Origin of the sequence: Oryzibacillus soli, assembly GCF_051594765.1 — a bacterium.
Taxonomy (GTDB): Bacteria; Bacillota; Bacilli; order Paenibacillales; family NBRC-103111; genus Paenibacillus_AR.
The window spans coordinates 173015-264273 of sequence record NZ_JBPPGJ010000010.1 but is presented as its reverse complement, the minus strand read 5'-3'; the positions used below and the strand labels follow the sequence as shown (position 1 = coordinate 264273).

Below are 91259 nucleotides of genomic sequence, written 5' to 3'. Positions count from 1 at the left end.
GTAAGACCCCTTGAAGACGACGAGGTTGATAGGCTGGGGGTGGAAGCGTGGCAACACGTGGAGCTGACCAGTACTAATCGGTCGAGGGCTTATCCATTGGTTTTCGGAAGTTTCGCATCCGGTTTTCAGGGCGCAAGTCCTGACGGAAGTTAACATGGAGAGATACCCAAGTGGCTCAAGGGGACCCTCTGCTAAGGGGTTAGACTGCGTAAGTGGTGCGAGGGTTCGAATCCCTCTCTCTCCGTATCTTCCTTCATCATAATGTGGCGGTGTAGCTCAGCTGGCTAGAGCGTTCGGTTCATACCCGAAAGGTCGGGGGTTCGATTCCCTTCGCCGCTACCACTTTTATCCCCGGGCGCTTAGCTCAGCCGGGAGAGCATCTGCCTTACAAGCAGAGGGTCGGCGGTTCGATCCCGTCAGCGCCCACCATATCGCGGAGCCGTGGTGTAGAGGCCTAACATGCCTGCCTGTCACGCAGGAGACCGCGGGTTCGAATCCCGTCGGCTCCGCCATCTTTTCATTTAATATGCAGCATCTTTATGGCTCGGTAGCTCAGCTGGTAGAGCAGAGGACTGAAAATCCTCGTGTCGGCGGTTCGATTCCGTCCCGAGCCACTCTTCATGGAGGGCTAGTGAAGTGGCTAAACACGGCAGACTGTAAATCTGCTCTCTCTGAGTTCGGTGGTTCGAATCCATCGCCCTCCACCATGTTATGAGCCATTAGCTCAGTCGGTAGAGCACCTGACTTTTAATCAGGGTGTCGTAGGTTCGAGTCCTACATGGCTCACGTTTGTTGAGAGTACGGCTGTCCTTGGGGACAGCCTTTTTGGTTTTTATACAGCCCAACGGACGCGGGAAATCCCCTGCGTCCGTTTTTTTTTTGACAGCTACAGCTTCTCGTGGACCGACTGGAGCTTGGACTCCATGCTGGACGCCTTGTCCCGCCGGTCATCGATGCGGATGGAGGTGGAGACCCGTTGGGCTCCCTTCTGAAAGGGAACCTCGTGCATGCGACGAACGACGGCTAAGAGATCCTCCAGCTCGCCCTCGATGATGGTGCTCATCGGGGTAAGCTGAAACTTGACGTTCTCCGGCGCCTGCTCCAGCACCTTATGGACCTCCGCCACATAGTGGCTGACACTGGGAGTTCCGGTCCCCAAGGGGACGATGGTTACTTCAACGATAGCCATGCTGCCTGCTCCTTTCGGGTGATCCTGGCTCTGATCCAGGGGGATTACCCGTATTGTACTCCTTTTGGGAGCTTCGCGGAAGGCATGCGGATGCTTAGAACGGTTAATGAGCAGGCAGCTCGGCGTGCAGGGAGGCTTGGATCAGGGACATCCGTTCCTCCGCCTCCGCCGGTTTGGGGGAGCTCTCCGGCGTCCGCGGGAAGGTAAGCGCCCCGTAAGGCATTACCACGGTTCGCAGTACCCGGTTCTCCTGGTGGAGCTCTGTCAGGATGCGGTCGACCGTCTCTTGCAGACAGCTGCCGCCCGTCTGGAAGCCCATCAGCTGCAGCAGGCTGCCGGGCATGGCGGAATGGAGCCAGACCCGATGGGAGCCTGTGATGCGGTACAGATGCTCTAGCTTGTGCGCCCCCAATACGAACTGTTCCTCTAGGGCTCGCAGCACGGAATCCCGGTCACATGCGTTCTCGGACCAGAGCTGCATAATGCCGTTGCCATAGTGCTCCCGGCATTCGGCCAAAAGCAGGATGGCGCCGCCCGGCTTCGTCACGGAGGCTGCGTTCTGCAAGGACTTGACCGCTTGATACAGCTGCAGGTCCTTAGGTGCACCGCCGGCGGAGACAATGGTGAAGTCATAAGGAGCAGACTTCGGCTTAACGAGGAAGATTCCGGCCGCTTGCTCCAGCAAGGATCGGTGGGCAGGAATGGGACTGCCAGCAGCGGCGGCGATCACGTCCCTGCTGTGGTTCACAATGACGTTCAGGAGGAAGTGGATCGGCACGAACCGCTGTGCTTCCTCCAGATCGTCGTGAACCGCATTGTCCAATGAACCGGGAACCGCCTTGTGTGTGCGTGAAAGAGAATGGTTGGCCTCGATACATCGGCGGGATGCACAGCCGGGAATGACCGCCTTAATGCCGCCTGACATGCCCACCAGCCGATGGGGCTCGATGTTCCCCGTTGCAATCCGGAGATCGGCTTCAACCACATGGCGGTTGATCGTTACCGGCGTGCCTTTAGATGTATCCCCCAGGTAGACGCAGTGGTCCTCCAGCACGGAATGATTCAGAACCGGAACCCGGGAACAGACGCTTGGGCCGGCCAGCCGCTCCAGCTCCTCCGGAGTGTGCTTCCGATGCATGCCCAGAGCGACAACGACCCGGATTCGTTCGTCCGGAATACCGCCCGCATTCAGCTCGTCCAGCAGCAGGGGGAGAAAGAGGTGGCTGGGGCTAAGCCGGGTTCCGTCACTGATCAGAATCACGGCGGTCCTCTTTCCCCGGGCCAGTTCCGAGAGCCGAGGGGAGCCGAAGGGGCTTTGGAGAGCGCGGGCGATCGGATCCGGATCCGCGAGACCCGGGTCTGCATAGGATAAGATATCGGGACGGAGGGGCTCCGGCAAAGAGAAGGATACAGTACTCTCCCCATAGCGCAGCGTAAGAATGGGAGACGCCTCCTTTTGTCCAAAATGGAAGTGGCAGGGTTGTCCTGATCCCCATTAGGATATCCTCCCCCATACCGGTTCATGCTCTGTCCGAGCATTGACAGCGAAGCTCGGGAGGGGTACAACAAAGGAAGAAAGCTGCATTCGGCAAGATTAGAACCAATCGGAAACGGGGGCTGCCGTATGAAGGCATCGGATTTTATGGTGAGGCAGGTTATTAAGGTGTTGGAGGAGGACACGGTCCGGAGCGTTATGGACAAGTTCGTCGCCAACCGGATCAGCGGACTGCCGGTGGTGAACCACCGCAATGAGATTGTGGGCTATATTAGCGACGGTGACATCATGCGAAGGATCGGCAAGCAGAATCCGGTCGTGTTCGAGAGCTTCCTCTTCTCGGCGGTCTACACGGATCAGGTGGATATCGGGATCAAGTTCCACAAGCTGATCGAGATGAATGTCATGAAGGTGGCCACGCACCATGTCATTACAGTGGAGGAGGATACAGAGATCGGCGAGATCGCGGCCATTCTGGGCAAGAAGCGGATCAAGAAGGTGCCGGTCGTCAAAAATGGGGTTCTGGCCGGCATCATCAGCCGGGGAGATATCATCCGGGCCGTGACCCGGCACTATCTCACGCAATCGGGTCAAGATCTGCTTCCTGAAGAATAAAGCAGGCTCCCGTACGAGGGAGCAGGAGTGGACAGGCTGGTAAATTGCTCCGGGTGGAATAAGATGGGGGGTTCCGAGCGATCCTTATGGAGGATGCTGCGGCGGTCCGTATGGCAACGCAGGTGGGTACTGGTACCCCTGGCAGAGGGGGTCCTGCACAGCCAACATTTACGGAATGCGGCAATACCGCTGCCATGGTAGTCTGTACATAGGCGGTCTGGTTTTACCAGATCGGGGGACCATACACCAATCTTGAGCAACTTTGGAGGGAAATCATCTTGTTCAGACGTGCGGTCAAACGAACCTTTTATGTATCGGCGGCCTTTACGATGTTGACGGCAGGCATGTGGGCGGAAGGCGTACACGCCGCTGCCGGCGATATGGATGCCGTATCCTTAGCCCGTGAGATGGTAGGCCAAGAATACACCCTGGGGGGAGAGGCGCCCGCCAAAGGCTTCGATGCTTCGGGCCTGATCCACTACATTTACGAGACCCTGGACTATGACATTCCGCGCTACATGAACGCCCAATACAAAATGGACAAGCCGTTCATCAGCACCCTGGGATCGGTTCAGCCGGGTGATATTCTGTTCTTCGGCAAGGGAAGCACGATATCGTTCAACGGCATCTACATGGGCAACAACCAATTCGTCATGGCATCCAAGTCCAAGGACGAAGTGGTTACCCGCAGTGTAACCGCTTATAAGGACCAATTCATCGGGGCGCGCCGCGTCCTCTCCCAGTCGGACCGGCTTCGCGTCAACATCATTCTGGATGCGCGCAAGTACCTGGGCACCCCCTATGTATTCGGCGCTAAGTACGGACAGACCGACACCTTCGACTGCTCCTCCTTCGTGAAGACCGTGTTCTCGCAGAACGGATTCGACCTTCCCCGCGTGTCGCGGAACCAGGCGCTGGAGGGCACCTACGTCAGCCGCAAAAACCTTCAGGTAGGCGATCTGGTTTTCTTCACCACCAAGGATTCCGCACCGAAGATCGGACATGTGGGTATCTATGTAGGGGACGGCATGATGATTCACACCTATGGAGAGGGCGGGGTCAAATACTCCACCATCGAGAGCGGCTGGTGGGATGACCACTATGTAACGGCCCGCCGTCTGATCAAGGACTGACCCTATACTGTCAAAATCCAACCCTTACGGCAATCATGCTGATAAGGGTTGTTTCATATGATACAATAGACAGGGTATAGAAAGAGATCTTGGCGGTATAGGAGCTGTGGATATGGAGTGGGATCATATTGCCGGTCAGCTGGGAACCATACTCGGCGCTCCGGTAAGACGGGAGACGGTAGCGGCCCGGGAATGGGAGGCTTGGACCGGACAGGCGCCGGGGCAGGCGCTATCGAGAACGGCCGTGCAGGGCCAGGTGCTGTACTTCCGATTGGGAGGCGCCGAGGCTGGGAAGCTGCCGGTGCTGTCTGTAGAGGAAGTGCTGGTCACCCCTTCGGAGAGACGGCTTGTCGAGATGCTTCTGGAAGCATCCGATCCATGGGCGGCGGTGGCTCCCCCGAAGGCGGTTCATACCATGGGAGAGGAGGAGCGGAAGGCGGCGCTCGTCAAGGATTGGATTCTCCAGCATCTGGAGAACGGCGAGACCCGGGCGGACATGCCGGAGCTCTTGGCTTCGCAGCTGGCTCTGTATGCGCCGAAGATTCCCTTTTTGCTGTACGGCGATTATTCCGACACCCAGACGGTCACGTATATGGAGCTGAAGAAGCTGCTGGAGTCCTTCTTCGATGCGGAGATCATCCTGATTCCGCTCATGGAGAAGGAATGGCTTATTCTGGGCTCCGAGTCCCTCTTGTCCGAAAGCTCCGGTGACGAGCGGGAGGACGAAGTGGAAGAAAGCGTGGAGGAAGCGCTTGCATCCATTTGCGGAGGACTCTATGAGATGCTGTCCAACGAATGGGTGGGTGAGTGCCATGTCACCATCCATTACCCCATGACGCCGGCCAAATCCCTCTTAACTACGGTCCATGAGATGCGCGAGGCCATCAAGCTGGGCAAGATGTACCATCTCGGCAGCAACCTGCATCTTCCGTGGAACATGCATATGGAGAAGCTGCTGTATGCGGTTCCGGACAACGAGAGAACGGCCTTCGTGGAGCAGGTGCTTCGGGGCATCGACCATGTCCTGGACGCGGAGATGCTGTCCACGCTGGAGCAGTTCTTCGCATTGGACTGCAACGTCAGCGAGACGGCGAAGAAGCTCTACATCCACCGCAACACGCTGTTGTACAGGCTCGATAAGTTCAAGCAGGAGACCGGGAAGGACGTTCGGACCTTCAGCGATGCGGTCCTTGTGAAGACGGCGCTCCTATTGTACAAAGTGACGAAAAGGAAGTAGTTTTTTTGTAGGGTTTGTGCATAGTCACAGAGCCCTTCTGTAGGGTAAGATAAGACTATCAAGAGAAGACAAGAAATGATCATGTGGGAGGAATTTAAACATGGCAGGCGTACGTTTACATCACATCGTGAAAACTTATCCGGGCAACCCCGAACCGACGGTAAAAGATTTCCATCTGGATATTAAAGATAAGGAATTCATCGTTCTGGTAGGTGGATCCGGTTGCGGTAAATCCACGACCCTCCGTATGATCGCAGGTCTCGAAGAAATCACCTCCGGCGAGCTGTACATCGGTGACCGTCTTGTAAACGACGTAGCGCCTAAAGACCGCGACATCGCAATGGTGTTCCAGTCCTACGCTCTGTACCCGCACATGAACGTTTATCAAAATATGGCATTCGGCCTGAAACTGCGTAAATTCAAGAAAGCCGATATCGACGCACGCGTTCGTCAAGCTGCTAAGATCCTCGACATCGAGCACCTGCTCGACCGTAAGCCGAAGGCTCTCTCCGGCGGTCAGCGCCAGCGTGTTGCTCTGGGCCGCGCAATCGTCCGCGAACCGCAAGTGTTCCTGATGGACGAACCGCTCTCCAACTTGGACGCTAAACTTCGCGTAGCGATGCGTACTGAGATCCTGAAGCTGCACAAGCGTCTGGAAACCACCATCATCTACGTAACGCATGACCAAACCGAAGCTCTGACCATGGGCGACCGTATCGTCGTTATGGAACAAGGCGTTATCCAGCAAGCGGCTACTCCGGACGAAATGTACAACTTCCCGGTTAACATGTTCGTTGCTGGCTTCATCGGCACTCCTGCCATGAACTTCGTTAACGGTACTCTGACCGAACAAAACGGTGGCGTATTCTTCAAAGCCAGCGGCATCAACGTCGAGCTGCCGGGCGGCAAAGCCAAGACCCTGCGCGATAAAGGCTACATCGGCAAGGAAGTGGTTATGGGCATCCGTCCTGAAGACATCCATGATGAGCCGGTATTCCTGGAAGCTTCCCCGAACACCATTGTGAACGCTCAAGTGGACGTAACCGAGAACCTCGGTCACGAAATGTACCTGCACTTGTCCGGTCTGGGCACCGGCGCTACCATCGCTCGTGTAGACGGCCGCTCCGGCATCAAGGACGGCACCAACGTGAAGCTGGCGCTGGACATGAACAAGGTTCATTTCTTCGACAAAGACTCCACTCTGAATATCTTCACTGCTTAAGATATCAGCAAGCGCAAGCTTGTAAGAGGCCGGCTGGCAACAGCCGGCTTTTGTCGTACATACGGTTGTTGATTTATGACGGCAATTCTTATAGGATGGTACTATTGGTACATAAAGGAGATTGAAGGATATATGCCGAAAAAGGTGAAAGTCAGCGACTTGGCGAGCAAGTTCCAGATGGAAGTCGTCAGCGGCAGCGAAGGGCTGAAACGGCAGATCAGCGTGGCGGACCTGTGCCGTCCCGGATTGGAGATGGCCGGATATTTCGAATATTATCCCGAGGACCGGGTGCAGATTCTGGGTAAGACGGAGCTGACCTTCTTCGAGAAGCTTCCCGAAGCGGACCGGAAGGACCGGATGACCCGGCTGTGCAGAGAAGCGACGCCCTGCGTCGTCATCACCCGCGGATTGGACGTGCCGCCGGAGCTTATGGACGCATCGGCCTCTACCGGAATCGCCGTCCTGCGCAGCCACGTGAACACGACTACGCTGGCTGGCCAAATTACCGATTTCCTGGAGCATAAGCTGGCTCCCTCCACCACCATCCACGGCGTACTCGTCGACGTGTACGGCATCGGCATGCTCATCTCCGGAAGCAGCGGCATCGGCAAGAGCGAAACCGCTCTGGAGCTGGTCAAGCGCGGCCACCGGCTTATTGCGGATGATGCGGTGGAGATCCGCCAGACGGCGGAGAATGTCCTGATCGGCAACGCGCCGGACCTGATCAAGCACCTGCTGGAGATCCGCGGCGTCGGGATTATCAACGTGATGACGCTGTTCGGTGCCGGTGCAGTGCGCAACAACACGAAGATCAATGTGGTCGTGAAGCTGGAGAACTGGCAGCAGGATAAGCAGTACGACCGTCTGGGTCTGGACGAGGAAACCACCCGGATCATCGATACCGATATCCCATTGGTCACCATTCCCGTCCGTCCGGGCCGGAACCTGGCGGTCATCATCGAGGTGGCGGCCATGAACTACCGCCTGAAGCGGATGGGGTACAACGCTGCCCTCCAATTTACGAACAAGCTGACCGAAACGATCAATGAAGATATGGATGAGATGGAGTAAGCAGGAATCCCTCGTCCATCGGGATAGACTAATTCCCGCCGGAACCGGCGGCTGAAAGGAGAAGCGGCATGCTATTGGCGCTTGATCCCATCGCATTTTCCCTGGGACCCATATCCGTACATTGGTACGGTATTATTCTCGGAACGGCCGCTCTGTTCGGCTTGTACTTGGCCGTGTACGAGGGCAAACGGTTCGGCATGAACCCGGATTTCTTCATGGATCTCCTCTTGATCGGCGTTCCTACGGCCATTGTGGGAGCAAGGATCTACTATGTGGCGTTCAAGTGGGAGGATTACAAGCATAACCCGGCGGAGATCATCGCGATCTGGAACGGCGGCATCGCCATCTACGGCGCCTTGATCGGAGCTATCGCCGGTGCGATCTGGTACTGCCGGAGGAAGGGCTACAACTTCTGGCGGATCGCCGATATCTGCGCGCCCAGCCTGATTGCGGGGCAGATGATCGGCCGATGGGGGAACTTCGTGAACCAGGAGGCCCATGGCGGCCCGGTTCCGGAGACCTTCCTGCGGGACAAGCTGCATCTGCCGGGCTTCATCGTGGACCAGATGAACATCGGCGGGGAGTTCTATCACCCGACCTTCCTGTATGAGTCCTTCTGGAATCTGGCCTGCCTGCTGCTGCTGTTCTGGCTCCGGCGGCAGAAGTTCCTGAAGTCGGGCGAGCTGTTCGCCAGCTACTTCATCGGCTATTCCATCGGACGGTTCTTCATCGAGGGGCTCCGGACGGACAGTCTAGCCTTTGACGGACCGGGATGGCTGGCATCGCTGATGAATGGGTTGTGGGCGCCCATGGATCTGTTCTTCCAGGCGGGAGAGATGGCGTACGGGAACGTGCGGACCTCTCAGCTGCTGGCGATCCTACTGATCATCGGCGCGGTGGTTTTCATGGTCCTGCGGCGCCGTCGGTTAGGAGCGGCACAGCCGTATTACCGGGATCCGATCGAGTCGACGAAGGAGCAGCCCGCAGCGGTAGAGAGCGTACAAGGGCCGGCAACGGAATAAGCATGGATAGCCAAAGAGGCCGCAGGCCAAGGTTCCCCGGATGGGGACGGCTTGCGGACCTCTTTCTTATACGGACACCCATGCTGCGAGCGTCGTACCCTAAGAGGATGAAAGTTCGAGGAAGGCCCTCAAAGGGGCTGTGCCTAATTCGAGGCTTCCCTAACAGAGTCCGGTCATCGGACTCCGTTAGTACAGGATAGGAGGACATCATGTTTAAGACTGTATTGTTTGACTTGGACGGCACCATTCTCGACACCAATGAATTGATCGTGGCCAGCTTCCTGCACACGCTGGAAGGGGTCACGGAGAAGGTGTATACCCGGGAGGATATAGTAGGGAATTTCGGCCGCTCGCTGATCGACCAGATGCGGGAGTATACGGGGCAGGAGGATGTGGAGCCGTTCATCCGCAAGTATCGGACCTACAATATCAGCCGGCATGATGAGCTGATCCGGGAATTTCCTTATGTGAGGGAGACCGTGGAGCGGCTGAGCCGGGGAGGCATCAAGCTGGGGGTCGTAACCAGCAAGGTACGGCGCACCACACTGATGGGATTGGAGCGCTTCGGGCTGAAGCCATTCATGGGCAGCATCGTCACGGTGGACGAAGTCAGCGAACCGAAGCCTTCGCCGGAAGGAATCCGGAAGGCCATGGAGGAGCTGGGGGCCGAACCCGCAACAACCTTGATGGTGGGAGACAGCCAATATGATATTCAGGCGGCGAAGCGTGCGGGAATCCGGGTAGCCGGAGTCCGCTGGACGGAGAAGGGCGAGGAGTTCCTCCGGCAGTTCGAGCCGGACTTCATGATTGCCGATATCCGGGAGCTGATTGGGATGTGCGGCCTAACGGAAGCCGGAAAGTAAACCGTCTATAACGGGACTGGGGCCGGGGGGCCGGTAATAGAACCGAGTGGAGGGAAAAGGATGCGCCAAACGGAGAAGTACCCAACGGAGGGACCCAATGCCTTATGGCAGGTATACCGGACGGTGAACCGCTTCAAGGCGGTGCGGAATTTCATCTTCATCCAGATCGCCCGGTACTGTCCCTCGCTGCCGGTGAAGAACTGGATCTACCGGAATGTGCTCGGGATGAAGGTAGGCGAACATGCCTCCTTCGCGCTTATGGTGATGGTGGACGTGTTCTTCCCGGAACGGATCCATGTGGGCGAGAATACGATTATCGGCTACAACTCGACGATTCTGACCCATGAATACCTGATCCGCGAATACCGGCTGGGGGATGTGCGTATCGGCAGCCATGTCATGATCGGCGCCAACTGCACCATTCTCCCCGGGGTCACCATTGGTGATAATGCGGTCGTCGGAGCGGGAGCCGTCGTGCACAAGGATGTGGAGCCCTACAGCTTCGTGGCCGGCAATCCGCTCCAGGTCATCCGTCCCGGACGGCCGGAGGCGGAGCGGGCAGGACAGCAGGAACAGGCTTCGTCGCGGCAGGATCGGTGCCGAATGGAAGAGCCGGAGCGGGACAAGGAGCCGGAACTGGAACCGGTATGAGTGATCGGATATAGGGTCCGTCAGGACCATGTGCACGTCCCCGGCCACGCCGAAAGGGAATTGACGGTTTCCTTGGAGCGTGGTATATTTACGTCTAATCCCTTTATTTTGGTAGTATGGTAATATGGTAGCATGGTATCGCACTAAAGCGTTTTGCCGCGTTAAAGGGCCGGTGCCTTGATGTACGGGGTGGAGGCAGAATTCCCCAACATGGACAAGAATGTTACAATAGCAGGTAGGATCGATTAACGGCAAGCTGGAATTCGGAAGATGGGGTGAGTGGGTTGTCGAAGCCTAAGGTGTTTGAGAAGCCGACCGGCGTGAAGGACTATCTGCCGGAAGCGGTGGCGAAGCTGCGGAGCATCGAGTTCCGCGTGCTGGAATGTATGGAGAAGTGGGGTTACAGCCAGATTATCACGCCCACGCTGGAGTTCTATGATACGGTGGGCGTAGCCAGCTCCACCGAGGACAAGAAGATGTTCAAGCTCCTCGACCAGAACGGGCGTACCCTGGTTCTGCGGCCGGATATTACGGCCCCGATCGCACGGGTGGTGGCCTCCCTCATGAAGGAGGAGAAGCTGCCGCTACGCCTCTCCTACCACGCTAACGTCTACCGGGCCTTCGAGGAGGAGGCGGGACGGGAGTCGGAGTTCTTCCAGACCGGCGCCGAGCTGGTCGGAGACGGGTCCTCGGAGGCGGACGCCGAGGTGATTGCGTTGGCCATTGCCTCCTTGCAGGCTGCCGGCGTGCACACCTTCAAGATCGCCCTGGGGCATACGGGCTTTTTGAACGGCTTGTTCCACGAGACCTTGAACGGCCGGGAGGAAGAGCAGCAGGCGCTGAAGGAGTGTCTTTTGAACCGCGACTATGTGGGCTACCGCCAGAAGCTGAAGGGCTTCAGCCTCGAGGAGACCATGCAGAAGGAGCTGGAGGGCATCCTCCGCCTGCGGGGCGGCGAGGAGATCTGCGAGCTGGCCCGGGGTCTGACCCGCGATGAGCTGGCCCAGGAGTCCATCCAGCATCTGTGCGACATCTACGAGGTGCTGAAGGCGTACGGTGTCAGCCAGAACGTCCTGATCGATCTGACGATGATCGGAGATTTCTCCTATTATACCGGCATGACCTTCGAAGGGTATGCCGCCAATCTGGGCTTCCCGGTGGTCAGCGGCGGGCGTTACGACAACCTGCTGCGCCAGTTCGGGCGTCCGGCTCCGGCGACGGGATTCGCGCTCAAGACGACGCGGATCATGGAAGCCACCCAGGAGACGCCGGCCCCCGTGCGCCGGCTGCTCGTCGTCTACGAGCCGTCCCGCCGGGCGGAGGCCCTGAAGCGGGCCGGAGCACTCCGGGCGGAGGCCGGGGTCAGCGTGGAGACCCGCTGCCTGGCCGTCAAGCCCGAGCTCGCGCGCAGCGGGGACGGGTGCTTCGCGTACGAGGGGCGGAGCTATGAGGACGCGGTGCTTTTTTATGGAGAGAGGGGGTAACGGGTGGAGATGGAAACCTTGAAAATCGCCATGCCCAAAGGGCGGATCAACCGCCCGGCCATCAAGCTGTTCCAGGAGGCGGGCTTCGCCGTTCCGGATGATCTGGAGGAGTCCCGCAAGCTCATCATTTCGGTGCCGGGCGCAGGCTTCGAGTTCATCATGGCGAAGCCGGTGGACGTGGCCACCTACGTGGAGTACGGAGCAGCGGACATCGGGATCGTCGGCAAGGATGTGCTGATGGAGGAGAACCGGGACGTCTACGAGCTGTTGGATCTGCAGATCGCCCGCTGCCGCATGTCCGTCATCGGACTGCCGGACTGGAAGCCGGCCATCAATCTCCGGGTGGCGACCAAGTACCCGAATGTGGCGTCCCAATACTTCCGGGAGCGGGGGCAGCAGGTGAACGTGATCAAGCTGAACGGCTCCATCGAGCTGGCTCCTCTCATCGGCCTGGCGGACCGGATCGTGGATATGGTGGAGACGGGCTCCACCATCCGGGAGAACGGTCTCGTGGAGATGGAGCAGATCTTCTCGATCACGAGCCGTCTGATCGCCAACCGGGTGAGCTACCGGATGAAGAACGAACGGATTCAAGAGATATGCGACAAGCTGCAGGACGTGATCTCCGGGCGGGAGCAGCCTGCGGCCCCGAGGATAAACGCCTGATAGACATAAGACTTCAACATTAACACATATCGAAAGGGGACGGTTGGCATGGCGGTGCGGATCATACCGGCGGAGGAATTCTCCATTCACCGGGAGGTGGAATACGGGTCTCCCGAGCAGAACCAGGCCGTGAAGGAGATCATCGAGGCCGTACGGGCGGAAGGCGACGAAGCCTTACGCCGGTTCTCCGAGAAGTTCGACAAGTCCAAGGTGGAGCAGTTCCGGATTCCGGAGGAGGAGATCCAGGCGGCCTATGACCGGGTGGAGCCGGAGTTCGTGGCGGCCATCCGGGAGGCGGCGGTGAACATCCGCTCCTTCCACGAGAAGCAGAAGCGGGAGTCCTGGATGGACCTGAAGCCCGACGGCACCCTGCTCGGGCAGGTGATCCGGCCCCTGAAGCGGGTCGGCCTGTATGTTCCGGGCGGCAAGGCGGCGTATCCGTCGTCCGTCTTGATGAATGCGATCCCGGCCCAGGTGGCGGGTGTTCCGGAGATCGCCATGGTCACGCCGCCGGCAACGGCCGGCGTGGAAGGGGTGAACCCGTACATCCTCGTGGCTGCCGCTGAGGCGGGCGTCCGCGAGGTGTACCGGGTCGGCGGCGCCCAGGCGGTGGCGGCGCTGGCCTACGGCACGGCCCAGATCCCGGCCGTGGATAAGATCGTGGGACCCGGCAACATCTATGTCGCCCTCGCCAAGCGCTACGTGTACGGCGTGGTCGACATCGACAGCATCGCGGGTCCCAGCGAGATCATCGTGCTCGCCGACGATTCGGCGGATCCGGCCTATGTGGCCGCGGATCTGCTGTCGCAAGCCGAGCACGACGAGATGGCGTCGGCGGTCCTCGTGACGCCGTCGCAGGCTCTGGCCGAGGCCGTCCAAGCGGAGCTCGGCCGCCAGGTGGCGCTGCTGCCGCGGCGGGCGATTGCGGAGCAGTCGCTGGCCGATTACGGCGCCATCCTGACGGTGCCCACGCTTGAGGCGGGCATCGAGGTCGTCAACCAGATGGCGCCCGAGCATCTGGAGGTCATCGTCCGGGAGCCGTTCCAGTACCTGGCGAAGATTGAGAATGCGGGAGCCATCTTCCTGGGGCCGTACAGCTCGGAATCGGTGGGCGATTATTTTGCCGGTCCGAATCATGTGCTGCCTACCAACGGCACCGCCCGGTTCTCGTCCGCCCTGAGCGTAGACGACTTCATCAAGAAATCCAGCGTCATCTATTACAGCAAGGAGGCGCTCCTGCGGGATGCGCCGCAGATCGCCGCTCTGGCCAAGTTCGAGGGGCTGCAGGCCCATGCGCGGGCGGTCGAAATCCGAGTGGAGAAGGAGGGGGGAGCCCAATGACGGAGCAGACGAAGGTGCAGCAAGCAGCGGCGGAGGGCCAATCCTCCGCAGCGCGGACCGCAGCGGTAGCGCGCAAAACCAACGAAACGGACATCAAGCTGGAGTTCGGCGTGGACGGAACCGGCATCTCCGAGATCGAAACGGACGTGCCGTTCCTGAACCACATGCTGGATCTGTTCACGAAGCACGGCCAGTTCGACCTGAAGGTACAGGCGGAGGGCGACGTGCATATCGACGACCATCATACCGTGGAGGACATCGGGATCTGCCTGGGGCAGACGCTCCGCGAAGCGCTGGGGGACAAGAAGGGCATCAAGCGCTATGCCAGCGTCTTCATCCCTATGGACGAAGCCTTGGCGCAGGTCGTCATCGACATCAGCAACCGGCCCCACTTCGAATACCGGGCCCAGTATCCGTCCCAGCAGGTGGGCAGCTTCTCGGTGGAGCTGGTTCACGAGTTTCTATGGAAGCTGGCTCTGGAGGCCCGCATCACCCTGCACGTCATCGTGCATTACGGCCAGAACACCCACCATATGATCGAGGCGGTCTTCAAGGCGCTGGGCCGGGCCCTGGACGAAGCGACGTCCATCGATCCCCGGGTGCAAGGAGTGCCTTCCACGAAGGGGGTGCTGTAAACGGATGATCGCCATCATTGATTACGGCATGGGCAATCTGCACAGCGTCAGCAAGGCGGTGGAGCGGCTGGGCTACGAGGCGGTGGTGACGTCCGACCCGGAGCGTATCCTGGCTTCGGACGGCGCCATTCTTCCCGGCGTAGGCGCCTTCGGCGACGCCATGCATTTCCTGCGAGAGGCGAAGCTGGATGATGTGGTCCGGGCGTATGCCGCCTCCGGCAAGCCGCTGCTCGGCATCTGCCTGGGCATGCAGCTCCTGTTCAGCGGAAGTGAGGAGCATGGCGAGCACGAGGGGCTGTCGCTCCTGCCGGGCCGGGTCATCCGGTTCCAAGGCAGCTTCAAGGTCCCCCATATGGGCTGGAACAAGCTGGAGTTCAAGAACCCGGACTCCCCCTTGCTGGACGGCTTGGAGGAGGGGCACGCGTACTTCGTGCATTCCTATCACGCGCTGCCGGAGCGGGCATCCGATCTTCTGGCGGTCACGGACTACAACCATCCTGTAACGGCCATCGTGGGCCGGGACAACGTATACGGCATGCAGTTCCACCCGGAAAAAAGCGGGTCGCTCGGCATGGCGCTCCTCGCCAACTTCCTGAAGCTGTGCGGAGCGCCCGACCGGAAGAAGGAGGCGGAAGCCGATGTTGGCTAAGCGGATTATTCCCTGTCTGGACGTGAAGGACGGCCGGGTGGTGAAGGGCGTCAACTTCGTAAACCTGCGGGATGCGGGAGACCCGGTGGAGCTGGCGGCCACCTATGACCGGGAGGGGGCGGACGAGCTGGTGTTTCTCGACATCTCCGCCTCCCATGAAGGGCGCGCCACCATGGTGGAGGTGGTCCGCAAGACGGCCGGAGAAATCACCATCCCCTTCACAGTGGGGGGCGGCATCGCAAGCGTGGACGACATGACCCGGATTCTCCGGGCCGGTGCCGACAAGATCGGCATCAACACGGCGGCGGTGAAGAATCCGGAGCTGATCACGGACGGCGCCCGGCGGTTCGGCTGCCAATGCATCGTGGTGGCCATCGACGCCAAGTTCAACCCCGCCTGGGGCGAGTGGGAGGTCTATATCCACGGCGGCCGTACGCCGACGGGCATCAAGGCGCTGGAGTGGGTCCGCCGGGTGGAATCCTTGGGTGCCGGCGAGCTGCTTCTGACCAGCATGGATGCGGACGGAACGAAGGACGGCTTCGATGTGCCCCTGACCCGGGCGGTCTCCGAGTCCGTAGGGATCCCCGTCATCGCTTCCGGCGGTGCGGGGAAGATCGAGGATTTCTACGAGGTATTCCAAGAAGCGAAGGCGGACGCCGGCTTGGCGGCCACCATCTTCCACTACAAAGAGCTGACCATTCACGACGTGAAGGAAGATCTGAAGAAGAAAGGTGTCGAGATCCGATGAGCAACGAAACGAAGCAAGCGGCCACCGTCGAAGAGCTGGCCGAGCTGATCCCGTGGTCCCCGGAGGGCCTGGTGCCCGCCATCGTGCAGGACGCCGTCAGCAAGGAAGTGCTGATGATGGCTTATATGAACCGGGACGCCCTGCAGCGGACCGTGGAGTCTGGCGAGGCCTGGTTCTACAGCCGCTCCCGCCAGGAGCTGTGGCATAAGGGAGGAACCTCCGGCCATGTACAGCAGGTGAAGAGCCTGGCCTATGACTGTGACGCGGACACCCTGCTCCTGAAGGTGCTGCCACAAGGGCCTGCCTGCCATACCAACGCCTACAGCTGCTTCTACCGGGAACTTCCGCTGGCCGGCAACGACGGAAGCGTGACTGACGGAATCGACCCGGCAGACCGCTTCGCCATTCTGAATACGCTGGAAGCCACCATCGCCAAGCGCGATGCGGAGCGTCCGGAGGGAGCCTACACCACCTATCTGTTCGAGAAGGGTGTGGACAAGATTCTGAAGAAGGTAGGCGAGGAAGCGGCGGAGGTCATCATTGCGGCCAAGAACCGCAGCGCCGAAGAGCTCCGGTACGAAGCGAGCGACCTGATCTACCACCTTCTGGTGCTGCTGCGCGAGCAGAAGCTGCCCTTGGACGAGGTGCTGAAGGAACTGGACCGCCGTCATAATAAATAAGCGTCAGCCCGCCCCACCGGTATGCGGCAGAGCCTTTCTGACGCGCCTGACCGGGGCGGGTTCTTTTTTTGTGGGGGAGACAAGTCTACAGATCTGCATACGAGTGGGAGCTTCCGGGTAAACTGGGGGGTGTTCCCTATCTGCAAGAATAACGAGGTGGTATCCGAATGAATGACATGGTGGAATCGAAGCAGGAAGCCATCCGCATGCTGGAAGAGACGAGCCGGACCTTCTTCATCCCCATCAGCCGGCTGGTGCCAGGCCTTCAGGAGGCCGTGGCTTCCGCATACTTGTGTATGAGGGCCATTGATGAGATTGAAGATCATCCGAGCCTGGACCCGATGGTCAAAACCGGACTGCTGCACGCAACCGCAGCAGCCCTTACACATCCGGACCGGGAGGATCGGCTTGCCGCCCAATATGAGCCTTACAGAGGCACCCTGCCGGAGGTGACGCTCCGACTGGCGGAATGGATCCGCCTCTGTCCCGGCGAGGTGCAGCCCCGCATTCTGGCCTCCGTCTCCGAGATGGCCGGCCGCATGGCGGGCTGGGTGGAGAAGAAGTGGCAGATCCGGACGGAAGAGGAGCTGGATGATTACACCTACTCGGTAGCAGGGCTGGTCGGCGTAATGCTGGCCGATCTCTGGCATTGGCACAGCCGCGTGGAGCCGGATTATCCCAGGGCTATCGCCTTCGGACGGGGACTGCAATCGGTGAATATTATCCGCAACCGGGCCGAGGATCAGCTACGGGGCGTGGATTTCTTCCCGGAAGGCTGGGAGCGGGCGCGGATGCTGGCTTATTCCCGTAGAAACCTGAACCAGGCGGAGATTTACACCGCCGGGCTGCCGGAAGGACCGATCCGGGAGTTCTGCCGGATTCCCCTGGCGCTGGCTACCGCGACACTGGACGTTGTGGAGGCCGGGGAAGAGAAGCTGAGCCGGACCGCCGTCCTGAACCTGGTACAGCAAATAACTGGCGGATGTTCTCCTGCCTGAGATTGTGGTACAATACCAGGGTGCCCCAATGAAGTGAGGGCATAGTTAGAGCGGGAACGGCAGGAACGATAGCAGATGATTATGGACTATCACACGCACCACAACCGCTGCGGCCACGCCGTAGGGACCATAGAGGACTACATATTGCGCGGCATGGAGATCGGCGTACACCAGCTTGGTGTATCCGATCACATGCCGCTTTTTCATGGTGAACCGTCAACGCGTCACAACGGATTGGCGATGGGCATGGAGGAGCTGCCCCGGTACGTGGAAGAGGTGCTCCGGCTGAAGGAGAAGTACCGTGAGGACATCGAGGTGCTGCTGGGGATCGAGGCGGATTATATCGAAGGACGGGAGGAGGAGACCGCACGTCTCCTGAAGCCGTATCCTTGGGATTATGTCATCGGCTCGGTTCATTATCTGGGGGATTGGGATCTGTTCGACTCCCGGCAGCAGTGCCGGTGGAGCGGGCAGCCGGCTCCCCGGATCTATGAGGCCTACTACCGGTCCATCGAAGGAGCGGCCGCTTCCGGGCTCTTCGACATCATCGGACACTTCGACGGCATCAAGCGTTATGGCCCGCCTCCCATACTGGGGGAATGGACGATGCAGCGGGCGGCCCTGGAGGCCGTTGCCCGGGCGGGCATCGCCTTGGAGCTGAACACGTCCGGGCTCCGGCAGCAGCCGGGAGCCCCTTACCCGGGGCAGCCGGTGCTTGTGGCCTGCGCGGAGCTGGGCATTCCGCTCACCGTCGGCTCTGATGCCCACCATCCGAGGCATGTGGCGGCGGGCTTCGACGAAGCGGTGCAGCTTCTGAATCAGGCGGGAATCCGGGAGGCGGCTGTCTTCCGGGGACGTCGGAGGAGCCTGGCGCCGGTTTCCGGCTTCGCTCTTACGCTGGAATAATTCTATCCAAAAAACCTTGGAAGAGGCTCTTATTTCAAAATAAATTCTTAACATGTATAATAGAGGACGGGAATAATTTTTAAGTGGATTGATTTCAGGAGGGTAACCATGATTTCCGAAAACGTGAAAATCTTCTCCGGGTCTTCGAACCCGAAGCTGGCGGAGAAGATAAGCCAAGAGCTGGGCCGTCCGCTCGGCCAGGTCAAGCTGTCCCGCTTCAAAAGTGGCGAGCACTACTGTTTGTATGAAGAGAGCATCCGGAACTGCGACGTGTTTCTGGTTCAAACGTTCTCCCATCCCATCAACGAGCATTTTGTCGAACTGCTGGTGATGATGGATGCCGCCAAACGGGCATCGGCAAGGACTATTAATCTGGTTATTCCGTATTATGGTTACTCGAGACAAGAACGCAAGGCCGCTCCGAGGGAGCCCATCTCCGCGAAGATGGTGGCAGACGTACTGACCACAGCAGGCGCGGACCGCGTGATCACCATCGACCTGCATGCACCGGCGATCCAAGGCTTCTTCAACATTCCCGTTGACCATCTGACTGCACTGGATCTCATCAGCGACTATATCCGCAAGAAGAATATTCAGAATCCCATCGTCGTCTCCCCGGATGCCGGACGGGCCACAACAGCCGAGAATCTGGCGAATATCCTGAACGCTCCGTTCGCCATCATGATCAAGAAGCGGCCCGAGCACAACAAATCGGTCATCACCCACGTCATCGGCGAGGTGGAGGGACGGACCCCGATCATCATCGAGGACCTGATCGATACGGGCACCACCATCGTGAACGTTGTCGAGGGCTTGAAGGAGCGGGGCGCCAAGGACGTGCTGATCTGCGCCACCCACCCGGTGTTCTCCGGCCCGGCGCTGCAGCGTCTGGATCATCCCAATATCATGGAAGTGGTCATCACCGACTCCATCGCCATCCCCGAGGACCATTCCTCCCGGTTCCATGTCTTGACGGTTGCCGGCCTCTTGTCCGATGCGATCCGCATCATCATGAGCGGCGGCTCCATCAGCTCGTTGTTCAAATACGGCGGAGTGTAAGCCAACGCTTAAGACGCTCCATGCTTCTTGATACGCCGAACGCCCCGTGCGAGGGACATCGCACGGGGCGTTCTTTGTAGTTGTGGCCTCTTAGCCCAGACCCATCAGCTCCAGGAAGCCTTCCACCAGGTCGGGGTGGTAGCTCCGTCCCTTGTTGCGGATCAGCTCGTCGGCAGCATCCTGCTTGGACAAGCAATCCCGGTAGCTGCGCTTCGAGGTCATGGCATCGTAGGAGTCCACCACCCGGATCACCGCCGAGGAGAGAGGGATCTTCTCTCTGGCGATACCGAAGGGATATCCGGTGCCGTCCCAGTTCTCGTGGTGGTGGAGCACCCCACGGGTCAAGACACATTCGGGATCCAGAGGCTCGATGATCTTGGAGGAGATGACGGGGTGGCGCCGGATGTGCTGGAATTCCTCCCCGGTCAGGGGCCCCTCCTTGAACAAGATCGTATCCGGTACCCCGATCTTTCCGATGTCGTGGAAGAGGCCCACCAGACGGATCTCCTCGCAGGCGCGGTCGGAGAGGCGCAGCGCTTTGCCGAGATCAAACCCCAGGCGGCTGACCCGGGAGGAATGTCCTTTGGTATAAGGGTCCTTGGCCTCCAAGGTATTGATCAGAGACTCGATAAATGCCAAAGGCACGTTCATCATCCATAATCCCTTCAAATCGAATAATGGTGGTGCTTGGGGAGGCTGATCTTGAACAGGGTTCCGTTGGCTCCGGTCCGGAGCAGATCGATGGTTCCCCCGTGGGAGTTGACGATCCGCAGGCTGATAGACAGCCCCAACCCCATTCCTCCGGGCTTGGTCGTCTCGAACGGCGTAAACATATTGGCCCGGATATGCTCGGGAATCCCGTCGCCCGAGTCCTCGATGTGAATGCAGTAGTTGTTGTTCTCCTCGAACAGCTCCAGCTGGATCAGCCTCCTCGGATTCCCCTCCGGTATGGCGTCGATGCCGTTGTGTATCAGGTTGATGATGACCTGACGGAGCTTATCCTTATCTGCCGGGATGGAGGACGCCCGGGTATGATTTTTCAGCTGCAGCAGGATATCCTTCTCGGAGGCCTTCAGACCGGCCATGGATATGGTTTCCTTCAGCACTTCATTCAGATCGGTGTCGGTAATGGACAGCTTGCCGCTCTTGATGAAATCGGTGAAGTTCAAGATTACGCTGTGCAGGTGGTTGGAGGCCATTGTAATGTTCTCCACCATTTCGGCGGACGTCGGATTAAGCTGTTGGGAGCGGGGAAGAATCTCCGAGAAGCCCTTAATGATGCTGAGCGGATTCTTCAGCTCATGGATCAGTCCCGAGGTGGTGAACTCCAGATTCTCGGTATTCGTCTTGCGCAGCTGGATCGTATTCATCTCCTTCGTCAGGTTCCGGTGCATGTGGATGTACACCATGAAATTCAGAAGAGAGAAGATCATGACGGCCACCTGTCCCGAGAAAACGAAGGTGCTGATCTTCAGATTCAACAGCCCGACCATGTACGTCACGAAGTACGAGATGATGAAGAACACGAAGAAATGCTTCAGATGCCGCTCCTTGATCTTGAAGCTGACCGCAAAGGCGACGACAATGCTGAAGATGATCAGCCGGATGTGCCAGTTGAACAGGCCTGCATAAGGGCCGTAGACCGGATACATCACCGTCACCCCGTCGGTGCTCAGCACCGCCTTCAGGTGGGAGAAGTTGCCCTGGGTCCAGTTCAAGACGTACACGACGAGGCTCCAGGCAAAATACAGGATGACCGCGTACCGGTTCATCAGAAGACGGATGAGGCAGTTCTCCTTGCCGGCGGATGATTCCCAGAAGGCGACGTAGCCGACATAGAAGAACACCGGCGGAAGCATGACCGAGCCGATCCGGAAGAGCCGGAACAGGAATTCGATCGTACTGGTGCTGAAGAGGGAGGAAGAATAGAGCACGCTAACGTCCAACTGCCAGATGGAGATACAGAGAAGGAAGAGGACGATCGAGAAGGTGAATTTGGATTTCCCGAACAAGGTGATGATGGAAACCCCAAGGGCCAGAGGAACAATGGCGATGATGGACATCAGGATGAAGTTCATGGCCGGCTCACGATCAGGCTGTTATTATTGCCTCCGTACCCATGGGAGGTGACCAAGACATGGCGGACGTGCTGGTGCTGGCATTCGGTGATAATCGGCATGTCTTCGAAGCCTTCTTTCGTCGTTTTGATGGTGGGGGGAATGAAGGAATGCTCCAGACTCAGCACGGAGGAGATGGTCTGAAGCACCGGACTGGTTCCGAATGCGTGACCGTACATCCCCTTGATGGTCGTAAAGGGCACCTGATGGCCGAACAGCTCCCGGGAGAGCCGGAGCTCGATCCCGTCGTTAACGGACAGTCCCAAGGCCTGGCTGTTCACATAATCGATCGTTCGTCCCTCGGCGACGAGGGACGTATTGCGGAGCATGCTGTCACCCGAGGCATCGCTCAAGTGAATGGATACCGTATCATTATTGACCGCTGCATCGGATAATAACGCCCGGATGGGTGCCTGGCGGCTCTCGGCGTGGGACCGGGCCTCCAGGATCACCACCGCAGCCGCCTCCGCAATGACGAAGTCGTCGTTTCCGCGGCTGAAAGGGTTTCCGGTTTTCTCCGGCGAGCAATCCAGGGTAATGGCCCGCTGCTTCAGGAAGCTGGCAATGGCCGAGTGGCAGAGCGGCGTCTCCGAGGCTCCGGTCACGCACAGGTCGAATACCCCCGCCTCGATCAGCCGCTTGGCCAGATACAGGCTGTCGTTGCCTGAGCAGCAGCCGTTGCTGATGGTGAAGACCTCCTGGCTTAGGCCGAAATGGCTGGCGACCGAGGAGCTTAAGCTGTGAATATTGGTCAGCCCTGCGTTCTTGAGCGGAACCGACCGAAGATCGTTGGCTCTGTAATGGTAGGAGGTCATCTCCGCCTCGGGCAAGCCGCCGGTGCAGGTACCGAGAATGACTCCGATCCGGTATTGAGCCGGATTCTCCAATCCGGCCGACTCGAAGGCTTCCTGAGCGGCATGGAGAGCGAGAAGACTGCTGCGGGGATAGTGCTTGAGCCTCTTGCCCTGGAAGGTCTCCAGGGGCTCGTCCACCACCCCACAGACCAGAGCCTCCCCGCCGGGACCTATGCCTGCAACGGATTCGTGCGTGCGCATGCCTTGCTGCAGAATCTGGAGATAATCCTGCACGCGGGATGTTTGTGGCGCTTTGACGCCGTATCCCGTAATGACGGCTTGCCGGTTGCCCATGTGAAACTCCTCCAATATGTTATCACGTCAATGATACGAAAGTCACACCTAATCAAAAGAGTACCGTATTTTGTCGAACATCCATAGTGGAAACTTTTTGAACCCGCAAATCCGGGCGTATAAGCGAATACTACGGTTGTTATTACAGGAGAGGAATGGGCGGGATGGACATGAAGAAGGTCTATGTAGTGGAGGATACGGAGATGATGAGGTTCCTGTACGAGTTCCATCTGGGGCAGATTGGCTGCACCGTATCCTTCTACACCAACGCCGGGGACTTCTACGCCGCGGTGAACCGGGGGGCGCCCGATCTCGTCATTCTGGACTATAAGTTGAAGGGCGGGGATAACGGCTTGGCCGTTCTTCGCCGGATCCGCTCCGACTGGGAAGCGGTCCCGGTGATCATGGTCTCCGGTCAGCTTGACGAGGAGGCCCGTCAGTCCCTGCAGAAGCTGGGGGTGGCGGGGGTCCTCGACAAGCCGGTGGATACCGATCTACTAATAAATACGGTCGAAAAATGCCTTCACCGGCAGGAGCCGGCGCGTAAGCCCCTGATCCTCGTCCTGGAGGATACCGAGCAGATGTACCGCCTATATAAGATCTGTCTTACGCCCCGGTTCGAAACCCTGCACTGCCGCAGCGCAGCGGAGCTTAGGGAAGCCGCCCAGGACGGGCCGGTGCGTCTCGTCATTATGGATTATTATCTTCATGGCCCCAACGAGTTCGACGAGCTGCTGAAGCTTGTTCAGGAGCAATTTCCCTGCGCGGTCCGGGTTCTCATCTCCGGACATGTGGCTACCTTGGACCTGAAGACGAAGTACAAGCACGATTTTGCCGCTATCTGGTCCAAGCCATTGGAGAACGTCCAGGAGCTTCCGGAGCTGCTTGGCGGGCTGCTGGTCCAGAATAGCCTCTAACCTGTGCAGCGTCCTTTGTCTCCGCCTTCCTCCGGTTTGCTGAAGGGCATTCGGCCCTGCGCCGCTTCGCCTTTACTTCCAAAACTCACTTGGCTATACTTAAATTTAATGGATGCAGCAGTCCGAATACAATAAAAGGTTTTTACAGCCGGAGGTGCCTTTCAATGGGCAGGAAAAAGCGTGTGGCGGCTCCAGAAGACCGGAAGATCATTGCTCTGCAGATGGATGCCACGTTCTTTTTCGAGAGGGCGGTTCGCTCCCTGGACCGTTACAGGTACGACAAGGCCATCAAATATTTTCGCCGCGCCTGCGATTACGAGCCGGAGAATCCCGTCAACCATTGCAACCTGGCGGGCATTCTGTCCGAGGTGGGCAAATATAACGAATCCAACCAGATTCTGCAAAAGATTGTCGATGAAGTCGACCCATCCATGACGGAATGTTACTTCTATATGGCGAACAACTTTGCCAATATGGAGGACTTCGAAGCGGCGGAGAAAGCGATCATCCACTATCTGGAGCACGATGAGGAAGGGCAGTTCCTGCAGGAATCCGAGGAGATGATGGAGTTCCTGAGCTGTGAGCTGGAGCATCCGGCCGAGCCGGCCACCATTAAGAGCCGGGAAGGGCTGTTCGAGCATGACAAGGCCCGCTCCCTACTGGAGCAGGGACAATTCGGAGAAGCGGTCAAGCAGCTGAAGAAGCTGATCAAGAAATATCCCGATTTCCTCGCAGCCCGCAACAATCTGGCCTTGGCCTATTATTACATGGGTCACTTTGCCAAGGCGATGGAGACCATCCATCAGGTGCTGGAGCAGGAGGAAGGGAATTTGCATGCCTTGTGCAACCTAGCCATCTTCTATCAGCATCTGGGCGAGAAGGAGAAGCTGGGGCGGCTGACGGGACTTCTGCGCAAGACCTATCCCTACCATCAGGAGCATGTGTTCAAGCTGGCCACCACCATGGGCATCCTGGGTGAGCATGAAGCGGCCTACCTGCTGTTCCGACGGATCCTGAAGTCCGGGGCCTGCGGAGCCGAGGGGGATCCCTGCCTCTACCACTATCTGGCCGTCGCCTGCGCCAATACGGACCGGTATGCGGAGGCCGAGCGGCATTGGCGGGAGACCGCCAAGCTGGACCCCAAGTCGGAGGTGCCGGCGTTCTATCTGAATCTGATGGAGAAGCGCCGCACGATGGCCCCTCCGGAGCGGTCATACCTGAGCTACCATTATCATCTGCCCTTCGAGGAGCAGTTCCGGGCCATCGGGCAGTCGGCTGTGGAGGACCCCCTCCCCGACAAGATCCGCAAGGATCCCCTGGTCCGGTCTTCCTTCTTCTGGGCGCTGCGCCACGGGGATCTCGAGACGAAGCTGCAGGTCATCCAGGCCTTCGGCCTGATCGGAGACCAGGAGGTCACCGAGGCGCTGCTGGAGTTCCTGCTGGACCCGGAGGAGAACGACTACCTGAAGCGGTTGGCCATGTTCGTGCTCCGGCATATCGGCTGGACCGAGCCCTTCCGGGTGGTTATGGACAAGGAAGTTCTGACCGCCGACCCGAGGCCTTACGCACCGGCCCTGCCGGAGTGGGAGGAGAGCTGGAGCGGGGTGCTCCGGTTGGCCTTCGCCAGCATGAACAAGCGCTTCGATCTGGTGCAGCAGCACGATCTGGAGACGCTCTGGATCGAGTATCTGTCCCGGGTGCATCCCAAGAAGCCCCGGCTGCAGAAGCCGGAGGGCTGGGCTGCGGCCCTCGAGTACCTAACGGCCAAGATGCACCGCCGGGCCGTGACTTACGAAGAGATGGCGGTCCGGTACCAGATCTCACCCAACACCATCCGCACCTGCGTCAAGCATATAGATGACGCCTGCAAGCTCCGGGAGAAGATGAACGCCATCTTCTCCGGACCGCCAACCGATGAAAGTGAACCATCCCAATAGAAACCACCGAACCGAAGGAGGATTTTCCCCCATGTACAAGAGCATCGTTATCGGCACAGGCCCTTCCGGGCTGACCGCCGCCATCTATCTGGCCCGTGCCAACCTGAGCCCGCTGGTCATCGAAGGCCCCGAGCCGGGCGGCCAGCTGACCACCACCACCGAGGTGGAGAACTTCCCGGGCTTCCCCCAAGGGATCATGGGACCGGAGCTCATGGATAACATGCGCAAGCAAGCGGAGCGCTTCGGCGCCCAATTCCGCACCGGCTGGGTGAACAGCGCCGAGCTGTCCCAGCGTCCGTTCAAGCTTCATCTGGAGGGCGGCGAGGTGCTGGAGGCGGAGACCATTATCATCTCCACCGGCGCTTCCGCCAAGTACCTGGGCATTCCGGGCGAGCGTGAGAACGTAGGACGCGGCGTCAGCACCTGCGCTACCTGCGACGGCTTCTTCTTCCGCGGGAAGAAGATCATCGTGGTGGGCGGCGGCGACTCCGCCATGGAGGAAGCCAACTTCCTGACCCGCTTCGCATCCGAGGTGAAGCTGGTGCACCGCCGCGAGGAGCTCCGCGCCTCCAAGATCATGCAGGACCGGGCCCGTGAGAACGCCAAGGTGGCTTGGGGCTTGAACCGTACGCCGCTGGAGGTTGTGGCCGGCGAGAAGGGCGTAACCGGTCTGAAGGTGAAGAACAACGAGACCGGCGAGGAGGAGATCCTCGAGACCGACGGCATCTTCGTCGCCATCGGCCATACCCCGAACACCAAGTTCCTGGGCGGTCAGATCGAGACCGACGAGATCGGCTACATCAAGGTGAAGCCGGGTACCTCCGAGACCAACATCCCCGGCGTCTTCGCTTGCGGCGACGTGCAGGACCAGCGGTACCGGCAGGCGATTACCGCAGCTGGCAGCGGCTGTATGGCGGCTCTCGACTGCGAGAAGTTCCTCGAGGGCAGCAGCGTGCATGACTGGAGCAAGTCTCTCTAAGAAGTCCGGACCCCCTGGCGAATGGCTTTCGCGGGGGGTTTTTGCCGTCTGCCGGGGCACGCCCGGGCGGAGCTAACGTGTCTTGACCTACAACACCCCATGCCGTATAGTTGGAAAAGAAGCAAACTAAATGAGTTCGAGGTGACATTTCGATGTCGGAAAAGATTTATGTCGGCGTGGATTTGGGCGGTACCGCTATCAAAGTAGGGATTTGCGACGCCGAGGGAAACCTGAAGCAAACCTACGAAGGACCGACGAAGGCGGAGGAAGGCGCGGAAGCCGGAATGGAGCGGATCGCACAGTATGTGCGCACCGTGGTGGAGCAGTCTCCGTACCAGTGGGAGCAGGTGGCGGGCGTTGGCGCCGGCATAGCCGGATTTCTCGACATCCCGAAGGGGTTCATCAAGTTCTCGAATAACCTGGGCTGGCGCAACATTCATGCCAAGCAGATACTGGAGCAGAAGCTGGGCGTACCGGTCCAGATCAACAACGATGCCAACGTAGCTGCCCTCGGCGAGGCTTGGGGCGGCGCAGGCAAGGGCATTCCGAACTGCGTGGCGTATACCCTCGGCACCGGCGTAGGCGGCGGCATCATCATTGGCGGCCGTATCTACGAGGGCTTCGGCGGTATGGCCGGCGAGCTGGGCCATGTGTCCATCGTGCCGGATCTCGAAGCGATCAACTGCACCTGCGGACAGAAGGGCTGTCTGGAGACCGTTTCTTCGGCCACGGGCATCGTCCGTATGGCGAAGGACGCCGTCGAGCGCGGCGACCGCACCTCTCTGGCGCTGATCGAGAATATTACCGCGAAGGATGTATTCGACGCGGGCAAGGCCGGGGATGAGGTGGCTCTGCGCATCATCAACCGGGCGGCTTATTACCTGGGCCGTTCGATGGCCTCCATCGCCGTGGTGGTGAACCCGCAGCGCTTTATCGTAGGCGGCGGCGTATCCAAGGCAGGCGACATTCTGTTCGATCCGATCCGCGAGATCTTCAAGAAGTATACCCCCGAGCATGCCCAGACCGGCGTCGACATCGTGCCGGCTACACTCGGCAACAACGCCGGCATCGTAGGCGCCGCAGGACTCCTGCTCTAATAAACATAACGAACGAAGGGAACCGAAAGGGGCCCATCCAGCATACAAATAGATGGAACGGGATGGAAGGACGGTGTAGATCGCCATGGAAGAACGGTTGGAGCGCGCACTGCTCGTGATCATAACGGGCATGTCCGGCGCCGGCAAAACCATAGCGGTACAAAGCTTGGAGGATCTGGGTTTCTTTTGCGTAGATAATCTTCCTCCCGTACTGATTCCCAAATTTGCGGAGCTGATTCAGCAGTCCAACGGCAAGATCGGCAAGGTGGCGCTGGTGATCGACCTTCGGGGCCGGGAATTCTTCCAGGCCTTGTCCCAGTCGCTACAGGACATCCGGGACAATTACACCCTGACCTACGAGATCCTCTTCCTCGATGCGACGGATACCGTGCTGGTGCAGCGGTACAAGGAAAGCCGCAGAAGGCACCCCTTGGCGCCGGCGGACGCTCCCCTGGAAGGCATCCAGCAGGAGCGCAAGCTGCTGGAGGAGCTGAAGGGGCACGCGAGCCAGGTCATCGACACGAGCAGTCTGAAGCCGGCTCAGCTGAAGGAGCGGATCATCGCCCGATTCACCCACCTGGATCAGAACAAGCTGAACCTGAACGTCATCTCCTTCGGATTCAAGTATGGCGTTCCGATCGACGCGGACTTGATCTTCGATGTCCGTTTCCTGCCGAACCCCCACTACGTGGAGGCGCTGCGTCCGAACACGGGGCAGGATCCCGACGTGTACGAATACGTCATGAAGTGGTCGGAGACCCAGGAGTTTCTGACCAAGCTGCTCGACATGCTTCACTTTCTCATGCCGCAGTACCGCAAGGAAGGCAAGAGCCAGGTCGTGGTCGGCATCGGATGCACCGGAGGCAAACACCGTTCCGTTGCCATCGCGGAGTACTTGGGCCGCGTCATGGGGACGAGCGAAACGGAATCGGTGCGGGTAAGTCATAGGGATTCCGAACGGGATCGCAGATAAGAGGGTGGAAGCATGAAGCCAAACATCAAGAAGGAGCTGCCCCGCATTGTCGTGATCGGGGGCGGAACGGGCTTGTCGGTGATGCTCCGGGGCTTGAAGGAGAAGCCGCTGGACATTACCGCCATCGTCACCGTGGCCGATGACGGAGGCAGCTCCGGCATCCTGCGTTCCGAGCTGCAGATGCCGCCGCCGGGTGACATCCGGAACGTATTGAATGCGCTTGCTGATGCCGAGCCCATGATGTCCAAGATGCTGGAGTACCGTTTTACGGCAGGAAATGGATTAGCGGGACACAGCTTGGGCAACCTAATTCTCGCCGCAATGAACGATATTACCGGAGACTTCGTATCCGGCATCCGGGAGCTGTCCCGGGTATTGGCCGTTCGGGGACAGGTGCTTCCGACCGCCAACCAGGCCATTGTCCTGAAGGCGGAGATGACCGACGGCACGGTGGTCGAAGGGGAATCCAAGATCCCGAAGGCCGGGGGGCGTATCAAGCGTGTGTTCCTGGAGCCACCGGACGTGGATCCGCTGCCGGAAGCGCTGGAGGCCATCCGGGAGACGGACGCCATCCTGATCGGTCCGGGAAGCCTCTACACGAGCATCCTGCCGAACCTGTTGGTGCCCGGAGTCTCCCAAGCTCTGGTCGAATCCGATGCGGTGAAGATCTTCATCTGCAACGTGATGACCCAGCCCGGAGAGACCGACGATTATTCCGTCAGTGATCACTTGAAGGCCATTCATGACCATGTGGGGCATCATCTTTTCGATTATGTGATTGTGAACAACGGCGAGATTCCGCCCCAGGTGGAGTCGAAGTATGCCGAGCAAGGCTCCAAAGCGGTCCATCTGGACCTGGAGGAGGTCAAACGGCGGGGCTATCAGGTCATAGCCGACCGTCTCGTGCTGTTCCGGACCTTTCTCCGGCACGACGCGGAGCGGTTAAGCCATCATATCTATCAGCTGGTTGAAGGCTGGATGTCAAAGAAGAGGTGAGGGCTATGTCCTTTGCGGCTCAAACCAAGAAGGAATTAACGCTCATGGAGGCGGAGGCCTGCTGCGAGAAAGCCGAACTCTCCGCTTTGATCCGGATGAACGGATCCGTACAGCTGTCCAGCCAACGGATCATTCTCGATATCTCCACCGAGAACGCGGCCATTGCCAGGCGGATCTATTCGCTCCTGAAGAAGACGTACCAGGTTCACATCGAGCTTCTGGTCCGCAAGAAGATGCGGCTGAAGAAGAACAACGTGTACATGGTTCGGATTCCGACCCGGGTCCAGGACATTCTCACGGATCTCAAGATCGTCTCCGAGGGGTTCCAGTTTACACCGGGGATCGACAAGAGCGTGATTCGGAATCCATGCTGCAAGCGGTCCTACCTGCGGGGGGCTTTCCTCGCCGGAGGCTCGGTGAACAACCCGGAGGGCTCCTCCTATCATCTGGAGATCTCCTCCATGTATGAAGAGCATTGCAACGCTCTGGTGGACCTGGCGAACCGGTTCCAACTGAACGCACGGTGCATCGAGAGGAAGAAGGGCTTCGTCTTCTACATCAAGGAAGGTCAGAAGATCATCGAATTCCTGAGCCTGATCGGGGCGCACCAAGCGCTCCTGCGCTTTGAGGATATCCGGATCATGAAGGACATGCGGAATTCCGTCAACCGGATCGTCAACTGCGAGACGGCGAATCTGAACAAGACCATCGGCGCCTCCATGCGGCAGATCGAGAACATCCGCCTGCTTCAGCGGGAGATGGGGCTCGAGAATCTGCCGGAGAAGCTGCGGGAGGTCGCGGAGATCCGGCTCCAGTATCCGGACGTGAATCTGAATGAAATCGGCGATATGCTGAAGGGTAATGTGAGCAAATCCGGCGTAAACCACCGCCTTCGCAAAATAGATGAGTTGGCAGAGAAGCTTCGCCAGCCGTAAGCATTTGCATGAGTTCTAGTGTACTTTGCGGGAAATAATGCTATAATGGTAGAAAAGTGTACGTTTTTTGGAATGAGCACGCAAACGCTTCATCCCATAGTATAGATGAAATAATGTTATTTAGGGGGTATTGGTTCATGTCGAGGCGTCCCGTCGTCGTCAAGTTGAAAACAGGTCTTCATGCTAGGCCTGCAGCCTTATTCGTCCAAGAAGCTAATAAATTTTCCTCTGAAATATTCGTGGAGAAAGACGATAAGAAAGTGAATGCCAAGAGCATCATGGGGATTATGAGCTTGGCCATCAGCACCGGTACCGAAGTCCACATCAGCGCCGAAGGCACCGATGCGGAGCAGGCGGTCAATGCGCTCGTAGCCCTCGTCAGCAAGGAAGAGCTGGAGAATCAATAACACGAGAAGCGATCGATGCTTCAACCAAAACCGACCGAAGGCTTCCTGATAAGGAAGCTTTTTTGTTTTGGTTGGGCAATTCCAATAATCTGGGAAAAAATACGCAACCTTTCCCGCTGCCCCGCGTCTATGTTCAGTGGAGAGTGGAGAAACCAATATACGGAAGTGAGGAAGACAACCGATGAAGAGACAGAAGAAGCTGCCGGCCTTGGTCCTGGCAGCAGCCTTGATGATGACGGCGGTGGTGCCGACTGCAGGAGCGGTGGGGACCGGTACGCTGCAGGTCAGTCTGGCGGTGGAGAAGCCGGACGTCAGCGTCAACGGGGATGCCCAGAGCTGGGATGTGGTGCCCGTGCTGGTGGGAGATCAAGTGTATGTTCCGCTGCGGCATATCGCCAATACGATCGGACTGCAGCTCCAGTGGAATGCGAAGACCGCCATGGTGGAGCTCATAATCCCGAACGTGAAGGTCCAGTTCGACATCGACCATAACGCGGTATGGATCAATCAGCTGAACCGCCCTCTGGATACGGTGGCGATGATGAAGGATGACCGGCTGATGGTCAAGCTGTCCTGGCTGTCCGAGCTGATCGGGGCCAAGTATACCTATGATGCGGCCTCCAAGAAGATCGACCTGATGTACACCAAGCTGCCCGACGAGATGATCGCCGATGAGAACGAGAATTCGCGGCCGGTAGCCAAGTTCACCTTCGGCAAGACCAGCTATAAGATCGGCGAGCCGGTGAAATATATCGATTTGAGCTACGACCCGGATGCGGAGGGGATCGCCCGGTACGAATGGAGCGGCAAGGAGACCACATTCACCAAGGCCGGAACCTACCGGGTGAGTCTGAAGGTGACGGACCGCAACGGGCATACGAGCCGCTTGTACTCCCGCTATCTGACCGTGACTGACGAAGTGCATGCCAGCCCGTTCCAGACCAAGCTTTATTACACGCCCGAAGGCCAGGCCTTCGATACGAGCTGGTCGGAGCTGTACACCTACATGATGAATCTGCCGCTATTGCCCCGGGAGGTGACGGAGGACCGGACACGGAAGCTGATCTTGAGCGACAGCCCCGAGACGATTAAGGACAAGGGCATTCTGTACCAGGACCGGATCAACGGCAAAGCCCGTCTTTACGCCGATCACGTGAATGGGATGGAGGGCAAGGTCCGCTTCGTGATTATGGCCCGGAACACCAGTCCCGACAAGACCGTCACCATCAAGACCACGAACAAAGGCGAGGTGTACCCGTCCATCTACGCCAACCTGATCGGCCACGAGGCTTCGGTAGACTTTCTGCTGAAGGATCCGGTCCAAGACAAGCCCATTACGCTGGCGCCGAACCAGGGCCTGGCATACGTCCAGATGCCGGACCTGTATCCGGCCCAAGGCATCAACGTCTTCTATGACGTGGAGACCGACGGCGAAGTGGAGTTCTCCTTCCTGGCCCTTGACAGCAGCGTGTCCACGCCGACACCGGCGCTGCTCGGCACACTAAAGCATCTGCCCTTTGCCGGCAACGTCAGAGGCACCTTCCCGGTATCCGATATGACCTGGAAGTCGGACATGTCCAAGGTGAAGTCCCCCGTCCGCATCACCATCGGCGACGGCAAGGAGGATGCCTTCATCAAGGGGTACGATACGGAGCGCAAGTCCGAGGCCTCCAATGACGGCAACTACGGCATGATCTACAACATTGAGCTGCAGAACCCGCCGAAGATGGCGGTCCTGCTTCTCGCCCGCGGAGGACCGTTCAAGGGTCCGTTCAAGCTGAACGGCGAGTTCACCATGGTACCGGATTCCGGTGTCCTGGAGGCCTTCACCCGTGTGCAGGTATTGAAGCGCACCACTGGCCAGGAGGGGAAGCTCAACATCGAATTCACACCGCCCGCCGGCTCCGCTTTCCCTATCGACCTGATCCTCTATCCGTTGGATGATCTGAAGTAAAGCAGCACAAAGAAGCCTCTGCCCCGTTCATAGGGGGCAGAGGCTTCTTATTCGTTATGGGACTATCCCAGCTGCTAAAGCCAAGGCGAACCGCCGCCGCTTAATCGGCCGGACGTGTCTCTCCGAAGAGATAGGCCATGAGCATGTCCGTTAGTTCGCCGATCAACCGCCCCTCCTCAAGGGGGGACTGCTTATGGGCGATCAGGTCCAGAATCCGGCGCAGGGTATAGTAGACAATGGCGGATGCCGCTTCCAGGTCACGGACCTTCAGCTCCTTGGACCATCGCTCCAGGATCGCCTGCGTCATACGGATGCCTTCCCCATGGCCCTCCATGGACAGGAGGCGGATATCCGGATCCGATTGGGACAGTGTCTCCAGATCGGGATTCAGGAAGTCGAACAGATGGTGTGCCTCCAGAATCAAGTGGATGATCCGCAGGGTGGCCTCCCGCTTATCGGCAGGACCGACGGGGATCTGGAGAATGCCTTCCTCGATGACCTGGAAGAACCGTTCCTTGAAGCTGGCCAGCACCGCCAGGAAGATCTCCCGCTTGTCGGGGAAGTACGCGTAGACGGACCCGACCGCCACGCCGGCTTCCTTGGCGATCTCCTTCGTATTGGTATGGTAGTAGCCCTTGGCATCGAACAGACGGGCCGCAGCCTCCACAATCCGCTGCTTCTTCTCTTGGCTGCGCTGCTGGCGGGGCTGCCGGACTTTATCCTGCTCCTTCATCGACATTATTCATCACCTAGGTTCATTGTATACCGGGATACGGGGATGTCAACCGCTCAATATGAACTGAAGTTCAGATTCATCTTGACAAACGTGAACTAAAGTTCATATAATCACAATATGAACTTTAGTTCACGTTTATGTGAAAGGTGGATGCGAATGATGGCAGGATGGAAAAGAGCCGTTTCCTTTACGGCGATTATTTTAGGCTTCTTCATGGCGTTATTGGATACGACCATCGTCAATGTGGCGCTTCCGGAGATGACCAAGCATTTCGGCGCTTCCATGGACGGCATGTCCTGGGTGGTGAACGGGTATAACCTTGCCTTTGCCGTATTTCTCGTGAGCGCCTCCCGGCTGGCGGATCAATTCGGGCGCAAGCGCCTGTTCCTGATCGGTGTATGCCTCTTCGTCATCAGCTCCATCTTGGCGGGCTTATCCACGTCCTTGCCTATGCTCATCGCCTTCCGGGTCATTCAGGGGCTAGCGGGAGCCATCGTCGTGCCGATCACCATTCCCATGTCCATCGGAATATTCTCGCCCAAGATGGAGGGGGCCGTCATCGGGATTTGGGGCGGAATTTCCGGCTTGGCTGCGGCCAGCGGTCCTACCCTCGGCGGAATTCTTACGGATTCGATCGGCTGGTCCTCGATCTTCTTCGTCAACATCCCAATCGGAGCCGTATGCTTGCTGCTGTCCTGGATCATGCTGAAGGAATCCAAGGACCCTACCGCAGGCCGGGTGGTGGACTGGCCGGGGATCGGGTTGCTCTCGGCCGCCTTATTCTGTCTGACGTATGCGCTGATTAAGGCCAACGATTGGGGCTGGGGGTCGGCTGCACTGACCCTTATGATGGGAGGCTCTCTCTTCTTCTTCGTCCTCTTCGTGTGGGTGGAGCGCAAGATCAAGGAGCCCATGCTGCCGCTTGGGATGTTCCGGATCCGAACCTTTAACTGGGGAGCGTTGACCTTGCTTATGACGGGGGCCGGGATCATGGCGGCCAGCTTCCTGATGTCCTACTACCTGACGAGTGTAATGGGGAAGACTGTGCTTGCAGCCGGTATGACCATTTCCGCCATGCCTCTTGCGTCCATGGTGGCGTCCGCGATTGCCGGTCCGTTATCGAATCGGTTTGGAGGACGGTATTTCTCCGCTGCAGGGATGCTGGTCATGTCGGGAGGCGTATACTCCTTCGGGGCGCTTCACCCGGGTTCGCAACAGCTGGAGGTGCTGTGGAGGCTGGCAATGTGCGGGGTGGGATTCGGGCTGGTGATGGCGCCGACAATGGGGGCGGTGATGCGCAATGTGCCGCCGGAGAAGACGGGTATCGCTTCGGGAATCACGAACATGACGCGGGCCCTCGGCTCCGTGCTGGGAGTGGCGCTCTTGGTTACCCTGTTGAACAGTCAGTTGACCGACCACCTCGCGGAAGCCAAGAGAGGGCTGGCGGATGCCATCCGCCAAGAGAACCGGATCACGCCAGAGATTCGGGAGTTGCTGGCGCTCCGGCTCCAAGAGCAGCAGGTCAGCAAGGGGCAGAACGCGGACTTCGCCGCCGCACTGGAGAAGCTGAACGCGGAGCTTGCATCCCGGAAGGAGCAAGCCCTAGCGAGCTTCCCCCCGGAGGGCAGGGATGCAGCCTCCAAGGGCTGGGACAACCAGCTGGAGGCGGTCCGCAATTGGGCCTCGGACATCGGACCCGCCATGAAGGAAGCCTCCTCCGATGCGTTCCGGACCACCTTCCACGCGGCCGGACTGACCTTGATCCTCGGAGCATGGTTCGGACTGTGGTCCGACCGCAAGCGCCGAAGGGCTCAGAACTCCGGCAAGGGAGAATGGCTTCCGGAGCAGGCATAACGCAAAACAAGCCTCCAGGATCCCATAAGGGATTCGGAGGCTTGCTCTCTTTAGCCGGCTGGCTTATTTGGCGCGGACCGGCTCGATGACCTTGTCGATCAGGCCGTACTTCAACGCTTCCTCAGCGCTCATGAAGTTGTCGCGGTCGGTGTCCTTCTCGATGCGCTCGAACGGCTGGCCCGTACGCTCGGAGAGGATCTGGTTCAGCTTGTCGCGCATCTTGATGATCCGGTTGGCGCGGATCTGGATGTCGGAGGCCTGGCCTTCGGCGCCGCCCAGCGGCTGGTGGATCATGACTTCGCTGTTCGGCAGCGCGAAGCGCTTGCCTTTGGCGCCTGCAGCGAGCAGGAACGCGCCCATGGAAGCCGCCATGCCCACGCAGATGGTGGAGACGTCGGACTTGATGAACTGCATCGTATCGAAAATGGCCATACCGGAGGTAATGGAACCGCCCGGCGAGTTAATGTAGAGGTGGATGTCCTTGCCCGGATCCTGTGCATCCAGGAACAACAGCTGGGCGACGATGGCGTTGGCCACCGCGTCGTTGATGCCGCTGCCCAGGAAGATGATCCGGTCCTTCAGCAGCCTGGAATAGATGTCATAGGCTCTCTCGCCCCGTCCGTCCTGTTCTACAACCATAGGGATCAAACTCATGGTACAATTCCCTCCTTAAAATGTTCGTGTATTGTGAATTGTAAAGAACAACACTAGTATAGTCAAACGATGGTGCGATAAGTCCATGATAAGTCAACGAAGGTCAAAAGTCAAGAAAGGTCAAACATGATTTGAAGCTTAATGGACAACGCAAAACGGACATCTCGCGAGAGATGTCCGGTCATAGTCGGTAGTGGCGCACCCGCGAGGAATCGAACCTCGATCTCAGCCTTCGGAGGGCTGCGTCATATCCATTGGACCACGGGTGCGTATGATGCCGTCGAACGCTTCCGTTTTGAGCGGCAAGAGTTATTATATGATAGGTGCAACCAAAAAGCAAGCTTGCATGGGCAAGATTTTTTCGGAGAGGAGAAGAGTACATTCCACCGGGGATTTTTCTTCAATAAACATGCGGTCAATAAAAAAATCTTCTGTCCCACAAAAAAGTCATGAATGAAAGCGATTTACCAACCTTGCTTTTTCTTCCCAAGAGGCATACAATATTACATGGAAGTCGGAAATTTTTTTTGGCCCACGTGGGACTTAACTTGTAAGCGCGGGACGTTTCATGTCCAATACCTTTGCAGGAGTGAGAAGATGAGGTCCGTGCTTGACATTCAAAAGCAGCTTCTGCCGGATTTAATGGACATCATGAGGAAGCGTTACACGATCCTGCAGCACATCATGATCTCCCGTGTGGTCGGAAGAAGAACCCTGGCCTCTTCCCTCGATATGACGGAGCGGGTGCTCCGCAGCGAGGTGGATTTCCTGAAGGCCCAAGGCCTGCTGGAGATCGAAAGCTACGGCATGCGGGTCAGTTCCGCAGGCCAGGAGCTTCTGGAGGCTATGGAGCCGATGGTCCGCGAGCTGTTCGGTTTATCAGAGCTGGAGGACCGGATCCGCGAGCGTTTCGCCGTCGATCAGGTGGTGGTGGTACCGGGAGACTCGGATACGTCGCCCTTCACCAAGATCGCATTGGGACGCGCGGGAGCCGCACAGGTCCGTAAGATGGCTTCGAAGGATGGCGTCATCGCCGTTGCCGGAGGATCGACCATGTCAGAGGTGGCCAACCACCTGACTCCAACGCCGCATCTGAAGGCAAGCTTGTTCGTGCCGGCTCGTGGAGGGCTGGGGGAGAGCCTGGATTTTCAGGCCAACACCATCGCATCGACCATGGCCAAGAAGACCGGCGGGCAATACCGTCTCCTGCATGTGCCGGATCACCTGGGAGAGGAAGCGTATCTGTCCCTGATCCAGGAGCCGAACATCAAAGAAATCATCGGAGTCATTCGCCAGGCCAGAATGCTGATCCACGGAATCGGAGAAGCTAGCCTTATGGCCAAAAGGCGGAAGATCGACCAGGCCACCATTGAGGCTCTGCAGCAGGAGGGCGCCTTGGCCGAAGCCTTCGGGTATTACTTCGACAAGAACGGCACGGTTGTTCACAAGGTGCCGACGGTCGGGCTGAAGCTGGAGGACATCCAGAAGACCGAGGTCGTGATCGCCGTTGCGGGAGGCCGCTCCAAGGGCTCCAGTATCGCAGCCGTCATGAGGTTCGGGCATAACCATGTGCTCGTCACGGATGAAGCCGCCGCCTTTGAGATGCTGAACCACTAGCATGGCAAGAATCCCGTTATCTTGACGTGTTCCTCCCCGGGAACCGTCTTCAAGATATTAAATCCACATTTTTAGGAGGAAGCATCGATGACTGTAAAAGTAGGCATTAACGGTTTTGGTAGAATTGGCAGACTTGCATTCCGTCGCATCCAACAAGTTGAAGGTATCGAAGTAGTAGCCATCAACGACTTGACTGACGCGAAAATGCTGGCTCACTTGCTCAAGTACGACACCACCCAAGGTCGTTTCGACGGTGATGTTGAAGTTCATGACGGATTCTTCAAAGTGAACGGCAAGGAAGTTAAAGTTCTGGCCAACGCTAAACCGGAAGAGCTTCCTTGGGGCGAACTGGGCGTTGAGATCGTTCTCGAGTGCACTGGCTTCTTCGTAACCCAAGAAGCTGCCGAGAAGCACCTGAAAGGCGGCGCTAAGAAAGTCGTCATCTCCGCTCCTGCAACCGGCGACATCAAAACCGTCGTATATAACACCAACCATAACATCCTGGACGGCTCCGAGACTGTAATCTCCGGCGCTTCCTGCACCACCAACTGCTTGGCTCCGATGGCCAAAGTCCTGAACGACAAGTTCGGTATCGTCAGCGGCTTGATGACCACCATCCATGCTTACACCGGCGACCAGAACACCCTGGACGCTCCGCACCGCAAGGGCGACTTCCGCCGTGCACGCGCAGCTGCCGAGAACATCATCCCGAACACCACCGGTGCTGCCAAAGCTATCGGCCTGGTTATTCCGGAGCTGAAAGGCAAGCTGGACGGCGCTGCTCAACGTGTACCGACTCCGACCGGTTCCTTGACCGAGCTGACTTCCGTTCTGGCCAAGAAAGTTACTGCAGAAGAAATCAATGCCGCTATGAAAGAAGCTGCTAACGAGTCTTACGGCTACACCGAAGACGAGATCGTTTCTTCCGACGTTATCGGCATCACCTACGGCTCCCTGTTCGACGCTACTCAGACCAAGGTTCTGACTGTAGGCGAGCAGCAGCTGGTGAAGACCGTTGCTTGGTATGACAACGAAATGTCCTACACTGCACAGCTGATCCGCACCTTGGAACACTTCGCGAAGCTGGCTAAGTAAGATCAACCACATACAGAGCGGAAGAGGCTTCACGCCCTTTTCCGCTCTTCTAAATGCTTAAGCGATGACGAAAGTCCGGTGCTCCAAATTCATGATGCGGAGGTAAGACAATAATGAACAAAAAAAGCATTCGTGATGTGGCCGATCTGGCCGGCAAACGCGTATTCGTACGCGTAGACTTCAACGTACCTTTGGAAAATGGCTCCATCACCGACGACACCCGGATCCGTGAAACCTTGCCGACCATCAAGTACCTGATCGAAAAAGGCGCCAAAGTGATCCTGGCTTCCCACCTGGGCCGTCCGAAAGGCGAGTTCGTGGATGACATGCGTCTTACTCCGGCCGCCAACCGCCTGTCCGAGCTGCTCGGCAAGCCGGTTGTTAAAGCGGACGAAGCCGTAGGCGACGCCGTCAAAGCGAAGATCGCCGCTCTGAACAACGGCGACGTACTGGTGCTCGAGAACGTTCGCTTCTACAAGGGCGAAGAGAAGAACGATCCGGAGCTGGCCAAGCAATTCGCCGAGCTGGCCGATCTGTTCGTGAACGACGCTTTCGGCGCCGCTCACCGCGCTCATGCTTCCACCGAAGGCATTGCCCACTACCTGCCGGCCGTTTCCGGTCTCCTGATGGAGAAGGAGCTGTCCGTACTGGGTAAGGCGCTGTCCAATCCGGAGCGTCCCTTCACCGCCATCATCGGCGGCGCGAAGGTCAAGGACAAGATCGACGTCATCGACAACCTGCTGAACATCGCCGACAACCTGATCATCGGCGGCGGCTTGGCTTACACCTTCCTGAAGGCTCAAGGCTACGAGATCGGCCAATCCCTCGTGGACAACGAGAAGATCGACCTGGCCACCACCTTCATCAACAAGGCCAAGGAGAAGGGCGTTAACTTCCTGCTCCCGGTCGACATCGTGGTAGCCGACAAGTTCGATGCCAATGCCAGCACCAAGGAAGTGGACGTCAACGCCATCCCGGCTGACTGGATGGGTCTGGACATCGGACCGAAGACCCGCGAGCTGTTCGCCAATGCCATCAAGAGCTCCAAGCTTGTGGTATGGAACGGACCGATGGGCGTGTTCGAAATGGATGCATTCTCCAAAGGCACATTGGCCGTTTGCGAAGCTTGCGCCAACACAGCCGGCTACACCGTCATCGGTGGCGGCGACTCCGCAGCAGCTGTTGAGAAGTTCAACATGGGCGACAAGATGGACCATATCTCCACCGGCGGCGGCGCTTCCCTGGAGTTCATGGAAGGCAAGGCTCTTCCGGGCGTCGTAGCCCTGAACGACAAGTAAGAAGCGGCCGCAGGCTGCAAGAACCTTTTATAATAAGGCATTGTGTGTTGGGGGATTGAGGTTTCACACCTTCCGGGTGGCGAGAATTCGCGAGGAAGGGCAGGGTATGTCTTGGCTGCGAGTTTTTTGAAGGTTGGCTACATCATGGTTTACTTCCAATTGAGGCCAATCTTCAAAACGTGTCTGAGTAAGAGCCAAGATATACCCGCCCGGCAAACGATAGAATTTCGGCGCCCGAAGTCAGGTGAACTTCTCTCCCAACACGCAAATGGAATCTGGAGGGGACACAATGCGGACACCCATTATCGCCGGCAACTGGAAAATGTTCAAGACCGTTAAGGAAGCACTGGCCTTTGCCGAAGAAGTGAAAGGCAAAGCGGAAATCGCAGGCGTGGAAAGCGTGGTATGCGCACCATTTACGAACCTGCCGGCCCTCGTCCAGGCGTTCCAAGGCACCACCATCAAGGTGGGTGCGCAAAACCTTCACTTTGAAGACAACGGCGCTTACACCGGTGAGATCAGCGGCGTGATGCTGAAGGATTTGGGCGTGGAGTACGTCATCATCGGCCACTCCGAGCGCAGAGCTTACTTCGCCGAAACCGACGAGATCGTGAACAAGAAGGTTCATGCGGCCTTCAAGCATGGCCTGACCCCGATCGTATGCGTAGGCGAGAAGCTGGAAGAGCGCGAAGCGGATCAGACCAAGGACGTGTGCAAGGTGCAAACCGTTGCTGCGCTGCAAGGCTTGACCGCCGAGCAAGCGGCTCAAACCGTCATCGCCTATGAGCCCATCTGGGCCATCGGCACCGGCAAATCCTCCACTGCGGACGACGCCAACGAAGTTATCGGCTACATTCGCAGCGTAGTGGCCGATCAGTTCAACGCCCAGGTGGCCGCGGCGATCCGGATCCAATACGGCGGCAGCGTGAAGCCGAACAACATCCAAGAGTACATGAGCATGTCCGAAATCGACGGAGCCCTTGTAGGCGGCGCCAGCCTGGAGCCGGCTTCCTACATCGCATTGGTAGAAGGAGCGAAGTAAGATGTCCAGACCCAAACCGGTAGCCCTTATCATACTGGACGGCTTCGGTCTCCGCGACGGCGTTCAAGGCAACGCTGTAGCGCAGGCGAAGAAGCCGAATTTTGACCGTTTGAAGTCCGAATATCCGTACACGACACTGACTGCGTGCGGAGAGGCCGTAGGTTTACCCGAAGGCCAAATGGGCAACTCTGAAGTAGGACACTTGAATATCGGCGCAGGCCGGATCGTGTATCAGGACCTGACCCGTATCTCGAAGTCCATCCGTGACGGCGAATTCTTCGACAACGAGACTCTGCTCGGTGCCGTTCGCCACGCGAAGAAGAATGGCAAGAAGCTGCACCTGTACGGACTGCTGTCCGACGGCGGCGTGCACAGCCATATCGCTCACCTGTTCGCCCTCTTGGAGCTGTGCAAGAAGGAAGAACTGAAGGAAGTCTACATCCATGCATTCCTGGACGGCCGTGACGTAGCTCCGGACAGCGCCAAGAAGTACATGGAGCAATTGGTCGCCAAGACCAAGGAGCTGGGCGTGGGCCAGGTAGCCACTGTACAAGGCCGCTACTACGCCATGGACCGCGACAAGCGCTGGGAGCGGGTGGAGAAATCCTACCGTGCTATGGTGTACGGCGAAGGCCCTACCCATACCGACCCGGTCAAGGCCATCGAGGAGAATTACGCCCAAGCGGTCTATGACGAATTCGTCCTGCCGACCGTCATCACCGATGCCAACGGCAAGCCGCTGACGCTGGTGGAGAGCGACGATTCCGTCATCTTCTTCAACTTCCGTCCGGACCGCGCCATTCAGCTGTCCCTGGTGTTCACCAACGAAGATTTCCGCGGCTTCGACCGCGGCGAGAAGCGTCCGGTGAACCTGCACTACGTCTGTCTGACGCTGTTCGCCGAGACCGTCGGAGGCTATGTTGCCTACAAGCCGAAGGACCTCGATAACACGCTGGGCGAAGTGCTGGTCCAGAACGGTCTGAAGCAGCTGCGCACCGCCGAGACCGAGAAGTACCCGCACGTTACCTTCTTCTTCAGCGGCGGCCGCGACGTTGAACTGCCGGGTGAGAAGCGCGTGCTGATCAATTCCCCGAAGGTCGCAACCTACGACCTGCAGCCGGAGATGAGCGCTTACGAGCTGGCCGAGTCCACCGTGAACGAGATCAAGTCCGGTGAGCATGACGTGATCATCCTGAACTTCGCCAACCCGGATATGGTCGGCCACTCCGGCATGCTGGAGCCCACCATCAAGGCGGTAGAAGTGGTTGACGAGTGCTTGGGCAAGGTGATGGACGCCATCCTGGCGGCCGGCGGCGTGGCGCTGATTACAGCGGACCATGGAAACGCGGAAACCGTTCGCAATGCAGACGATTCCCCGAACACCGCTCATACCACCAGCCCGGTTCCGTTCATCGTGACCGATAAGAACGTGAAGCTTCGTGAAGGCGGCATCCTGGCGGACATCGCTCCGACCATGCTGAAGCTCCTGAACGTCGCCAAGCCGGCCGAAATGACCGGCACCAGCATCGTAGAATAAGCAAGATTCTTTACCGAATCACCACACTATAACCCTTTAAGGAGCGAATCCGAATCATGACTATCATTTCCGACGTATACGCACGCGAAGTCCTCGACTCCCGCGGCAACCCGACTGTAGAAGTAGAAGTTTACCTGGAATCCGGCGCTATGGGCCGTGCCATCGTACCGTCCGGCGCATCCACCGGCGCACACGAAGCTGTTGAGCTGCGTGACGGCGACAAATCCCGTTACCTGGGCAAAGGCGTACTGAAAGCCGTTGAGAACGTCAACGACATCATCGCACCGGAAATCATCGGCCTGGACGCTCTGGACCAAGTCGGCATCGACACCAAGCTGATCGAGCTGGACGGCACCCCGAACAAAGGCAAGCTGGGCGCTAACGCCATCCTGGCGGTTTCCATGGCTGTAGCACGTGCTGCTGCCGACGCTCTGGACGTTCCGCTGTATGTCTACCTGGGCGGCTTCAACGCCAAGACTCTGCCGGTTCCGATGATGAACATCGTAAACGGCGGCGCACATGCCGACAACAACGTAGACGTGCAAGAGTTCATGGTTCTGCCGGTTGGCGCTGAATCCTTCAAGGAAGCTCTGCGTTGCGGCGCCGAGATCTTCCACAACCTGAAGTCCGTTCTGAAGGAAAAAGGCCTGAACACTGCAGTAGGCGACGAAGGCGGCTTCGCTCCGAACTTCGGCTCCAACGAAGAGGCACTGTCCACCATCATGACCGCCATCGAGCGTGCAGGCTACAAGCCGGGCGTTGACGTATTCCTGGGTATGGACGTTGCTTCCACGGAGTTCTTCAAAGACGGCAAATACCACCTGGAAGGCGAAGGCAAGTCCTTCACTCCGGCTGAGTTCGTTGACCTGCTCGCTTCCTGGGCTGACAAGTACCCGATCGTTACCATCGAAGACGGCTGCTCCGAGGACGACTGGGAAGGTTGGAAGCTGCTGACCGAGAAGCTGGGCGGCAAGCTGCAATTGGTTGGCGACGACCTGTTCGTAACCAACACCGAGCGTCTGTCCAAAGGCATCGCGGACGGCATCGGCAACTCCATCCTGATCAAGGTTAACCAAATCGGTACCCTGACCGAGACCTTCGACGCTATCGAAATGGCGAAGCGCGCAGGCTACACCGCTGTAATCTCCCACCGTTCCGGTGAGTCCGAGGACAGCACCATCGCTGACATCGCGGTTGCGACCAACGCGGGCCAGATCAAGACCGGTGCACCTTCCCGTACAGACCGCGTAGCGAAGTACAACCAATTGCTCCGCATCGAGGACGAACTGTCCTACGTGGCTCAATACGCCGGCAAAAAAGCCTTCTACAACATGAAGAAGTTCCAATAATCGAATGCATCAGGACTCCGGGCCATCATGGTCCGGAGTTTTTTATTTGGCCGCCGGTGATGACGGAGCTTGCACAAGTTGCATCCGGTCGCTGCATAAGCTAGCATAGGCGTATAATCACACTCGTTCCCGAGGAGGGAGATTCATTGAACAAATGGCTGTTGACCGTCTTGTTCCTGATCGGCTCCGCCTTCTTGACCCATCTGATTCCCTTCTCGTCGTTCTTCCGGTACCTGGACACAACCATCCATGAGTTCGGACATGCCGCCGTGACCCTGGCGCTGTCCGGCAAGGTCATGTACATCGAGCTGTATGCGGATCATAGCGGCGTCACCCGGAGCATGATGACCCGGTCCTGGGCCATTCTGCCGGTGTCCCTGGCGGGCTATATGACCGCCTCGCTGTTTGCCTGGCTGCTGTTCGCTCTGCATGCCCGGGAACTGCACCGGAGAGGCCTCTTCCTGATCACCCTGCTGGCGGCGCTGTCCCTGGCGTTGTTCGTCCGCAACGGCTACGGCATGGTGTGGCTGGCGGGCTTCATTGCCCTGAATGCCGTCGTCATGCTGTGGGGCGGTCAGACCGTCACCCGCTGGTACTACCTTCTGGTGGCCTTCCTGACACTAGAGGAATCCGTCTTCGGCCCCTTCTCGCTCTTCCTGATGGCCATGCAGCGTCCGGGACAGGCGGGGGATGCTTCCCTCCTGGCTTCCGTTACGGCGTTTCCTGCGGTCTTCTGGGCGTCCTGGTTCACTCTATTCGGGCTGTGGTGCGCCAAGCGGGCGCTGCAGAGCTTCTTCGGCGGCAAGCGCAAGCAGAAGCGGGCATGGGGGACTGTGACGCCGGAGGTGCGGTAAGCCGCGGTGGAGGCCCTGACGCAGGGATACTCCATCGAGAACCGCTTGAAGTTACGCTTTTTTGATGGGTGCAACACTCACGTCCGGCAGGGCGGTGAGGTTGTGTTTTACCTGGGCGTATGGTACAATACTTTATGCTGTTCGCAATATGACTTGTTCGGGCTTTCTCTGGAAAGCTCTTGAAACTTTGGGAGGTACACATCGATGGTCGTGTTTTTGAAGGTGCTGCTGGTTATTATCTCGATTGGTCTCATCAGCGTAGTCCTTCTCCAGAAGGGGAAGAGCGCAGGATTGTCCGGTGCGATCACCGGGGGCGCCGAGCACTTGTTCGGCAAGCAGAAGGCCCGTGGACTGGATCTCTTGCTGTCCCGCGTGACTATGGGACTGGCTGTCAGCTTCATCATCGTCTCCTTGGTTGTAGCTTTCTTGGTGAAGTAAGCCGGGGCGATGCACCATCGCAATTGAATAGTGCCACCATCATCGAAACTTCACAGCAGGAGACCTACTCCTGCTGTTTTTATTTTACTCCTGGAGTCTGTAGAGAAAGAGATCATACTAGGTATATCGGAGGGAGGAGCCGGGTATGCAATCGCTGTCCATGCCCGCGGAGCAGAGTGCCGCGCCAATTGAGTCGATGGAGAGAAAATTCAGGACGCCGGAGCCTTTTTTCCTGCCGGGGTTCGGACCGAATGCGGAGACGGTGGCGCTTCTGATCCACGGGTTCACGGGTTCGCCGTCGGAGTTCCGGCGGCTGGGATATTACCTGCATGATCAGGGCTATACCGTGAAGGCGGTGCTGCTGCCGGGACACGGGACCACGCCGGAGGACATGATCCAGACGGGCTTCCGAGACTGGTGGCGGGCGGTGAAGGAAGCGTATGAGAGCCTGCAGGAAGCCGGTTACCGCAAAATCATCCCCATCGGCCACTCGATGGGCGGGCTGCTGTCGCTGAAGCTGGCGATGGAGGAGGAGGTGGCGGGCTGCGTCTCACTGGCCACGCCAATCCATCTGGGCAGCCGGAAGGTAGTGTTCGCCTGGCTGCTGTCGTTCTTCGTGAAGTATGTCTCGAAGCGAAGACCGCCGGGAGCGGAGCACATCACCAGCGAGTCGTTAGCTTATGACCGCACGCCGCTGAAGTGCGTGGTGCATTTTCGCCGCTTGCTGTTCCATGTGAAGAAGAAGCTGAACCGGGTACGGGTGCCGCTGTTCATCGGACAGGGAGAGCTGGATAAGGCCTCGCTGCCGCACAGCGCGCCGTTCATCTATAAGAAAGTGGCCTCCGAGCTGAAGGAGCTGAAGGTGTATCCCAACAGCGCCCACGGCATATTGCTGGAATCGGACCGGGAGCAGGTCTATGAGGACATCGGGCAGTTCATTGCCCGCTTGACATAACGCTCGCTGCCAGCGTTATTTCCCGGACAGACGGATCATACTAAGGATAAAGGGGAAGGTGACGCTTGAATGATGACGGAACAGGAATTACTCGACTTTATGAGGGAAACGGCCTATAAGCCGTTGACCTACCAGGAGCTGGAGAAGCACTTCCAATTGGAGGATGCGGCGGAATTCAAGGAATTCCTGAAGCTTCTGAACCATCTGGAGAACACGGGGGCCATCTACCGGACGCGCAATGAGCGCTACGGCGTGCCGGAGCGGATGAATCTCCTGAAGGGCAAGATGCAGGTCCACGCCAAGGGCTTTGGCTTCCTGCTGCCCGAGGATAAGGACCATCCGGACGTCTATATCCACGCCAATGATATGGGCGGCGCCATGAATGGCGATATCGTCCTGGTGCGCGTGAGCACCAAAGGCCCGGCCGGCGGGCGGATGGAGGGCGAGGTGGTCAAGGTGGTCACCCGTTCCGTCACCCAGGTGGTGGGGACGTTCGAGAACCAAGAGACCTACGGCTTCCTGATCCCGGACGACAAGCGGATCACGCGGGATATCTTCATTCCGAAGGACAAGTTCCTGGGCGCGGTCACCGGCATGAAGGTGGTCGTGAACATTGTCCACTACCCGGAGGGACGGGCTGCAGCCGAGGGCGAGGTCATCGAGATTCTGGGTCATAAGGATGACCCGGGGGTGGACATCATCTCCATCATCCGGAAGCACCAGCTGCCGGAGGGCTTCAGCGAAGAGGTGCTGGCCGAAGCGGAGAAGGTGCCGGACGTGATCTCCGAGGAGGATCTGAAGGGCCGGCGGGATCTGCGGCATAAGCGGATCGTCACCATCGACGGCGAGGACGCCAAGGACCTGGACGACGCGGTCAATGTGGAGATTCTCGAGAACGGGAATTACCTGCTGGGCGTACATATTGCCGACGTCAGCTATTACGTGACGGAGAATTCCGCCCTGGACCGGGAAGCTTATATGAGGGGCTGCAGCGTCTACCTGGTGGACCGGGTTATTCCCATGCTGCCGCACCGGCTCTCCAACGGCATCTGCAGCTTGAACCCGCAGGTGGACCGGCTGACCATGTCCTGCGAGATGGAGTTCGACGCGGGCGCTAATGTGGTGCGGCATGAGATTTTTACAAGTGTGATCAAGACGACGGAGCGGATGACGTACAAGAACGTCCGCAGGATTCTGACGGAGCAGGATCCGGAGCTGATGGAGCGGTACGCCGGGCTGGTGGATGACTTCAAGCGGATGGAAGAGCTGGCCATGAAGCTGCGCCAGAAGCGGATGAAGCGCGGCGCCATCGACTTCGACTTCCAGGAGTCCAAGATTCTCGTGGACGAGAACGGCAAACCGACGGACATCGTGAAGCGCGAGCGCTCCGTAGCGGAGCAGATCATCGAGGAGTTCATGCTGGCGGCCAATGAGACGGTGGCGGAGCACTTCCACTGGATGAAGGTGCCGTTCGTGTATCGGATCCACGAGGACCCGGACTCGGAGAAGCTGTTCCACTTCATGGAGTTCATCAGCAACTTCGGCTATACGGTGCGCGGCAAGGGCAATACGGTTCATCCGCGGGCACTGCAGTCCCTCTTGGAGGATATCAAGGGGACCAAGGAAGAGACCGTCATCAGCACCGTGCTCCTGCGGTCCATGAAGCAGGCGCGCTACGAGGCGGAGAGTCTGGGCCACTTCGGCTTGGCGGCGGAGTACTACACCCACTTCACTTCGCCGATCCGCCGTTACCCGGACCTGATCATCCACCGCGTGATGCGCGAGGTACTGGAGAAAGGCTCGTTGTCTGATGATCGGACCGAGTATCTGCACGCCCGGCTGGCCGATATCGCCCGCCAGTCTTCGGAGCGGGAGCGGGTGGCCGTCGATGCCGAGCGGGAGACGGATGCGCTCAAGAAGGCTGAGTTCATGTTGGATAAGGTGGGCGAGGAGTTCGAGGGCATCATCAGCAGCGTGACTAACTTCGGCATCTTCGTGGAGCTGCAGAACACGGTGGAGGGCTTGATCCGGCTGAGCGATCTGGCGGATGACTACTACCACTACCATGATAAGCTGCACGCGCTTATCGGCGAGCGGACGTCCCGGATGTTCCGCATCGGCGACGAAGTCAAGGTGCGCGTCGAGCGCGTCAATATGGCGGACCATACCATCGACTTCGGTATGGTGGATATGAAGCCGCGCGAGAATAAGGGCGGCCCGCCGGCAGGCCGAGGCGGCAAAGGCAACGGAGGCCGAGCTGAAGGCGGGCGCGGAGGCCGCGGCAAGCGGGGCCCCGGCGGGTTCGGCAGCTTCGGCGGCGGCTCGGGCAGCGGCGGAGGCGGTGGTGGCGGCCGTAGCAAGAGCGGCGGCGGCAAAGGCGGCGGAGGCAAGGGCCCCGGTGGCGGCGGAGGCGGCCGGAATGGCGGCGGCAAGGGCGCCCGCAAGGGAGCCGGCGGCATCGCGCTGGGCGGGCCGTCCGCACGCGAGGGCGTTGCCGAGGGCGATAGCGCGGCAGTCGGCGTAGGCGGCGTGGCCGGAGCTGGCGGCGGTGGCGGCGGCCGGGGAGGCCGTGGCCGTCGGGGCGAGGGCCGCAGAGGCGGCGGTGGCGGAGGTGGTGCGGATGACTTCCGCACCACCGGACGGGCCGGCGACGCCATCAGCAGCTCCGAGAACACCGGAGGCGGCAAGCGCCGCGGCACCGGCTTCGACGGCAACGGCGGAACGCCGTTCTACGTCGGCGCCGTGAAGAAGCGGAAAAAATAGCTATAAGCATTGGCGGGGGCGGCCGGAACCTTGATTTATGGCAGCGGAGTTGCTACAATTAGCTCCTAGCCACATATCAAGATCCGAGCGCCCCTTGCCGGCCTTCGGGTCGCTTAGGGAGTGAAGGATCATGGGCAAGAAGACAGAGGACCACAAGACGCTCGCCCAGAATAAGAAAGCCTCCCACGATTACTTCATCGAAGAGACGTATGAATGCGGGATGGTGCTGTCAGGGACGGAGATCAAGTCGCTGCGGCGGGGCAAGGCCAACATCTCGGATAGCTTCGCCACCATCCGTAACGGTGAGGCCTTCATCCACAACATGCACATCAGCCCCTTCGAGGAAGGCAACCGTTTCAACCCGACGGATCCCACCCGGGCCCGTAAGCTGCTGCTGCACAAGCCGCAGATTCACAAGCTCCTGGGCGAAACCAAGCGGGAGGGCTACACCCTGGTGCCGCTGAAGATCTACATCCGCAACGGCTACGCCAAGCTCTTGATCGGCCTGGGCCGCGGTAAGAAGAACTACGACAAGCGCGACACCGCCGCCAAGCGCGACGCCGACCGCGATATCCAGCGGGCGCTGCGGGAGAAGCAGAAGGTGGCACGGTAAGCGTAGAGGCCACTTCGAGCAGAGGACAGCAGCAATACCAGCCCTGCCATCCAACAGGCTAAGCTTCCATCAATCAGGCTTAGCTATAGCAGACGGGCTGTGCTATACTAGATTTACATCGAGCTGAGCCGCCACCAACGGCACGGCCGATGAGCACTCGGCTCTCACGAGCCTGACGATCCTTCCGCTGATCGACGCGGCGCCTTCGGGCCACCGGTCATGAGCGGGGACGTTCCCTTCTAACACGGGGGCGTTTTTGGATTCGACGGGGATAGTTCGAGCATGGGTAGCGGGTAGTGGGGCTGCGGCCACTTTAACAACGCGAACGCCTATTAAACGGCAACCGTAATCAAACTCTGGCTCTGGCCGCCTAATAACGGTCTCCAGGCTCTTACTCTCTATCGCCCATGTAGCGGGATAAGGGCTCACTCTTAGTGGGATACGCTGTCACATCTCCGCCTGGGGTGTGCTGAAGAAGACAATCAGGCTGACCCAACGCGAAGCCGGTTACGGGGCGTCGCTCGGGTGACATCAAAACTGTGACTACACCCGTAGAAGCCTGTGTGGCGTTATCTTCGGACAGGGGTTCGACTCCCCTCGCCTCCATACTGAAAACCCGCTCCTGGAGCGGGTTTTCGCCTTTTCAGGGATGGAATTGTAGTCCAAATGTAGCCCAAACTTTTTTGGACCCCTCATTTTTGAGATAGCTTGTAGTCCATTGGGCTACAGGTGGTTCACTAACGTTTTGATAAAGATGATGCTATCATAATCTTGAGGTAGGGGACTCCCCTGCGATTAGCTTGAGATGAGGTGGTAGTGTGGCCGGTAATATTACAAAAGTCGGGACAAAATTCAGGGTAACCTTTGATTTCGGAAGAGACAGTTCAGGGAAACGAATCAGACAATATACTACTGCCTCGTCCGAGGCGGAAGCCAAGAAGCTGCTGAATGAATTTGAGTATAACCAGCAGCGTAATCTGCTCGTCCAGACATCAAAAATGACCTTTGCCGAGTTTTTGGAACACTGGATGGACAATTATGTGAAATACAACTGTGAAGAAACAACCAAGTACTCCAATGAAAATATCATTAATAATCATGTGGTTCCCTATCTCGGAGCCATCGAGCTTCAGAAGCTTCAGCCGGCCTTTATTCAACAATACTACAAGCATCTGATGGATGACAAGGGCCTCAAGCCGAACACTGTACATAAGCACCACGCATGTATTCGCAAGGCGTTGGATTATGGCCTGAAGCAGCAGTTCGTCCACAGGAACGTATGTGACGCGGTCACACTGCCTAAGAAAGAGCGCTTTGTTGGTCAATCCTATACCAGAGATCAGATGAATAGACTGCTTGATGCCGTCAAGGATACAAGGCTGGAACTGCCGGTACATCTCGCCGGGTATTTGGGCTTGAGAAGAGAAGAAATCATGGGGCTGCGATGGAAATACGTTGATCTAGATGAGAGGCTTATTCATATCGTAGAGGTTCGTACCTGTGCGGGCAGCCAAGAGGTTGTGAAGACTCCGAAGACTGAGAGAAGCAGGAGAGTACTCTATGTAACAGATGAGCTGCTGGAGGTTCTCTTAAAGGTAAAGGAGCGACAGGAAGAGAACAGACGTATGCTGGGCGACGAATATTTTGATAGTGACTACGTATACGTTCAAGATAACGGCAAGCTCTATCGGGTGAATTCCGTAACGGAGCGGTTCAAGGAGTTTCTGGAGAAGAACAACTTCCCAAAGATAAGGCTTCACGACTTGAGGCATACCTTCGCAAGTATCCTGTACGATGCGGGGGTTGATTTGAAGGCCATCTCCGAGGCACTGGGCCATTCCGATCTAGGGACCACGAACAAAATCTATACCCATCGATTCGATAAGACGCATAAGAAGACTATATCCGCGATGAGCCAGGCGTTGGGAAGACGGAACTAATTGAATAGAAGGAAACGTAGGCAAGCGAACCTGATTGTAATTAAGTCGGGTTCGCTTGCCTTTTATACTTTAGGCAATCAATTGTCTCTTCACCCAGTCTTCAAGCTCCTGCAGAGGAATTCGAATCTGCTTGCCGATCTTGATATGAGGAACACCGCCGGTTCTGATCAGTTCATACATCACATTGCGGCCAACACGGAGGATCTCTCTTGCTTCATCGATTGTCAAAAGTTGAGATTGTTGATTCATATGAATCGCGCTCCTGTCCTGTTCGTATAGGTATAGTTGGTACTGTGATCCCCCTTTCAGCCGCCATCATCGAAGGGGGAGGCGGCATACGATTAGTCTATTTTGAACGCAAAAAAGCCCATTTCAGTAGCAGAAGAAGGCTCTCTACCATAAATGGGCTTTGGATATGCTTATTTACTCAAATTTAAAGAATACAAAAAAGATAGATTAGAACTTCAATTAGAATGTTTCCGTCCGTTTGGCGGAAATAAGAGGAGTAATGAAACAAATGGTATAAGTTAAGTATAATTTCTCCTCCCATTTGAGTCAAGTGTATATGGATTGTGAAACGGTGCATTAATGTATGTTCCCAATAAACAGAAAGTGCAGTGTGTCAAGTGTCTAGGAATTCTATTATATGGGACTTAGTGTTAAAATAGTGTTGCTGTTGGACCTTTTATGTTGATAATACTGTAGTGGAAAGAGTGAAAAGTATAGCCCATTGTGATATAGAAAATTGGTTTATCAACCTACATACTATATCTCATATGATAAGCGTGTTGTGATATGTAAAGGTTATATGAAAACATTGCGTGATGTTATCGAAAGAATGGATTTGCCTAAAAATTCTTTCTACAAAGGGGCCACCATCAATGAGGAAAATAAATGATTTTCATATTACAGTTAATAGCGTATCTTTACTACCGCTAGATATCAGTGGATCTGAGACATTTGATACCTGGATTGCAAAATACCAAAGTAATCTTGAATCGTGGGACCAAATAATTATGGATGATATCGAGAAATTCATTCAACCAGCTGGAACAGGGGCAAATGGAGTTGTAATTAAGTGTAAGCAAAAAAATTTAAATAGATTTTGCGCAGTGAAATTTTGGTTACCAAATCAATCAAGAAGAGACCCCCACTATAATTTGTCATTTGATCAATACTTAGAGGAAGTTCAAAAGATTTCTGGACTACACGACAGCAGAATAGTAACAGTTTATAAGGCTGATGTGACGAAAGAAGGCAAGCATCCCTTTAGTATAATGGAATGGTTTGATGGAGAGACGCTAAAAGACTGGCTCCTGAAAAATTCAAAGTGTAATATGGCTACCAAAGTTTACATTCTCAATCAAATTATTGATGTAATGAAGAAGTGTCACTCTATAGGAGTTTATCATGGAGATCTTCATGATAAAAACATAATGATTAAGGAACAAATAAACGGGGATATTGAATTAAAAATTCTCGATTTTGGTACGAGTTTATTTGTTAGAGATGCAAGCCGTAATCAAACTAAAAGAAGGGAATCGGAAAAAATTCTTGAGACTGCGCTAAAATTGTTACGTGAATCCAAGGAGTTTATATTATTAACGCAAGAAAAGCTTAAAGAAGATATGTATCCACCGGAGCTCTTGCTTGAATCTTTGGATTCATTGGGAATAGTAACGAAACTACTAAATAATCGAAATCTTGAAAACGAGGACATCCTAGAGATAGCAAATGCTATAGCTAAGAGTTCATGTTTAAATGTCGATGCTATAATTTTTCATGCACAGGGATTCTTGACACAGAAACAATTAGAATTCATGTTTAACGCTATCTCGGAAGCTCTTACCATAGAACTTAACACTTTATATGAGCAACACTTTAATGATTCTGATGATATAGTAATGCTCTATATATTATTAAAACTGACAGAAGATAATAACGTGAAAATTACAAATCAATTATTAAATGTCGTTGAAAACGATGACTTGCAAGTCGCACTTAAACAATTAGAGAATTGTAGCTTTAACTTAGAACAATGGATAGCATTTTTATTGGAACTTTACCCTGTATCTTTTATTCCAGACTTTATAGAATTTACAAGGCTATTTGTCCATGAAAATTTGAAACAGTATGGTATTCCTGACATATTAATCTTGTATCATTCAATCTCCACTCTAAAGTTATTGTTACATGAGAAACAAACGTTTGATTCCTTATTATGTTACGAAGCACAACTTCAAGAGAAAGCTAGGAGGTCAAGTGTCCAAGATAATCTGGATACCAGAAGGGACCAGGCGAACATCATCAATTTTCCTTGATATGCCTGCACAATTATGGTCGAAAAATACTCTAAAAAGATAATACTTGAATAACACTGGGGATTGGGACAAATTGGTGGCCAACTTTATCCCCAACTACTCTAAATGATCCAAATGGAACAAGATGCGAACACTAAAAAACCAGTAATATCAAGGATGAAGCTGACTATAACAGTTTCAATCAGAGTAGCGGCGTTATCCGCATACGGTGCATGTAAAATGTCACCGCGTGGACAAGCACCATGAAAATCAAATAGCTCCTTATATGGATCCACAAGTGATAAAGCTTGTGGATTTTTTGTTCAAGCCGCCCTTCGTAATACTTTCACCATGTTCGTCAGCATATATCTAAGCTAAGATATCGTTAACAAGTAGATTAGGAGTCGATCCATATGGCAATCGTCCAAATCAGATCCACCAATCCGCAGTTTTCATTTTTGATCAAGAAAAATCCGAACACCGGCATGCAGCTTCGCTCGATCCGCAGGGGCATGGCGTACGGCTGGTACACCGATGAACAGACGTATAACGTGTATTTCAAAGATGCGGACAATGAGATTTCCTATAAACAGCACGAAAATGACAACTTCGAATATCTGAACGTGTCGAGGTACAATACACCCTTGTTTCCGCTGAATGCCATTAACGAGTTTTTCTCTGCTCCGCTTAAGGCACAGGACGAACGCGATGGGGACGGCTATGAACATACCTTTTTCATCAATATGATACATATCGAACTCGTCCGGTATATTGACTTCTTCGAGAAGCATCTAAAGGATTTTACTTTCGAAATCACTCATCACGCGCATAAGAGCTACTCTCTCACCGTTACGACGAAGAAGAGTCTATACCAACTGCTCCATGCCGTTAGTGTATTATGCTTATTCCTCTCCATGTTCGGAAACGAATATATCGATATCTCGGAGAGCATCCTGGATAAGTACATTAAAAGCATGAATGTGATCGATGCGCCGTTTTATATTCGCAGCCTGTTTGTTCGGAACTTCCTGAACTCCAGAGACCGGTTCCAAAAATATAAAGCGGAGCTTGAGAAAACGGAACGCTATGAAATTCGATTCGCATACGGGGGCACAGCGCTGCAGCGGAGAAATTATATCGGAAGCGCGCTAGCTTTTGACAAGTCGATCTTGGACGTGGGCTGCGGAGAAGGATTCTATGCGATTCCTTTTGCAGGGAAAATCGAGGGCAGCTATTATGCGGTCGACGTTAATGAGGAGCTGCTGGAGAAGGTACAGCGTAAAGCGGAGGTCAAGGAGATTGATAACATCGTGACATTCGGCTCAATTGACCTGTTCCTGGAGAGCTACAACGGGGAGCAGGTTGATGTGATCCTAACCGAGGTTATCGAACATATGAGTCAGGTTGAGGCTAAAAAGCTGATTCACAAGATTTGTACCCATGTTGATTTTGACAGATTCATCATTACGACGCCTAATGCCGACTTTAACCGCTTCTACGAGCTGAGTGACTTCCGGCATGATGATCACAAGTGGGAAATGGGCCAAGAGGCGTTCCAACGTTGGATGCAGGATGTCATTCAGGATACGAATTTACATGCCGAATTCGTTGCTGTCGGAGACGGTGTGAATCATATTCAAACGACGCAGGGTGTCATTCTCAAGAAAAGGGGGGCCTGATCGATGGATATCCAAACGAAGGTTCACACGATTTTCATGCTGGTTGGGTCAACGGAATGCGGCAAAACAACGTTTGCTAAGGAGGTACTGATTCCCGGTCTGCGATTTGAGGATATTAGCCGGGGTGTCAGGACCAATGTTCAATATTTATCTTCCGACCAGATCCGACAGGAGGTCCTTGGGTATGAATATGACAAGTACGACCAGGTCATGCTCGAGGCTAGCGAACAAGCCTTTCACCTATTATTTGAAAGATTGAGGATGGCGACGTCTTTTCCAATCAATGCGGAGTTTGTTGTCGTCGATACAACTGGGCTCTCCGAGGATTTTCGGGCTAAGGTAAAGGAAATTGCATTTCAGAACAACTATAACCTTGAGGTCATCGTCTTCGATTACCGAAAGCGGGAAGATTACTATGCGTCGGAGCGCTCCAAGAAACTGATCACCAATCACATCAATCGGCTGAAAAAGGAGGTCCTCCGTGCGCTGCCCCGCGAGGGATATGGCAAAATTCATAAAGTGCGTGCAAAAGACTTTTATGTGTCCGAGGAGAGAAGGGCGAATCCCGAGTATAGAGTGATCACGGAAGATGTGGATGCGTACTTGGAGAGTATTCTGCCCCAGGACCAGCAGTACATCATCATCGGCGACGTTCACGAGTGTGTGGAGGATCTTAAGGGGCTGCTGCTCGACCATGGATACAAGATCGAAGCAGGAAAGCTGATCGTGGCTGATAAGCTAAAGCATACGAAGCTGATTTTGGTTGGCGACTGGATTGACAAGGGCAAGCAGACGAGGGAAACCGTTGAGTTTTTGTATGATAACCAGGAACATTTTTACTTTGTGCTTGGGAACCATGAAAATTTTGTTAGCAAGTACATCAAGGGTGAGATTAGCGGTGTTGATCAAGAGTTGCTCGAAACGTATTTTGACTCGACACAAACTTTATTGAATGATCCTGAACTGCTGCAGAAATTTGAACATCTAGTCTCGATGTCGAAGCCATTTTATCGGTATGTGGGGGCCAGGGGGTCATCCTTCTATGTCACTCACGCTCCGTGCCGGAATAAGTACATTGGTAAGCTGGATACGAATTCGGTCCGGCATCAAAGGAATTTCCGAATCGATCGAGAAGCTCCACTGGAGGAGCAGCTTGTTTTTCTGCAGGAGGAGTCGGTCAAAAACCATCCCTATCACGTGTTCGGACACGTCGCGGCAAAACAGTCTTTCCGGATCGGGAATAAGCTTCATATCGACACGGGCAGCGTACATGGTAATCAATTGACCTCTGTATCGATTTCGTATAAACCGTTTATGAAGTCCCATAAGTCCAGACAAGCGGTGATTACCGAGGAACTGCAGACCTTATTTAAAGTGGAACGAAAGGTTTCCATTCAAGACCTTGGGGAAGATGACATCCGCCGACTCCATTACTGCTCGCGTAACAAAATCAACTTCATATCCGGCACGATGTCTCCGGCGGATAAGAACGACGAGACGAATGAACTCGAGTCGTTGAAGCGGGGTCTTGATTATTTCAGGGAGCGCGGTGTTCAGCAGGTGGTACTGCAGCCGAAGTATATGGGATCACGCTGCAACGTGTATCTGCAGAAGGACCTGGATCAGTGTTATGCTGTCAGCCGCAATGGTTATAAGATTAACCAAGTTGATTTGACGGAGATTTACGGCAAGCTGCTGCAAAAATTCGGTGAGTATATGGAACAACGGAAGATTGCCATGCTCATTCTGGACGGAGAGCTTCTGCCGTGGAAGGCGCTCGGTGAAGGGTTGATCGATAGACAGTTCAAGCCCATTGAGAAAGCGCTGGAGACCGAGCTGACCTTCCTGCAGCAACATGGCTTTGAAGAAGCATACAGCAAGCTTATAGCCGAATACGAAGCGAGCGGATTTGAAAAGGACCAGCATCATATCGGAAAGTCCGCCTTAAGCGAGAAGTATGGTCCAAGTGTGTATCAAAACTATAAATACGTCCATGAGATTCAGGATTCGTATGTCCCGTTGTCGGAGCATATAGAGGCCTATCAAACGTACAGAAGACAGCTGGAGCTGTATGCGGTAGATGAAGCAATGGAGTATAAGCCGTTTGCTATTTTGAAAATCGTATACGAGGATGGGAAGGAGGAAATTCCGGCATGGAAGACCTCCGAGATGTACGGATTTCTGTCGGAGGACGAGGCACTTACGCTGGATCTCTCCGAGCCGGGGTATCTGGAGCAGGCAGAGCTTTACTTTTCGAAGCTGACGATGGAGAACCATATGGAGGGGATCGTAATCAAGCCCGAGCTATGGAACGGTAAAACGGTTCCCTATATGAAGGTGCGAAATCCCGATTATTTGTCTATCATCTATGGATACGACTACAAGTTTACGCACAAATACCGAAAGCTGCTCAAGCAGAAGAATGTGAATCAAAAGCTTCGTACCTCGCTTAATGAGTACCAACTGGGGATGCAAATGCTGGCGGTGCCATTGGATGAGATTGCACCAGAACATGCTGTCTATAAGGAAATCGCGGCCAATCTGTTGTTTGAAGTTGCGCAAGAGCGCGAGATTGATCCGCGTTTATAATCGTGATAGGGTGTCTGAGCCATTCTTTGGTTCAGGCACTCTTTTTTACATTGCGGAACGTTTGGGTAGGAATGAAATAATCCCATCTCTAGAACAATCGGTAAGGGTATAATGAAATTACTGGAAGAACGGTATAAGTTCTATAGAAAGAGAAGTGTGGCCATGTTAAATCAAGCAACTGAAAAAAGCTTAAGCAAATTCATGACCAAGATTCTTCGGCATTCCCCTGAGGATTTTGGCGTTGTCCTAGATCCCATGGACGGTTCGTGTCCACTAAGTATTTTGCTGGAAGTCATCCAAGCCCAATCTCAATGGAAGTGGGTGAAACAGGAAGATATCGAGCAGGTGGTCCAGAATTCGGATAAGCAGCGCTTTGAGATCGAAGCCGACCGCATAAGAGCCAGGTATGGTCACAGCCATAATAAAGTGCAATACGCTCCAGGCGAGCCTCCAGCTGTTCTCTACCACGGCACAAACAAGAAAGCTCTCTCATCGATATTAAAGGACGGCATAAGTCCAATGAACCGCCAGTATGTTCATTTGTCGGAGGGCACCCATTTCGCGGCACTCGCGGGCAGCCGCAGAGGAGAACTGGTGATTCTTAAGGTAGACACTGTAAACGCACAGCAACTGCGAGTCACATTTTATTATGCGGGTAACGAAGTGTGGTTGGCTGACAGCGTGCCGCCAGGTTGTTGCTCCGTGGTAGAAAACGAAGAAATAGGGCACTAGAATCATGAATCATCCAATCGTTGATATCGGCGTCAATTTGATGCATCGTACGTTCCATCAAGATCGCGAGCAAGTCGTCGAGAGGGCACTGGCCAACCATGTGACACCGCTTATCATTACAGGGACGAGCTTGAGGAACAGTCTAGAAGCAGCACGCTACGCAGGACGTTACCCAGAGAAGCTGTATGCTACTGCAGGAGTTCATCCTCATGATGCGAAGAACTGCAACGAGGATACAATTACGAAGCTTAAGGAATTGGCGGCATTACCGCAGGTTGTAGCCATAGGGGAATGCGGACTGGATTATAACCGGGATTTCTCGCCGCGGGATGTTCAGCGCAAATGGTTCATTCAGCAGGTTCAGTTGGCGGTGGAGCTTAAGATGCCGCTGTTTCTGCATGAACGGGAGACTTTTTCAAACTTTATTGCAATCCTGAAGGTAAACGCGGTTCAAAAAGCGGTAGTCCATTGTTTCACGGGAACCTATACAGAACTTAAGGCTTACCTCGAAATGGGCTTCCATATTGGCGTTACCGGCTGGATTTGTGACGAACGAAGAGGCAAGCATCTGAGGGACCTTGTCCGAATGCTTCCGCTCGACCGGTTGATGGTTGAGACGGATGCACCCTTTCTAACTCCGCGGGATCTAAAGGAAAAGCCGGCGGAGGGACGGAACGAGCCTGCCTTCCTGCCGCACATCCTGCAAACCGTAGCAAAATGCATAGGCAGACCCACGGAAGAGGTTGCTAAAGCGACAACGGAGACTGCGGTGAAGTTTTTCGGCCTTTTGTGATCACGAAAGAAAGTTGAAAGGAGAACAGGATTGCGAATAAATCAATTTCGTTATGATTTGGCCCGTGGGTTAGGGAGTGTCATTCTTTATTTGAAGCATTCTCCCAGACTTACTAATAAGCATATGGATGCTATATACCAAGCCTGTATTAAGAATACAGCCTATGACCCCCAATGCGATATAAGCAGGGAAGAATATCTTTGGGAGATCATTCAGCTCACCAACGAATCCGAACAGCTACAAGAACGGATACTCGCGGCCTTGAAGAGCGATATAGACGGATGGGATTTGCTGCAGGTATACCGCTTAGCGAAAATTTCTGCCCTTAACGGTCATTCAACAGCAGTAGAAACCATGAAGAAAGCATTCCGTTACCACGAAGATTGGAACAGCTTCATTGGCGGGGAAGAGATCATAGAGGTTGAAGGGGAACAGGGCTTCTTGTTTGTGGCAAGCCGGATTGGAGAGCAGATTTTGTCCTCCGATTATGAGGAGAGTAAATTACTGCTGGAGTTCGCATATGAACAAATAGGGGAAGAGGAGGTAACAGATCTCATCAAGAGCCAGGGTGATGCGTTTATTCAGGCATTCGTGCATTCATCACTCCACCAAGAAGAATATACCCAATCGAGGCCGCTTCACTTAGTGTCTTATGATGAGTTGAAGACGACCATGGGGAAGAGCCCTGGAGGTCTATATCGCTACATCAGATGGGGGCAGCGTGCCGCTAAAGAAGATCTTTTAAAGGCAGCAAACGATCTGCTGGAAGAGAATACCCCAAAAAGGCTATTGCCCTATCTGTATATCTTCGCCAAAGCAGTTTTCCCGCTTGATCCACACAAGCTAATTGAATTGGCGGTCTCGAAAAATAGACGAGTACGTTCGCTAGCCATTAGCGCCCTAAATAATATCAAGGATGAGCGGATACACCAGCTTGCAATCAAGCTTATCATGGAGCGGACAACTGAAATCGATGCGTTGGACCTCTTCATACACAATTATTCCGATGACGATTTACACCTATTAGAGCAAATTGTTTTCAAGAGTCACAATAGGGATGCGTTTCATAGTGTCGGGTTCAGCATTTTAAAGATATTCGAAAATAATCGGACTCCACTATGCCAAGAGATTCTGATTGCACTTTATAAGAAAGGGCTTTGCACCCAATGCCGAAGGCGCTGTGTTGGAGTTATGTTGTTGAATGGTGTACTGTCGGATTCTATTCGAAATGAGATCATGCACGATTGTAATCCGGATATCCGTGATCTTGGGATGAAAAGCACAAGCGCCGGACAAAAAGTAGTCTCTGACATTAAGTAGTTACTTTTGATACGTAGATTGAACACTTGCAAAAAACTCATCAATAATATAAATTAAAGGTAATCGAATATAAAAGTGATGCCAAAGCATCCTTTACGAAGGGGAGAAGCACTCCTAACACAACAGGGTTATGCCCGTTGTTCGTAAAGGGTGCTTTTTATTTTTCCCCGAAGGGAGGACACCAAAATTAAGATTTGTAAAGCGTTTAATTAGAAAATTATATATGAGGTGATGATACATGCATAGTATGAAGCTTGAGGCATTGACTACTGAGGATCTTCAGAAACTAAAGGAACAAATTGAATGTTTAATAGCAAGTCGACAAAGGGGAAACGAAAAAGAGTACACCTTTACGGAATCCATAACTGCAGATCCAACGAGGGGCAAGAGCCCTTATATCGCGCGACTTTATTATGAAAATGATGAACTTAAGAGGGATTTCTATAGGCTCAGTTACCAAAAAGGTTACAAGAAGGACACCATTTCAGGTTCCTTTTCTGCACGACAAGGCGATATCATCGAAATGAGGTTCGAAGGATTTTTCAATAAAAGGACCCAAAAATGGGCAGAAAATAGAGTTTGGTACCTTGTTCATGATGGTGACCTGATTGAAGTAGCAGATTTTTTGGATTCGAGACAAAAAACGAAAGTAATTGACTATCTTAAGGGTAAACTTAATATCGGTGACATGATCAAGTTGTAGAGATGATTCGAACGAAGCTGTATGTAATCAATATAGTTTGGACTAGTTATTGATAACTAAATAAATCTATACCAAGCATCTGTCTTTCTGGCGGATGCTCATTTTTTTTGGAGAATTTTCTACCTGGACCTCATTAAATAGGTTGTGGTTATAATTACACCTCGTCTCTCGAAGGGGAGAGAACATTTGGGTTGAATATACATTATGCAGCGTTGCATTTTCAAATTTTAATATGGGGAATTAGTATTGGGGGATGGACAAAAGGGGAAAATTTTATAAATAGAAACACAGTGCTATTATTTGATCTGGAATGATTTTAAGATTTCTTCTGTGATCCGATGAATTGCTTTGATTTCATTTATACTTCTTTCTTTTAACATTGCCTGGTGAACTGTCAATATGTAATTCTCATCTGTTTCCCCTTCATTGATTTTATATTCACTTACAGGCCCGAACACGAAGATTTGGCTCGTTTCAATCTCTAGGGCGTCTATTATTCTTTCCAACGAATCTATGGAGATGTTTCGCGATCCCCTCTCCACACCACTTATATATTGATACATTAACTGAGCTTTTTCAGCTAGTTCTTCTTGCGTAATCCCTTTCTGTTTTCGAATTAATCGAATTCTTTCACCTATTAACTTTCGCAGCACACCCATATTCTCACCCCACTATTAAGAGGGTAAGAAAAAGGTAAACAAATGATAAGTGCGAAATAAGTTTAGTTATTGAAATAAAAACTTATATGTTTTATAATGATCGTAAATTGAATATTTAAAAGAATGACCACGAACCGAATAAATCGATCGTGGTCATTTTTTATAGTTTTGAGAGAGAGGAGATGAAATCATGCATAAGAAACTGCTCGATCAAATAATACTGTTTGACGAGAATGAAGAATTAACACAGTATTGGTTCGAAAGGTATCAAAATATCTCACTCCAAGGACCATTACTTTATCTGGTGAAGGACCAAGTAACAAATTGCTTTTTGGTTACCCGAACGCCTGATGGTATTACCGAACTCGTTAATTCGCAAGGGGAAAGATTCCGAATTTCGGGTATATCATACAGCGAAGGGCCGAATGCTTCGCTACTATCAAAAATGAAGAAGGGCATTATCGAGCGGGACTTGTCCAGATTTTTAGTAGCCGACTCGTATGAGCGCCCAATTGACTTGTTTAAGTTTGTTTAGCTTGGGGGGAGTGGGGGCTAAGCCTAAACCTAAAACTACGGCTAATAAGTGGAGGTTTGAAAAATGATATATACTATCCGTGATATCCCGGGAAGAGCACTCTTTTATGACTCCAAAGAAACTCGGGAGGGGCTCTATGAGGTTTATGTGGAGACCGAAAACGGTATAATTAATGATGAGATCAAATGTCGTTTGCAGGATTCTGTTGATGGTTTGATAGAAGTAGAACGTTATTTTAGCCATCTTGTTGAACATGTCAGCGACCTTTCAATCAAACGACTAATTCTAGAGAACCTGATACGCGATTGCCAAATGGAAATTTCTGCCTACGGAAACGAAATTGCAACATCGTCGCCTGAAGAATTGGAGAGAACGTGGGGGCCGCGAGATCCAAAAAATTGGAGGACTATGCTGTATCCTACCCGTTTGGAACTATTGGAAGGCAATATGAAGAATACCATTCGAGAATTAAAAGAATGCCAAAAAATGTTGGACGAGTTGGAGAGTGGGGCGGAATAGACGAGGCTAATCCCGATTGAAGTGACACTGAAAAATTAGACAGTCATGAGGTTAAGGCATGAAATCGGTATTTACTGGGTTCATGCCTTTTAATTATGTTATATCCGCATCGAAGGTGGGTGGAGTCTTGTACAAATCCGTAATTCGAGATGGCAAGTTTGTTGTTCTTGTAGTGGATGGCATATTTGAAATACCTGCAATGGAATTGCCGACAGAAGAACTTGCGGATAAAGTAGCATACGAACTACAAAGTGCTTGGGATCAAGGTGTTGCATGGGGATCATATTACAAGGGGAAGGAGCATAAAGGTCGTGAGTACAATACAAATATCAGTGAGACCATTCAAAAACTAATGACTATAAGTCCTGAGGATCAAGAAGCTTATCATCAAAGAGTAAGTCGGCGTAATGAAAGAGTTCAAAAGGTTGAGGAAGCCAGAAGGTGGAGAAATGTTTTAAGCTGGAAGAGTAAGGAAGACAATGGAGCCACATAACTATCCTATCAAGTTTTGAATTACCCCTCCCTGAATTCGAGGGCTCAAGAATTTGAGAGAAAGTATCGGGGTTGAAAGGACGTATTATCGGGGCTGAAAGGACAGAGATATAGAAAGCACTTATAAAGCAGGAATCGCTTATTTTTACGGAGTAGAATGTATGTTTCAACACACCGAGTAGAATGTATGGATACAACGATGTATAAATTCTAATGGTGTGTTGTTTATAGAAATTATCTTTTGAATGCCTCTTCAAGGCACTCCTTAATGAACTGACTATTTTTCTGGCGAATTTTTCGCTGTTCAAGTATAACCTGCTTCACGCTTATATTTGAAGATACAAACAACAGTGCATCCTTCGGCTGAGGGCCAACAGCTTCAGAAACAACTCCATTCAATGATACATAAACTTTGGTATCCATGTTGCTAACCTCCTAAGATTATTCGCGCGTAAATAAAGGGATTATTATTTGTATCACAGTAACATGATCGCAATGAACAGTGCCGGCAGCGTGTTCGATGAATAATCAGTCCTTCTATTCCAATAAGCTCGCGGGGTCATGACTCAAATACTTCTCTCGTAATTCCAACAATTCGTTAAGGCTTAATTTCTTAAGTTTATTGGTCTCCATTGCTGAATATTTTTCTGTAATCAAGCCCCTTAAATGTAGCTCGTGGGAAACGAGATGTCTCCACTTTTCAAACATCGCGATAATGACTTCCTGTTCCGTTCTATCGGTACCGCCAAGAATCATCTGGTCTAGTCCGTATCTGCCTTGAATGTCATCTAGAATGCTCCTTACAATGGCAAAGGCAAGGTCATCTTTATTGTCACTGGGTTGAACTGGATTTACAGGTTGGACATTCTCCATGAAGATCATCTCCTATAAATGATTCCATCGCTATTCTTATAAGCTCCTCAATCTTCTAATGAGCTTCTTACGATAAATCTCATAATTCTCTTCATCAAAGCAGACAAAATAAACCTTCTCGATTGTTACTTGCTTGTCACCAACAGCATTTAAATACTCAATCACAGCCTGGAGTGCAATATCGGCCGCGAGCTGCTTGGGAAAGCGGTAGATACCAGTGCTGATATTCGGGAAAGCGATGCTCTTGGCTTTATGTTCCGTGGCCAGGCTTAGGGAATTCCTATAGCAGTTCTTCAGCTTTTCGATCTCGTTGTTGTTACCGCCATTCCAAACAGGACCTACCGTGTGTATGACATAGGACGCAGGCAGGTTGCCTGCTGTGGTTATAACTGCTTCACCGACAGGGCAGCCTCCTTGACGTTCTCGGATCTTTATGCATTCCTCGAGGATGCTTTTACCTCCAGCCTTATGAATGGCTCCATCCACGCCGCCGCCACCCAGTAAGCTTGTGTTCGCGGCATTGACTATTACGTCTGCCGTTACTTTCGTAATGTCCCCTTTAAGCAGGGAAATCATCGTTTGATTGACCTGTACACTAACCTCCACACGTATTCCTCCAGTTTACGAAGATAGCTCTTGATCGGCCGTAGAAACTCCGTAACGCTCCAAAGCTTTGGTCGATGCTTCGAGCAAACGCCTCTTCAGATAATCACCCTCAATAACCCGAACCCGCTTCCCGAGAAAACGGATCTTCGAAAGTAAATACTCCATTTCATCTCCAAGCAAGGAAACCCGGACTCGATAGGTGTCGCTTTCCGTATCGTACTCTACATTTTTTTCGAAACTGGAAAAGGCGTACAGGATTCGGGACAACTCCTCGTTATAGATACGAACAATTTCAATGACCACTTCCGTTTTACGCCTATCGAGTGTTTTTTCGATCTTCTGCAGGAATTTTTCCGCTGCCGACGGCTCAATAGGTTCTGCTGTGACAGAAAGGATCTTCTTCAGCCGGGTGCTCATAAAGGCATGATGCCGGGTGTGATACCAGAGCAAATACCATTCCCTCTTGACCATGGAGTATTCCAGCTTGTAGGGGAACCCGGATTGGTCAGTGTATACACGCCCACCCTTAACCTCGTAAGTTAGCTGAATGCCGGATTGTTTCATGATATGCCGGCGTAAAGTCCGTAGGAGAGGGTGATAGACTTGCTTTTCCAATGTACGGGCCTTTTCAATCAGGTGGTCGGAAATATCCATAACCGGGTCTGGCTCGAGGGCCGAAAGCAGCTTGTCTAATGTCACCGCAGTGAAAGCATCCGCCGCCGCGGGATGATGCAGCATCGTATTCAGCCAAGCCCGTTCGTGGGAGGTGACCATGAACGTACCGGAGTCCTCCAGTCGGGAGATGATCTGGTGGTTAAATATCTTCTCAAATAGATTCATAATAAGACTGAATCTCCTTCCATTCAGCAATCATTTCCCGGCGGAACTGGGCAGGCTCCAGAACCTCGCAGCTGGAACCGAAGCTCCGCAGCCACGGCTTGATTTCAGTCGTACCGTTTACCGTGATCTCATAAATAAAGGAATGTTCATCTTCAAACACGATTTTTCCCCATTGGCCCTGCAGCATGACCCGCTCTTTCACGAAGTTCGGTTCAGAGCCCTCCGGGTTATAAAATCGGGCGCGCACCGTCACCGGCCGACTAGTATCGATCAGCCAGCTGCAACGTATTTTCTCGGCAAGCTCGTTTAGCTTTTCCTCATACCAAACCTCGTCTACAGACTCGTCGTCCTCCTCCATTTGCGTGATTCCCTCCATGCGGTACTTCCGGATTCCCTCTCGCCCGTGGGACAGCAGATACCATCTTCCATATTGATGATCGTATACGATCTTGAGCGGAAGTGTCTTATGGGCTTTCCCCTCTGGGTCCCGTTCAAACAGCGGATTGGTGTTTTTGGAGGAGTAGCTCTTCTCAGACTTTGGAGAGAAATACATAAACCGAACTTTGCGGCGGTGACGAATGGCATGAAGCAGGGTGAACAGATGAGCCTCATCCAAGATCCGCGAATAATAGTGATATTTATATAGGAATGGCTCGACAGCATGCGGCTCCAATTGATTGCGCAGCAGCTGTTTCTTGATTCCATCACGCAGCAGATAGCCTTGAACGGAGGGGACCTGCGTGTTGGCCATTACATCCACAAAATCATACAAATCGAGGAGCTCATCATCCGATAAGCATCGAATTAGGTCGTCTTGGATGCGATACCGGTAGGGACGGGGGCCAGGTTCCCTCTTGATGACTCCGACCTCCTCCAAGTACTTGAGATCGGACCGTATGGTTTTCTCATCAGGCATAGGAAGGTCGGAAGACAGACTGCTGCAGCACATATTGAGCAGCTCCATCGCGGTCAAGGCCCGGTCGTTCATCGCAGCTAACAGGAGCGAGATGCGTTGGCCTTCGGATTCCTTGACGGATTTGGCGCGAAACAGAAATAACAGCAGGGGGTCCGTGGATTCATAGTAGCTAAAGCGAATGGTCTCGGACAATTCCCTGCCCTGTTCCTGCGGCAGATGCTGATGCAGGGAGCTTACGACCTCTTTGAGCTTCCGGATCGTTTTATCAAAGGTGTGGACGGAAATGCCTAACCGCTCAGCGAACTGCTGCCTGTTGAAGGCACCGCTTGTCAGCACCAGCATACGCAGGAATTGAATTTCTTTATCAAAGCTTTCCTTAGCCAAAGGGATCCCCCGTTCCAAAAACATCTTCTTCCATTGTAGCAGGGCAGGGATTTGGGTGAAATGGAAAACTTTATGCCGGGTCGTAATACTTTCGCCATGTTCGTTTCCGCTGAAAGGTGAGATTATAGGTCCTGTAAGACACACGGTTCTTATCCGGACGGCCGTAACGAGGCGGGGATATCGTGTTATCCCGCAGTGCCGTGCCTGTTAGGCTGCGGTATCCTGTACGGACGGATCGGAAAGAAACCACTATTTGGGGTTCGATTCCCCAATCGCCTAGGGAGCGATTTTGGTAGAGCACTCGACTTTCAATCGAGCGAACATTCTGATCAAAGACCAAAGGGGAGAATCCCTAGCGGCTAGTCTATGCGCAGTGCAGTTTAGCCCTGTAATCTGTGGATACCGATGAGCGGAACACCGGAGGCTTTTGTAGGATGGAAGAGGAAGAAGGTTGGCTGAATGAGGGTCACCCATCTGAACCCGATGTCCTTCAAAGGCACTGGCAGACCGATTATCTCAAACGGATTCCGCCCGAACTGCAGTGGGATTCTTCATCCAATGGTCGAACCATTAAGGGGGTAACAAAGATGTTTAAACAAGTAACCATTCAAGCCGACCAGCGCGGTTTACTTTTTTCTAAAGGAAGCTATGTGAAGAAGCTCAATCCGGGGACCTATCGGTATGTATCGTGGTCGCAGAACACCGTTGTCGTTCTGAATGTCGCGAAGCCGTTCGTTGTAGAGGGAAAAGAGCTGCAGCTGTTCCTCCAAGATGAAGACCTGGTGCGGGAACTCGATATCGTACGGGTACAGGACCACGAGTACGTGCTGCATTATGAGGACGGCCAATTCGTGCAGCTGCTTAAGCCCGGCACCTACGCCTACTGGAATATGTTAAAGAAACATACGTTCCTGCATGCAGATATCCGAAACCCTGAACTGCCTGCTAACGTGGATCGTTCGATCCTGCCGAAGCTTGGAGTCCATGTGCAGTCTTTTGAAATCGCTAGTTATGAGTCTGGATTTTTGTTTTATGATCATGTTCTGCAGCGGGAGCTTGCTCCCGGTAAGTACTACTTCTGGAAGGGGCCTGTTTCGGTTGTCGTCAAGTCGGTTGACGGAAGACAACAGCAAATGGATCTCATCGGCCAGGAAATCATGACGGAGGATAAGGTTACGCTGCGACTGAACTTCGTCTGCCAATACAAAATTGTAAACCCGCTGCGTTGCTTGGAGATGAAATCGTTCGACGAGCAGATTCACATTCAGCTTCAGCTCATGCTTCGGGAGTATGTCGGAACGCTGAAACTAGACGATCTCCTGAAACGGAAAGAGGACGTAGCATCGTTTGTCCTGTCCCGTTTACGTGAGAAGGGGGAAGCGTTCGGTGTGCAGTTCCTGAGTGCGGGGGTTAAGGATGTCATTCTGCCGGGAGAAATGAAGGAGATCTTAAACACCGTCCTGCTGGCGGAGAAAAAGGCCCAGGCGAATCTCATCACACGCCGGGAAGAAACGGCCTCGACTCGAAGTCTGCTGAATACCGCCAAGCTGATGGATGAAAACCAGACGCTGTTCCGTCTGAAGGAGCTGGAATTCCTCGAGAAAATATGCGAGAAAATCGGGTCCATCTCTGTAACGGGCGGCGGGGACCTGTTGGGACGGTTAAGCTCTCTCATTGGTGATAAGAAGGAAGCAAGTAAATAACGATCGTCGTCATGAAACATACATTTTACTCCGTCGGAACCTAAAATATTGCTATTCGAATCGGCTGTGGGAGTTGATCCTCAGCTAGCCTAGGGAGGGAAAAGCGTCATGCTGGATGTCAGACAGCAAGTAGTTGATGAATTAAGGAGAATAGAAAAGGAAGAGAACGTACGGATCCTGTATGCTTGCGAATCGGGCAGCCGCGCATGGGGCTTCCCGTCCAAGGACAGCGACTACGACGTCCGGTTTATCTATGCCAGACCGGAGGATTGGTATTTATCCATCTTTGAAAAGCGGGACGTGATCGAACGCCCGATCAGCGATATGCTCGACATCAACGGCTGGGATTTAAGGAAGGCTCTAAACTTGTTCCGCAAGTCGAATCCGCCGTTGCTTGAATGGCTGGGGTCTCCGATCATCTATAGGGAGGACCATAGGGTCGCGGAACAAATCCGCAAGTTCTCTACATTTACTTTTTCACCTAGGGCATGTATGTATCACTATCTGCATATGGCCAAGGGAAACTATCGGGAGTACCTGCAGGGAGAGCAGGTTAAGATCAAGAAATACTTCTATGTTCTTCGCCCCGTCTTGGCATGTGAGTGGATCGAGAAATACCACACCATGCCGCCTATAGAGTTTGATCGGCTTGTCGATCATTTTGTCCCGAAAGGAAGCGAATTAAGAAGTGTCATCGAGAGTTTGCTAGTTCGAAAAAGGGCTGGAGAAGAAATGGACTATGAACCTAGGATCAATCCGATCAACGACTTTTTAGATCAAAGAATCAAGTATTACGAACAAACTGCAGCAGGTATGAAAACGGCGGATGGAGTCCAGGGTCAGGAGCTTGATGATTTGTTCCGGTCTGTAGTAAGAGATATTTGGGAAAAAGGGGTTGAAAACAATGCTAATGTTCTTGAATAAAGCGGAACGGCCCCTTTGGGAGGGGAAGACGCCCATCTATCCATACATTCGAGAGCAAGGTGCGGAGGTAGATGGCTCCTTGCCCGATGATGAAGAGTTCTGGTCCGGCGGCCAAATACGTTGGGTAGCGGGCGGCTTGGATGGAGCCTTTGGACACCATTCGGGCTCCGGCAAGAAGCCGGATGAAGTGCGCGAGCTGGTTCAATTATTGGCGAAGCACTCCAGGAAGCCGAAGCCTTCGATGAGGAAGGCTTTATACGCAATGCTCGATAAAATGGATATTAGCGGCGGCACGGTTGACGCTATTTTGGAAGAGGTGCGCAAGCATCCCGGTATCCAGCCGGGCGCCATTTTCCAAGAGGCGAAGTGGCTTGCGGAGAATGCAGCACACCGGAATGTCGTCAAATTCGGAATTGCGCTGCTGGGACTTTTTCAAAATGAACAGATGAAGGAGCTTCTCTTAACTCTTGGCAAGCATGAAGAATTCACATTATACGCTGCTGTCGCGATTCAGAATGGGATGGAAAACAGCAATGAAGTACTCTTTGAATTGGCTAAGCATGTCCATGGTTGGGGGAAAATTCATCTCGTCGAGAGACTGGAGCCAACCAGCCGGGAGATCAAGGATTGGCTGCTGCGCCATGGGTGTCAAAACAGCGTCATGAATGAATATTTGGCCTGCATATGTGCCAGAAATGGTAACATGCATGAGGCGCTTGCCGCTGAACAGGTGGATCAGGAGTTGTTTGATGGCGCCGCCGATATTATAGAAGCTTTATTGAATGGCGGTCCAGCGGAAGACATCGATGATTATGAGCATGCTCCCCGTGTGATCGCTGAATTCGTCAGATTGGCTCGTGAGATGTGCTTAAGTGCAAAGCATTTGTCTATCCTAATGAGTCTTCATGATTTCCTGGTTCAGGATGAAGAGAAGTGGGCGAAGCGAATGGTAGCGGGGTGGACGGACCAGCTTAGAAGCGACATTAGAGATGCTTGTCAGCGTGTCATTTCCGATTCCAAATGGAGCGCTGTTGTTATGGATGCGGTAAACTCCATCAACTCATTGGACCGTTATTATGGTGTGGCCTGTGCCGAGAAGCTCGGTATGGATATCTGGGATAACCTATACAATCAGCTTATGCAAAACCCGGAGCAGGACCTTCATTACTTTCAGCTTATGAAATCGGATGATCCAAATCGGATTCGGAAGCTGGTTCAACTTGTCGCTGAACATTTGCCGCTGGAGCAGATTGCTGCTGGTCCCGGTAAAGAGATGGGATTAGGCAAGGAATATGCCGCGCACAGGAACTTGGGTATCATTCTGCAAAGCTTGGATCGGTTTGAGGGAATTGGTAAGGGGTTGATCCTCGCCGGACTGAACAGTCCTGTGATAAGCAATCGGAACATGGCGATGAAGGCATTAGAAGGCTGGAGTGTGGCTTCATGGGGTGATCAGCTCGTCGCGGCTATTAATCATTTGTCAGAGGTGGAACCCGATGACGCGGTTAAGGAACGTGTTCATAAGCTGCGTGAGGCTAAAGGGTTATATAAGTAGAGAATGCTTGATAGATACAGGAGTTGATCTTATGGCTTATCAAACAATAAATGGCGTCCGTGTCTGGGGGAACCCAGACGACGGAGCACTGACTCAAGCTAAGACATGTGCTGAACAGGGTAAGGTGGTTCAAACCCTGCTCATGGCAGATCATCATAAGGGATACAGCCAGCCGATCGGCGGAGTCGTGGTATATGACGGGCAGATTTCGCCATCCGGCGTTGGGTATGATATCGCATGCGGGAATAAGGCGGTGCGTACCTGCTTGACCGCAGCAGACGTGAAACCCAGACTAAGTAAGATGATGGATGAGATTGCCCGTAGAATATCTTTTGGTGTGGGGCGCGTCAATAATGAAAAGGTGGACCATGAGCTTTTTGATGACCCGGATTGGGATGTTTATAAAGCGGTAGGCAAGCAGGAGCATGACAAGCTGAAGGCGTTAGCGCGGGACCAGCTCGGTACAGTCGGCAGCGGAAACCATTTCGTAGACCTGTTCGAAGAAGCGGATACTGGCCGTTTGTGGATTGCGAATCATTTTGGAAGCAGAGGATTCGGACATAAAACAGCGAGCGGGTTTATGAATCTGGCTGCCGGTAGGGAATTTCTCGCTAATGCCCCCGGTGAGAAGATGGACCAAGCGCCCGTGCTGCTTGATCTCGGTAGTGAGCTGGGCGATATGTATTACCGCGCAATGAAACTGGCGGGACGCTACGCCTATGCGGGACGGGACTATGTTATTCGGCAAGTGCTGGCCATTCTGGGGACGGATGCCGACCTTGAGGTGCATAACCATCATAACTATGCCTGGAAAGAGAAGCATGACGGCAAGGAGGTCATGGTTGTCCGTAAAGGGGCGACTCCCTCTGCGCCAGGCCAAGTTGGTTTTATCGGTGGCAGCATGGGAGATATCTCCGTCATCGTAAAAGGGAAGGACAGCGAAGAAAACCGGGATGCTTACTACAGCACCGTTCATGGAGCGGGCCGTATCATGAGCCGTACCCAGGCGGCAGGCAAGATGAATTGGAAAACCCGCACCAGAAGCGGCGGTCAAATCAGCACAGAGCAGATGATGGAAGCCGTTCGGACTTTCGGTGTGGAACTACGCGGCGCAGGTACGGATGAGAGCCCGTTTGTTTACCGGAAGCTTCAGGAAGTGCTTGATGCGCATGCGGAAACAGTCGAGGTACTGCACGTGTTGAAGCCCATCGGCGTTTGCATGGCCGGCGCGGATGAATTTGATCCGTATAAGGATTAAGGCGGGTAACTGATATCTTGTAGTAATCGGGGTGATTACGTGATTATTTATAAGGACAATCGCATCACACCCGGCCTGTAAGGGAGGACACAGATTCCCTTGGCTCCCTTGCAGGCTGGGTTTATCCCAAGGGGTGTGATGGAATGAAAAGTAAAGGCAGAAATCGTTCTCGGGCCTATTACCGACATCATCGTAAAAGGGTGATTCAGCGGAAGAGCAGGCTTGCGAAACAATTCGGCTGGCATGAGAAGTGTAGAGGAGCGTTTGCTAAGGGTAAGATTCATTGCTCGTGTTCGTACTGCAGGAAGAAGACGAGCGAACTAGGGTTGCCTAAGTCTGAACGGGTAAGGCTGGAACGAATGGACGAAGAATAGAGCATTAATAAGGAAAATGGCCTTAGCACTTCATAGTCTAAGGCCATTTCTCTATGTAAGGACTAGTAGTTTTTTCGAATTCTGTTCATAGTAACGAAGGAAGCAACGTTAGAACCGATTAATATTCCAGCAACGAGTAATTTATATACTTGAAACGGGAACTGAAAAATGATGTCAGAAAAAATCAATAAACTTATCATCATCGATACGTACGAAAATGACAGCCTTGAAGATAGGCCCTTAATGACATCAGACCGTTCATCCGTCCCCTCTTCCTTATAAAATTTCTTATCGTAGTAATAGTTATAAGAAACAACGACAAGGGCGATGGACCATACTACTAATTCTAACCACTTCACTCAGACTCCTCCTCTTCATATCCTTCATATTCTTCAAATTGGAATGCTTCCGTAATCTCAACTTGAAATAATTTGGCGATTTTGAATGCTAGGATCAAGGATGGGTTGTATTTGTTCGCCTCGATAGAGGCGATCGTCTGTCTGCTTACACCTAAACGGTCGGCCACTTCCTGTTGGGACCATTTTCTTGATGCCCTTAAGAGGTATACGTTGTTTTGAAGCTCACCATTGATCTCCATTTTTCTCCTCCTCAATGTCATTGTAATAAATATCATTCAATTTGTAAAGTATTTATAACATAATGTAATTTATTTTATTCAAAGCTTCTTGTGTTGAAGATCTGAAGGGGGTATTATGAAAATGTACTTCTATTTTTAGGAAGAGGTTAAAACAATGGAAGCGTCTGAATTAAAAGAGAAATTATCTAACCTTTCTATATGGAAAAAGAACGGACAGCGGGCCCCGCATAAGCCTTTGTTAATTCTTCTGGGACTGGCCCAATTGCAGCAAAATAAAACGATTTTACCGTATGAACTTGTCCGGGATCAATTAAAAAGGTTGCTTATTGAATTTGGGCCACCCAGGAAATCATATCACCCTGAGGAGCCTTTTGTTCGGCTAACAACGGATGGGATTTGGAGATTAACTGATTTAATTGATAAAAGGAACTTTTCGGATAAACAGCTTTTAGAGAGAAACGTAGAGGGAGGGTTTAGCGGAGAGGTGCTTTCACTCCTTCAGAACAATGAATTTCTAATCCAAGAACTAGCTGAACTGCTATTGAATGAACATTTCCCAGAAACGATCCATCAAGACATTCTTGATGAAATCGGACTTGATTTTTCTACACGAAAGAAGCGGAAGCGTGACCCGGGTTTTAGAGACAGGATTTTAAAAGCTTACGAATACAGCTGCGCGGTTTGCGGATTCAATGTCAGACTGGGGCATAATTTAGTAGCCATTGATGCGGCACACATACAGTGGCATCAAGCCGGTGGGCCGGATACGGAGGGAAATGGAATAGCGCTATGCTCCTTGCATCACAAATTGTTTGATCGTGGTGTATTTACGATAACTGGGGAGCGGGATTTACTTGTGACTGAACAGGCTTACGGAACACAAGGCTTTGAGGAATGGCTTATGCGCTTTCACGGAAAAAAAGTGCGTTCTCCAATAAACCCAACTTATACACCGAAAGAAAGTTTTATCAACTGGCATGTAAGGGAGGTATTCAGGGGACCGGCTAGATATCGTATTGTATAAGTAGAATATCCGGTGTGCAGCTTTGCATATTATTGGGGGAAGGGAGATTTACTCCATGACTAATATAAGCAGGGAAGAACTAATGAAGGTCTTCAAGAAAGTAAAAGCATCTGTTCGCCAAAAAGCAAAAGAAGCGGGAGCACCATTATATTATATGCACAATGGCCAATATGTTAGAGAAGATCCAAGTGGAGAAATAATTGTACTGGATAGGGATTCTAGTATAATAGACCCTAACTACAAAAAGTAGTGGTTTGCAGAAGCAGAAAAGTTACAAATAGATAAATTAAGGTGCCCAGGAGGGCACCTTCAGCCTGTTGAAAAACTTCAACAGGCTTTTTTACATCCATGTCCTTCAATAAATTACCGCGTTAATATGGTATAATATAGTTATACTCTTTTAGGCGGTGGCGTCATGCTTCGTTCGAATCCGAATATTCAAAATCAGTACGAACTAGTTTGTATTGAGGATCTCGTTCTCCCCCATCATCCCTTACGCAAGATACAAAAGCACATCGACTTCTCCTTTATTTTAGATCTCGTCCGTCCTTACTACTGTGAAGATAACGGTCGCCCTTCAACGGATCCCATTATGCTGTTCAAAATGCTCTTCATTGGTTACCTCTACGGAGTCCGCTCGGAACGCCAATTAGAACAAGAGGTTTATTCCAATACCGCTTACCGCTGGTTCCTCGGCCTTGGGTTAACGGACCGAGTTCCGGATCATAGCACACTGAGCTATTTCCGGGAACGGCTCAAAGAAGGAGATGTCGTACAACAGATTTTCGACCAAATTGTACTGCTCGCCATCAAACACCGTCTGGTTGCCGGGCGGGTGCTGGTGACGGACTCCACCCATTTGAAAGCCAATGCCAACAAACAGAAGTTTGTTAAAGAAGAAGTCACCAAGAGCACAAAGGCTTATATGGATGAACTGGACGAAGCGATTCGGGCGGATCGCGAAGCTCACGGAAAAAAGCCTTAAAGCCTCGAAAGGAGGTGGGAAAAGCCAAAGAGACCAAAGTGAGCACCACCGACCCGGAAAGTGGGTACATGGTACGGGATGGGAAACCGGAAGGGTTCTTCTATTTAGACCATCGAACCGTCGACCATAAGCACAACATCATTACCGACGTCCATGTCACACCTGGAAATGTGCATGACTCCGTGCCTTACGTTGAACGGTTGGAGTACGTGGTCAAGAAGTTTGGTTTTGAATCCACCTTAGAAGCTGTGGCTCTGGATGCCGGATATTTCACGTCGTATATCTGCAAGAAGCTGAAAGAAAAGAAGGTTTACGCGGTCATCGGCGGTAGAGCTTACACCCCCGTCAAAGGGTTAATTGCCAAGTGGCGCTTCAAGTATGATCCGGAGAAAAATGTATACGTGTGCCCACAGAAACATGAATTACAATACTGCACGACGGATCGTGAAGGATATCGGCAGTACAAGTCTGATCCAAATCATTGTTCGAGCTGCCCGTTATTGGCGGAGTGCACTCGCTCGAAAAATAAACAAAAAGTCTTGACCCGGCATGTGTGGCAGGATAGCAAGGAATGGGTCAAGCAAAACGGAAGAAGCAAATCCGGTAAATACCTATACCGCTTGAGATATCAAACGATAGAGCGAAGCTTCGCGGACGCCAAAGAGCTCCATGGGCTTCGCTATTGTCGGTTCCGCGGCAAGAAGAAAGTCCAGCAGCAAGCGCTCATGACAGCGATATGTCAGAACGTAAAAAAGATCGCCAATCTCCTGGCTAAGAGGGCCGGGTAATGGGCGATCTACTACTTTTGTGGGCATGTTTACCGCCGATAACAGAAAAAGCCCCAAAAAACGGGGCTTTGCCAACAATCTGAAGGTGCCCAGGAGGGCACCTTTTTCATACAATTGCTTAGCCATTTGCATAATCAATAAATTTTACATTTTTGACTGCATATTCCAATGCCATACTTATGATTTTGTTTCGAGAAGGATTACTCTTGCGGGCTGAACTCATCCAGTTGCTCCTGCAAGACCTTTTCTATACGTATTGACATCATTACAGTCTTGTCTTCTCTTGGGGCTATGATGATCTCGTCATTGCTCATGTAAATCACCTCACGTATCAGTATAGAAAGAAGTTAGGGGTTAAAACTCTGGTTTGTTGGAGAAATATCAGATACCTGCTGAGTATTTATTGGGTATGGTTATATTTTGTGTAAAGCTTGTCCTCTACTCGGATTAATCGTATAGACAGAGCGTCGAGTTTATCTTGTATATTGTGGAGTTGCCTAGAAAGTGCTTGGTTAGACTCGACAACTTGTTGCAACGCATAAGTCACATCGGAAGTGTTTATTAACATATCTTGCGTTACTACATTGAATTCGTCTGTTAACTTAAAAATTGCCTCATCCAGACCTTTTGGTGCTTGCGTCCTTATTTTTGAGAAAAGTTCTAGTATTTTCTCATCCGAGTGAAGCCTTTTATAAATTTCCTCTAAATTATCAATAACACAAAGATCTCTCTTGGTGTACTTGTACCTGCTTCCTTTCTTTTCAGGCTGGATCCAGCCTAAATCGATTGCAAGCTGAATCCGTCGATGGACCGTCGAATCAGATAACCGCAAATTCCGTGCTATTTCTGCAACGCTGAACTCTTGTTTCACATTATCAACTCCTAACTCCTATTTTTGATTGCGATCCCGTTTTTAAATGGAACAGGAAAAAACCATTGAACAAAAAAAGAGTAGAAAACTCCTATGAGAAGTTTTCTACTCAAGCTCTCGTGGCGAGAGAATTTATTATAATTAATCGAGAATTTTAGACAGACTGCGCCCATAAATGGGGGTAATTTACGACATTAGAATTGCTCCTGCCGCATGGCTGGAACTAAATGAATGGTAAATACAAGGTATAACTTTATTATAAACATCAATTTTTAAGTGTCAAGTGATAGAAACCTATGTCTGTATTTAAGCGCATACGTTCGCATCGTTAGGCGATAATACCCAACTGTGGAACGAATAGGTTTTACATTAGCAATTGTTGATCGAAGTGATTCGCTTTCGTGCCTGTACCCTGGTCTTGAACGTACTAGGTAGATCAATTCAATTTTTTGATCACGTTGTGAAACATACAATGCATACATTTTCATAACAATTTCCTTTGCGGGGCAGGTTGCATCTTACTTTGAGTTCTGAAGTCGAATCTGAAAATCATGTGAGGCGTATAGGTTGCCACGGTCTGAATGATGAAAATCTTGTCGCCAGGTCGCGACCAGTTGTACGTCCGGTCCAGAACCTGAATCACCAACTCTTTCATCATTCGTTCAGTCATGTGAAACCTCACTTTTTTTACGGTTGTATAGGTCCATATCACGCGCCTAATACATTGCCTAGCAAGGTAAGATAAATCAATTCTTATTCTATTGCTAGAGGTGAGATAGGGTAGTGTTTGGGGAAATGGTTGGTGAGAAATTCGGTGAGAACTTCAGTGAGAACCGTGGTGAGTGTCTCACTGAAGTTCTCACCGAGATTCTCACTGAAGTTCTCACTAAATTAATACCTGAAAAACCCTTGATAAATAAGGGTTTTTCAGCTTTTCAGAACAGTGAGAAAAATATGCGCTTTGGAGGGGTGAATAAATTAGTACAAAATCAAGAGGAAAGATTAAGAAAAATATATACCTTTTTTCTTTTTGAAGTGGTGAATTTAGGAGTTCTTTTTTTGAGTACATTCTTATATAGGGTCACCCAAAGGTCACTTTAAGACACCCAGAGGTGACCTTATCTTATGCTAATTGTAGGACCAAACGTTATAGGATGAGGCAATATTTGTGTTTGGCTTGAGATTTTATACGAATCTGCCCATTAGTAATATAGATATAGAGTGACTTTATGACACCCAAAGGTCACTTTAAGACACCCAGAGGTGACCTTATCTTATGGCTCATTGTAGGGCCAAACGTTATAAGATGAGGCAATATTTGTGTTTGGCTTGAGATTTTATATGAATCTGCCCATTAGTAATATAGATATAGGGTGACTTAATGACACCCAAAGGTCACTTTAAGACACCCAGAGGTGACCTTATCTTATGGCTAATTGTAGGACCAAACGTTATAGGATGAGGCAATATTCGCGTTTGGCTTGAAATTATATACGAATCTGCCCATTAGTAATATAGATATAGAGTGACTTAATGACACCCAAAGGTCACTTTAAGACACCCAGGGGTGACCTTATCTTATGACTAATTATAGGACCAAACGCTATAGGATGAGGCAATATTCGCGTTTGGCTTAAGATTTATACGAATCTGCCCATTAGAATATGATTATGGAGTGACTTAATGTCTTTGGAGGACTAGATAGCATTTGATAAGATAGGTTTATATAGATCAAGTTTTGATATTTGTGTATGGTGAGGCTAATAAATTGATGTGGGTATTATGAGAGTGTATTTTTCCATCATTCCTTACCTAGAGAAGGGTAGCTGAGACGAAAGTAATGATGTATAATGTAATAAAATGAAGCAAATGAGGTGTGATATTGAAGTACTTTGTTGTGTTGTCTTATCTAATAGCTATTGTTACAGCAAATGTTGTAACCGCGGGAACTAATCCTTTTATTTTTGGGTATTTTGTTATACCAGCAGGGACGTTTATCATTGGAGCAACTTTCATCTTAAGGGATTTTGTGCAATATTACTTAGGAAGGAAGCAAACATATTTAATTATTTTAGTTGCTATGGGTTTATCCGCTTTAACCTCGTTTATACTGGGGGATACACTGTGGATTGTTTTTGCTTCAATTCTTACATTTGCTGTTTCTGAAACTACGGATACAGAGATCTATACACGACTGAAATTGCCACTTTCACTCAGAGTAGCCTATAGTGGAATAGTTGGTGGTATATTGGATAGTGTTATTTTTGTAATTATAGGATTGTCCCCTTTAGGGGCGAATTTCTTGCCATGGAGCGCTGTAGCATATGCTATTATTGGCCAAATATTAGTCAAGACGTTTATTCAAATGTTCGCGGCAGTTATTGTGAAGGTCTTATCAAGTAAAATAAAAATGATTAATAACTAAAAGATAACCAAAAACGTTGGGGCCAAGTTGGCCCCTTTTCTATTACTAATTATTTCGACTATAATCCTAGTAAAAACTATGTTAGTATTTTTTTATTGATGACAAAACTAAAGGTGAAAACACAATGGGTAAACGTATTCTAGTTGTTACTTCATGTACAGGTGAGAAGTTACATAAGCCTGAGAATCAACTAACAATAGATGATTTTATGGATTCATCCCGTCTTCGGGAAAGAGAATTCGAACTTTTGAAGTTTTGTGAAAAAGCGGGCAAGATGTATACCGGAAAGCAACATAAGTTTCTAATGGATGGTATTGACTATTACCGAAATAATGGTGGTCATATAGAACTTGATATCATCTCTGCGGGTTACGGTTTGATTAATGAAAATGATGAAATAGTTCCATATGAAGTGACCTTTAACACTATGGATTCTACTACTATTAAACAGTGGTCGAGAAAACAAGGAATAACCACTAAGTTACAGGAAAGAATAAAGCAATTTGATTTGGTCTTTTTCCTACTGGGAGATAAATATCTCCAGTCAGTCGAGTGGCCATTGAATATTGATGATCATCAAAAGTTCATCTTCTTTGCTGGAGATTCAAGTAAATCTAAAGTATTGGTTGAAGATAACTACTATTTAATGTCAATTGGTGAACGAGAGGCAAAGAAATTTAGATGTGGATTAATAGGCATTAAAGGTTATCTCTTTGCTCAACTATTAGTCCAGATAAGTGATGAAAAAGAACTGTTATGGGAAAGGATAGCAAAGAAACCTGAATTGGTAAGAGATTTAATTCTAAGTCCTTATACAGCTGCCACGATGCAATTAGAACTTTTTCAGGAATTGAAAAATGAAGAACCCTTACTGAAGTTTTATACCGAATTGTATTATGTTGCACCAGAGTTGGTTGCTAAGAATTATAAGGCTGAGTTTAGATTTTTTATGCCGGAAAATGATGATCGTGTGGATCCCAACTTTGATTTCTTAACCGACCACTCAGATAAAAATAGAAACCCTCTCATTAATGATGTTTACGCTCATGAAATATATGGATCCCCTCAATATGATGGGATTCTGATTTCAAAAGTAAATATAGATGCCGCGACTCAGCAAAAGAGGGAACTAATCAAAAAACATGGGATAAGGGATTTTTTGCGACTTCCTTCTGACTACCCAATAATGGGTGATTGTGGTGCATTTAGCTATATTACTAATGAAGAACCGCCATATTCGACGGAAGAGATTATTCAATATTATGAGGACTTAGGGTTTGACTACGGAGTATCCATCGACCATCTTATAGTAGGTCCTTTCAAGAGTAATGAGGAAACACGAAATAAAAGGTTCTATTTAACTTTAGAAAAGGCTAAAGAATTTATTAATGTTTATCGTGAACGAGAGCGTAGTTTCCAACCAATTGGAGTTGCCCAGGGTTGGAGTCCTGATTCATTCCGTGAGGCTGTTCAATATATGATCGATTTGGGTTATAATAGGGTTGCTCTCGGTGGTCTTGCAAGGGAGCAGTCAGACAAGATCTTTGAGATACTTAAAGAGATTGCGCCAATCATTCCTCACAAGGATTTTAAACTTCACTTGTTTGGAGTAGCCCGTGACATGAGGACGATGTATGCTTTTCATAAACTAGGTGTAACATCATTTGACTCAGCATCTCCATTAAGAAGAGCTTGGTTAGGTTCCGGACATAACTACCATACTATTGATGGGCAGCATTATTCTGCAATTCGTATACCAGAAGCAAAGGAAACTGCCGGTAGAGTAAAGAAGATGCTTCTTGAAGGTAAAGGAGAGTTTGAACAATATAAAATTCTTGAGCAAGAGGCGCTGCTGGCACTTAGGCGATTTAGTAAGAAACAAATCGGGGTTGAAGAGGCCCTTAATTCTATTCTAAAGTATGATGAGTTGCTAGGGGAAAAGCGGGAATCTCATGAACAATTATACAGAGAAGTTTTAGAAGAAAGGCCATGGGAGAAATGCAATTGCAAAATTTGTGCAGAGATTGGTATTGATGTTGTGGTGTTTAGGGGCAATAATCGAAATAGACGCAGGGGATTTCATAATACCCTTGCCTACTATGAACAAGTAAAAAAAATGCGCAACAAATTTATGAATTGATCAGTATACATTAAAGTTAACCCCAGTCTCTTGTCCTGGGGTTAATTTATTTAATTTCATGGGGTGAAGATATGTTGGTTTTGTCGGATTTGGAAAAGTTATATCGTGACAAGAGAAAGGTTTTTTACGGTGTATTTTCCCTTGGGGTTATTGGAAGTTGGGGGATTAAGTCACTTAATTCAAAACAAGTAACTGAAACAGTTATTGTTTGTTTTACTAAAATAATTGAAAGAGAACATAAGTTATACGAATTAATAGAACCTCAATTAGTATCGTGTATTCCCCACGGAGGATCAGAGGAACAATACGTGGTATTATTCATGGAAAAGGGAAACTATCTACCATTATTTATTGAACAAGTACTTCTATCTATAATTCCCTTCGAGCAGATTATAGATAAAAATACTAAATCAAGCAAAAACTCAACAAAGACCTTGAAAAGACATTCACTAGAGGAGACTATCTTAAGGGTTTTTAATAAGCATCATGAGCAAGAGGAATGGAGCAAGTTAGCAGATTGTCTTACTGAATATATAACTGAACTCATTAATAGATATCCAAGTCTGGGATACTTGCCGGTTGCTGAACGAATACGATATAGAGAAAAATATGTAGGTGATCAAAGTTTTGCTTGGGAAATGTATCTTAGATACTTTTATGATAAGTGGTTGACGGGGGTTTATTCCAATATAGCTATTCCCGATTTAAATAAAAATTATAGTAATAGCATTTGGGAAGGGAATTTCTTTGACCGAGGGAATCCACTTTGGAGCACATATTTAGGCGGTAATGCAAAGTTTAGTATTTCTCCAACTCAACGGTTGGAAATCTATTCTATTTGGAAACAACTTATTGATTGATTGTATTGGAAAATGATTGAACTAACAGTATATGGATAAACTAATAAGAGAGTCAATTATGACTCTCTTATTTTTTTTGTAAAAAAGAGTAGCTGGGAAAAACAATAATGTGCTATGATGAGACTATCACGTAAGATCACGTAGAGAAGAGGGTTGTGAATGCAATTTTACGTAGGGTGGTCCCATAGCGATGCTTTATTTTCTGATTATTACTCTGACTGTCCGACACTTGTAAGTGCTGTATCTGACAATCAGGGAACCCTCAAGAGATTTAAAAACAAACCAAATAAATTAATCATTGATTGTGGTTCAGTTTTCTATGTAAAACAACAAAAAAGACCTACGCTCAAACATGTATTTGAGATCCAAAGGTCATTAATAGATGAATGTCCAAATACATCTTCAATTAGGTTAGTACATTTTGACGAACCCATGTTCAATAAGACTTCCTTATCAGACCAATATTATGCTATGGAAAGAACGCTATATAACGCTTATGAATACTTAAAGGTTGTATCAGAGGAAAAACTACCGGTCAATGTTTCCACAATGGGGGTAATCCAGGGATTTGATAGAGCAAGTGTTCATTATTCTGCGAATGAATTAAAAAAAATGGGTTATCGTTTTTTCGGTATTGGCTCGTTATTGGCTAAGAACCAAAAACAACAAATAGAATTCATTAAGTACGCAATTGAAGCGGTGGGAGCTGAGAATTTACATGTTTTTGGTGTAACAGGTATTACACAAATGGCAGAAATGGTCAGAATGAGGGTTGCATCGTTTGATTCTACCCGGCCAACTATGGCAGCTGCATATTATCAGGTATTCTATAGCAATCCTTTCCGGACTTACGTAATCAGTGCCTCCCGTGCCAAACCACAATCCGATCGACTAGGAGAACCGCTCTATTGTGAATGTCCTGTTTGTAAAGAAAACCCACAGGATATGTTTATTCCTTCGCCGCGGCCATACATGCGACTAAGATCTATTCATAACTATTATCACTTGGTGAAAACAATAGAAAAGATGAAAGTAGGTACAGAAAGGGAGGAGGTAGTTTAGATGTTATTCCAAATGTGTTATGGTCCCGAGATTCGTACAATCTATGAATGTATACAGAAAGGTGAAGCAAACAATATCAGGGATTTAAAAGATAAGATGCAATATCAGGATGATGGTGATATATCCTCCTTAATTGAGAGCACAATAGTATTTCTCAAAGATCTAGAGTTTATTGAGCAAAGAGAACATAGTTATCATCCCATGGTTCCTAATTGGAGCACATTACACGCTCTATTGAAATTTAGAGAGTTAGCGAAGGTTTCAGAGGCCAATTCCTTAAATTATATATTCGCAAGTATATATGAGGAATTTTTCGTGAAACCGAACAAATTGTTTATTTCAAATATTCACTATCATGTGAACTCAAGTTTTCCTAAGACAATGGTTGGTCATGAAAAAATAAATGCTTGGAAACGTATTATGGAGTACTTTGGGATTGGCAGGCGAGCCTATGCAGGGTTCTATGCATTACCTCAAATCGAGTTAATTATAGAGATCATTAGAAAAATTGGTCCATGGGAGGGTGGTTTACACCCATACTGTGAGCAATTTATTGATCCTATACTGCCGTGTATGACGAAGGATGGAAAAGTTTTTAATGGCCTATTGTTTGGGTTAGTTGCATTAAGTGAAAGAGGACATATTAAAGTCGAGATGAAACAAGACCTTCCCTTTATGTCTTATGGCCCAAATTATGAATGGAACTGGATAAGAATTGGAGAGGATGTCAATCTATGATTCCTTGCCTAAATAAAGAATCACTTAAGCTTTTGGTCGGTACAGCTGATGAAAGATATTCTTACTCATCCGAGTATTTCAACGAGACTCATTTTCCACAAGTGATGCATAAATATCAAGGTAATAATCTTATCGCAGAAGTGACTGAACTGGAGTTGTTGGATGACCTATCAAATGTTGATACTGCTGGAAATAGGGTTTATCTTGTATTTGGCTCTACAGGTTCTGGAAAATCAGAATTGTTATGTTGGATTAGAGACCAATGGATAAAAAGAGTACAAGATCGTCCTGTCGTTCGAATTTCTAGGACTGAATTAAATCCACAAGTATTAATTAAGAAATGCTATGAGACATTTAATATACCAATACGAACTGAAATTGATGAAAACCGTTGGGAACTTCTGCAGAAAAAGCCTGTAACGTTAATTAATCAGATGGTATGGTCGACACTTTCAGATATTTTGGATTCGGATGAAGAAATCATACCTGCAGCTCTTTTATTAAGACATCACATAGAAAGGAATATTTTGGAATTTACTAAGCAGGTTGAAAATGGAAAGATAACAACTCCTCTTGAGGTGCTATATCCAGCACAGTTTGAAGAATTACTTGCAAATACAACGATTACATTGAACCTGGATTATGAGGGCGTTCGGCAAGCGCTATCACGTAAGTTGGATCAATATTTGTTTGAAGGATGGGACATGGGGTCACTTTTTAGACATTTGTCTAAGGAATTGGTCAAAAGGAATATCCGACCGTTGTTATTAATTGATGATTTGGTGCAATCAGTGAACATATATGCCAACGACTTGTTAGATCAGTTAATAACCCTTGAAGAGGGGAATTGGGATGTAGTCATAGGACTTACACCAGGTTCGATACAGGACTCAAAACGAGGAGTCGAAATAACGAAAAGAATTCAGACTCTTGATACGATAGATGACCGTGTTAAGAAGTTGTGGCTCTCAGACGAAACCGGAAAGGTATTCTACAATCTGGGTCGTGAACAATCGGTTCCTTATATGAGAAAGTACTTATCTCAATTAAAAGCGAGTCAGGGGTTTGATTGTTCAATGGCTTGTGCTCATTTCACAGATTGTAAAAGTCAGATAATAACGAATAATGTATCTGTAGATGAAAACGAGATTGTTCTCCATCCCTTTAATGAATCCATGATTCGTAGAATATATGATGCAATTCCAATCGGGAAAGGTAAACTCAGATACATAATTCTATACTCAAAGGAGATTGTTCGTTTTTTTCAAAAGGGAGATCGGAAAAAAATATCGAGGATTATTCCTTATATTGCCAGAGAGGCCTTTGCTGAACATCCTGATGTATTTCTAAAGACCATAGCGGAATGGATGGCACCTGAAGAAGATGATTCTGTTGTATTACCGCGATCATTATTGAAAAATTTTGGGTATCAATTACCAGACCAAACTGTTCGATTGCATTCTTTAGGAGGTACATTTGCAACAGAAATAGATTATAAAACGATTGATAAACAGCCACAGACGCTAAGTATAGACCATCTAGTAATCCGTGATTGGGTAGAAGGGAAAAAGACAAATATCGAATTATTAGAACCAGTTAGATTAGGTGTTGCGAGTTTACTACATGATGTAACAAAAGCAACAAATATGTTAAGACCTTTTACTCCAAGGTCAAGTTCTGTGATACAAAGGAAGGAAGTTGTTAAAGGGGCGAGATACCCCATATCATTTCAAGCAAACTCTTCACTTTATGGGCATATTACTGTCAGGAGAAGTTTAGCGGCGCTTGAAGTATCGAATCTACATCATGCAAAACCATCTGAACGTGCGAGATTTTTTAATAGAATTTCGAATGATTGGGATACAGCTTCATGGGTATATCAAAGTGACCTTTTACATCATGAGTGGGAGAGTAAACTTGAAGAAGTATTAGGAATCAGCCTTAATGAATTTGCATATAATTTGAAGTGCTGGGTTGAAGAATGGGTCTTATTAAGTAAATCGGATTGGGCCAATATAAAGGACTCTCCCTTTTCAAAAGAATTGAGGGATATTACCGAACAACTTTTTCAAGATTGGTATTTGTTACGGGATAATATGATTGATCCTATAAAACCGAAATATTTCGATTTCGAACAGTGGTTAAACAACATAACCCCAAGCAAATCGTTAGAACAATATCAAATAGGTACACAGATACCCTTAAGTTTATTCTTGTTAAAACTGAAAGATGAGTTTAATGAGTACAAATCGGAATTCTCAGTACAACTTAGAGAAAAATTACTAGAAACAATCGGGTTAACCCGATATTTACATTCATTGGAAGACCCGACAAAGAAACAATATGCCATTACTCTTGATTTACTTAGGGAAAAACATACTTTAGATTTTATAGATTACAAGACGTTCCATACTGTAAATCAAAAGATGGTACAAAGTGGAGTTTATGAAGATTTTAAGTTTGTTCAAAAAAGGGAAAAAGTACTCCTAGAGTGGTCGAATAGGGTAAATAGTTTCAGAGGACAATTGTGCAAACTAATGTCTGATATTGAAGATTCAAGTGAGTGGAAAGCTATTGAAGATTCTAGTTTAATAACAGAAATGAGTGAAGATCAAGTTGTTCAATTGTCTGAAGATATGATCCGTTTGATCCAGACTCTAACAATGACACCTCGTGGTGTAGTGAGGGAAATCTTAATATCTAAGGTAATTACACCAACAACTATTGGCGTTCAGAAGCAATGGAGGAAAGTGCGGTGGATTGTTGAGCAGTTATTAAGTTACAAGTTTCCTGATTCGAATTATATACATGACCTACAAGCTTGGGATGGTATTGACTTCCACAAAGTTATGGTTGAATTAGTCCAAATAAATAAAAGGGCAACCGAGATATCAAATATTGTTTCAAGAATGTGTGAAGATATGGGTTGGTATGATATTGAAGATCTTCAGGGAGCAATTACCCGTATCAACAATTCAACTGACCTTCGTCCAGCTATAAGGAGACAATTAATTCAACTATTAGAGAATGGCTACAGTAATCTCCCACTTGTACAATGGAAGAATTTAATCGAGGAAATGAAGGGGAGGTTTCCAAAAGTATTTGAAGTTGTGGATATTAAGTTAGTAGCCGGTAAGGATCTGTAATAATGTTGCTGCTTAAAGGTAATATCCAATTGTCGGTGAGAATTCCTGTCCAAGGGTCGTCATATAATTGACAGTATAACAAAAAAAGGTGCTTCCGGTTCGTCTGTGCCAATATGTTAAACAATTAGAAGCGGCATTAAGTTAATGATCAAAACCGGGAACAAACAATCATAATTGTAAACTTTACGTGGACCCCCAGTTGAACTGGGGGTTTTCTTATGCATCAAGAGGGGGAAGTCGGTTCAACGACTTCCTCCTTCTACTTATGTAGGGTTTACTGTTGTAAAATGGTGGTAAACAAAGTATTTTGTTGAAAGCATTAAGCGTATTTGATACGTTTATCCTATATAAACAGGAAGAATGGCTTGGTTATAGAAGTATACAGAAAGCAGTCTGTGAATAAAGTAGAGAAATTATTAAAGACCGAATACAGGTAACTGGAGGAACCAACGTGGGAAAAATATATATTGGTTCATTCGTTAAATCGAAATCGGATGGTAAAGGAGTTGGAAAACTGACTTCAATCTCCGACAATACAAAATCCGTTGAAGTCACTTACTTCCATTCGATACATGAGCAAGAGAAGGTTTCTTATCCCATGTCTGATATCTCGGAAGTTATTCTTCAACATCAAACCCGTTGTTATTATTATATCGAAGAAAATGACCAGTGGGTGATGGGAAGAGCACTTCGTTTGGTAGACCAAGAGTATGAAGTTGACTTTCCAGATCGGTACTCGATGTATATTGCGCCTAAGGATTTATTCGTACGTTGTGATGAGTCTTTGCCTAATCCGACAGACGTTTTGTCTATATTGGGACAAGAGACAGCATATTTTCATATTCGTCGAGCTGTCTTTTTGAAAACGTTAATGGAGCAACGTGCCGCGGCGAAAGGTATGACAGGCTTAATCTCCTCCAATATCACTCTGATGGCCCATCAAGTTGAAGTGATTCGGCGTGTTTTAGAAGATCCTGTGCCACGGTATCTTCTTGCCGATGAAGTAGGACTTGGGAAAACAGTAGAAGCAGGGGTCATACTTAGACAGATGTTATTGGATGAAGGAGAAAGAAATGCTCTTATACTAGTTCCGGCTTTCTTACTAGCACAGTGGAGGGAGGAATTGGACCATCGATGCCAGGTTTGGCAATTTCCCGGACGCGTACACTTTGCAGCTGTGGAAACTTTTGAAGTGGATCGTTACTTTTTCCCGGATATCGTGATTATAGACGAGGCCCACGAGGTATCTAAGTTGGCTTTTTCAAAGGACCCGGCAGCCATAAATCGTTATGAGAGCATCAAAAAAATTTGTCACCGTGCACATGCCTTGTTGCTTCTTTCAGCAACTCCGGTCCTAAACAACGAACACGAATTTTTATCCATGTTACATCTTCTCGACCCCGACAATTACAAACTGAATAAGTTGACTGACTTCCAGAAGAAAGTTATGTTTCGACAAGATGTCGGCAAAAGTTTGCTGACATTTCGTGAAGACACGAAACCCTTTTTACTTAAACGAGGTATTGCGAATTTGCGCACCTTGTTTGAAAATGACCCGATATTGGATCGGATGCTTGTCCAATTAGAAGACGGTCTGAATCAGTTCAGTGAGGATGAAAGACGCAGTCTTATTCGGCGAATTCGAGTACATATTTCTGAAACCTACCGACTTCACCGTCGCATGCTACGAAACCGGAGAGAAAGTGTAGGGGATTTACTCAAACACACTCGGGGCGAGCATGAAATCGTGGAACAATCTGATATTGATGAACGTACTGAAATCCTTCATCAAGTATTAGATGAGTACCGGTATGAGGCTTGGGCATCCGAAAGAGATTTATGGGAAGAGGAAACAACAACTTCCTCCACTTTGTTTCAAATTTGGTTACTCTTCTTGGAAACGGCGGGAAGTGATGAAAAACTTTTCTGTGAAATTGTTCGATCACGTCTTAATCAAAAAGTCACACTGCGATTAGAGAGAGTGATTTCAAAAAAACTTCTCGATTCCCTAACCTCAGGACATTTCCGCGGTGAGAAAGACCTTCTTGAGCGCATGTTGAAAGTGTTCGAAGAACAAAGTGAATTTGGAGACAAAATTCAATTGTTAATTTCAATTATGAAACATCTTCAACATAAAGCAAATCGTGAGGGAGAACCTCCTCAGAAGATCGTCATCTTTACCCAGTATACGCAAGTGTGCACGGACATAGTGAATGGACTTCACGAAGCATTCGGTGAAGGTGTAGTAGGCGCATATCATGCAGGTTTGGATCAAGAAGACATTGAGAAAGTCACTGATGCTTTTCGTAATGACTCAAAGATGCAAGTATTGGTCTGTGATAGCACAGGGGAGATCGGTCGAAATTTTCAATTTGCAGACCATATGATTCACTATGATTTGCCCTTGTCACCTAATCGACTGGAGCAGCGAATTGGCCGATTGGATCGTTTGGGACGTGTAAGACCGTTCCGTATGACAGTTTTGACAGGCCCGGATTCAAAGGTCAATTATCAATACGCATGGTATCATTTATTAAAAAATGGGTTGGGAATTTTCCAAACGTCGATTTCGTCACTGCAATTCTTCGTTGACCAACATATGCCGCTAATTCTGCGGAATTTATATATCCATGGTCTACCTAGGCTAGAAACGAACACCTTGGAAATCTGCGCGGCGATCGAGCAAGAAAAAATTAAAATTGCGGAACAACAAATCATTGACGAAATAGATGCTCGTGAAAATCAAGCAACCACTTTTTTCGAAGAGTTAGTCCGATACGAAAGTCATCCTCTAAAAATTCAAACCTCGGTAGAACCGTGGATCATTGGAGCATTGAATTTTTTGCCGCAAAGAGGGATTCACGATGGCCAAATTCTGTACAAAGCTACAGAACGGACTTTAGTCCCAACACTTCATCTGAAGGCGTTACATAAACAAATGGACATGCCCGGTTGTTACGATCGAGAAAAATCTGTTCAACTTAAAGAAACTAAGATGT

Annotated in this window: 81 protein-coding genes, 8 tRNA genes, 1 rRNA gene and 1 other RNA gene (1 of these 91 cut by a window edge); 74 read left to right on the top strand and 17 right to left on the bottom strand. The window is 51.4% G+C overall.

What is annotated here, in order from left to right:
- The 8 genes from ACSEXW_RS15920 to ACSEXW_RS15885 form a co-directional block, all read left to right on the top strand.
- Positions 1-97: ribosomal RNA gene (locus ACSEXW_RS15920) — 23S ribosomal RNA — on the top strand; the annotation flags it as partial.
- A gap of 59 nt (positions 98-156) precedes the next feature.
- Positions 157-244: transfer RNA gene (locus tag ACSEXW_RS15915), tRNA-Ser, on the top strand.
- A 21-nt stretch (positions 245-265) separates the two neighbouring features.
- Positions 266-342, top strand: a tRNA-Met gene (locus ACSEXW_RS15910).
- An 11-nt stretch (positions 343-353) separates the two neighbouring features.
- Positions 354-429: transfer RNA gene (locus ACSEXW_RS15905), tRNA-Val, on the top strand.
- Positions 430-435: 6 nt separating this feature from the next.
- A tRNA-Asp gene (locus ACSEXW_RS15900) sits at positions 436-512 on the top strand.
- Between the two features lie 29 nt (positions 513-541).
- Positions 542-614 (top strand) — tRNA-Phe (locus tag ACSEXW_RS15895).
- 8 nt (positions 615-622) lie between these two features.
- Positions 623-707 (top strand) — tRNA-Tyr (locus tag ACSEXW_RS15890).
- Positions 708-713: 6 nt separating this feature from the next.
- Positions 714-786 (top strand) — tRNA-Lys (locus ACSEXW_RS15885).
- Positions 787-886: 100 nt separating this feature from the next.
- On the opposite strand, the gene ACSEXW_RS15880 is transcribed toward ACSEXW_RS15885, so the two are convergent.
- The gene (locus ACSEXW_RS15880) at positions 887-1189 is read right to left on the bottom strand and encodes an MTH1187 family thiamine-binding protein (protein ID WP_438447153.1); all 303 of its coding nucleotides are present in this window, start codon (positions 1187-1189) and stop codon (positions 887-889) included.
- A 103-nt stretch (positions 1190-1292) separates the two neighbouring features.
- Positions 1293-2621, bottom strand: a complete 1329-nt coding sequence (locus ACSEXW_RS15875) for a nickel-dependent lactate racemase family protein (protein ID WP_438447158.1) — start codon at positions 2619-2621, stop codon at positions 1293-1295.
- Between the two features lie 192 nt (positions 2622-2813).
- On the opposite strand from ACSEXW_RS15875, the gene ACSEXW_RS15870 reads away from it, so the two are divergent.
- From ACSEXW_RS15870 to ACSEXW_RS15785, 18 genes are all read left to right on the top strand, one after another.
- On the top strand, positions 2814-3299 hold the full coding sequence (locus ACSEXW_RS15870; protein WP_438447152.1) for a CBS domain-containing protein: 486 nt from the start codon (positions 2814-2816) through the stop codon (positions 3297-3299).
- A 278-nt stretch (positions 3300-3577) separates the two neighbouring features.
- Positions 3578-4432 carry a C40 family peptidase gene (locus tag ACSEXW_RS15865; protein ID WP_438447151.1) on the top strand — a complete coding sequence of 285 codons (855 nt, stop codon included), beginning with the start codon at positions 3578-3580 and terminating at the stop codon, positions 4430-4432.
- 112 nt (positions 4433-4544) lie between these two features.
- The gene (locus ACSEXW_RS15860) at positions 4545-5669 is read left to right on the top strand and encodes a PucR family transcriptional regulator (protein WP_438447150.1); all 1125 of its coding nucleotides are present in this window, start codon (positions 4545-4547) and stop codon (positions 5667-5669) included.
- A 100-nt stretch (positions 5670-5769) separates the two neighbouring features.
- A complete protein-coding gene (locus ACSEXW_RS15855; RefSeq protein ID WP_438447149.1) occupies positions 5770-6891 on the top strand; it encodes an ABC transporter ATP-binding protein in 1122 nt (373 codons plus the stop codon).
- 132 nt (positions 6892-7023) lie between these two features.
- Complete coding sequence (gene hprK, locus ACSEXW_RS15850; protein WP_438447148.1) at positions 7024-7962, top strand: HPr(Ser) kinase/phosphatase; 939 nt, start codon at positions 7024-7026, stop codon at positions 7960-7962.
- Between the two features lie 68 nt (positions 7963-8030).
- Positions 8031-8984, top strand: a complete 954-nt coding sequence (gene lgt / locus ACSEXW_RS15845) for a prolipoprotein diacylglyceryl transferase (RefSeq protein ID WP_438447147.1) — start codon at positions 8031-8033, stop codon at positions 8982-8984.
- A gap of 209 nt (positions 8985-9193) precedes the next feature.
- The gene (gene ppaX / locus ACSEXW_RS15840; protein ID WP_438447146.1) at positions 9194-9847 is read left to right on the top strand and encodes a pyrophosphatase PpaX; all 654 of its coding nucleotides are present in this window, start codon (positions 9194-9196) and stop codon (positions 9845-9847) included.
- 60 nt (positions 9848-9907) lie between these two features.
- Positions 9908-10498: an acyltransferase gene (locus tag ACSEXW_RS15835; protein WP_438447145.1), complete on the top strand. Its 591-nt coding sequence runs from the start codon at positions 9908-9910 to the stop codon at positions 10496-10498.
- Between the two features lie 284 nt (positions 10499-10782).
- On the top strand, positions 10783-11982 hold the full coding sequence (locus tag ACSEXW_RS15830; protein WP_438447144.1) for an ATP phosphoribosyltransferase regulatory subunit: 1200 nt from the start codon (positions 10783-10785) through the stop codon (positions 11980-11982).
- A gap of 9 nt (positions 11983-11991) precedes the next feature.
- Entirely contained in the window at positions 11992-12648 is a 657-nt protein-coding gene (hisG, locus tag ACSEXW_RS15825; protein WP_438447143.1) for an ATP phosphoribosyltransferase, read from the top strand.
- Between the two features lie 48 nt (positions 12649-12696).
- On the top strand, positions 12697-13989 hold the full coding sequence (hisD, locus tag ACSEXW_RS15820) for a histidinol dehydrogenase (protein ID WP_438447142.1): 1293 nt from the start codon (positions 12697-12699) through the stop codon (positions 13987-13989).
- Complete coding sequence (gene hisB, locus ACSEXW_RS15815) at positions 13986-14624, top strand: imidazoleglycerol-phosphate dehydratase HisB (RefSeq protein ID WP_438447141.1); 639 nt, start codon at positions 13986-13988, stop codon at positions 14622-14624. The genes hisD and hisB overlap by 4 nt, the downstream gene beginning before the upstream one ends.
- A gap of 4 nt (positions 14625-14628) precedes the next feature.
- The gene (gene hisH, locus ACSEXW_RS15810) at positions 14629-15273 is read left to right on the top strand and encodes an imidazole glycerol phosphate synthase subunit HisH (RefSeq protein WP_438447140.1); all 645 of its coding nucleotides are present in this window, start codon (positions 14629-14631) and stop codon (positions 15271-15273) included.
- On the top strand, positions 15263-16021 hold the full coding sequence (gene hisF / locus ACSEXW_RS15805; protein ID WP_438447139.1) for an imidazole glycerol phosphate synthase subunit HisF: 759 nt from the start codon (positions 15263-15265) through the stop codon (positions 16019-16021). The genes hisH and hisF overlap by 11 nt, the downstream gene beginning before the upstream one ends.
- Positions 16018-16701, top strand: a complete 684-nt coding sequence (hisIE, locus tag ACSEXW_RS15800; RefSeq protein ID WP_438447138.1) for a bifunctional phosphoribosyl-AMP cyclohydrolase/phosphoribosyl-ATP diphosphatase HisIE — start codon at positions 16018-16020, stop codon at positions 16699-16701. The genes hisF and hisIE overlap by 4 nt, the downstream gene beginning before the upstream one ends.
- A 167-nt stretch (positions 16702-16868) precedes the next feature.
- Positions 16869-17699 carry a squalene/phytoene synthase family protein gene (locus tag ACSEXW_RS15795; RefSeq protein ID WP_438447137.1) on the top strand — a complete coding sequence of 277 codons (831 nt, stop codon included), beginning with the start codon at positions 16869-16871 and terminating at the stop codon, positions 17697-17699.
- Between the two features lie 75 nt (positions 17700-17774).
- Positions 17775-18605, top strand: a complete 831-nt coding sequence (locus ACSEXW_RS15790; RefSeq protein ID WP_438447136.1) for a histidinol-phosphatase — start codon at positions 17775-17777, stop codon at positions 18603-18605.
- Positions 18606-18713: 108 nt separating this feature from the next.
- Entirely contained in the window at positions 18714-19664 is a 951-nt protein-coding gene (locus ACSEXW_RS15785; RefSeq protein WP_438447135.1) for a ribose-phosphate diphosphokinase, read from the top strand.
- Positions 19665-19754: 90 nt separating this feature from the next.
- Here ACSEXW_RS15785 and ACSEXW_RS15780 read toward each other — a convergent pair whose 3' ends face one another.
- The 3 genes from ACSEXW_RS15780 to ACSEXW_RS15770 are packed head-to-tail and all read right to left on the bottom strand — an operon-like array spanning position 19755 to position 22929.
- Positions 19755-20318 (bottom strand): HD-GYP domain-containing protein, encoded by a 564-nt coding sequence (locus tag ACSEXW_RS15780; protein ID WP_438447134.1) that lies wholly within the window; start codon positions 20316-20318, stop codon positions 19755-19757.
- An 11-nt stretch (positions 20319-20329) separates the two neighbouring features.
- Entirely contained in the window at positions 20330-21742 is a 1413-nt protein-coding gene (locus ACSEXW_RS15775) for a sensor histidine kinase (RefSeq protein ID WP_438447133.1), read from the bottom strand.
- The gene (locus ACSEXW_RS15770) at positions 21739-22929 is read right to left on the bottom strand and encodes a beta-ketoacyl-[acyl-carrier-protein] synthase family protein (RefSeq protein ID WP_438447132.1); all 1191 of its coding nucleotides are present in this window, start codon (positions 22927-22929) and stop codon (positions 21739-21741) included. The genes ACSEXW_RS15775 and ACSEXW_RS15770 overlap by 4 nt, the downstream gene beginning before the upstream one ends.
- A gap of 164 nt (positions 22930-23093) precedes the next feature.
- On the opposite strand from ACSEXW_RS15770, the gene ACSEXW_RS15765 reads away from it, so the two are divergent.
- The 9 genes from ACSEXW_RS15765 to ACSEXW_RS15725 all read left to right on the top strand — a co-directional run bounded on the left by ACSEXW_RS15765 (position 23094) and on the right by ACSEXW_RS15725 (position 33124).
- Positions 23094-23846: a response regulator gene (locus ACSEXW_RS15765; RefSeq protein ID WP_438447131.1), complete on the top strand. Its 753-nt coding sequence runs from the start codon at positions 23094-23096 to the stop codon at positions 23844-23846.
- A gap of 164 nt (positions 23847-24010) precedes the next feature.
- The gene (locus tag ACSEXW_RS15760; protein WP_438447130.1) at positions 24011-25783 is read left to right on the top strand and encodes a tetratricopeptide repeat protein; all 1773 of its coding nucleotides are present in this window, start codon (positions 24011-24013) and stop codon (positions 25781-25783) included.
- A 31-nt stretch (positions 25784-25814) separates the two neighbouring features.
- Positions 25815-26762, top strand: a complete 948-nt coding sequence (gene trxB, locus ACSEXW_RS15755) for a thioredoxin-disulfide reductase (protein ID WP_438447129.1) — start codon at positions 25815-25817, stop codon at positions 26760-26762.
- Positions 26763-26914: 152 nt separating this feature from the next.
- Positions 26915-27859 carry an ROK family glucokinase gene (locus ACSEXW_RS15750; protein WP_438447128.1) on the top strand — a complete coding sequence of 315 codons (945 nt, stop codon included), beginning with the start codon at positions 26915-26917 and terminating at the stop codon, positions 27857-27859.
- A gap of 85 nt (positions 27860-27944) precedes the next feature.
- Positions 27945-28832 carry an RNase adapter RapZ gene (gene rapZ, locus ACSEXW_RS15745; protein ID WP_438447127.1) on the top strand — a complete coding sequence of 296 codons (888 nt, stop codon included), beginning with the start codon at positions 27945-27947 and terminating at the stop codon, positions 28830-28832.
- 12 nt (positions 28833-28844) lie between these two features.
- The gene (gene mgfK, locus ACSEXW_RS15740; RefSeq protein WP_438447126.1) at positions 28845-29828 is read left to right on the top strand and encodes a gluconeogenesis morphogenetic factor MgfK; all 984 of its coding nucleotides are present in this window, start codon (positions 28845-28847) and stop codon (positions 29826-29828) included.
- Positions 29829-29833: 5 nt separating this feature from the next.
- Positions 29834-30763, top strand: coding sequence for a DNA-binding protein WhiA (whiA, locus tag ACSEXW_RS15735; RefSeq protein ID WP_438447125.1), 930 nt, complete (start codon positions 29834-29836; stop codon positions 30761-30763).
- Between the two features lie 137 nt (positions 30764-30900).
- Entirely contained in the window at positions 30901-31170 is a 270-nt protein-coding gene (locus tag ACSEXW_RS15730; protein WP_438447124.1) for an HPr family phosphocarrier protein, read from the top strand.
- Positions 31171-31351: 181 nt separating this feature from the next.
- Positions 31352-33124 carry a stalk domain-containing protein gene (locus tag ACSEXW_RS15725; RefSeq protein WP_438447123.1) on the top strand — a complete coding sequence of 591 codons (1773 nt, stop codon included), beginning with the start codon at positions 31352-31354 and terminating at the stop codon, positions 33122-33124.
- Between the two features lie 100 nt (positions 33125-33224).
- Here the strand turns inward: ACSEXW_RS15725 and ACSEXW_RS15720 are convergent, their stop codons facing one another.
- Positions 33225-33863, bottom strand: coding sequence for a TetR/AcrR family transcriptional regulator (locus ACSEXW_RS15720; protein WP_438447122.1), 639 nt, complete (start codon positions 33861-33863; stop codon positions 33225-33227).
- A gap of 153 nt (positions 33864-34016) precedes the next feature.
- Between ACSEXW_RS15720 and ACSEXW_RS15715 the strand changes: the two genes are divergently transcribed.
- Positions 34017-35714: an MFS transporter gene (locus ACSEXW_RS15715; RefSeq protein WP_438447121.1), complete on the top strand. Its 1698-nt coding sequence runs from the start codon at positions 34017-34019 to the stop codon at positions 35712-35714.
- Positions 35715-35777: 63 nt separating this feature from the next.
- Here the strand turns inward: ACSEXW_RS15715 and clpP are convergent, their stop codons facing one another.
- Both clpP and ACSEXW_RS15705 read right to left on the bottom strand, forming a co-directional pair.
- The gene (gene clpP, locus ACSEXW_RS15710) at positions 35778-36368 is read right to left on the bottom strand and encodes an ATP-dependent Clp endopeptidase proteolytic subunit ClpP (protein ID WP_438447120.1); all 591 of its coding nucleotides are present in this window, start codon (positions 36366-36368) and stop codon (positions 35778-35780) included.
- 194 nt (positions 36369-36562) lie between these two features.
- Positions 36563-36637, bottom strand: a tRNA-Arg gene (locus ACSEXW_RS15705).
- Between the two features lie 328 nt (positions 36638-36965).
- Between ACSEXW_RS15705 and ACSEXW_RS15700 the strand changes: the two genes are divergently transcribed.
- From ACSEXW_RS15700 to ACSEXW_RS15640, 13 genes are all read left to right on the top strand, one after another.
- Positions 36966-37985 carry a sugar-binding transcriptional regulator gene (locus tag ACSEXW_RS15700; RefSeq protein WP_438447119.1) on the top strand — a complete coding sequence of 340 codons (1020 nt, stop codon included), beginning with the start codon at positions 36966-36968 and terminating at the stop codon, positions 37983-37985.
- Between the two features lie 87 nt (positions 37986-38072).
- Positions 38073-39080, top strand: a complete 1008-nt coding sequence (gene gap / locus ACSEXW_RS15695; protein ID WP_438447118.1) for a type I glyceraldehyde-3-phosphate dehydrogenase — start codon at positions 38073-38075, stop codon at positions 39078-39080.
- Positions 39081-39193: 113 nt separating this feature from the next.
- The gene (locus ACSEXW_RS15690) at positions 39194-40378 is read left to right on the top strand and encodes a phosphoglycerate kinase (protein ID WP_438447117.1); all 1185 of its coding nucleotides are present in this window, start codon (positions 39194-39196) and stop codon (positions 40376-40378) included.
- Positions 40379-40667: 289 nt separating this feature from the next.
- Entirely contained in the window at positions 40668-41420 is a 753-nt protein-coding gene (tpiA, locus tag ACSEXW_RS15685) for a triose-phosphate isomerase (RefSeq protein WP_438447116.1), read from the top strand.
- 1 nt (position 41421) lies between these two features.
- Positions 41422-42957 carry a 2,3-bisphosphoglycerate-independent phosphoglycerate mutase gene (gene gpmI, locus ACSEXW_RS15680; protein WP_438447115.1) on the top strand — a complete coding sequence of 512 codons (1536 nt, stop codon included), beginning with the start codon at positions 41422-41424 and terminating at the stop codon, positions 42955-42957.
- A 56-nt stretch (positions 42958-43013) separates the two neighbouring features.
- Positions 43014-44306 (top strand): phosphopyruvate hydratase, encoded by a 1293-nt coding sequence (gene eno, locus ACSEXW_RS15675; RefSeq protein ID WP_438447114.1) that lies wholly within the window; start codon positions 43014-43016, stop codon positions 44304-44306.
- Positions 44307-44452: 146 nt separating this feature from the next.
- A complete protein-coding gene (locus ACSEXW_RS15670; RefSeq protein ID WP_438447113.1) occupies positions 44453-45160 on the top strand; it encodes a M50 family metallopeptidase in 708 nt (235 codons plus the stop codon).
- A 204-nt stretch (positions 45161-45364) separates the two neighbouring features.
- Positions 45365-45598: a preprotein translocase subunit SecG gene (secG, locus tag ACSEXW_RS15665; RefSeq protein ID WP_438447112.1), complete on the top strand. Its 234-nt coding sequence runs from the start codon at positions 45365-45367 to the stop codon at positions 45596-45598.
- Positions 45599-45743: 145 nt separating this feature from the next.
- On the top strand, positions 45744-46553 hold the full coding sequence (locus tag ACSEXW_RS15660; RefSeq protein ID WP_438447111.1) for an alpha/beta hydrolase: 810 nt from the start codon (positions 45744-45746) through the stop codon (positions 46551-46553).
- A 69-nt stretch (positions 46554-46622) separates the two neighbouring features.
- A complete protein-coding gene (rnr, locus tag ACSEXW_RS15655) occupies positions 46623-49316 on the top strand; it encodes a ribonuclease R (RefSeq protein WP_438447110.1) in 2694 nt (897 codons plus the stop codon).
- A gap of 130 nt (positions 49317-49446) precedes the next feature.
- Positions 49447-49929, top strand: a complete 483-nt coding sequence (smpB, locus tag ACSEXW_RS15650; protein ID WP_438447109.1) for an SsrA-binding protein SmpB — start codon at positions 49447-49449, stop codon at positions 49927-49929.
- 246 nt (positions 49930-50175) lie between these two features.
- Positions 50176-50538: a transfer-messenger RNA gene (ssrA, locus tag ACSEXW_RS15645) on the top strand.
- 209 nt (positions 50539-50747) lie between these two features.
- Positions 50748-51869: a site-specific integrase gene (locus tag ACSEXW_RS15640; protein ID WP_438447108.1), complete on the top strand. Its 1122-nt coding sequence runs from the start codon at positions 50748-50750 to the stop codon at positions 51867-51869.
- 69 nt (positions 51870-51938) lie between these two features.
- Here ACSEXW_RS15640 and ACSEXW_RS15635 read toward each other — a convergent pair whose 3' ends face one another.
- Positions 51939-52118 carry a helix-turn-helix domain-containing protein gene (locus ACSEXW_RS15635; RefSeq protein ID WP_438447107.1) on the bottom strand — a complete coding sequence of 60 codons (180 nt, stop codon included), beginning with the start codon at positions 52116-52118 and terminating at the stop codon, positions 51939-51941.
- Between the two features lie 632 nt (positions 52119-52750).
- On the opposite strand from ACSEXW_RS15635, the gene ACSEXW_RS15630 reads away from it, so the two are divergent.
- The 7 genes from ACSEXW_RS15630 (at position 52751) to ACSEXW_RS15600 (ending at position 61985) form a co-directional block, all read left to right on the top strand.
- Positions 52751-54190 (top strand): protein kinase domain-containing protein, encoded by a 1440-nt coding sequence (locus ACSEXW_RS15630; protein WP_438447106.1) that lies wholly within the window; start codon positions 52751-52753, stop codon positions 54188-54190.
- A gap of 392 nt (positions 54191-54582) precedes the next feature.
- Positions 54583-55848, top strand: a complete 1266-nt coding sequence (locus tag ACSEXW_RS15625) for a class I SAM-dependent methyltransferase (RefSeq protein ID WP_438447105.1) — start codon at positions 54583-54585, stop codon at positions 55846-55848.
- Positions 55849-55851: 3 nt separating this feature from the next.
- On the top strand, positions 55852-58437 hold the full coding sequence (locus tag ACSEXW_RS15620) for a metallophosphoesterase (protein WP_438447104.1): 2586 nt from the start codon (positions 55852-55854) through the stop codon (positions 58435-58437).
- Between the two features lie 162 nt (positions 58438-58599).
- Entirely contained in the window at positions 58600-59169 is a 570-nt protein-coding gene (locus tag ACSEXW_RS15615) for an RNA 2'-phosphotransferase (RefSeq protein WP_438447103.1), read from the top strand.
- Between the two features lie 4 nt (positions 59170-59173).
- Complete coding sequence (locus ACSEXW_RS15610; RefSeq protein WP_438447102.1) at positions 59174-59962, top strand: TatD family hydrolase; 789 nt, start codon at positions 59174-59176, stop codon at positions 59960-59962.
- Positions 59963-59992: 30 nt separating this feature from the next.
- On the top strand, positions 59993-61282 hold the full coding sequence (locus tag ACSEXW_RS15605; protein ID WP_438447101.1) for a hypothetical protein: 1290 nt from the start codon (positions 59993-59995) through the stop codon (positions 61280-61282).
- Between the two features lie 238 nt (positions 61283-61520).
- The gene (locus ACSEXW_RS15600; protein ID WP_438447100.1) at positions 61521-61985 is read left to right on the top strand and encodes a hypothetical protein; all 465 of its coding nucleotides are present in this window, start codon (positions 61521-61523) and stop codon (positions 61983-61985) included.
- A 296-nt stretch (positions 61986-62281) separates the two neighbouring features.
- On the opposite strand, the gene ACSEXW_RS15595 is transcribed toward ACSEXW_RS15600, so the two are convergent.
- Complete coding sequence (locus ACSEXW_RS15595; protein WP_438447099.1) at positions 62282-62644, bottom strand: helix-turn-helix domain-containing protein; 363 nt, start codon at positions 62642-62644, stop codon at positions 62282-62284.
- 190 nt (positions 62645-62834) lie between these two features.
- On the opposite strand from ACSEXW_RS15595, the gene ACSEXW_RS15590 reads away from it, so the two are divergent.
- The 3 genes from ACSEXW_RS15590 to ACSEXW_RS15580 all read left to right on the top strand — a co-directional run bounded on the left by ACSEXW_RS15590 (position 62835) and on the right by ACSEXW_RS15580 (position 64191).
- The gene (locus ACSEXW_RS15590) at positions 62835-63179 is read left to right on the top strand and encodes a hypothetical protein (protein ID WP_438447098.1); all 345 of its coding nucleotides are present in this window, start codon (positions 62835-62837) and stop codon (positions 63177-63179) included.
- Positions 63180-63242: 63 nt separating this feature from the next.
- Entirely contained in the window at positions 63243-63698 is a 456-nt protein-coding gene (locus ACSEXW_RS15585) for a hypothetical protein (RefSeq protein WP_438447097.1), read from the top strand.
- Positions 63699-63756: 58 nt separating this feature from the next.
- Positions 63757-64191 (top strand): hypothetical protein, encoded by a 435-nt coding sequence (locus tag ACSEXW_RS15580; RefSeq protein WP_438447096.1) that lies wholly within the window; start codon positions 63757-63759, stop codon positions 64189-64191.
- Positions 64192-64424: 233 nt separating this feature from the next.
- On the opposite strand, the gene ACSEXW_RS15575 is transcribed toward ACSEXW_RS15580, so the two are convergent.
- The 5 genes from ACSEXW_RS15575 to ACSEXW_RS15555 all read right to left on the bottom strand — a co-directional run bounded on the left by ACSEXW_RS15575 (position 64425) and on the right by ACSEXW_RS15555 (position 67809).
- On the bottom strand, positions 64425-64613 hold the full coding sequence (locus tag ACSEXW_RS15575) for a hypothetical protein (RefSeq protein WP_438447095.1): 189 nt from the start codon (positions 64611-64613) through the stop codon (positions 64425-64427).
- A gap of 114 nt (positions 64614-64727) precedes the next feature.
- Entirely contained in the window at positions 64728-65063 is a 336-nt protein-coding gene (locus ACSEXW_RS15570; protein WP_438447094.1) for a hypothetical protein, read from the bottom strand.
- 36 nt (positions 65064-65099) lie between these two features.
- Positions 65100-65669 (bottom strand): O-acetyl-ADP-ribose deacetylase, encoded by a 570-nt coding sequence (locus tag ACSEXW_RS15565; RefSeq protein ID WP_438447093.1) that lies wholly within the window; start codon positions 65667-65669, stop codon positions 65100-65102.
- Positions 65670-65684: 15 nt separating this feature from the next.
- Complete coding sequence (locus ACSEXW_RS15560; RefSeq protein ID WP_438447092.1) at positions 65685-66509, bottom strand: WYL domain-containing protein; 825 nt, start codon at positions 66507-66509, stop codon at positions 65685-65687.
- Positions 66496-67809 carry a helix-turn-helix transcriptional regulator gene (locus tag ACSEXW_RS15555; protein ID WP_438447091.1) on the bottom strand — a complete coding sequence of 438 codons (1314 nt, stop codon included), beginning with the start codon at positions 67807-67809 and terminating at the stop codon, positions 66496-66498. The genes ACSEXW_RS15560 and ACSEXW_RS15555 overlap by 14 nt, the downstream gene beginning before the upstream one ends.
- A gap of 587 nt (positions 67810-68396) precedes the next feature.
- Between ACSEXW_RS15555 and ACSEXW_RS15550 the strand changes: the two genes are divergently transcribed.
- The 4 genes from ACSEXW_RS15550 (at position 68397) to ACSEXW_RS15535 (ending at position 73249) form a co-directional block, all read left to right on the top strand.
- Complete coding sequence (locus tag ACSEXW_RS15550) at positions 68397-69512, top strand: slipin family protein (protein WP_438447157.1); 1116 nt, start codon at positions 68397-68399, stop codon at positions 69510-69512.
- A gap of 108 nt (positions 69513-69620) precedes the next feature.
- Entirely contained in the window at positions 69621-70436 is an 816-nt protein-coding gene (locus ACSEXW_RS15545; RefSeq protein ID WP_438447090.1) for a nucleotidyltransferase domain-containing protein, read from the top strand.
- The gene (locus tag ACSEXW_RS15540; protein WP_438447089.1) at positions 70417-71991 is read left to right on the top strand and encodes a limonene hydroxylase; all 1575 of its coding nucleotides are present in this window, start codon (positions 70417-70419) and stop codon (positions 71989-71991) included. Before ACSEXW_RS15545 ends, ACSEXW_RS15540 begins: the two co-directional genes overlap by 20 nt.
- A gap of 31 nt (positions 71992-72022) precedes the next feature.
- Positions 72023-73249, top strand: coding sequence for an RtcB family protein (locus ACSEXW_RS15535; RefSeq protein ID WP_438447088.1), 1227 nt, complete (start codon positions 72023-72025; stop codon positions 73247-73249).
- Between the two features lie 729 nt (positions 73250-73978).
- Here the strand turns inward: ACSEXW_RS15535 and ACSEXW_RS15530 are convergent.
- On the bottom strand, positions 73979-74221 hold the full coding sequence (locus ACSEXW_RS15530) for a helix-turn-helix transcriptional regulator (protein ID WP_438447087.1): 243 nt from the start codon (positions 74219-74221) through the stop codon (positions 73979-73981).
- Between the two features lie 154 nt (positions 74222-74375).
- Between ACSEXW_RS15530 and ACSEXW_RS15525 the strand changes: the two genes are divergently transcribed.
- The 3 genes from ACSEXW_RS15525 (at position 74376) to ACSEXW_RS15515 (ending at position 77018) form a co-directional block, all read left to right on the top strand.
- Positions 74376-75245, top strand: coding sequence for a phosphorothioated DNA-binding restriction endonuclease (locus tag ACSEXW_RS15525; RefSeq protein WP_438447086.1), 870 nt, complete (start codon positions 74376-74378; stop codon positions 75243-75245).
- Between the two features lie 55 nt (positions 75246-75300).
- On the top strand, positions 75301-75495 hold the full coding sequence (locus tag ACSEXW_RS15520; protein WP_438447085.1) for a hypothetical protein: 195 nt from the start codon (positions 75301-75303) through the stop codon (positions 75493-75495).
- A gap of 165 nt (positions 75496-75660) precedes the next feature.
- Positions 75661-77018, top strand: a protein-coding gene (locus ACSEXW_RS15515; RefSeq protein ID WP_438447084.1) for an IS1182 family transposase whose coding sequence is annotated in 2 segments (ribosomal slippage) — positions 75661-76228 and positions 76228-77018 — 1359 coding nt in all. Because the reading frame shifts where the segments join, the coding sequence is not laid out codon by codon here.
- A gap of 400 nt (positions 77019-77418) precedes the next feature.
- Here ACSEXW_RS15515 and ACSEXW_RS15510 read toward each other — a convergent pair.
- A complete protein-coding gene (locus tag ACSEXW_RS15510) occupies positions 77419-77889 on the bottom strand; it encodes a hypothetical protein (protein ID WP_438447083.1) in 471 nt (156 codons plus the stop codon).
- A 783-nt stretch (positions 77890-78672) separates the two neighbouring features.
- Between ACSEXW_RS15510 and ACSEXW_RS15505 the strand changes: the two genes are divergently transcribed.
- From ACSEXW_RS15505 to dpdE, 8 genes are all read left to right on the top strand, one after another.
- Entirely contained in the window at positions 78673-78990 is a 318-nt protein-coding gene (locus ACSEXW_RS15505; RefSeq protein WP_438447082.1) for a hypothetical protein, read from the top strand.
- 781 nt (positions 78991-79771) lie between these two features.
- Positions 79772-80314, top strand: a complete 543-nt coding sequence (locus tag ACSEXW_RS15500) for a VUT family protein (RefSeq protein ID WP_438447081.1) — start codon at positions 79772-79774, stop codon at positions 80312-80314.
- A 124-nt stretch (positions 80315-80438) separates the two neighbouring features.
- The gene (dpdA, locus tag ACSEXW_RS15495; protein ID WP_438447080.1) at positions 80439-82454 is read left to right on the top strand and encodes a tRNA-guanine transglycosylase DpdA; all 2016 of its coding nucleotides are present in this window, start codon (positions 80439-80441) and stop codon (positions 82452-82454) included.
- Positions 82455-82525: 71 nt separating this feature from the next.
- Positions 82526-83314, top strand: coding sequence for a hypothetical protein (locus ACSEXW_RS15490; RefSeq protein WP_438447079.1), 789 nt, complete (start codon positions 82526-82528; stop codon positions 83312-83314).
- Positions 83315-83473: 159 nt separating this feature from the next.
- A complete protein-coding gene (locus ACSEXW_RS15485; RefSeq protein ID WP_438447078.1) occupies positions 83474-84376 on the top strand; it encodes a tRNA-guanine transglycosylase in 903 nt (300 codons plus the stop codon).
- Positions 84377-85114 (top strand): hypothetical protein, encoded by a 738-nt coding sequence (locus ACSEXW_RS15480; RefSeq protein WP_438447077.1) that lies wholly within the window; start codon positions 84377-84379, stop codon positions 85112-85114. It abuts the gene before it with no gap.
- Entirely contained in the window at positions 85111-88260 is a 3150-nt protein-coding gene (locus ACSEXW_RS15475; protein ID WP_438447076.1) for a hypothetical protein, read from the top strand. Before ACSEXW_RS15480 ends, ACSEXW_RS15475 begins: the two co-directional genes overlap by 4 nt.
- 451 nt (positions 88261-88711) lie before the next feature.
- Positions 88712-91259, top strand: partial view of a protein DpdE gene (dpdE, locus tag ACSEXW_RS15470; RefSeq protein WP_438447075.1) — the 5' portion only. Its footprint extends 731 nt past the window's final position; only the first 2548 of its 3279 coding nucleotides appear in the window; it begins with the start codon at positions 88712-88714; its stop codon lies beyond the right edge, outside the window.

Bases quoted from the DNA above. Each gene is read 5' to 3' on its own strand.
- ACSEXW_RS15580 (WP_438447096.1), top strand. From the start codon at position 63,757: ATGAAATCGGTATTTACTGGGTTCATGCCTTTTAATTATGTTATATCC.
- eno (WP_438447114.1), top strand. From the start codon at position 43,014: ATGACTATCATTTCCGACGTATACGCACGCGAAGTCCTCGACTCCCGC.
- ACSEXW_RS15550 (WP_438447157.1), top strand. From the start codon at position 68,397: ATGTTTAAACAAGTAACCATTCAAGCCGACCAGCGCGGTTTACTTTTT.
- trxB (WP_438447129.1), top strand. From the start codon at position 25,815: ATGTACAAGAGCATCGTTATCGGCACAGGCCCTTCCGGGCTGACCGCC.
- ACSEXW_RS15570 (WP_438447094.1), bottom strand. From the start codon at position 65,063: ATGGAGAATGTCCAACCTGTAAATCCAGTTCAACCCAGTGACAATAAA.
- ACSEXW_RS15690 (WP_438447117.1), top strand. From the start codon at position 39,194: ATGAACAAAAAAAGCATTCGTGATGTGGCCGATCTGGCCGGCAAACGC.
- ACSEXW_RS15880 (WP_438447153.1), bottom strand. From the start codon at position 1,189: ATGGCTATCGTTGAAGTAACCATCGTCCCCTTGGGGACCGGAACTCCC.
- rapZ (WP_438447127.1), top strand. From the start codon at position 27,945: ATGGAAGAACGGTTGGAGCGCGCACTGCTCGTGATCATAACGGGCATG.
- mgfK (WP_438447126.1), top strand. From the start codon at position 28,845: ATGAAGCCAAACATCAAGAAGGAGCTGCCCCGCATTGTCGTGATCGGG.
- ACSEXW_RS15490 (WP_438447079.1), top strand. From the start codon at position 82,526: ATGTTGGTTTTGTCGGATTTGGAAAAGTTATATCGTGACAAGAGAAAG.
- ACSEXW_RS15615 (WP_438447103.1), top strand. From the start codon at position 58,600: ATGTTAAATCAAGCAACTGAAAAAAGCTTAAGCAAATTCATGACCAAG.
- ACSEXW_RS15525 (WP_438447086.1), top strand. From the start codon at position 74,376: ATGGAAGCGTCTGAATTAAAAGAGAAATTATCTAACCTTTCTATATGG.
- ACSEXW_RS15630 (WP_438447106.1), top strand. From the start codon at position 52,751: ATGAGGAAAATAAATGATTTTCATATTACAGTTAATAGCGTATCTTTA.
- ACSEXW_RS15855 (WP_438447149.1), top strand. From the start codon at position 5,770: ATGGCAGGCGTACGTTTACATCACATCGTGAAAACTTATCCGGGCAAC.
- dpdA (WP_438447080.1), top strand. From the start codon at position 80,439: ATGGGTAAACGTATTCTAGTTGTTACTTCATGTACAGGTGAGAAGTTA.
- ACSEXW_RS15770 (WP_438447132.1), bottom strand. From the start codon at position 22,929: ATGGGCAACCGGCAAGCCGTCATTACGGGATACGGCGTCAAAGCGCCA.
- ACSEXW_RS15775 (WP_438447133.1), bottom strand. From the start codon at position 21,742: ATGAACTTCATCCTGATGTCCATCATCGCCATTGTTCCTCTGGCCCTT.
- ACSEXW_RS15780 (WP_438447134.1), bottom strand. From the start codon at position 20,318: ATGATGAACGTGCCTTTGGCATTTATCGAGTCTCTGATCAATACCTTG.
- hisB (WP_438447141.1), top strand. From the start codon at position 13,986: ATGACGGAGCAGACGAAGGTGCAGCAAGCAGCGGCGGAGGGCCAATCC.
- ACSEXW_RS15600 (WP_438447100.1), top strand. From the start codon at position 61,521: ATGCATAGTATGAAGCTTGAGGCATTGACTACTGAGGATCTTCAGAAA.
- ACSEXW_RS15720 (WP_438447122.1), bottom strand. From the start codon at position 33,863: ATGTCGATGAAGGAGCAGGATAAAGTCCGGCAGCCCCGCCAGCAGCGC.
- ACSEXW_RS15730 (WP_438447124.1), top strand. From the start codon at position 30,901: ATGTCGAGGCGTCCCGTCGTCGTCAAGTTGAAAACAGGTCTTCATGCT.
- ACSEXW_RS15785 (WP_438447135.1), top strand. From the start codon at position 18,714: ATGATTTCCGAAAACGTGAAAATCTTCTCCGGGTCTTCGAACCCGAAG.
- ACSEXW_RS15585 (WP_438447097.1), top strand. From the start codon at position 63,243: ATGATATATACTATCCGTGATATCCCGGGAAGAGCACTCTTTTATGAC.
- hisIE (WP_438447138.1), top strand. From the start codon at position 16,018: ATGAGCAACGAAACGAAGCAAGCGGCCACCGTCGAAGAGCTGGCCGAG.
- ACSEXW_RS15520 (WP_438447085.1), top strand. From the start codon at position 75,301: ATGACTAATATAAGCAGGGAAGAACTAATGAAGGTCTTCAAGAAAGTA.
- tpiA (WP_438447116.1), top strand. From the start codon at position 40,668: ATGCGGACACCCATTATCGCCGGCAACTGGAAAATGTTCAAGACCGTT.
- ppaX (WP_438447146.1), top strand. From the start codon at position 9,194: ATGTTTAAGACTGTATTGTTTGACTTGGACGGCACCATTCTCGACACC.
- ACSEXW_RS15540 (WP_438447089.1), top strand. From the start codon at position 70,417: ATGCTAATGTTCTTGAATAAAGCGGAACGGCCCCTTTGGGAGGGGAAG.
- ACSEXW_RS15620 (WP_438447104.1), top strand. From the start codon at position 55,852: ATGGATATCCAAACGAAGGTTCACACGATTTTCATGCTGGTTGGGTCA.
- secG (WP_438447112.1), top strand. From the start codon at position 45,365: ATGGTCGTGTTTTTGAAGGTGCTGCTGGTTATTATCTCGATTGGTCTC.
- ACSEXW_RS15760 (WP_438447130.1), top strand. From the start codon at position 24,011: ATGGGCAGGAAAAAGCGTGTGGCGGCTCCAGAAGACCGGAAGATCATT.
- ACSEXW_RS15835 (WP_438447145.1), top strand. From the start codon at position 9,908: ATGCGCCAAACGGAGAAGTACCCAACGGAGGGACCCAATGCCTTATGG.
- ACSEXW_RS15660 (WP_438447111.1), top strand. From the start codon at position 45,744: ATGCAATCGCTGTCCATGCCCGCGGAGCAGAGTGCCGCGCCAATTGAG.
- ACSEXW_RS15595 (WP_438447099.1), bottom strand. From the start codon at position 62,644: ATGGGTGTGCTGCGAAAGTTAATAGGTGAAAGAATTCGATTAATTCGA.
- ACSEXW_RS15795 (WP_438447137.1), top strand. From the start codon at position 16,869: ATGAATGACATGGTGGAATCGAAGCAGGAAGCCATCCGCATGCTGGAA.
- hprK (WP_438447148.1), top strand. From the start codon at position 7,024: ATGCCGAAAAAGGTGAAAGTCAGCGACTTGGCGAGCAAGTTCCAGATG.
- hisG (WP_438447143.1), top strand. From the start codon at position 11,992: ATGGAAACCTTGAAAATCGCCATGCCCAAAGGGCGGATCAACCGCCCG.
- clpP (WP_438447120.1), bottom strand. From the start codon at position 36,368: ATGAGTTTGATCCCTATGGTTGTAGAACAGGACGGACGGGGCGAGAGA.
- hisF (WP_438447139.1), top strand. From the start codon at position 15,263: ATGTTGGCTAAGCGGATTATTCCCTGTCTGGACGTGAAGGACGGCCGG.
- ACSEXW_RS15860 (WP_438447150.1), top strand. From the start codon at position 4,545: ATGGAGTGGGATCATATTGCCGGTCAGCTGGGAACCATACTCGGCGCT.
- smpB (WP_438447109.1), top strand. From the start codon at position 49,447: ATGGGCAAGAAGACAGAGGACCACAAGACGCTCGCCCAGAATAAGAAA.
- ACSEXW_RS15475 (WP_438447076.1), top strand. From the start codon at position 85,111: ATGATTCCTTGCCTAAATAAAGAATCACTTAAGCTTTTGGTCGGTACA.
- ACSEXW_RS15575 (WP_438447095.1), bottom strand. From the start codon at position 64,613: ATGGATACCAAAGTTTATGTATCATTGAATGGAGTTGTTTCTGAAGCT.
- ACSEXW_RS15790 (WP_438447136.1), top strand. From the start codon at position 17,775: ATGATTATGGACTATCACACGCACCACAACCGCTGCGGCCACGCCGTA.
- ACSEXW_RS15725 (WP_438447123.1), top strand. From the start codon at position 31,352: ATGAAGAGACAGAAGAAGCTGCCGGCCTTGGTCCTGGCAGCAGCCTTG.
- gpmI (WP_438447115.1), top strand. From the start codon at position 41,422: ATGTCCAGACCCAAACCGGTAGCCCTTATCATACTGGACGGCTTCGGT.
- gap (WP_438447118.1), top strand. From the start codon at position 38,073: ATGACTGTAAAAGTAGGCATTAACGGTTTTGGTAGAATTGGCAGACTT.
- ACSEXW_RS15700 (WP_438447119.1), top strand. From the start codon at position 36,966: ATGAGGTCCGTGCTTGACATTCAAAAGCAGCTTCTGCCGGATTTAATG.
- ACSEXW_RS15560 (WP_438447092.1), bottom strand. From the start codon at position 66,509: ATGAATCTATTTGAGAAGATATTTAACCACCAGATCATCTCCCGACTG.
- lgt (WP_438447147.1), top strand. From the start codon at position 8,031: ATGCTATTGGCGCTTGATCCCATCGCATTTTCCCTGGGACCCATATCC.
- ACSEXW_RS15590 (WP_438447098.1), top strand. From the start codon at position 62,835: ATGCATAAGAAACTGCTCGATCAAATAATACTGTTTGACGAGAATGAA.
- ACSEXW_RS15480 (WP_438447077.1), top strand. From the start codon at position 84,377: ATGTTATTCCAAATGTGTTATGGTCCCGAGATTCGTACAATCTATGAA.
- ACSEXW_RS15535 (WP_438447088.1), top strand. From the start codon at position 72,023: ATGGCTTATCAAACAATAAATGGCGTCCGTGTCTGGGGGAACCCAGAC.
- ACSEXW_RS15625 (WP_438447105.1), top strand. From the start codon at position 54,583: ATGGCAATCGTCCAAATCAGATCCACCAATCCGCAGTTTTCATTTTTG.
- ACSEXW_RS15485 (WP_438447078.1), top strand. From the start codon at position 83,474: ATGCAATTTTACGTAGGGTGGTCCCATAGCGATGCTTTATTTTCTGAT.
- rnr (WP_438447110.1), top strand. From the start codon at position 46,623: ATGATGACGGAACAGGAATTACTCGACTTTATGAGGGAAACGGCCTAT.
- ACSEXW_RS15715 (WP_438447121.1), top strand. From the start codon at position 34,017: ATGATGGCAGGATGGAAAAGAGCCGTTTCCTTTACGGCGATTATTTTA.
- ACSEXW_RS15870 (WP_438447152.1), top strand. From the start codon at position 2,814: ATGAAGGCATCGGATTTTATGGTGAGGCAGGTTATTAAGGTGTTGGAG.
- whiA (WP_438447125.1), top strand. From the start codon at position 29,834: ATGTCCTTTGCGGCTCAAACCAAGAAGGAATTAACGCTCATGGAGGCG.
- ACSEXW_RS15530 (WP_438447087.1), bottom strand. From the start codon at position 74,221: ATGGAGATCAATGGTGAGCTTCAAAACAACGTATACCTCTTAAGGGCA.
- ACSEXW_RS15545 (WP_438447090.1), top strand. From the start codon at position 69,621: ATGCTGGATGTCAGACAGCAAGTAGTTGATGAATTAAGGAGAATAGAA.
- ACSEXW_RS15750 (WP_438447128.1), top strand. From the start codon at position 26,915: ATGTCGGAAAAGATTTATGTCGGCGTGGATTTGGGCGGTACCGCTATC.
- ACSEXW_RS15610 (WP_438447102.1), top strand. From the start codon at position 59,174: ATGAATCATCCAATCGTTGATATCGGCGTCAATTTGATGCATCGTACG.
- hisH (WP_438447140.1), top strand. From the start codon at position 14,629: ATGATCGCCATCATTGATTACGGCATGGGCAATCTGCACAGCGTCAGC.
- ACSEXW_RS15635 (WP_438447107.1), bottom strand. From the start codon at position 52,118: ATGAATCAACAATCTCAACTTTTGACAATCGATGAAGCAAGAGAGATC.
- hisD (WP_438447142.1), top strand. From the start codon at position 12,697: ATGGCGGTGCGGATCATACCGGCGGAGGAATTCTCCATTCACCGGGAG.
- ACSEXW_RS15765 (WP_438447131.1), top strand. From the start codon at position 23,094: ATGGACATGAAGAAGGTCTATGTAGTGGAGGATACGGAGATGATGAGG.